Source organism: Streptomyces sp. 1-11 (assembly GCF_007176755.1).
Classification (GTDB): Bacteria; Actinomycetota; Actinomycetes; order Streptomycetales; family Streptomycetaceae; genus Streptomyces.
The window spans coordinates 112036-226715 of sequence record NZ_BJTV01000006.1 but is presented as its reverse complement, the minus strand read 5'-3'; the positions used below and the strand labels follow the sequence as shown (position 1 = coordinate 226715).

The following is a 114680-nucleotide window of genomic DNA, read 5'->3' as shown; positions in this document are numbered from 1 at the left end:
ACCCGGACGTCCCGATCGAGGAGACCGTCGGCGCCATCGCCGAGCTGATCGAGAAGGGGTACGTCCGGCACGTCGGGTTGAGCGAGGTCGGCGCCGAGACGATCCGCCGGGCCGCCGCCACCGCGCCCGTGGCGGACCTCCAGATCGAGTACTCGCTGATCTCGCGGGGCATCGAGCGGGAGATCCTGCCGGTCACCCGGGAGCTCGGCATCGCCGTCACGGCCTACGGCGTGCTCTCCCGCGGCCTGATCTCCGGCCACTTCACCCGTGACCGGCAGCTCGCCCCGGGCGACTTCCGCTCCGTCTCGCCCCGCTTCCAGGGCGAGAACCTCCAGCACAACCTGAACCTGGTCGACGCACTGCGCAAGATCGCCGAGCAGAAGGGCGTCACCGTCGCGCAGATCGCCATCGCCTGGGTGCTCTCGCGCGGCGAGGACATCGTGCCGCTCATCGGCGCCCGCACCCGCGAGCGGCTCACCGAGTCCCTGGGCGCGCTGGACGTGACCCTGGACGAGGCCGACCTCGCGGCGGTCGAGGAGGCCGTCCCGGCGGACGCGGCGGCGGGCGACCGCTACCCGAGCGCGCAGATGGCACACCTCGACAGCGAGCGCTGATCCCGCTCCCCGGTACGGTCTGAGGCATGGCACCGACCAGCGAGACCCTGACCGCCGAGCGCATCCTCGAGGCGACCGAGGAGGTGCTGCGCCGCCACGGCCCGGCCAAGGCCACCGTGGTCGACGTGGCCCGCGCGCTCGGCGTCAGCCACGGCAGCGTCTACCGGCACTTCCGTACCAAGGCGGCGCTGCGCGAGGCGGTGACCAAGCGGTGGCTGGACCGCACCTCCCAGCGGCTGTCCGGCATCGCCGCCGGGTCCGGCGCCCCCGAGGACCGGCTCAGGGACTGGCTGGCGGCCCTGTTCGAGGCCAAGCGGCGCAAGGCCGGCGACGACCCGGAACTGTTCGCCACCTACACCGTGCTCGCCGACGAGAACGGCACGGCGGTCGCCGAGCACCTCGCCGACCTGACCGGCCAGCTCACCCGCGTCATCGAGGCGGGCATGGCCGCGGGCTCCTTCGCCGCCGCCGACCCGGCCACCACGGCCCGCGCCGTCTTCCACGCCACCGGCCGCTTCCACGACCCGTGCTACGCCCGCGAGTGGCGGGAGCCCGGCATCGAGGAGGAGTTCACGGCCGTCGTGGACCTGCTGATACGCGGCCTCGCCGCACCCGCGCCGAGCCGGTGAGAGACGAGCCGCCGGGCCGGTGAGGCATGCGCCGCCGGGCCGGTGTGGCATGAGCCGCCGTGCCGATGAGGCTGAGCCGCTGACGCGGTGGGCCACGAGCCGCTGAGGCACCGGGCCACGAGCCGCTGACGCGGTGGGACACGCCGGCCGTCAGCGCGCGGGGCGCCGGGGCCCCGCCGGGTCCACCGTCGCCTGGTGGGCCTCGGCGAGGTGCTCCTCGGCCTTCAGCCAGGGCAGGAACTGGGCGCTGCGGGACCAGCCGCAGGTGTCGCACCCGATCGTGCGCCGCGCCCCCCTGCGCCGTATCCGGACCGTGTGCTCCCGGCCGTGCCCGTCCCACCGGCTGACCTTGCTCGTGCCGCTGTCCCCCGACATGCCGCCTCCCCGCGTCCGGCCCGACCGTCTGCGAGGAGTGTGCGGCACGTCCGGGATCGACGGGGACTCCCCGGCGTCGGGCCGCCGCCGCCGCGCCGGGCTCAGCCGACCCGGCGGGGCAGCCGCAGGCTCAGCAACCCCGTCAGGACGATGCCCGCGAGCTGCACCAGCAGCGTGATGACCAGCGCGTCCCGCATGCCCTGGTGCGGGACCAGGGTGAGGAACAGGGTGCCGAGGGTGGCCACGCCGAGCGCGAACGCCGACTGCTGGGTGGTGACCATCACACCGCTGCCCACCCCGGCCCGGGCCGGCGGCACCTCGGACATCACGATCCGCAGCAGGTTGGGCAGTTGCAGCGCCTGCCCGGCGCCGGCGACGGCCGCGCCCGGCAGCAGCGTGCCGACGTCCAGGTGCGGCCAGTCCCGCCGGACGGCGAGCACGATCAGCAGCACGCCGACGCCCTGCAGGACGGAGCCCGCGGTGACCACCCGGGTGCCGTACCGGGCGATCAGACGCGGGCCGGCCAGCGAGACGAACAGGAAGGCCACGGCCATCGGCGCGAGCGCGAGTCCCGCCGGCACCGGACCCAGCCCGGCACCCCGCTGCAGCGCCAGCGCGATGACGAACATGAACCCGCTGAAGCCGACCGAGAACGGCAGCATCAGCACCAGCCCCCGCCGCAGCGACGCCAGCGCGAACAGGCTCGGCGGCACCAGCGGGGTCCGCCCCCGGCGGTCCGCCCGCCGCTCCACGGCGTAGAACCCGGCCGCGGCGAACGGGAACGCGGCCAGCGACAGCCAGGTCCACAGCGGCCAGCCCGCCGCGCGGCCCTCGGTGAGCGGAACGAGCAGCGTCAGCAGCGACACGGCGAGCAGGACGGTGCCGGGCCCGTCGACGGGCTCCGGGCGCTTCGAACGGGTCTCCGGCACGTGCCGCACGGCCAGCACCAGCCCCAGCACGACGACCGGGACGTTGACGAGGAAGATCGCCCGCCAGCCGCTCCCGGCGATGTCGGCCGCGACCAGCACGCCGCCCAGGATCTGCCCCGCCACCATGGACAGCCCGGCCGTGGCGCCGTACAGGCTCATGGCCTTCGCCCGGCGGGTGCCGCTGGTGGCGGCCTGGATGGTGGCGAGCACCTGCGGCAGCATCGCGGCGGCCGACGCGCCCTGCGCCACCCGCGCCGCGACCAGGCCCCAGGCCCCCGGGGCGAGTCCGCAGGCCAGCGAGGTCAGCCCGAACGCGGCCATGCCGCCGAGGAACAGCCGCCGCCGCCCGAACAGGTCCCCGAGCCGCCCGCCGAGCACGAGCAGCACGGCGTAGGCGACCCCGTACCCGGCCACGACCAGTTCCAGCACGGCCTCGCCCGCGGCGAGATCGGCGCCGATGGCCGGCAGCGCGACGTTGACGATGAAGAAGTCGACCAGCGGCAGCGCCGCCGCCAGCAGAACGGTGAACAGCCCCGGCCCGCTGAGCGCGGGCGGCGCGGCCGCCCGGACACGGACGGCGGGGGTGGTGACGGTCTCTGTCATGGCATCGAGCCTGCGCCCACCCGGAGACTGGTACCAGAGTGTCCTTATCCTGGTAGCGGAAGTAACTGGCAACAGGATCCGCCGGGCGGCATCCTGGAGGCATGACGACGACGGCACAGCCGACCACGACCGCGCGGCCCCCGCGCGGCGCGGAGATCCGGCGCCACGAGCTGGCCGCGTTCCTGCGCAGCCGGCGCGAGCGGATCGCACCCGAACAGGTGGGGCTGCCGCGCGGCACCCGGCGGCGCACCCCCGGCCTGCGCCGCGAGGAGGTCGCCCAGCTCTCCGCGGTCGGCGTCACCTGGTACACCTGGCTCGAACAGGCCCGGGACATCCAGGTCTCCGTGCAGGTCCTGGACGCCCTGGCCCGCACCCTGCTGCTGGACGCCAGCGAGCGCGCCCACCTCTTCAAGCTCGCCGCCGCCACCGACCCGGCGCCGGGCGCGAGCTGCCCCAGCGTCACCCCGGCCCTGCGCGAGACGCTGCGCGCGCTGGAGCCGTTCCCGGCCTGCGTCCAGAACAGCCGGTACGACATCCTCGCCTACAACCGCACCTACGCCCGCCTCATGGGCGACCTGGACGCGGTCCCGCCGGAGGACCGCAACTGCATGCTCCTCGTGTACACCGACAGCGACTGGCGGGCGTCGATCGTGCACCTGGAGGAGACCATGCGTCTGATGGCCGCCAGGCTGCGCGCCTCGATGGCCGGCCACCTCGGCGACCCCGCCTGGAAGACGCTGCTCAAGCGCCTGGAGCGGGAGTCCCCGGAGTTCCGCGAGAACTGGGAGCGCTACGAGGTCGTGGGCAACCGCTCCAAGACCAAGGAGTTCCTCAACCCCTACGTCGGCCACCTGACCCTGGAGCACACGGACCTGTGGTTGGGCCCGCAGGCGGGACCCCGGCTGGTCACGTACACCCCGAAGAACGAGGAGACGAGGGACCGCCTGGAGAAGCTGCTGGAACTGGCGCTCGGCCCGCGGGAGGCCGCGCGGCTCCAGGGGCTCTGAGGCCCGAGCGTCTTTCAGAGCCCGGTACCCGGGCCGTGGGGCCCGGGCGGCCTCAGGACCCCGCCGTGACCCCCACGGCGTCCTTCAGATCGGCCGACTCCAGCTCGTCCGCGGTCCGCTCGGCGGTGCGCCGGGCCCAGCGGCCGCTGGTGACCCAGCCGAGGACCAGCACGGCCAGACCGCACCCGGCGAGGATCCACCATCCGGGCCGGGCCGCCGTGACGAAGGCGCTCCGGTACGGCGAGGCGCCCACTCCGGCCGCGAGCACCGCGCCGATCACGGCGACACCGAGCGTCTGCCCGAGCTGCCTGCTGGTGGAGGCGACGGCGGCGGCGACCCCGGCCTGGGTCCGGGGCATGCCCGACACCGCCGTGTTGGTGATCGGCGCGTTCACGAAGCCGAAGCCGATGCCGAACAGCACGTAACCGGCGAACAGGGTGGTGTTCGACGTCTCCGCCTCGAAGGCCGCGAACAGCACGCCGCTCACGGTCATGGCGGCGCCCGCCACCAGCAGGGGCAGCCGCGGTCCCCGGCTGCCCACCAGCCGCCCGGACAGCGGCGCGCACAGGAACGTCGGCACGGCCATCGGCAGCATCCACAGGCCCGCGTGCAGGGCGTCGAGGCCGCGCACGTTCTGCAGGTACAGCGTCGACAGGAAGAGGAAGCCGCCCAGCGCGGCGAACGCGCTGATGGCTATCACGGTCGCCCCGCTGAACGGAGCGGAGCGGAAGAAGCGCAGGTCGATGAGGGGTTCCTCGCGCCGGGGCTCGTAGCCGAGCAGGCCGAGCAGAGCCACCAGGGCCACCGCGCCGAAGGGGACCGCCGTGCCGACGCCCGAGACCGGCGCCTCGATGATCGCGTACGTCAGCGAGCCGAAGAGCGCGATCACCAGGAGCTGGCCGACCGGGTCGGGCCGGCGGGCCCGGGGCGCGCGGGACTCGGGGACGAACCGCAGGGTGAGCAGCAGGGCCGCGAGGCCGACCGGGAGGTTGACCCAGAAGATCGAGCGCCAGCCCACCGACTCCACCAGCAGGCCGCCGACCAGCGGGCCCGCCGCCATGGATATGCCGACCACCGCGCCCCACACGCCGATCGCGCGGGCCCGCTCGCGGGAGTCGGTGAAGGTGTTGGTGATGATCGACATGGCGACCGGGTTGAGCATGGAGCCGCCGACCGCCTGGACCATGCGGAAGACGACCAGCAGTTCGAGGTTCGGGGCGAGGGAGCACAGCAGCGAGCCGATGGAGAAGAGGACCAGGCCCGTCATGAAGACCCGCTTGCGGCCGATCCGGTCGGCCGTGGAGCCCGCGAGCATCAGCAGCGAGGCGAGGACGAGCGTGTAGGCGTCGATCGACCACTGCAGGCCGGAGGTGGTGGCGTGCAGCTCGCGCTGCATCGAGGGCAACGCGACGTTCAGGGCGGTGTTGTCGAGGCTCACGATCAGCAGACTCATGCAGCAGATCGCGAGCACCAGCAGACGTCGGCGGTGGCTGAGCTCGGGCATGTGGCTCATGGTACGGGATTTCGATAGTGCGGTTAACTAATGACCGTTACATGATCTCCGCGGATACGTGACAATGGGGGAATGCCCACGCCCGAGTCCCCCCTCCAGATCGGCCCGCACACCGTCCGGCCGCCGGTCGTCCTGGCCCCCATGGCCGGTATCACCAACGCTCCCTTCCGCACCCTGTGCCGAGAGTTCAGCGGCGGCAAGGGCCTGTTCGTGAGCGAGATGATCACGACCCGGGCGCTGGTCGAGCGCAACGAGAAGACCATGCAGCTGATCCACTTCGACGCGACCGAGAAGCCGCGCTCGATCCAGCTCTACGGGGTGGACCCGGCGACCGTCGGCAAGGCCGTCCGCATGATCGCGGAGGAGGACCTGGCCGACCACATCGACCTGAACTTCGGCTGCCCGGTCCCCAAGGTGACCCGGAAGGGCGGCGGATCGGCGCTGCCCTACAAGCGCAACCTGCTGCGGGCCATCCTGCGCGAGGCCGTCTCCGGCGCCGGGGACCTGCCCGTCACGATGAAGATGCGCAAGGGCATCGACGACGACCACATCACCTTCCTCGACGCCGGCCGCATCGCCGTCGAGGAGGGCGTCACGGCGATCGCGCTGCACGGCCGCACCGCCGCCCAGCACTACGGCGGCACCGCCGACTGGGAGGCCATCGCCCGGCTGAAGGAGCACGTGCCGGAGATCCCGGTGCTCGGCAACGGCGACATCTGGTCGGCCGAGGACGCGCTGCGCATGGTGCGCGAGACCGGCTGCGACGGAGTGGTCGTGGGCCGCGGCTGCCTGGGCCGGCCGTGGTTGTTCGCCGACCTGGTGGCCGCCTTCGAGGGCCGGCCCGAGGAGATCGCGCGGCCCTCGCTGCGCGAGGTCGCCGACGTGATGGTCCGGCACGCCACTCTGCTCGGCGAGTGGATCGGCGACGAGTCCAAGGGCGTCGTCGACTTCCGCAAGCACGTCGCCTGGTACCTGAAGGGCTTCGCGGTCGGCTCCGAGATGCGCAAGCGGCTGGCGATCACCTCCTCGCTGGAGGAGCTGCGGGCCGGTCTCGACGAGCTGGACCTCGACCAGCCCTGGCCGGCCGGCGCCGACGGGCCCCGCGGCCGTACGTCCGGCAACAACCGTGTGGTGCTGCCGGACGGCTGGCTGAAGGACCCCTACGACTGCGCGGGCGTCGGCGAGGACGCGGAGCTGGACACCTCCGGCGGCTGATCAGCCCGTCCTCGGGTGCGGGACCGAGCCGTACGCCGTCAGGAAGCGGTCCCGGAAGGAGCTCATCCGCCACACCGGGGCGTCGTGGGCGGGGCGCAGGCCCTCCGTCCAGTGCCAGTCGGCGATCCGGTCCAGCACCTTCGGGTCCTTCGCCACGATCGAGACGGGCACGTCCCGGCTGGCGTGGTTGCCGCTGACCCGGGCGATCGGCTGGTGGTCGCCGAGGAAGACGAGCACGGTGTCCTTGGTGCCGTGGCGCTCCAGCCACTCGGTCAGCGCGGTCACCGAGTACTGCACCGACCTGCCGTAGGCCGCACGGGACCTGGTGGTGTCGGCGATGACGTCGGCCGGCTTCTCGCCCGCGGCCTCGACGTCCTTGAACACCGAGCCGTCGCCCAGCTCGTCCCAGCCGATCATCTTCGGCACCGGCGCCCAGGGCTGGTGGCTCGAGGTCAGGATCAGCAGCGACATCCGCGACCTGCCGTCGGCCGGCCGCTTGCTGTGCACCCGCTCCTCGTACTGCTGCAGCGCGTACTGGTCGGGCATGGTCGACCAGCTGAACTTCGGTCCCCGGTAGCCGAGCTGGAAGGCGTTGTAGACCTTGTCGAGGCCGTACCACTTCTGCTCCGGCCAGCTCTTCTGCACGCCCGGCATGACGCCGACCGTGTCGAAGGCGCCGGTCTTCGCGAAGGCCCCGGTCAGGCTGAGGTGGTCGCTGGCCATGACCGTGCGGTAGCGCTGCTGGTTGCTGATCCACAGGCCCGACATGGTGGTGGAGTGGCCGAGCCAGCTGCTGCCGCCGTAGGTCGCGGAGGTCAGCCAGCCGCTCCTGGCGTGGAACCCGGCCTTGGCCAGAGCTTTCGTGCGGGCGTCCAGGGTGGCGTCGACGCCGGGGGCGATGACCGGGTCCTCGATGGCGCTGCGGCCGTAGCTCTCGATGAACGTGAAGACCACGTCCTTGCCGCGCAGGTCGGGGACGAGCTGGCTGCCCGGGGTGTTGCCGAACCGGTCCTGACCGGCGATCTTCCGGAACTCCGCTTCGTCTCTGAGGGTGTCGGAGACCCGGCGGGACTCGGTCTTCAGCGCGGTGGTGGTGCGGTCGGAGGCGACCGGCACTCCGGCTATCTGCAGGCCCAGCGCGGAGCAGGTGATCCAGACGACGCCCGCGATCATGGTGCCCCGGGTCGCCGCCTCGCTGTGCCGGGCGAGCAGTTCGCCCAGCCGGACCGTGGCCAGGGCCAGCAGGACGGCCAGCAGCAGCACGAGGACGATCACGCCCGCGGTGGCGGCGAGGGTGGCCGTGCGGCCGAGCGAGTCCTCCAGGTACGACCGCGCGTCCCCGAGCAGGCTCCAGTCCAGCACCGGGTTGAAGGGGCGGCCCAGGTACTGGTTGAACCCCATGTCGAGCAGGTTCAGCACGGTCATGGCGGCCAGCGCGACACCGGACACCGCGGCCAGCGCCATCCGCGGCCGGCGCGGCAGGGCGAGCAGCACGGCGGCCCCGATGACCGCCTCGGCCGGTATGCGGGCGAACTTGGCCGGCCCGAGCCCGACCACGGTGTTCGGCAGCACCAGCGCGGCGACGACGAGAGCGGCGGCGAGCACGGTGGCGGTCGCGGACAGCCCCTGAGCCGCCGCCGGATGCGCCTGCCGCCAGCGCCCGGCACGGGCGGACCAGGCGGCCCGGAACCGCCGTACGGGTTTCGCGTCCCCGGGGGCGGGAGGAGTGGGGGGCGTGGGGGGATCGGAAGACGTGGGGGGCTCGGCGGGGGCGGCGGAGCCGTCAGCGGCCTCGGCGCCGTCGCGGCTCTGGTCCACGGTGTCCGCCCCGCCTGCGCCGGCCTGCTCGGGCAGCGCCGTCCGCGCCGTCTCCTCCGGTTCCGCCCGCCCTTCCGGTTCCGCCCGCCCTTCCGGCGCCTCCGGTTCTTCCTGTTCGCCGAGGACGGCCTCGCCTCCTCCGGCCGTGTCCGGTGGCTGGCGCGTACTCGTGTGCTGAGGCAACCCGGAGGTCCTTCCGTGCGAGACCCGTGACGGAGGCGGCGGGCCAAGCCGGGAGGCGGGGCCGGGCCGGAGCGGCCCCGGCCCGCCAGGCCCGCCGCCCATGTCGTACGGGCGGTCGTCCGCCCCCGTTCACGGCACGGGGCAAACACCGGGCAAACCCCCGGTCAAGGCTCCGCTCAGGCCCCGCCGACCGCCGTGAGCAGGGCGAGCGGGGCCGCCGCCGAGCGGGATTCGCGGACGCACGCGTGGGGGTAGGGGACCGGCTCGGGATGGGTGTCGCGGCCGTAGCCCGCCAGCACCTCCGGCAGCCGGTGCCCGGTCGCCGTCGCCGCCTCGACCAGCGCGTGCGCCACCGTGCGCGCCTCGTCGTGCAGGCCGTAGCGGGCCAGCCCGAGGGCGATCAGCGCGTTGTCGTGCGGCCAGACCGAGCCGCGGTGGTACGAGAGCGGGTGGTACGCCGGCTGGCCCGAGGCGAGCGTGCGGACGCCCCAGCCGGAGAAGAAGTCCGGCTCCAGCAGCCGCCGTCCGACGGCCTCCCCGTACTCCTTGTCCAGCAGCCCCGACCACAGCAGGTGCCCGGCGTCCGAGGCCAGCGCGTCGACCTGGCGGCCCTGCCCGTCCAGCGCCAGCGCCGGGAAGGAGTCCTCGCGCATCCAGAAGTCCCGCTGGAAGCGGTCCCGCAGATCGGCCGCCGCCTGCTCCAGCAGGGCGGCGTACGTCTCGTCGCCCCACACCGCGCGGGCCACGTACGCGGTGCGGCGCAGCGCGTCGTACGCGTAGCCCTGGGCGCCCGCGGCCATCACCGCCCCGGTGGGCCGGGTGCCGTCGGCCCAGCAGATCGCGCCGGGGGAGTCCTTCCAGTTCTGGTTGGCGAGGCCGCCCTCGTCGGCGCGGTACACCAGGTAGCCGCGCGTGGTCAGGCCGCCGTGGTCCAGCATCCAGCCGGTCGCCGCGCGGGCGTGCGGCTCCAGGCGCCGGGCCAGGCCCGGGTCGCCGGTCACCTCGGTGTACGCCCCGAGCAGCACGAGGAACAGCGGGGTGGCGTCGACCGAGCCGTAGTACCGGCCGAACGGCACCTGCCCGAAGTGCGCCAGCTCCCCGTGCCGCACCTCGTGCACGATCTTGCCGGGCTGGGCGAGCGAGGACCCGCCGGCGTCGGCGCCGGTCGCCTGGGCCGCGGCCAGCGCGAGCAGTGTGGCGGCGGCCGGCCGCGGGTGGTACGGCAGCGTGAACAGGGAGGTGAGCAGGGCGTCCCGGCCGAGCAGGGTGAGGAACCAGGGGGCGCCCGCCGCCGGCACCCGCAGCTCCTCGCCGTCCGGACCGGTCGCCGGGACCTGCAGCGCGGCGAGGTCGGCGAGCCCCCGGGCGCAGGCCGCCGCCAGCTCCGGCCACCCGGCCGGGAAGGCCACGCCCTCCATGAACCCGCCCTCCGCCGCCACGAGCCGCTCGCTGACCGAGGCGGGGGAGCGGGGCACGCGCAGCGCGCGCCGGTCGCCGTGCGGGCGGGCCATCACCCGCAGCACCAGTTCGGCGGTGCCCTGGGGTTCCAGGGCGAGGGTCCACACCAGGCGGCGGGCGCCGGTGCCGGTCTCCTCGACGGCGTCCGGCGCGGGGTCGGCCGTGATGGTCGTGACGGAGCGCCATTCGGCCCGCCGGTAGGTGAACTCCACCCCGTCGTCCAGCACTTCGCGGGAGCGCACGGCGCCGGCCTTGGCGTAGGTGCGGTGGTCGGAGCGCAGCTCGAACTGGTCGGTGAAGTCGGCGTCGACGGTGAGGGCGAGACGCACCACGGTGGGTACCGCGCGGTTGCCGGTCACCCGCAGCGACTCCACGAACGAGGAGTCGCCGACGGCTTGTTCGCGGAACAGGGTGCAGGCGGGCGGCTCCTGCCGGCCGCCGCGCGGCACCAGCACGCAGCGGGCCGTGTCGCCGTCCGCGACCGGGGCGAGCACCTCGGGCACCGCGCCGTCGACGGTGAGCTGCCACCGGCTCAGGTGCCGGGCGTCGCGCACGAACAACCCGTCCGGAAAGCCGCCGCCCCGCACCCCGCTGATGTCCCCCCGCTCACCCACGGCGGCGAACGTCGCCCCGTGCACGAGCAGATGCCGCCGATCCGTCATCCCCGGTCCCCTTCCTCGTGACCGCCGCCGGCCGTGTCCCCGGCGCCGTCCGCACCGCCGCCCCCCGGGCCCCGGTGCAGCAGGTCAAGTGCGAGCGCGGCCGTCCAGGAGAAGCCGGTCGCGCCGCACGCCTCGCCGGTGCGCGGATCGACGTACTCGGCGAAGTCCCCGGCCCGGGCCAGCCGCAGCACCGCCGCGCGCAGCGCGTCCGCCCGCTCCCGGTGGCCGTGCGCCCGCAGGCCCCGCTCCAGCAGCCAGCTCGTGTTGAACCACGCCGGGCCGCGCCAGTACCGGTGCGGGTCGAAGGCCTCGCCGAGCAGGTCGTAGCTCGGGACCAGCTCGGTGCTCGTGCCGAGCCCGAAATGCGGTCCGCACAGCGTGCGCACGAGCGCGCCGGAGATCTCCCGGGGCAGCCCCGGCAGCAGCAGCGGGACGAGTCCGGAGACGCTCCGCTCGGGGACCTGGCCCCCGCCCCGCAGATCCAGGCAGCGGAACAGGCCGCCCGCCGGGTCCCACAGCCGCTCCACCAGGGCCGCCGTCAGCCGTTCGGCGCGCGCGTACCGGGCGGTGCCGGCGGCCCCCAGTTCACCGGCGATCCGCGCCAGCGCCTGCTCGGAGGCGATCAGCAGCGCGTTGAACGCCGGGTCCTCGACGGCGAACTCGCCGCCGCCGTCGGCGTACCCGCCGTCCCGGTAGTCGGCCGCCAGCCGCACGTACCGCCCGTAGTCCAGATCCGTGGGCCGGTCCTGCGGCGCGCCGTGGTCGAGGTCGGCGCGGCGGAAGGAGCGGGCCGGGGCCGGGGTGACCCGGGAGAGCGGGGCGTCCCAGCAGGGACTGTTGTCCATGCCCTGCTCCCAGGGGTGCACGACGCAGACCAGCCCGCCCCCGCCCAGGTCCCGCCGGTGCAGCAGATACCGGTGCCAGGCGGCCAGCCGGGGGTACACCCGGGCCAGGAAGCCGCGCGCCCGCGACAGGCCCGGGTCGGCCCGGTGCACCAGCCAGGCCGCCAGCGCGTGCACCGGTGGCTGCACGATGCCGGACGTCTGTACGGTGCGCGGGGCGCCCGCTGCGCGCCCCGCGGCCGAGGAGCGCCAGAAGTCGGGGCTCGGGAAGTACGCGTCGAGCGGGACGGAGGGGTTGAAGACGATGTGCGGGACCCGTCCGTCGCCCCACTGGGCCGCCAGCAGCGTCTCCAGCTCCGTCTGGGCCCGTAACGGCGACAGGTGGCGCAGCCCGATCGCGACGAACGCCGAGTCCCACGACCACTGGTGCGGGTACAGGCTGCGGGAGGGGACCGTCGAGGCGCCCGTCCAGTTCTGCGCCAGCACCCGGGCGGCCCCGGCGTGCAGGGACGCGGCGTGCGGGGACGGCGCCGACGCCGGCGGATCGTATGCGGGCTCCCGCTCCGGGAGGCGTGCAGTGAGCTGGGCAGTGCGATCCACTCGGGGCTCCCCGAAGACGTCCGGCCGACCGGGTTTGGCTGTGGCTACCGCAGGGTTACGTCTATTTAACACGCAGAACTCAATATGTAATGCAGGCTTGGGAAACACAAGGGGGTGCGCATGACCGGACGGCCGGGCAGGACCGGGAAGAGCGGAAGTCAGGCGAGCGCCGGCGATCTGCTCGAACTGGTGCGCAGCGGGCGGGCCGTGACACGCGGTGCGCTCCAGCAGGCCACCGGACTGTCCCGGGCCACCGTCGGCCAGCGCCTGGACCGGTTGTTCCGGGCCGGCTGGCTGCGCGAGGGGGCGGGCGGCCCGGTCGGCTCGCCGCTCGGCGGACGCCCCTCCATCACCCTGGAGTTCGACGGCTCCCACGCCGTGGTCCTCGCCGCCGACCTGGACACCCGGCACGCCCGGGCCGCGGTCCTCACCCTGACCGGCGAGATCCTCGCCGAGCGCTCCGGCGCCCTGGTGATCGAGGACGGGCCGGAGGCCGTGCTCGGCGAACTCGGCCGCTGGTTCGCCGGGGCGCTCGCCGAGGCCGGGCACCGGGCGGCGGAGGTCTGCGGCATCGGGCTCGCGGTCCCGGGGCCGGTGGACCGCGAGAGCGGCCGGGTGGTGCAGCCGCCGATCATGCCCGGCTGGGACGGCTACGACATACGGGGCCGCCTCTCCCGCGCCTTCACCGAGCACACCGGTGCCCCCGCGGTCCCGGTCCTGGTGGACAACGACGCCAACCTCATGGCGTACGGCGAGCAGCGCGCCGGATATCCGGACTGCGCGGCCTTCGCACTGGTCAAGGTGTCCACCGGCATCGGCGCCGGAGTCGTGGTCGACGGCTCGATCTACCGGGGCGTGGACGGCGGCGCGGGCGACATCGGGCACATCCGGGTGGGCGCCGAGGCGCTGTGCCGGTGCGGTTCGTACGGCTGCCTCGCCGCCGTCGCCAGCGGCGGCGCCGTGGCCCGGCGGCTGACGGAGGCCGGGGTGCCGGCCGCCTCCGGCTCGGACGTGCGGGACCTGCTGGCCGCCGGGCACCCGGAGGCGGCCGCGCTGGCCCGGGAGGCGGGGCGCCGGGTGGGCGACGTGCTGGCGACGGTCGTGACCCTGCTCAACCCGGGCGTGCTGATGATCGCCGGGGATCTGGCCGGAACCCCCTTCCTCACCGGCGTGCGCGAGCTGCTGTACCAGCGGGCGCTGCCCCGCTCCACCGCCCGGCTGGAGGTCGTGACGTCCCGGCTGGGCGAGCGGGCCGCGCTGGCCGGGGCCGGTGCGCTCGTGGTGGAGCACCTGTACGCGCCGTGGCGGGTGGAGGAACGGCTCGCCGCGCTCGGCGTGTGAACGGGACCTTCCGGCGTCCGCATGGTGAAATCCGGCTCTGTGTGACAGCGTGATTCTCGCCACCCCTGATAAGGGCTGCGCTCAGATGAGCGGATCTTGAGCGACTGCACTTCCTCAAAGGGTGGCACTGGGTGCCATGGCTTGATCGTTCATCGATCGAAATCAGACGTGGCGCAGGCCGCTCACATGAGCGGTTAGCCGCCCCTGTGGGGAAGGCTGTGTTCAAGAAGTGAAAACATCGAGCCGTCTCCGCTTGCCAAGCCTTGACTTTCAATCCACTGGCGGACGCGTGGTTACAGGCGCATGACGCACAAGTGGACGTACCCAGGTGCCTTCGATCTGGGTATGTTCCTCGCCGTCAGGGCAGCCACCGCGGCCTCAAGGAGTCGAGTCCCGTGTCGGAAAACAAAGAACCCCACGTAGCGAAGTTCGTTTACGACTTCACCGAGGGCAACAAGGACCTCAAGGATCTCCTCGGCGGCAAGGGTGCCAACCTCGCCGAGATGACCAACCTCGGTCTGCCGGTCCCTCCCGGGTTCACCATCACCACCGAGGCCTGCAAGGTCTACCTCGACAGCGGCTCGGAGCCCGTGGCACTGCGTGACGAGGTGAGTGCGCACCTCGACGCCCTCGAGCAGAAGATGGGCAAGAAGCTCGGCCAGGCCGACGACCCCCTGCTGGTCTCCGTCCGCTCCGGCGCCAAGTTCTCCATGCCGGGCATGATGGACACCGTCCTGAACATCGGCCTCTCCGACAAGTCGGTGCAGGGCCTGGCCAAGCAGGCCGGCGACGACCGCTTCGCGTGGGACTCCTACCGCCGCCTCATCCAGATGTTCGGCAAGACCGTCCTCGGCGTCGACGGCGAGCTGTTCGAGGAGGCGCTCGAAGCGGCCAAGGAGGCCAAGAAGGTCACCGTCGACACCGACCTCGAGGCGGCCGACCTCAAGAAGCTCGTCACCAGGTTCAAGAAGATCGTCAAGGCCGAGGCCGGCCGGGACTTCCCGCAGGACCCGCGCGAGCAGATGGACCTCGCCATCAAGGCGGTCTTCGACTCCTGGAACGGCGACCGCGCCAAGCTCTACCGCCGCCAGGAGCGCATCCCGCACGACCTCGGCACCGCCGTCAACGTCTGCTCGATGGTGTTCGGCAACCTCGGCCCCGACTCCGGCACCGGCGTCGCCTTCACCCGCGACCCCGCCTCCGGCCACCAGGGCGTCTACGGCGACTACCTGCAGAACGCCCAGGGCGAGGACGTCGTGGCGGGCATCCGCAACACGGTCGCGCTCGCCGAGCTGGAGAACATCGACAAGAAGTCGTACGACCAGCTCATGCAGATCATGGAGACCCTGGAGAACCACTACAAGGATCTCTGCGACATCGAGTTCACCATCGAGCGCGGCCAGCTCTGGATGCTGCAGACCCGCGTCGGCAAGCGCACCGCCGGCGCCGCCTTCCGCATCGCGACCCAGCTCGTCGACCAAGGCCTGATCGACGAGACCGAGGCGCTCCAGCGGGTCAGCGGCGCCCAGCTCGCCCAGCTGATGTTCCCCCGCTTCGACGAGTCCGCCAAGGTGGAGAAGGTCGGCCGGGGCATCGCCGCCTCGCCGGGCGCCGCCGTCGGCAAGGCGGTCTTCGACTCCTACACCGCCGTCAAGTGGTCCCGCTCGGGCGAGAAGGTCATCCTGGTCCGCCGGGAGACCAACCCCGACGACCTGGACGGCATGATCGCCGCCGAGGGCATCCTCACCTCGCGCGGCGGCAAGACCTCCCACGCGGCCGTGGTCGCCCGCGGCATGGGCAAGACCTGTGTCTGCGGCGCCGAGGAGCTGGAGGTCGACACCAAGCGCCGCCGGATGACGGTGCCGGGCGGCCACATCGTCGAGGAGGGCGACGTCATCTCCATCGACGGCTCCTCCGGCAAGGTCTACCTGGGCGAGGTCCCGGTGGTCCCGTCCCCGGTCGTGGAGTACTTCGAGGGCCGGATGCACCCGGGCGCCGACGACGCCGACGAGCTGGTCGAGGCCGTGCACCGGATGATGGCCTTCGCCGACCGCAAGCGCCGGCTGAGGGTGCGCGCCAACGCCGACAACGCCGAGGACGCGCTGCGCGCCCGCCGCTTCGGCGCCCAGGGCATCGGCCTGTGCCGCACCGAGCACATGTTCCTCGGCGAGCGCCGCGAGATGGTCGAGAAGCTGATCCTCGCCGACACCGGGGAGGAGCGCGAGGCGGCCCTGCGGGAGCTGCTGCCGCTGCAGAAGAAGGACTTCGTCGAGCTGTTCGAGGCGATGGACGGCCTCCCGGTCACCGTCCGCCTGCTCGACCCGCCGCTGCACGAGTTCCTGCCCGACATCACGGAACTCTCCGTGCGCGTGGCCCTCGCCGAGTCCCGCCAGGAGCCGCACGAGAACGAGCTGCGCCTGCTCCAGGCGGTGCACCGGCTGCACGAGCAGAACCCGATGCTGGGTCTGCGCGGCGTGCGCCTCGGCCTCGTCATCCCCGGCCTGTTCACCATGCAGGTCCGGGCGATCGCCGAGGCGGCCGCGGAGCGCAAGGCGGCCAAGGGCGACCCGCGCGCCGAGATCATGATCCCGCTGGTCGGCACGGTGCAGGAGCTGGAGATCGTCCGCGAGGAGGCCGACCAGGTCATCTCGGACGTGGAAGCGGCGACCGGCACGAAGCTCAAGCTGGCCATCGGCACCATGATCGAGCTGCCGCGCGCCGCGCTGACGGCCGGTCAGATCGCCGAGGCCGCCGAGTTCTTCTCCTTCGGCACCAACGACCTGACCCAGACGGTCTGGGGCTTCTCCCGCGACGACGTGGAGGCGAGCTTCTTCACGGCCTACCTGGAGAAGGGCATCTTCGGCGTCAGCCCGTTCGAGACGATCGACAAGGACGGCGTCGGCTCCCTGGTGAAGGCGGCCGCCCAGGCCGGCCGCGCCACCCGCCCCGACCTCAAGCTCGGCGTCTGCGGCGAGCACGGCGGCGACCCCGAGTCGGTCCACTTCTTCCACGAGGCCGGCCTGGACTACGTCTCCTGCTCCCCGTTCCGCATCCCGGTCGCCCGCCTCGAGGCGGGCCGGGCGGCCACCCAGTCGGCGGGCAGCGACCACCGCTGACCGCACCGGCCCCGGAGCCGCCGTCGGTCCCCGACCCTCAAGACCGATCGACGGCGGCTCCGGCACACCAGAAAGGGGCGGCACCCTGTGCGGGGGTGCCGCCCCTTCGTGCGCCGGGTGTGGGAACTCCGTCCCGCCCGGGCGCCCCGTCCGGGTACAGTCGGGCGGTGCCCGAGCTGAGGCGGTTGCGCGCCGGTGACGCCCCGGCGGTCCTGGCCTTCGAGCTGGCGAACCGTGCCTACTTCGCCGCCTCGGTCTCCGACCGCGGTGACCAGTTCTTCGAGCGGTTCGCCGACCGGTACCGCGCCCTGCTGGCTGAGCAGGAGGCGGGCGTCTGCGCCTTCCACGTACTCGTCGCCGGGGACGGCCCGGTGCTGGGCCGGTTCAACCTGTACGACTTGGACGACGGCGCCGCCGAGCTCGGCTACCGGGTCGCGCAGCACGTCGCCGGCCGCGGTGTGGCGACCGCGAACGTCCGGGAGCTGTGCCGGCTGGCGGCGGCTCGGTACGGGCTGCGCACGCTGCGGGCGGCCGCTTCCCATGGCAACGCCGCGTCCCGGCGGGTGCTCGCCAAGGCCGGGTTCGTGCCCGTCGGCCCGGCCGGCCCCGCCGACCTGGGCGGGGAGACCGGCACCTGGTACGAGCGCGACCTGGTGCTCCGGCCGTAGGCCGCGATCCGCCCGCCGGGACGGGCGGGGGCACGGCGTGGACACCGCCCGCTGTGACGGGCGGGGGCGCGGCGTGGACACCGCCCGCTGGGACGGGCGCGGGGCATAGTGCGGACACCGGCCGCCGGGGCGGGCGCGGGGCGCGGCGTGGACACCGGCCGCCGAGGCGGGCGCGGGGCACGACTTGGACACCGCCCGGCGGGCGGGCGCGGGGCACGGCGTGGACACCGCCCGCCGGCAGGCCCCTTCGCCGCGTTCCGTATGCCGGCCGCCACGCCACCGCGGGATCCGTGCGCCCGGCGCCTACGCTGGCCTGGTTCCGGGGCCGTGGCGTCGGCCCTTCCGCCCCAGCCGTGAGGAGGGCCCGCGATGGGCTGGACCGCGCAGGACATCCCCGACCAGAGCGGGCGCACCGCCCTGGTCACCGGGGCCAACAGCGGCCTCGGTTACGTCACCGCGCGCGAGCTGGCCCGTAAGGGGGCCCGGGTGGTGCTCGCCTGCCGCGACGAGACGCGGGGGAGGGAGGCCGTCGAGCGGCTGCGCGCCGAGGTGCCGGGCGCCCGGGCGGAGCTGGGCCGGTTGGACCTCGGGGACCTGGCGTCCGTCCGGGAGTTCGCGGCCGGGCTGCCGTACGACCGGCTCGACCTGCTCGTGAACAACGCCGGTGTGATGGCGGTGCCGTACGGCACGACCGCCGACGGCTTCGAGACCCAGTTCGGGATCAACCACCTCGGGCACTTCGCGCTCACCGGGCTGCTGCTGCCCGCCCTGCTGGCCACCCCCGGCGCCCGGATCGTCACCGTGTCCAGCTTCCTCCACGTCATGGCCAACATCGACCCGCGCGACCTCAACAGCGAGCGGCACTACCGGCGCTGGACCGCCTACGCCCGTTCCAAGACCGCCAACCTGCTCTTCACGCACGAGCTGGCCCGCCGGCTGGCCGCCCACGGCTCCCACGTCGTCGCGGCCGCCGCGCACCCGGGGTACGCCGCCACGAACCTCCAGACGGCCGGGCCGCGCGCCGAGGGGCGCCGGGGCGTCGAGCGGGCGATGGAGCTGGCCAACCGCGTCTTCGCCCAGCCGGCGGAGGCGGGCGCGCTGCCCACGCTGTACGCGGCGACCGCGCCCGGGGTCGGACCCGACTCGTTCTGGGGACCCTCCTTCGCGATGTGGCGCGGCTCCCCGGCGCCCTCCCGCCGCGCGCCCTGGACCTCGAACGACGCGGCGGCGACCCGGCTCTGGGCCGCCTCCGAGCGGCTGACGGGCGTGCCGTACGACGCGCTGCGGACCTGACCGGCCGGCAGGGTGAGGACCTGACCGGGCGGCGCGCTGGGGACCTGACCGCCGGCGCGGTGGGGCGCTGTCGTCCGCGCTCGCCGCCGGCCCTGGCCGGCCCCGCCCTGCCGCTGCCCCGGACAGCGCCGCCCCGCCCCCACCCCGGCCGGCCCCCCGGACAGCGCCACCCCGCCGCCTCAGACGCCCCGCACCCGGTACGCCGTCACCCGGACCGACTCGTCGTCCAGGCACTGCCCGGTCTCCAGGTCGAAGCGCTGCTTCAGCAGTGGGGAGGCGACGAACGGGCGGCCGCGGTGGGTGCCGGTCAGGCCGCGGGAGAGGACGGCGGCGCCGCCGAACGGGTCGCGGTTGTCGATGGCGTACAGCCGGTCCGCGCGGTCGCGGAACACGGCCACCTGGCGGCCGTCCGGCAGCAGGGCGGCGATGCCGCGGCCGGGTACCAGCCGGTGCAGGGCGCAGACGGTGAACCAGCCGTCCGCCAGGCGGAGCTGGACCAGCAGGTCGGTCGTCTCGGGTGCCAGGGTCATCGCTGTGCGCTTCCTTCCAGGACGTCGTCGGCCGGGCGCGGGCCGATGGACAGCAGCTGCAGGTCGGGCTTGATCTGATCGCGTTCGGGGACGAAGGCGACCACCGGGTCCGGGGTATCCGGGGCGTTCACGAAGGACACGAACCGGGCCAGTTTCTCGGGGTCGTCGACGGTCGCGGCCCACTCGTCCCGGTAGTGCGCGACATGGGCCCGCATCAGGGCCTCCAGCTCGTCGCAGATGCCGAGCGAGTCGTGCACCACCACGTCCCGCACGTGGTCCAGGCCGCCCGGGATCCGCTCCAGCCAGGTGGCGGTGCGTTCGAGGCGGTCGGCGGTGCGGATGTAGAACATCAGGAACCGGTCGATGAGCCGCACCAGTTCGGCGTCGGACAGGTCCTGCGCGAGCAGGTCGGCGTGGCGCGGGGTGGCGCCGCCGTTGCCGCCGACGTACAGGTTCCAGCCGCTGGACGTGGCGATGACGCCGAAGTCCTTCGACTGGGCCTCCGCGCACTCCCGGGCGCAGCCCGAGACAGCCGACTTGAGCTTGTGCGGGGAGCGCAGGCCCCGGTAGCGCAGCTCCAGGTCGATCGCCATCCGGACCGAGTCCTGCACGCCGTAGCGGCACCAGGTCCGCCCCACGCAGGACTTCACCGTGCGCAGCGACTTGCCGTACGCGTGCCCCGACTCGAAGCCGGCGTCCACCAGGCGGGCCCAGATCAGCGGGAGCTGCTCCACCCGGGCGCCGAACATGTCGATCCGCTGACCGCCGGTGATCTTGGTGTAGAGGCCGAAGTCCCGGGCGACCTCGCCGATCACGATCAGCTTCTCGGGTGCGATCTCGCCGCCGGGTATGCGCGGCACGACCGAGTAGGAGCCGTTCCTCTGCAGGTTGGCGAGGAAGTGGTCGTTGCTGTCCTGCAGGGCCGCCTGCTCGCCGTCAAGCACATAGCCGCTCGCGCCGATCGCCGGGGCGAGCGAGGCGATGATCGAGGCCACCGCCGGCTTGCACACCTCGCAGCCGTCGCCGCCCCGGGCGCCCTCACGGCCGTACCGGTCCAGCAGCTCCCGGTACGAGGTGAGGCGCAGGGCGAGGACGATCTCGTACAGCTCCTCGCGGGTCCGGGCGAAGCAGCCGCACAGGCCCTTGTCCACCGCGACGCCGGACGCCTCCAGCTCGGCCGTGACGAGCTGCCCGAGCACCTTCACGCAACTGCCGCAGCCGGTACCGGCCCTGGTGCACTTCTGCACCTCGGGCACGGTGGTGCACCGGTGCTCGGTGACCGCGCCGCGGACGGCTCCCTTGGTGACGTTGTGGCAGGAGCAGATCACCGCCTCGTCCGGGAGCGCGGACGGCCCGAGCCGGGCCCCCTGGCCGGCTCCGGCGGGCAGGACGAGCGACTCGGGGGAGACGGGGGGCACCGATCCGGTGAGCGCGCGCAGGGTGCCGTACGCCTCCGCGTCGCCGACCAGGATCCCGCCGAGCAGCGTGCCGTCCCGGCCGATGACCAGCTTCTTGTACAAACCCGCGCGGGAGTCGGAGTAGACGACGTCGAGGCAGCCCTCGGCGGTGCCGTGCGCGTCGCCGAAGGAGGCCACGTCCACGCCGAGCAGCTTCAGCTTCGTCGACAGGTCGGCGCCGGTGAAGGCCGCCTCGTCCCCGGCGATGGCCGCCGCCGCCGTCTCCGCCTGCTCGTAGCCCGGGGCCACCAGGCCGTACACCCGGCCGTCCGCGGCCCGCGCGCACTCGCCGATCGCGAACACGCGCGGGTCCGAGACGGTACGGCACTGCTCGTCGACGGTGACGCCGCCGCGTTCGCCGACTTTCAGGCCGCAGTCCCGGGCCAGTTGGTCGCGGGGGCGGACACCGGCGGAGAACACCACCATGTCGGTGGCGAGTTCGGAGCCGTCCGACAGCCTCATGCCGGTGACCGCGCCGCCCTCGTCGACGACGATCTCCTGCGTGCCCACACCGGTGTGCACGCTCAGGCCCATCTCCTCGACGGTGCGCAGCAGCGCCGCGCCACCGCCCTCGTCCACCTGCACCGGCATCAGGCGCGGGGCGAACTCCACGATGTGCGAGGCGAGTCCGAGGCCCTTGAGGGCGCCGGCCGCCTCCAGGCCGAGCAGGCCGCCGCCGACCACCGCGCCGGTGGCCGCTCTGGTCCTCGCGTACTCCTCGATCGCGAGGAGGTCCTCGATGGTCCGGTAGACGAAGCAGCCGGCGGCGTCCCGGTTCGGCACGGGGGGCACGAACGGGCTGGAGCCGGTGGCCAGGACGAGGACGTCGTAGCCGACCACCAGACCCGAGCGGGCCGTCACCTTCCGCGCCTCGCGGTCGACCGTCACCGCCGGGTCGCCGACGTGCAGTTCGATGCCGTGGGCCGTGATGAACCCCATGTCGGTCACGGACAGTTCCTCGGCCGTGCGGCCAGAGAAATACGAGGTGAGCTGCACCCGGTCGTAGGCCGGACGCGGCTCCTCGCACAGCACGACCACGCGGTGGGTGGCGGTCAGGCCGCGCTCGGCCAGCGCTTCGAGGAAGCGCTGGCCGACCATGCCGTGGCCGACGAGCACGATCGTGGGGGTGGCCCCCGGGGTGGCGGTCATCAGGAGCCTCCGTCGTCGGTGAGCAGATGGAGCAGGGGTCCGGAGGAGGGGAGCGGCTCCGCTCCCTCCCAGGCGCGGGCGAGCGCGCCGACGGTGCCGAGTTCGCCGACCAGGACCCCGCCGACCAGGCGGTCGTCGCGGACGACGACCTTGCGGTAGGTGCCCCGGGTGGCGTCGGCGAGCCGGACCACGTCGTCGCCGGGGCGGGCCTCGGGCTCGCCGAACGCGGCCAGGTCGAAGGGGTGCCCGGTTCCGGCCAGGGTGAGCCGGGTCAGCGAGCGGGTCCCGGTGTAGCGGGCGCCGGCGTCGCCGGCGAGCAGGGCGGCCAGGGCCTCGGCCTGTTCCAGGGCCGGGCCGGCGAGGCCGTAGACCGTGCCGTCGTGCCGGGCGCAGTCGCCGACGGCGTGGATGTGCGGGTCGGAGGTGCGCAGCTCGTCGTCGACCAGGACGCCGCCGCGGACGGCGAGGCCGGCCCGCTCCGCCAGACCGGTGCGCGGGCGGACCCCGCAGGCGAGCACCACGAGGTCGGTGTCGAGGGCGTACCCGTCGGCCAGTTCCACCGAGCGGACCGCGCCGCCGACGCACCGCACGTCCCGCACCCGGCACTCGGTGTGCACCTCGACGCCCAGGTCCGTCAGGTGCCGCAGCACCAGGCGGGAGGCGTCCGGGTCTAGCTGGCGTTCCATGAGCCGCTCGGCCTGCTGGGCGAGGACCACCTGCGCGCCGCGCACGGCCAGCGCCCGGGCCGCGGACACGCCGAGCAGCCCGCCGCCGACGACCACCGCCCGCGCGCCCGGCCGTACCGCCTTGGACAGGCCCAGGCAGTCGTCCATCGTGCGGAACGCGTGGACGCCCTCGGGGAGCCGGCGGCCGGGGCCGAACAGGCCGCGCAGCGGCGGCAGCACCGGGTTGGAGCCGGTGGCCAGCACCAGGGTGCCGTAGGCGATCAGCGAGCCGTCGGCGCACCGCAGCCGCCGGGCCGCGCGGTCGATGCCGGTGACCCTGGCGCGCCGGTGGCCGGCGGGCGCGGGGAGGGCGATCACCTCCGGGGCGTACCGCCCGGCCAGCACCTCCGCGAGCAGCACCCGGTTGTACGGCCGGTGCTCCTCCTCGCCGACGAGCAGGGCGGGCGTGCCCAGCTCACCGAGCCGCCGGGCGAGCCGTGCGCCCGCGAGGCCGGCGCCGATCACCACCACACGCGTATTCGAGGTCATGCACCGCAGCGTGCGGCTTCGACGTTACCCGGCCGCATCCCTCCTGTTTCCCGCCGGGAACGCTGCCCTCAGCGGTGCCGGGCGGGGCGTGTGAGGGTCCCCCAAGGCGCCCGGTCGGGGCTGTGAGGTGCGCCGACGCGGGGACGGGCCCCGACCGGCCGGCCCCGCGGGCGGGGTTCAGCGGCTGCCGGTCAGGTGGGCGAAGACCACCACGTTGCCCTGGTAGCCGGTGGCCTTCGTGTAGCCGCCGCCGCAGGTGATGACGCGCAGTTCGGGGCGGGCGGCCGCGCCGTAGACCTTCTCGTCGGGGAAGTCGCTGGCCGCGTACACCTCCACCGCGTCCACGGTGAACACCGCCACACCGCCGTCGCGCCGGTCGATCTCGATCACGGCTCCCCGCCTCAGGGCGCCCAGGTCGTAGAAGACGGCCGGGCCCTCGGTGTTGTCCACGTGGCCCGCGACGATCGCGGTGCCCGTCTCGCCGGGGGTGGTGCCGGCCTCGTACCAGCCGGCGAGGTTCTTGTTCCCGGCGGGCGGCACGTCCAGGCTGCCCGCACGGGTGAGGCCCAGGCCGGTGAGCGGGGCGTTCACCCGGATCGCCGGGATGCGGATGCGGATCGGCGGGGACGGCGCCAGCGCGGTGGCCCGCAGCCGTTCCTCGCCGGGGTCGGGCCTGCCCTCGGCGGCGGCCGGCTGCGGCGGTGCGTGCGTCACGCCCGGGCCGGCGAGCAGCCACACCCCCGCGCCGAGGGCGACCACGGTGACGGCGGCTATCGCGGTGTCTCCGATTCTGGGCACTGGGACCCCCTCTCCCCGGGGCGCCCAGGACAGGCCCCCGGAACGGATCGGCCCGCCACTGGGCGGACCCCCTCCCCCTCCGGGCCGCGAGGGGCGTCGGACCCGGAGGGGGCGGGATGTGCGGTACCGGCGGACGGACAGCGGAGGGTGTCCGTCAGATCCCGTCGCCTCTCGCCCGGCGATGCAGGAGCCAGGTACCGCCCGCGGCGGCGACGGCCAGGGCCGTCACACCCGCCGCGGTCTGCACGGGGTCGGAGCCGAACGCGCCGCCGACCCCCGTCTTCACGCTTCCCCGCGGCTGCACCTGCTCGTGCGCCGCGCCCATGCGCGCCGTGCTCGGCGCCACCACCAGGTCGCCCGTGACCTGCCGGTCGCCCTCGGCGCACTTCGCGACGATCTCGTACGTGCCCGGCTGCGCGCCCGGCGGCACCCGGAACTCGCCGGCCGACTCGCCCTCGTTCTCGCCGGGCGCCAGCATGAAGGTCCCGGCGCCGAGCGCGCCCGCGTCGGCGATCGCGGTGCCCCTCTTTCCGCACGCCGCCGTGTTCACGGTGACCCGGCTGCCCGGCGCCGCGGTGGAGGGGTCGACCAGCAGGCTGCCGGCCGCGGCCGGAGCGTCCCGCGGACGGTCCGGCGCCGGGGCCGCGTTCACCGGCGCCGCGGCGAGTCCCGCCGTGGCCACGGCGAGCGCGGTACCGGTCAGCAGACGGGCGGTGCGTCGCATGGTGCTCCCCAGGGCTGGTCCGTCTCGATCCTCCGACTCGTCCAGGGGCACGCCCCTGCCCTTCCGAGGAAAATCGCAGTCGGGCCGCCGCGCTCTCTGACGATGCGTCAGGAACGTGCTGAACGGGTGGCTCCGGGGGCCCCCGCACGGGCTAGTGGTGGGGAGTCGTGGCTGGTCAGAGACGTGTGAGGGGGCCTGGGGAAGTGCACACGAATGGAGCGCCGGGCGGCGGTGAACGGGTGACCGGCGCCCGCGTGGGCCGGCGAGTGCGGCGAGGGGCGCGCGAAGAGGGCGGCCGCCCCGGTGCCCACTGGACCGGGACGGCCGCCCAACGCGTGACTGTTGCGGCCTAGTTGACGTTGACCGCGCTCCAGGCGGCGGCGACCGCGTTGTACTCCGCGCTGCCCGCGCCGTAGAGGTCCTTGGCCGCGTTCAGGGTGGCCGTGCGGGCGCCCGCGTAGTTGGTGGAGGACGTCATGTAGACCGTCAGCGCCCGGTACCAGATCTTGCCGACCTTGTCCCGGCCGATGCCGGTGACCGTCGAGCCGTTGGACGTCGGCGAGTTGTAGTCGACGCCGTTGATGGTCTTCGCGCCGCTGCCCTCCGCCAGCAGGTAGGCGAAGTGGTTGGCGACGCCCGAGGAGTAGTGCACGTCGAGGTTGCCGACCGACGAGCTCCAGTAGTCCGCGGAGCTGCCGTCCTTGGAGGGCTTGTCCATGAAGCGCAGGGCCGCCTTGCCGAAGCCCGGCTTCACGATCTTCTCGCCGATGAGGTAGTCACCCTGGTCGGAGGAGTTGTTCGCGTACCACTCGACCATCGTGCCGAGGATGTCCGAGGTGGCCTCGTTCAGGCCGCCGGACTCGCCGGAGTAGGTCAGCGCGGCCGTCTTCGACGTCACGCCGTGGCTCATCTCGTGCCCGGCCACGTCCAGCGCCACCAGCGGCCCGAAGGTGGTGCCGTCACCGTCGCCGTACGTCATGCAGAAGCAACTGTCGTCCCAGAAGGCGTTGTTGTAGTTGCTGCCGTAGTGGACGCGGTTGTACGAGCCCTTGCCGTCGCCCGCGATGCCGTTGCGGCCGTGGACGTTCTTGTAGTAGTCCCAGGTCTCGTTGGTGCCGTACTGGGCGTCGACGGCGGCCGAGGCGCGGTCGGCGGTGGCGCCCGAGCCCCAGTGGTTGTCGGCGTCCGTGAACAGGGTGGCGGGCGCCCGGCTGAAGCAGATGCCGAAGAAGCACAGGTCGGTCTTGCCCTCCGCGTCACCGGTGTAGGTGTTGCCGCGGGTCGGGTCCTTGAGCTGGTACGAGGAGCCGGACTGCGTGGTCTCCATCGGAACGGTCCCGCTGTACAGCGACTTGCCGTCGCCGGTGACCGTCTCGATGCTGTCCCAGGCGTCGATCTGGGCGCCGGTGCGGGCGTCGGTCAGCACGGTCCGGGCGACCGGGTTGCCGAGCGAGTCCTGGCCGACGGCGTTGGTGCGCCAGGCGAGCTTGGGGGCGCCGTGCAGGGCGTCGACGACCAGCTCGGGCTTGGCCTTCACCTGCCGCAGCTTCTCGCCGAGGTTGGCGGCCCGCAGGGCGTTCACCGCGAGGCCGGCGGCCCTGGGGGCGGACAGCTTCGGGGTGGTGGAGGGGACGGAGATCCTGGTTCTGGTCGCGCGGTCGGCGCCGCGGTAGGCGCCGCCCGGCGCCAGGTGGACGACGAAGTCACCGCCCAGGACCGGCAGTTGACGGTAGGTGCGGTCGTAGCGGACGTGCTGGGTGCCGTTGCTGTCGACGATCACGTCCCGGACGCTGGTGTCCTGGGCGGAGGTCAGGCCGAGGGTCTTCGCCTGGGCCACGAGGGCCGCGGCCGCGTTCTCGACGGCGGTGGCCCGGGTCGGGCGGCCGTCGGCGTGGGCGGCGGGGGAGAGGGCGGCGGCCAGCAGGGCCGCCGTGGTCGCGGCGACGCCGGCGGTGGCGAGACGACGGGAACCCCGGATGTGCTGACGTATCCGACTCATCTGTCTCCTTGGGGAGGCGCCTTCGAGGCGTGGGGGGCGTGGGCGCTGCGCTGACTGAGATTTAAGGGGCCATGACATGTCATGTCCATAGCGCCTTCATGGAGATGTGTGAGGAGGCGGCGTAGGTGGAGAATCGTTTCCGTGATCACTTCGGACGCCCTGGGCCCCCGGCCGTTCTTCGTCTACGGCACCCTTCGCCCCGGTGAGCGCAACCACGGACTGTTCCTGCGCGGCCGTACCGACCGGGAGCAACCCGGACGGCTCCCGGGCGCGGCGCTGTACGACGGCCCCGGCTACCCCTACGCCGTCGACGAACCCGGCGCGGCGGTCACCGGCGAACTGGTCACCGCGTCACCGCGGTCCTACGCCGGACTCCTGACCGAACTCGACCGCCTGGAGGAGTACGTCCCGGGCGACCCCGGCAACCTCTACGAACGGGTCTCCCGGACCGTCGAACTCCCCGACGGCACGACGGCGCCCGCCTGGGTCTACCTGGCGGCCCCCGCCGTCGCCGCCCGCCTGCGGACCCGGGGACGGCGCATAGCCGGCGGCGACTGGCTGGAACGCGGTTGAGGGAACCGGCCGGCCGCCCCGGGGCCCCCCGGCGTCGCCTACTCCTGTGCGCCGAGGGGTTCCACCCGCACCGCGCACGTCTTGAACTCCGGCATCTTCGACGTCGGGTCCAGGGCGGGGTTCGTGAGGGTGTTGGCCCTGCCCTCGCCCGGCCAGTGGAAGGGCATGAAGACCGTGTCGGGGCGGATGGCGGCGGTGATGCGCGCGGGGGCCACGGCCCGGCCCCGCCGGGAGACCACCGCCAGCGGGTCGCCCTCGACAGCGCCGAGGCGGGCCGCGAGGCGCGGGTGCAGCTCGACGAACGGGCCGGGCGCGGCCGCGTTCAGCTCCGCCACCCTGCGGGTCTGCGCCCCCGACTGGTACTGGGACACCACCCGGCCGGTGGTCAGCAGCAGCGGGTACTCCGCGTCCGGCTCCTCCGCACTGGCCCGGTGCGCCACGGCGGCGAACCGCGCCCGGCCGTCGTCGGTGGCGAAGCGGTCGAGGAACAGGCGGGGGGTGCCGGGATGGACGGCGCCCGGGGCCCGGGTCGGCCCGCCGACGCTGTGCGCGCCGTTCGCGCCACACATGCCGTCCGCGTCGGTGTGCGCCGGGTGCGAAACGGGTGCCGAGTCCGCCGGGGGCTCGGGGCAGGGCCAGAACACGCCGTTCTCCTCCGCCAGGCGGCGGTAGGTGATCCCCGAGTAGTCGGCGGGACCGCCCGCGCTGGCGCGGCGCAGTTCCTCGAAGACCTCCTCCGGGTCGGCCGGGAAGCCCTTCTCCACGCCCAGCCGGGCGGCCAGTGCGCGCAGCACCTCCAGGTCGCTGCGGATCCCGGGGGGCGGGGCCACGGCCCGGCGGCGCAGCAGCACCCTGCCCTCCAGACTGGTCGTGGTGCCCGTCTCCTCGGCCCACTGCGTGACCGGCAGGACCACGTCCGCCAGTTCCGCCGTCTCCGACCGGACGACGTCGCACACCGCCAGGAAGTCCAGCGAGCGCAGCCGCTCCTCCACGTGCGCCGCGCGCGGCGCCGACACCACCGGGTTGGACCCCATCAGCAGCAGCGCCCGGATGTCCGTGCCCAGCGCGTCCAGCAGCTCGTACGCGCTGCGTCCGGGGCCGGGCAGGCTGTCCGGGTCCACGCCCCACACCCCGGCCACGTGCCGCCGCGCCGCCGGGTCGTCGAGCTTGCGGTAACCGGGCAACTGGTCGGCCTTCTGGCCGTGTTCGCGCCCGCCCTGCCCGTTGCCCTGCCCGGTCAGGCAGCCGTACCCGGACAGCGGACGGCCCGCCCGGCCGGTCGCCAGGCACAGGTTGATCCACGCGCCCACCGTGTCGGTGCCCTTGGACTGCTGCTCGGGCCCGCGCGCCGTGAGCACCATCGCGGCCCGGGGCTCGCAGAACATCCGTACCGCCTGCCGCAGTCGGGGGACGGGGACCCCCGTGATCCGCTCCACGTGCTCCGGCCAGTGCGCCATCGCCGCCGCCCGGGCCTCCTCCCAGCCGGCCGTGCGCTCCCGGATGTACTCCTCGTCCGTGCGGCCCTCGGCCACCACCAGGTGCAACAGGCCCAGCGCCAGGGCGAGATCGGTGCCCGGGCGGGGCGCCAGGTGCAGGTCCGCCTGCTCGGCCGTCCGGGTGCGCCGCGGGTCGACGACGATCAGCGTGCCGCCGTTGTCGCGCAGTTCGCCGAAGAAGCGCAGCGACGGCGGCATCGTCTCGGCGAGGTTGGAGCCGACCAGGATGACGCAGCCGGTGCGCGGGATGTCCTCCAGCGGGAACGGCAGACCCCGGTCCAGGCCGAACGCCTTCGTGCCGGCGGCCGCCGCCGAGGACATGCAGAACCGCCCGTTGTAGTCGATCTGCGAGGTGCCGAGCACCACCCGCGCGAACTTGCCGAGCCCGTACGCCTTCTCGTTCGTCAGCCCGCCCCCGCCGAACACCCCCACCGCGTCGGGCCCGCCGCGCGCACGCGCCGACGACAGCGCGCCGGCGATCCGGTCCAGCGCCTCGTCCCAGCCCGCCGGCACCAGCCGCCCGCCGGACCGGACCAGCGGCGAGGTCAGCCGGGCCGCCGGCGACAGCACCTGGGCGGCCGTACGGCCCTTGCCGCACAGCGCGCCCCGGTTCACCGGGAAGTCCGGCCGCTCGGTCACCTCGACGCCCCCCTGCGGCAGGGGCGTGACGTTCATCCCGCACTGCAGGGCGCAGTACGGGCAGTGCGTGGGCGTCGCGGTGGTCTCCATGCCGACCAGCGTGCTTCCGGCGTGTTACGGCCCGCGGCGGCCCCTTGTTACACGGCCGGGAAGCCGGCCTCCCCGTGCCCGGCCACCCGCCGTGAGGCCCCGGCCACCGGCCCGACGCGAGCGTCCCGCGCGATCACCGACCCGACGCGAGCGCCCGCGCCACGCCGGGTTCCTTCGGCCCGAGGAACCGCGGATCCGGCCGGAACACCGCGTCCAGCACCGCCTTGCCCGCCGCGAACACCTCGCGGGTGCCGCCGTAGTACCAGGTCACGTCGTGCTTGGCGTCGACCCCGACGCCGTACGAGTCCACCCCCGCCGCCTCGCACAGCGCCACCGCCCGCCGGATGTGGAAGCCCTGGCTGATCAGCACCGCCCGGTCCACACCGAAGATCTTCTTGGCCCGTACACAGGAGTCCCAGGTGTCGAAGCCCGCGTAGTCGCCGACGATCCGCGCGTCCGGCACCCCGTGCCGGGTCAGGTAGGCGCGCATGGCGTCGGGCTCGTCGTAGTCCTCGCGGCTGTTGTCCCCGGTGACGAGGACGGCCTCGATCCGCCCCTCCCGGTACAGCCTGGCCGCCGCGTCCAGCCGGTGCGCGAGGTAGAGCGACGGCTCCCCGTCCCGGAGGCCGGCCCCGAACACCACCGCGACCTCGGTGCGCGGGGCGTCCGCCGCGGTCCGCAGCCGGTCCGCCGTCGACACGTACAGCCAGGTCACCGGCAGCAGCGCCAGCACGCACCCGGCCATCACGGTCTGCACCAGGCGCCGCCACCCCTTGCGGGTGCGCGGCAGCCGCGGCCGGCTCATCTTCATGCTGTACTCCCGAGATCGGTTCCCACCGGGAGGACGCGGGCCGGCGGTCTCCGGTTCGGTCCGTCCGCCCGTGTCGTCTCGGTCCGTCCGCCCGTCTCGTCCTCTCTCGTCCTCACGGCGTGCATCCGTACGCGGTGAACCGGCGGAAAACACCCGTGACCGTCCGGCAACGGCGGCGCAACGAACCCCCGTCAGGATCACTGCCATGACCGGGTCAGACCCGCACAGCGACGACCTCACCCACTCCGACAGCACGATGCACCTCATGAACAGCGCCGGCGGCCGGCCCGCCGACCGGCTCCGGCTCGTCCCGCCGAGCGCACGCCTAGGCCCGGACCTCGCCCCGCCCGCCCTGGTCCTGGTCGCGCACGGCAGCCGCGACCCGGGCGCGCCGCGCACCGTACGGGCCCTGCGGGATCGGGTGCGCGAGCAGCGCCCCGGCCTGCCCGTCCACCTGGGCCACATCGAGCTGAACGAGCCGCTGCTCCCGGACACCCTGGCCGCGCTGGGAGCGTCCCCCGCGATCCTCGTACCGCTGCTCCTCGGCCGGGGCTACCACGTCAAGCGGGACATCCCCGAGATGGCCGCCGCCTCGCCCGCACGCACGCGCGTGGCCGCCCCGCTGGGCCCGCACCCGCTCCTGGTGGACGTGCTGCACACCCGCCTGCTGGAGGCGGGCTGGCCCCCGGCCGGGGACTCCGCCGTGCGCCGCGCGGGCGCGGTCGTCCTCGCGGCGGCGGGCTCCCGCGACCCCGACTCGGCCGCCGACACCCGCCGCACGGCCCGCCTGCTCGCCGAGCGCCTCGGCGTCCCGGTCGTCCCCGCCTACGCCTCGGCGGCGAGCCCGACGGTGGCCACCGCGGTACGGGCGCTGGCCGCGCGCGGCCGCGACCGGGTGGCGGTCGCCTCCTGCTTCACCGCGCCGGGGCGCTTCGCGGCCCAGTGCGCCCGGGAGGCGCCGTGGATCGCCGCGCAGCCCCTGGGCGCCCACGAGGCGATGGCCCGCCTCGTCCTGCACCGCTACGACCAGGCGCGGGCACGGACCGGGGCGGACCTGGCGTCGGCCTGAGACCGGGGACGGCGGAACCGGCGGCCCGACACGCCCCGGCGGCCGGTCGGGCGCCCCGAGCCCCGCGATTGTCGGCTCCGCCCCGTACTGTCGAGTCATGGAAGGCACCGCAGGCACCAGCACCGCACCCACCTCGGCCTACGACCCGGCGTCGGCCGAACGCTGGGCGCCCGAACCCGACAAACGGCCGGGCCGCACCGCCTTCCAGCGCGACCGCGCCCGCGTCCTGCACTCCGCCGCCCTGCGCCGCCTGGCCGGCAAGACCCAGGTGGTCACACCGGGGACCCGCAGCCCGGCCTGGGACGCCACTCCCCGCACGCGCCTGACCCACTCCCTGGAGTGCGCCCAGGTCGGCCGTGAGCTGGGCGCCGCCCTCGGCTGCGACCCCGACCTGGTCGAGGCGGCCTGCCTCTCCCACGACCTCGGCCACCCGCCCTTCGGCCACAACGGCGAACAGGCCCTGAACGAGTTCGCCGACGACTGCGGCGGTTTCGAGGGCAACGCGCAGTCCCTGAGACTGCTCACCCGCATCGAGCCCAAGCGGTTCACCCCCGAGGGCTCCGTCGGCCTCAACCTCACCCGGGCCGCCCTCGACGCCGCCACCAAGTACCCCTGGCCGCGCGGCGCCCACCCCACCGACCCGGCCTCCGTGAAGTTCGGCGTGTACGAGGACGACCGCCCGGTGTTCGACTGGGTCCGCAGGGCCGCCCCCGGCACCCGCACCTGCTTCGAGGCGCAGGTCATGGACTGGTCGGACGACGTGGCCTACTCGGTGCACGACGTCGAGGACGGCCTGCACGCCGGCCACATCGACCCGGACCTGCTGCGCGCCGGAGCCGAACGGCAGGCGGTGTTCGAGGTCGCCGTCGGCCGGTACGTCCCGGCGGACACCGACCCCGCCGAACTGGCCGAGGCCCTCGACCGGCTCCAGGCCCAGCCGTGGTGGCCGCACGGCTACGACGGCACGGCCGTCGCCCAGGCCCGCCTCAAGGACGCCACCAGCCAGCTCATCGGCCGGTTCTGCCTGGCCGCCGAGACCGCCACCCGGGCCGCGTACGGCGGCGGCCGGCTCACCCGCTACGGCGCCGAACTCGTCGTGCCCCGCGCCACCCGCATGGAGTGCGCGGTCCTCAAGGCGGTCGCCGACCGGTACGTGATGCAGCGCGCCGAGCAGGAGCGGCTGCGCGCCGACCAGCGGGTGGTCGTGGCCGAGCTGGCCGAGGCGCTCACCGCCCGCGCGCCGGACGGCCTCGAGCCCCAGTTCCGGGCACTGTTCGACGAGGCGCCCGACGACCTCGCGCGCAAACGGGTGATCGTCGACCAGATCGCCTCCCTGACCGACGCCTCGGCCCGCTCGCTGCACGCGAGACTGACGGGGCATATCCAGTGGGAAAGTGCCCCGCCGGTGGCCTGATCGGGGCACCCCCTCTTCCCGCAGCACGCCCGGTGCGGGACGCTCGCACATGGCGGCACCCTTACGAGGAGGCATCAAGTGGTCGACGCGGATCAGACATTCGTCATCGTCGGAGGCGGCCTCGCCGGCGCCAAGGCGGCCGAGACGCTCCGTGCGGAGGGCTTCACCGGCCGGGTGATACTGATCTGCGACGAGCGCGACCACCCCTACGAGCGTCCCCCGCTGTCCAAGGGCTACCTGCTCGGCAAGGAGGAGCGGGACAGCGTCTTCGTGCACGAGCCCGCCTGGTACGCGCGCAACGACGTCGAACTGCACCTCGGCCAGACCGTGGACCGGATCGACCGCGCCGCGAAGACCGTGCGCTTCGGCGACGACGGCACCCTGGTCCACTACGACAAGCTGCTGCTCGCCACCGGCGCGGAACCCCGCCGCCTGGACATCCCCGGCACCGGCCTGGCCGGCGTGCACCACCTGCGCCGGCTCGCCCACGCCGAGCGGCTCAAGGGCGTCCTGACCGCGCTCGGCCGGGACAACGGCCACCTGGTGATCGCCGGCGCCGGCTGGATCGGCCTGGAGGTCGCGGCGGCGGCCCGCGAGTACGGCGCCGAGGTCACCGTGATCGAGCCCGCACCGACACCGCTGCACGGCGTCCTCGGCCCCGAGCTGGGCAACGTCTTCGCGGAGCTGCACCGCGCCCACGGCGTCCGCTTCCGCTTCGGGGTGCGACTCACCGAGATCGTCGGCCAGGACGGCGTGGTCCTCGCCGCCCGCACCGACGACGGCGAGGAGCACCCCGCGCACGCCGTGCTCGCGGCGATCGGCGCGGCCCCGCGCACCGCCCTCGCCGAGGCGGCCGGTCTTGAGCTGGCCGACCGGGAGCACGGCGGCGGGATCGTGGTGGACGAACGGCTGCGCACGTCCGACCCCGACATCCACGCGGCCGGGGACGTCGCCTCCTTCCCGCACCCCCTGTTCGGCACCCGGCTGCGCGTCGAGCACTGGGCCAACGCCCTGAACGGCGGCCCGGCCGCCGCCCGCGCGATGCTCGGCAAGGACGTCGGCTACGACCGCGTGCCCTACTTCTTCACCGACCAGTACGACCTGGGCATGGAGTACAGCGGCTGGGCGCCGCCCGGGTCGTACGACGAGGTGGTCATCCGGGGCGACGCGGGGAAGCGGGAGTTCATCGCGTTCTGGGTCCGGGAGGGCCGGGTGCTGGCCGGGATGAACGTGAACGTGTGGGATGTCACAGAACCCGTCCAGAACCTCATCCGTTCCCGGGCCCGGGTGGACACGCACGCGCTCGCCGACCCCCACGTGCCTCTGGAACGCCTCGGTTCCTGATCTCCGCGGCCACCGGGACTGTCGTACGGGCCCCGTAGAATCGCATCGTGGCAGGACGGATCAACGACGAGGACGTGAAGGCGGTACGGGACGCGGTCCCGATCGACGCCGTGGTCTCCGAGTACCTCCAGCTGCGCAACGCCGGGGGCGGCAACCTCAAGGGACTGTGCCCCTTCCACGACGAGAAGTCGCCGTCCTTCCAGGTCAGCCCGAGCAAGGGCCTCTTCCACTGCTTCGGCTGCCAGGAGGGCGGCGACACCCTCACGTTCGTGATGAAGATCGACCACCTCTCCTTCTCGGAGGCGGTCGAGCGCCTGGCCGCCCAGGCCGGCATCACGCTGCGCTACGAGGAGGGCGGGTACAACCCCGCCCACCAGCGCGGCGAGCGCATCCGTCTGGTCGAGGCGCACAAGATCGCCGCCCAGTGGTACGCCGAGCAGCTCGCCGACGGCGCCGAGGCCGAGACCGGCCGGGTCTTCCTCGCCGAGCGCGGCTTCGACCAGGCCGCCGCCGTCCACTTCGGCGTCGGCTACAGCCCCCAGGGCTGGGACCACCTCACCCGCTATCTGCGCGGCAAGGGCTTCACCGACAAGGAACTGATCCTGTCCGGCCTCTCCCAGGAGGGCCGCCGCGGCCCCATCGACCGGTTCCGGGGCCGTCTGATGTGGCCCATCCGGGACATCGGCGGCGAGGTCGTCGGCTTCGGCGCCCGCAAGCTGTACGAGGCGGACAACGGGCCGAAGTACCTGAACACGCCCGAGACGGCGATCTACAAGAAGTCCCAGGTCCTGTACGGCATCGACCTGGCCAAGCAGCACATCGCCAAGACCAGCCGGGCCGTCGTCGTCGAGGGCTACACCGACGTCATGGCCTGCCACCTGGCCGGGGTCACCACGGCCATCGCCACCTGCGGCACCGCGTTCGGCGGCGACCACATCAAGATCCTGCGCCGGCTCCTGATGGACAACGGCTCGGCCCGGGTGATCTTCACCTTCGACGGCGACGCGGCCGGCCAGAAGGCCGCCCTGCGCGCCTTCGAGGACGACCAGAAGTTCGCCGCCGAGACCTACATCGCCATCGCCCCCGACGGCATGGACCCCTGCGAGCTGCGCCTGGCCAAGGGCGACGAGGCCGTCGCCGACCTGGCCGAACCGCGCACACCGCTGTTCGAGTTCGCGCTGCGCCAGATCGTCGCCCGCTACGATCTGGACACCCCGGCCGGCCGGGCCGCCGCCCTGGACGAGGCCGCCCCGGTCGTCGCCCGCATCAAGAACAGCGGCGCCCAGCACGAGGTGGCCGTCGAACTGGCCGGGATGCTCGGCATCCTCGACACCCAGTTCGTGGTCAAGCGGGTCGCCCAGCTCGCCCGCTGGGCCCGCGAACGCGGCGGCAAGGGCGGGCCGCAGCAGCAGCCCCGCGGCCCGCAGCAGCAGTGGGAGGCCGGACCCCGCACCGCGGCCCCGTCCGGCCCGGCCCTCACCCTGCGCAACCCGGTCTACGCCGCCGAGCGCGAACTGCTCAAACTCGCCCTCCAGCGGCCCGACCTGGTCTCCCCGGCCTTCGACGCGTACGGCGTCGACGAGTTCACCGCGCCGCCCTACGCCGCGGTGCGCCGGACCATCGCGGAGGCGGGCGGCGCCGAGTACGGCGTCGAGGACGGACAGGAGTACCTGGTCCGGGTCCGGGACGCCGCGCCCGACGACACCGTCCGCGCGACGGTCACCGAACTGGCCGTGGAGCCGATCCTGCGCCGCACGGTGGACGAGACGTACGCCGGCACGGTGCTGGTGCAGATCCGCCGCCGGGCCGTGGAGCGCCGCATCCGTGACATCCAGTCACAGCTCACCCGTCTGTCCACCGGTGGCGACCCAGCCCAACTGGCCGCCGTGCAGAACGAGATGTGGGTCCTCCAGCAGTACGACCAGCGCCTGCGGGAACGGGGCGCGCAGGCGCTGTGAGGGCCCTGCCCCCTCCGCGCGGCCTCCCGCGGCGTCACCGGCGCCGCCGTCCGCGGTTGCCGGGCGCATAGTCCGGCGGGCCGGGTAACCACCGCGTCACGGACCGGATGCAAAAAGTCACCGCACGACCCTCGTGACAGCGATGTGTCTTACCCCACACTGGGTGCGGCGCCCGCGTCCGGCGGTGCCAGCCCCAGGAGCGCATGCCGTCGACTCTCCGCTCCCGAAGTACCGCTGCCGCACCCTCCGCGCAGCGATCATCCTGGAGGTCGCCCCCGTGCAGACCCAGACCCTCACCCAGACCGACAGCAGCGCCGGCGCGACGGCCGACGAGCCCGGCGCGGAGTCCGGAGTCCTCGTGGCCGTACCCCCGCAGAGCCGCGCTTCCGGTCACCCCGGGACGGACCAGGAGACCGGTGAGCCGGTCGAACCGCCCGCCGACGCGCTGGCCGAGGAACCGGAGGAGGCGGCCGAGCCCGTCGGGCCCGCGCCGGCGCTCGCCGCGCGGGCCGAGACCGGCGGACCGTCCGCTGACCTGTTCCGCCAGTACCTGCGCGAGATCGGGCGTATCCCGCTGCTCACCGCCGCCGAGGAGGTCGACCTCGCCCGCAAGGTGGAGGCCGGGCTGTTCGCCGAGGAGAAGCTGAGCAGCACCCCCGACCTGGACAGCCGGCTCGCGCACGACCTGGACCGGCTGGTCGTCATGGGCCGGATGGCCAAGCGCCGCCTCATCGAGGCCAACCTGCGGCTCGTGGTGTCCGTGGCGAAACGGTACGTCGGCCGCGGCCTGACCATGCTCGACCTGGTGCAGGAGGGCAACCTCGGACTGATCCGGGCGGTGGAGAAGTTCGACTACGCCCGCGGCTACAAGTTCTCCACCTACGCCACCTGGTGGATCCGGCAGGCCATGTCCCGCGCCCTGGCCGACCAGGCCCGCACCATCCGGGTGCCCGTGCACGTGGTGGAACTGATCAACCGGGTCGTCCGCGTGCAGCGCCGGATGCTGCAGGAACGCGGCTACGAGCCGGCCCCCGAAGAGGTCGCCGCCCAGCTCGACCTGCCGCCCGAGCGGGTCCGCGAGGTGCTCCGGCTCGCCCAGGAGCCGGTGTCCCTGCACGCCCCGGTCGGCGAGGAGGACGAGGTGGCCCTCGGCGACCTCATCGAGGACGGCGACGCCGCGAGCCCCGTCGAGTCGGCCGCCTTCCTGCTGCTCCGGGAGCATCTGGAGGCCGTGCTCTCCACCCTCGGCGAACGCGAGCGCAAGGTCGTCCAGCTCCGCTACGGCCTGGCCGACGGCCGCCCCCGCACCCTGGAGGAGATCGGGCGCCTGTTCGGCGTGACCCGGGAGCGGATACGGCAGATCGAGTCCAAGACCCTCAACAAGCTCCGCGACCACACCTTCGCCGACCAGCTGCGGGGCTACCTGGACTGACCGGGGCCGCCCGCCGGTGCGGGCGGCCCCCGCCGGGATCAGTCCACCTCGGCCACGGCCTGCGCGAACTGCGCCTGGTACAGCCGGGCGTACGCCCCGCCCGCCGCCAGCAGCTCGGTGTGCGCGCCCTGTTCGACGATCGCGCCGTTCTCCATCACCAGGATGGTGTCGGCGTCCCGGATCGTCGACAGCCGGTGCGCGATGACGAACGACGTCCGCCCGTGCGCGAGTTTGGCCATCGCCTTCTGGATCAGCACCTCGGTACGGGTGTCGACGGAACTCGTGGCCTCGTCCAGCACCAGGATCACCGGGTCGGACAGGAACGCCCGCGCGATGGTGATGAGCTGCTTCTCACCGGCGCTGACCCCGGAGCCCTCGTCGTCGATCACGGTGTCGTAGCCGTCGGGCAGGGTGCGGATGAACCGGTCCGCGTGGGCCGCCCGGGCCGCCTCCTCGATCTCGCCCCGGGTGATGTCGCGCGCGGCGCCGTAGGCGATGTTGTCCGCGATGGTGCCGCCGAACAGCCAGGTGTCCTGCAGCACCATGCCGATGCCGGAGCGCAGTTCGTCCCGGGACATCCGCCGCACGTCCACCCCGTCCAGGGTGATGCGCCCGGCGGAGACGTCGTAGAACCGCATCAGCAGGTTGACCAGCGTGGTCTTGCCCGCGCCGGTCGGACCGACGATCGCCACCGTCTGCCCGGGCTCCACCGTCAGCGACAGATCCTCGATCAGCGGCTTCTCCGGGTCGTAGCGGAACGACACGTGCTCCAGGCGCACCCGTCCGCGCAGTTCCTCGGGCCGCACGCCCGGCACCGGGTCCGCCTCCTGCTCCTCCGCGTCCAGGAGTTCGAAGACCCGCTCCGCCGACGCGACGCCCGACTGCACCAGGTTCGCCATCGAGGCGACCTGCGTCAGCGGCATCGAGAACTGCCGCGAGTACTGGATGAAGGCCTGCACGTCACCGATGGACAGCGCGCCCGACGCGACCCGCAGGCCGCCGACCACCGCCACCAGCACGTAGTTCAGGTTCGACACGAACATCATCAGCGGCTGCATGACGCCGCTGTTGAACTGCGCCCGGAACGCGGCCTCGTACAGCGCCTCGTTCTGCTCGGCGAACTGCTTCGCCGACTCCTCCTGCCGGCCGAACACCTTCACCAGGGTGTGCCCGGTGTACATCTCCTCGACGTGCGCGTTCAGCTTGCCGGTGGTGCGCCACTGCTGCACGAAGTGCGGCTGCGACCGCTTGCCGACCCGGGTGGCGACCACGAACGACAGCGGAACGGTCACCAGCGCGACCAGCGCCAGCAGCCAGGAGACGTAGAACATCATCACCAGCACGCCGATGATGGTCAGCACCGCGTTGATGAGCTGGCCCATCGACTGCTGCAGCGTCTGCCCGATGTTGTCGATGTCGTTGGTGGCCCGGGAGAGCACCTCGCCGCGCTGGCGCTTGTCGAAGTACGACAGCGGCAGCCGCGACAGCTTCGCCTGCACGGACTCGCGCAGCCGGTACATGGTGCGGTTCACGGCCCGGTTGACCAGCCGGGTGGCGACCGCCATCAGCAGACCGGCGACCAGGAAGGTGCCGAGCGCGAGCAGCAGCACGTGCCCGACGGCCTGGAAGTCGATGCCCTGGCCGGGGGTGAAGTCGGTGCCCTTGAGCATGTCCGCGATCTGGCCCTGGCCACGCTCGCGCATCGACTGGAGCACCTGCTCCTTGGTGGCCCCGGCCGGCATCTGCCGGCCCACGATGCCGGCGAAGACCAGGTCGGTGGCCCGGCCCAGGATCTTCGGGCCGAGCACGCTCAGGGTCACGCTGACGACCACGCACACCAGCAGCGCGCATATGGTGGCCCGTTCGGGCCGGAACTGGGCGACCAGCCGTTTGCCCGAGCCCTTGAAGTCCATCGAGCGCTGGTCGGGACCGCCAGCCATCATGCGTCCCATGGGCCCGGCCATCAGGCGGCCTCCGCTTCCGTCAGCTGGGAGAGCACGATCTCCCGGTAGGTCTCGTTGGTCGCCATCAGCTCGTGGTGGCGGCCGGCGCCGACCACCCGTCCCTCGTCCAGCACGATGATCCGGTCCGCGTCCCGGATGGTGGCCACCCGCTGGGCGACGATCACCACGGTCGCCTCGGCGGTTTCGCGGCCGAGCGCGGCGCGCAGCGCCGCGTCGGTGGCGTAGTCCAGCGCGGAGAAGGAGTCGTCGAAGAGGTAGATCTCGGGACGCTGCACCAGCGTGCGCGCGATGGCGAGCCGCTGCCGCTGACCGCCCGAGACGTTGGTGCCGCCCTGCGCGATCGGCGCGTCGAGCCCGCCCTCCAGCCGGCTCACGAAGTCCTTGGCCTGCGCGACCTCCAGCGCGTGCCACAGCTCCTCGTCGGTGGCGTCCGGATTGCCGTAGCGCAGGTTGGTCGCGACCGTCCCGGCGAACAGGTACGGCTTCTGCGGCACCAGCCCGACGGTCCTGGCGAGCAGCGCGGGGTCGACGTCCCGGACGTCCACGCCGTCCACGAGGACCTCGCCCTCGGTGGCGTCGAACAGCCGCGGGACCAGGCCGAGCAGCGTCGACTTGCCGCTGCCGGTCGAACCGATCACGGCGGTCGTCTCGCCCGGCCGGGCGGTCACCTCGATGGACTTCAGCACCGGCTCCTCGGCACCCGGATAGCGGAAGCCCGCGCCCCGGATCTCCAGATGCCCGTGCCGGCGCAGCTCGGTCACCGAGGCGACCGGCGGCACCACGCTCGAGTCGGTCCCCAGGACCTCCTCGATGCGCTCGGCGCACACCTCGGCGCGCGGCACCATCATGAACATGAAGGTGGCCATCATCACGGACATGACGATCTGCATCAGGTAGGCGAGGAACGCCGTCAGGTCGCCGATCTGCATCCCGCCGCTGTCGATGCGGTGGGCGCCGAACCAGACCACCGCGATGGACGACACGTTCACCACCGTCATGACGATGGGGAACATCAGCGCGAGCATCCGCCCGGTGGCGAGCTGCATCTCGGTCAGGTCCCCGTTCGCCTTCCCGAACCGGCCCTGCTCGTACTCGTCGCGGACGAAGGCGCGGATCACCCGGTTGCCGGTGATCTGCTCGCGCAGCACCCGGTTCACCGTGTCCAGACGCGTCTGCATGGAGCGGAACAGCGGCCGCAGCCGGCGCACGATCAGCGTCACGGAGATGCCGAGCACGGGGACGACGGCGACGAGCACCCCGGACAACGGCACGTCCAGGCCGAGCGCCAGCACGATCCCGCCGACGCACATGATGGGCGCCGAGACCATCAGGGTGAACGACATCAGGACCAGCATCTGGACCTGCTGCACGTCGTTCGTCGTACGGGTGATGAGCGAGGGCGCGCCGAAGTGACCCACCTCACGTGCCGAGAACGACTGGACGCGGTCGAAGACCGCGCCGCGCACGTCCCGGCCGAGCGCGGAGGCGGTGCGGGCGCCGAAGTACACGGCGCCCATGTTGCACACGACCTGGGCGAGCGAGATGCCGATCATCAGGGCGCCGAAGGACAGGATGTAATCCGTGTCACCCTTCACGACGCCCTTGTCGATGATGTCGGCGTTGAGCGTGGGCAGGTAGAGGGTGGCGCAGGTCTGCAGGAACTGCAGCAGCACCAGGAACGCGATGGGTTTCTTGTAGGGCCTGAGATAGGTCCGCAGAAGTCGTATGAGCACGCTACGTCTCTCGGAGTCGGCGACAAGGGCTGGTCGGTGCGCCCTTCGCCCCTATCGTCGGACACTCCACCCGCGTTACCTCAACCGATTAACCCATCGGCGTACTCTTGCCCGGCCGAGTCAGGGGCGTGTCAGGGGTGTCAGGGGCGGAACGCCCCGGGGTGCGTCTGCTCCCGTACCGAGACGAACTGCTGCCGCACGGCCTGACCCACGGCCAGTTCCTCACCCGGCTCCAGCACCTGCGCCGCCGCGCCGTGCCAGGCCGGCGGGGTGCGCGGGTCGAGCGATCCCTGCGACACGCCGAGCGCCCAGGCGGCCTGCCGGGCCGCGCCGATCGCCGCGTAGTCGGCGGGCTGCGGCACGACGACCTGCGCGCCGAACAGCGACGGCGCCGCCGCCTGCACGGCGGGCAGTTCCGCGGCCGCGCCGAGCAGGAAGACCCGCCGAACCTCGACGCCCCGCCCGCGCAGCACGTCCAGGGCGTCGGCGAGCCCGCACAGCATGCCCTCGAAGGAGGCCCGCGCCAGGTGCTCGGGCTTCATCGACTCGCGCCGCAGCCCGGCCAGCGTGCCCGCGGTGTGCGGCAGGTGCGGTGTCCGCTCACCCTCCAGATACGGCAGCAGCACCAGCCCGTGCGAGCCCGGCGTCGACTTCATCGCCAGGTCGGACAGGCTCTCCAGATCGGGCAGGCCGAGCAGTTCGGCGGTGCCGCGCAGGGTGCGCACGGCGTTCAGGGTGGTGACGACCGGCAGGTGCATGCCGGTGGCGTCGGCCAAAGAGGTGATCATCCCGGACTGGTCGGCGAGCGCCTCCGGGTGCACGGCCATGACGGACCCGGACGCCCCGAGGGAGACGACAGCGTCCCCGAGTCCGATGCCGAGCCCGAAGGCCGCGGCCATGGTCTCCCCGGTCCCGGCGGAGATCAGCAGTCCCTCCGGGGTGGTGCCGGCCGCGTCCGAGGGGCCGATCACCTCGGGCAGCATCGCCTGGTGGCCCAGGGACAGCTCGACCAGGTCGGGCCGGTAGCCGCCGGTCGCCGCCGACCAGTACCCGGTGCCGGAGGCCCCGCCGCGGTCGGTGGTCCGCCGCACCGGCCGCCCGAGCAGCTGCCAGACCAGCCAGTCGTGGGCCTGCAGCAGCACGGCGGTGCGCTGCGCGTTCTCGGGTTCGTTCTTGGCGAGCCAGCGCAGCTTGGTCACCGGCTGCGCGGCCTGCGGCACGGAACCGACGGCCTGGGCCCACGCCTCCCGGCCGCCCAGCGCGTCGGCCAGGTCGGCCGCCGCGACCTGTGCCCGCTTGTCCCCGCCGACCAGCGCGGGCCGCACGGTGTTGCCCTGGGCGTCCAGCGGGACCAGCGCGTTCTGCTGCGCCGACACGCCGATGGCCTGCACGCCCTCCAGCAGCCCGCCCCCCGCGGCCTCGCCCAGGGAGAGCAGCCAGGCCTGCGGGTCCACGTCACTCGGGCGCCCGCCCCCGTCCGGCGTCTCGACGGGGTGCGGGGCGTACCCCTGCCTGAGCACGGCTCCGGTGTCCGTGTCGCAGACCACGATGCGCGTGAAATCGGGTGAGCTGTCCAAGCCGGCGACTATCCCCATGGCGAAAATTCTGCCGCATCGCGGCGCCTGCTTCGGCCGTGGGAGGAGGAGGGCCCCCGGCGCGCGTCACCGGCGGCCGCGCCTCACGTGTCGCTGGTGCCCCAGTCGTCCTCGGGAGTGCCGTTCACGTTGCGCTCGCGCAGGGAGCGCACGCGCTGGGCCACCGAGGCCGGGACGCGGTCGCCCATCTTGTCGCTGACCGTGTGGAACGCCTTGCCCGCGTACTGGCGGCCCTGCTGGGCCGCCGTCTCCGCGGTGTTCCGGACGGCGGGATTCTCCGCGAACCGGCGAGCCGTTTTCTTCAGCTGCTCGTAGCGCTCGCGTCCGGCCCTGGTGCCCAGTACGTAACCGAGGGCCACTCCGGCGATGAACGTAAGCCGGTAGCGCATGGCTGCCACCCTTCCCGTGTCTGAGGTCTCTGGTGCGGCGTCGACGCCGGGGAGAACCGATTGGCGGAGCACCCCCCTGCTTGCGCTAATGTATGTGTCGCAGCGAGCGCGCGCCCCCTGGCGAATACCCAGGTAGGTGCGTTCGATGCAACGAGGCGATCCTCCGTAGCTCAATTGGCAGAGCAGCCGGCTGTTAACCGGCAGGTTACTGGTTCGAGTCCAGTCGGGGGAGCTTCGGTCCTCCGTAGCTCAATTGGCAGAGCAGCCGGCTGTTAACCGGCAGGTTACTGGTTCGAGTCCAGTCGGGGGAGCGCGTTGAACGAGGACCCTCCGGGGTCCTTTTTCATGTCCCTGGGAACCGGCGCCGACCTGGTGAAGTCCCCAAGGTCAGGAAGCAGCGCGGAAGCCGACCATCCGAAGCAGGAGATCGTATGAGCGGCTATGCTGCGGCAGACGGCGCGCACACTTGTACGCGACACGCCGCTATGGGGCGGTAGCTCAGCCGGTTAGAGCAGCGGACTCATAATCCGTCGGCCGTGGGTTCGAGTCCCACCCGCCCCACTCAGTACTGCTCCCGCATCAGTACTACTCCCGCAGAAACGTCTCTCCTTCCGGCGCCACGCCGAGGACGCCGATTTTTTTCGCGGCCCGCGGCCGCCGCCCGGCCGGGCCGCCGGGGTCTGGACGAATCGCCCGTGTCCGTCAAGCCGTTCGGCCGACGACCCTCGAATGGTCATGAGTTGCCGTCATTTTGGCTTGGACATGCCCTGCGCTGGGCACGGACCTCCTACCGGGAGCCGCCGCGGGGGCGGCGCCGGCAGGAGGAGGGCGTCATGGACCGTCGAATCCGGGTACGTGTCATTCGCCGGCCCGCCGCCCCGCGCGAGCAGGAGATCGACCGCAGGACGCCCTCCGGGCGCATCCTCCCGTACTGACCGCCGTGCGCGCCGTCACCGGTCCGCGCGCCGCCACCGGCCCGTCACCCGTCCTCGCGGGCCGGCGGCACGTGGCGGGCCACCGCCGCGCGCAGCGCGGCCCGCAGGGACTCGGGCGGCGCCGGGCCGTCGGGCGCCGTGCTCGCGGTGAGCGCGCCCGCCACGTCACGCAGCTTGGTGTTGGTGCGCTGGGACGCCTCCCGCAGGACGTCCCAGGCCTGTTCGGAGGTGCAGGAGTGAGCGGCCATCAGGACGCCCCGCGCCTGGTCGATCACCGGGCGGGAGTCGATCGCGTGCCGTAACTGCGCTATCTCCGCCCGCAGCAGCCGCAGTTGCTCGGCCCGCTCACGGGCCACCGCGGAGGCGCCGCGGGCGGGCGAGCCGGCGAACGGCGCGGGCGGCAGCGGGTCGGTGTCGTCCAGGCCCACCAGTTCCAGCACCCGGCGCGGCTGGCCCCGCCAGCCCGTGACCGAGACCGGCACGCCGCGCCGGCGGCCGTACTCGCCCAGCACGTCCAGGAAACCCAGGCCCGAGGTGTCCATGAAGGACACGTCCGCCACGTCCACTTCGACCCGGCCGACGTCCGCCGGGAGGGCGGCCAGGGCTCTCGCCGTCGTGGCCGCGCAGCCGTGGACCAGTTCCCCGCGCGCCTGGAGGAACGCCCGGTCGCGCTCGGTCCGTCCCTCGACGGCCAGTGCGTCCAGCCGTCCGGTGTACGGGTCTCGTGCCGCTGAGGTCATCTCTCCGCCCCGCATCGATCCTCTTGGCTCGTCCACTCGCCTGCCCCAGCGCCGCGGGCCCTACACCGGCCCGGCGGCCGCGGGGGGCATACTTGGCCTCGTGTTTCCAGTCCCGCCGCAGGACGCCGTGAGCGTGCCGGAGCCGGCGCGGCCCCTGCCGGCCGCCGCCGCGCCGCCCGCAGCCGTGCGCCGTCCTGACGCGGCGGCGTCGTGACCGCCGCCCCGGGACCCTTCGAGAACCCCGCCCTCCTCTACACGGACACCGAGCAGTACCTCGGCGGCGTCGTGCCGTTCGTACGCGGCGCCCTGGCCGCCGGTGAGCCGGTCGCGGTCGCCGTGCCCGGGGAGAAGCTGCGGCTGATCCGGGACGCGCTGGGCGCCGACGCGGGCGCCGTGCGGTGCCTGGACATGCGGGAGGCCGGACGCAACCCCGGCCGGATCATCCCCGGCGTGCTGCACGCCTTCGCCGACGGCCGCCCGCCCGGCCGGCGCGTGCGCATCGTCGGCGAGTCGGTGTGGGCGGACCGCAGCGCCGCCGAGTACCCCGCCTGCGCCCAGCACAAGGCGCTCGTCAACACGGCGTTCCGGGGCCGCGAGGTGACCGTCCTCAGCCCCTACGACAGCGCGCGCCTGAGCGAGCGGGCACTCGCCGACGCCCACGCCAACCACCCCGTCGTCATACCGCCGGGCGCCACCGAACCCCGCCCCAGCGAGACCTACGACCCCGAGGGCGTCGTCGCCCGCTACAACCGGCCGCTGCCGCTCCCGCCGGTCCCCGGACCCGCAGTCCTCGCCCTCGCCTACGGCGGCGGCGCCCTCTCCAGGGCCCGGCGCCTCGTCACCGAGCACGGCCGCCGGCTCGGTCTGACCGGCCTGCGGCTGGAGGACCTGTCCCTGATCACGGCCGAGCTGACCACCAACAGCGTCGTCCACGGCGGGGGCACGGGGGCGCTCACGATGTGGGCCGAGGACGGGCACGTGCTGCTGGAGGTCCGGGACCGGGGCAGGCTGACCGATCCGCTGGCCGGCCGCCGTCCCGCCGTCATAGGCCGCAGCGGCGGACGCGGACTGCTCCTGGTCAACCTGCTGGCGGACCTGGTCCGGACGCACACGGCGCGGTCCGGCACGACGATCCGCGCCTACCTCGCGCGGTAGCGCGTCCGCGTCAGCGGCCGTCGCGTCGCCCCGCTCCGGCTCAGGCGGCGCGCGGGTCCAGCACGAGGGGTTCCACGGTGCCCTCCAGCATGGCGCCGAGGCCCTGGACCGCGCACAGCTCGGGCCGTTCCGCGATGTACACCGGCACGCCGGTGGCCTGACGCAGCATCCGGTCGAGCCCGGGCAGCAGGGCGGAGCCGCCGACCATCACGATCCCGCGGTCGGCGAGGTCGGCCACCAGGTCGGGCGGGCACTCGCGCAGCACCTTGCCGATGCCGTCCAGGATCGACGTCAGCGGGGTCTGCAGGGCGCTGCGGACGGCCGCCGTCTCGACCCGCACACTGCGGGCGAGCCCGGTGACCACGTCCCGCCCGTGGATCTCCGTCAGAGCCGGCCCGTCCAGGCCGAGCCCGTCGCCGGACAGGGCGAGCTGCAGCGGCCGTACCGCCTGGCTGGGCAGCAGCAGCCGGTGTTCGAGCCGCAGGTGCTGCACGATCGCGTTGTCGACCGCCTCACCGCCGACCGGGATCCGCTCGGCGGTCACGAGCGAGCCGAGGGAGAGCACGGCTACCTGCGTGGCCGCCGCCCCGCATACCATGATCATGGTCGCCTCGGGCCGCTCCACCGGCAGCCCGCACCCCACCGCGGCGGCGATCAGCGTGTCCACCAGCTCCACCCGGCGCGCCCCCAGCCCGACCAGCGTCTCGATCGTCGCCCGCCGGGCGAGCGGGTCCGCGTCGTGCGGCGTGCAGGCCGCCGCCCGCAGCCGGGGCCTGCGGCGCAGGGCACGGCGCGTCTTGTCGCCGAGCAGCTGCCGCAGCATGCGCTGCGCCATCTCGATGTCGACGACGGTGCCACCGGAGATGGGCCGCACGACCCTGATGTAACCCGGTGTCCGGCCCGTCATCTTCTCCGCGAACTCGCCCACCGCTATCAGCGCGCCCGTCCGGGTGTTCACGGCCGCGACCGATGGCTGGTCGACGACGAGCCCGGCGCCCTTCACATAGACCCGGGTACGGGCGGCGCCCAGGTCGACGGCGAAGTGACAGCGGCGCAACTGCTCCAGGCTGACGGTCACGGCGGATCCTCCCGAGTACGCGGGGCCTTGGAGGCCGGACGGCGGCTTCCCCCACATCCTCCGGGGGACACCGTCGGCGCGCCTGCGGGAGGGGGCCGGGCGGGGTGCCGCTGAACGGGGGGCGGCCGCGGCGCCGCAGTTCACAGGGTCCGTGCGGCACGCAGCAGGGGGAGGAGTTCCTCGCAGGTGAACAGGTCGGGCGCGAACACGTCCTGGGGCGCGGCGCCGACGTGCACGAAGACCATGCCCGCTGACCGTGCGGCTTCCCGCTCGACGTCGCTGGACCCGATCACCAGGCAGTCGCGCCGGCCGGCGCCGAGCCGCTGGGCCGCCTCCAGCAGCGCCCGGGGTCCGGGCATGAGCCGGTCGCCCACCCCGTCGCGCCCGTGGACCCGGCCCGGCAGGCAGTCCAACAGGCCGCGCCGGCGCAGGTACGCCACCGCGGCCTGCCGGTCGCGGTCGGTCACCACCGCGAGCGGCACGCCCTTCGCCGCCAGGGTGCGCACCAGCAGGTCTGCGTGCGGGACGGGCGTCGCCCGCTGGGCGGCCGCCCGCTCCAGAGCGGCCAGCTCCGCCTCCAGCGCAACGGCGCTCGCCGAACGCCGCACGGCCGGGCGGAGCAGGTCCAGCGGATCCTCCGGCCGGGCGGCCCGCCCTCCCCGGTGCCGGTGCGCGAGGTCGCCCCACTCCGTGCCGAACCGGGTCAGCGTGCCGTCAAGACCGAGGACGACCGCCCGCGCCGCGCCCAGCGCGCCGGCCAGCCGGCGCTCGCCCGGCGACGGGCGCGGGGGCGTGCGCCGTGCGGCGACCGGGGTCAGCGCGACCCTCCAGCCGACCGCGCTCCAGGCCGGTGACAGGCGGCCGAGCTGCGTGTCCAGGGCGGCCTGGGCCTGGCGGGCGTAGCCGGGCGGGTAGGCCAGCGAGACCTCGCGCAGACAGTCCCGCAGGTGTCCGGTGACCAGGCCGGAGATGTCGCGCTCGGCGCCGGCCCGGACGGCGCCGACCGGGTCGGTCACCCGCCACACCGCCGTACCCGTGGCCCTGAACACCGGGGCCCCGTCGACGGGCGGCCCGGATTCCTCCAGCGGCAGGCTGCGGTCGGTGAGGTCCACCTCGTAGTAGAACGTGGCCCGCCTGTCCCGGGCGAGGGTGAGTCCGGGACTCGTGGCGTACACGACGCTCCGGGTGTGGCCCGCGGGCTGCGGCAGCGGCAGCCCCAGGGGCAGCAGGAAGGGACCGTGGACCGGGCCGGCCGTCCCCGGCCGCGGGGCCCGGGCGAGGACGTACCGGCCGTCGGCGCCCGGCAGGGCCTGCGGGGCGGGACCGTCGTACCCGCTCGCCAGCAGCTCCCGGTGCAGCGAGGGGGAGAGGACGGCGATGCCCTGGGCCGTGTTCGCCGTGAGGACGTCGTCGACCAGGTCCTCGGGCGGCGGCCAGGCCACCTCCTCGTCGTCGCCGGCCAGGAAGGTCACCCGCCAGCGCGCGCGGCCGGTCTCCGCCACCCGGTCCGCCAGCTCCCGCAGGGTGGCGCCGAGCAGGGGCAGCACGGGCGCTCCGGGGCGCAGCAGTACCGCGTACCCGTCGTCCCGAGCGCGCATCCTGTAGTCGTCCGGGCTTAGCCGGCCACCCGTCAGCAGCCGGGTCACCGCCCGGCCCAGAGCCGGCAGGTCGTCCGCCTCGCGGGGGCCGCCGGCGTACTCGAAGAGGGCCGCGACCCGCGACGGCGGTGGTGCGGGGGCGGGCGGCTCGTCGGCGAACAGGCTCTCCGGCACCTCGTTCTGCGGCAGCGGCGCCTCCCGCGGCGAGTCGTCGGGGTCGAAGAGCAGGGAGGGCAGGTCGTCCTCGGTGGGGAACGGGCCCTCCTCGCCGAGGTCGTTGGGGTAGGGGTCGGTGGCCGCCGGGCCGGCGTCCGTCGCCCGGCGCGGGCCGCCGGCATCCTGGGAGTCGGCGTGGTCACGGCGCAGTTCGTGGCCGAGCGCCAGCAGTTCGGGGTTGGTGCCCCCGGTCAGCTCGTACTCCTCGAACACCTCCAGCGCCTCTTCCAGACGGCCCAGCTCGCGCAGCGCGATCAGCAGCAGCCGGCGGTAGTCCTCACGGGCGGGGTGGGAGTGCAGCAGGGCGGTGAGGTTCCTGGCGGCGCGGTCGTACTCGCCCAGTTCCAGGTCCAGTTCGGCACGCCTGCGGCACAGGGTGTGCCGGAGCTGGGACAGGCGGGGGCGGGCGGCGCGGGCCGCGGGGCCGGGGACGCCGCTGAGGGGTTCCTCGCCGTACCAGAGGGCGAGGGCCGTCTCCAGGTGCTCGCGGGCCCGGGCCGGCTCACCGCGGGCGGCCAGCGCCTCGGCCGTGCTCTGCAGCTCCGCGCAGTCCCTGAGGTCCACCGAGTCCGCGCTGGTGTGCAGGGCGTAGCCGGCGGGGAGCCGCGCCAGCGCGCCGGGGCCCACGGCGGCGGCGACCTGGGCGACGGCCCGCTCCAGGTCCGCCCCGTCGTGCCGCGCGTCGGCCGCACCCCACAGCCCGGCCCGCAGCTCCTGGTGGGTCGTCGCGCGGCCGTTCCCCAGCAGCAGCATGGCCAGCACCGCCCGGCCGGACGCGTCGAGCGGCTGCTCCGCGCCCGCGGACCTGACCGTCACCGGGCCGAGCAGACGGTAGCGCCGCCGGTCGTACGAACCCAGGGCGGCCGTCCGCTGCTCCGCGTCGTCGAGCATCGCCCGGCCCCGCTCCTGGTCGACGGGCGAGGACGACGTCAGCAGGCCGAGGGCGTGCGCGTAGTGCTCCCGCAGCGGCGGCGGCAGATGCCGCAGCCGGTCGGCGGTGAGGGGCCGCGGCACGCGGGCGGTGCCGGCGGCCAGGAGCAGCATCAGCTCGGCCAGCGCGTGCAGGTCGCCGGCCCGCCCCTGCGGTCCGGCGCTCCGGCCGGGTTCGGCGTGGGCGAGTTTCACCTGCCCGTCGGGGAGCAGCAGCACCCGGGCCATGCCGAGTCCGCCGTGTGCGACGCCGGCCGTGTGAAGGGCTGCGAGCGCCCGCGCCAGCTGTGCGCCGACCGACACCACCAGGGGCGCCGGGAGGCGGTAACCACCGGGCGCCGCCAGTGCGTTCAGCGGGATCGCGTCCAGGTACTCCATCACCATGAACGGGGTGCCGTCGGTGACGCCCGCGTCGAGGACGGTCACCACGTTCGGGTGGCGCAGCTCCTTCAGGCGGTTCGCGGCCCTCACGACGGCCTCCGGCCGCCGGGGGTCCAGGACCGTGCCGAGCAGTCGCATCGCCACGGTCCGCCCCGCCGTGCGGTCCTCCGCCCGCCACACCCTGCCGTGCTCCGTCACCCGCTCCAGCAGCCGGTACCGGCTGCCGTCCGGCTCCGCGGGCGCCGTCCGGCCGCCGCCCAGCCGGCGCACACTGTCCGGCCGTACCGTCGCGAACGCCGCCCCGTCCGCCGGGGCCGACTCCGCACCGCCGGCCGCCGGGGTGACCGCCCGGAACTCCCCGGGCGCCGAGCCGGCCCGCTCCTCGATCAGGGCGCCGACCCGGTCGAGCAGTCCGGCCGTGGCGGCGCGGGACGAGCGCGGCAGGGAGCGCAGCAGCAGGTCCCGGACGCCGGGCCGGAAGGCGTACGAGCCCGGCGGGCCCGGCGCGGTGGTGAGCAGGCCGCTGAGGATCACCTCGGCCAGGTGCTGCGGGCGCGGTGCGGGCTCGACCGCGCGCTGGACCAGGCGCATGACCGGCAGGTCGGCCCGGCCGAGGGCCAGGTGCCCGGCCAGCCGGAAGGCCTCCCGCGACGAGGTCGCGCGAAAGCGCAGCACCAGTTCCTCGGGGGACAGCCGGGCGAGGTCGGTGCGGGCCGCCGGGTCCAGCGGGCGGCCCACCAGCGCGGCCGAGCCGGGGAACGCGCTGCCGCCGGGCGAGGCCACCAGCCCCGCCCAGCTCGCCAGCCAGCCGGGGTCGGGTTCCAGCACCGGCAGCGGGACGGCCCCGCGGCGGGCGTACGGCGCCGGGTCGGCGTCGTGCGGCGCGAAGGCCAGCGCCGCCGTGGGCGCGGCCGGGCCCGGGGCCGTCAGCAGGCCGGGCTCGGCCGGCAGGGCGGTGTCGCGCCAGAGGTGTTCGGGCAGGGGCTGGACCACGGCCACGGGCAGCCGGTGCGACCAGCGGCGCAGCGTCGCCTCCCAGCGGGCCCCGGCCGGGCCCGGCCGCCACTGCGGGCCCATGCAGTCGCTGATGACCAGGGTGACCGTGCGGCCGTCGGCGGGGGCGTACGCGCCGCGCACCGTGCCGTCGGGCTCCAGCCGGGCCGGGGTCACCGTGCGGAACACGCCCGACTGGGCGAGCGCGGTGTGCAGTTCGCGGACCAGGGGCCGCCAGACCGGCATGGTGGGCCCGGTGTCGTGGACCACGTTCAGACGCAGCCAGCGCTCACGGGCGGGGCCCAGCACCGGCAGCCACCATTCGGGGGCCGCGCCGAGGCGGGCGATGCGGTCGGCCGTCGCGCGCTCGTCCAGCCGGTGCCCGGTCGGGGCGTCGGTGCGGAGCTTGAGCGGACGCAGGGCGCGCTGGAGCGCCAGCGGGTGGCGGAGCATCGGGGGCGCGGGCGCCCGCAGGGCGGTGTGCGGGCGGCCGGCGCCCGGGCCGTGGGCGGGCAGGTGGAGGGGGACGCGGGGCTGCCGGGGGAGCGCGGGCGCGGTGGGCGCGGTGGGCGCGGTGGGCGGGGCCGGGGGTTCCGGCCGGGGAGGTTCCGGCGGTTCCTCCCGCTGGACGTCCGCGGCGTCCGGCGCCGGCCGCGCGGCCGGACCCGGCGGCTCCTCGGGCGGCGGCTCCAGGCACCGTGCCAGCCAGAGCAGTTCGGCGAGCTCCAGCGGGGTGGGGCGGGCCCCGCCCACCGCCTGGGCCAGGCCGTCGGCCAGGCGGGCGAGCGGTCCCCGGGAGCCGTCCGCGTCAGAAGCCATCGGGGTCGTGGGCCTCACCGAGGTAGGGCATGAGCTGCCGCGCCAGCTCGTCCAGGGACTCGGCGGACAGATCGGAGGAACGGGCCAGGTAGATGGCGTTCAGGAGCTGGTCGGTGGCCAGGTCGCCGCCGTTCACCCGGGACAGGAACCGGCTGATCAGGGTCTGGGCGTACGGCTCGGGCTCGCCGTCGAAGTGGGCGCGGACGATGGCGGCGAGGTGGGCGTCGTCGGGCTGGCGCAGCCGCAGCGTCACGCAGCGGCGCAGGAAGGCGGGCGGGAACTCCCGTTCGCCGTTGCTGGTCAGCACGACGAACGGGAACGCGCGGCAGCGCACCCGCCCGCGCTCGACCGGGACGCGCTCGTGGGTGCCGTCGATCAGCACCTCGGCCCGCGGGTTCTCCGCGTCGCGGGTGCGGAGCAGTTCGGGGATCTCGTACTGGCCCTCCTCCAGCACGTTCAGCAGGTCGTTGGGCAGGTCCAGGTCGCTCTTGTCGATCTCGTCGATGAGCAGGGCGCGGGGCCGGGCGTACGGCAGGAGGGCGGTGCCGAGCGGGCCGAGGCGCAGGTGGTCCTCGATGCCGTCGGCGTGGTCCTGGCCGCCGGGCGCGGGCCGGGCGGCCGCACGGCGGGCCGCGTACAGGCGGGACAGCGGGTCGTACTGGTAGAGGCCGTCGTGCAGGGTGCTGCGGCTGGTGATGTTCCAGCGCAGCACCGGGCCGAGCCGCAGCTCGCGGGCCACCGCGTAGGCCAGGGATGACTTGCCGGTGCCGGGCGGGCCGGTGACCAGCAGGGGGCGGCGCAGGTAGAGGGCCGCGTTGACCAGTTGCACCGCCTGCGGGGTGGCCCGGTAGGTCTCGGCGCGGTGCCTGCGGTCGGGCGAGGCGGCCGCGGTGTCGGCACCGTCGGCGGGCGTGGCCAGCGCCGGGCCGCCGTCGAAGGCCCGCCAGGGCGGTGGATCGGGCAGCAGGGAGATGCCGTCGTGGGGCTCCTCGGTGCCGGTGTACACGGGCCACAGGGGCATGGGACGCGGTCCTTCTCTGCGGGTCAGCCGACGGGCGAGTGCAGGCTGGCGGTCGGGTCGGGGAAACAGCGGGGGTCGTCCCACAGGAGCTGGATGTCCCGCGCCCAGTGCCGTCCGGGATCGTCGTCCGCCAGCGCTTCCTCCCGCAGCTCCTGTACGTGGCGGGGGAGTTCGGCCGGCGGGACGCCTTCGAGGCGGGCGGCGAGGGCGTCGAGGAACGCGCCGCCGGGGCAGGGCGCGTCGTCGTGCCCGGCACCGCCGCCGCAGCCCGAGCGCGACCACAGCAGGATCGGTACGGGCATGTAGAGGCCCAGCCTGAAGCTCTCGGGCACCGCGCCGGGCGGGCCGGCGAAGCCCGCGAGGTCCGCGTCGCTGTCGCGCAGGCGCTTGCGCACGCCGAACGGCTGCGCGAGGGTGCCGCAGTCCACGCGGTGCAGGGCCGCGGCGGAGCCCGCCGACAGCCGCTGCCACTTCTTGCCAAGCCGGTGCCGCAGCCGGTTGCTGCGGTACCGCGCGCCCTCGGTGACGACCACCGGGTGGGCGCAGCCCAGCGGGGTCGGATCGTCCGCGCTGCACGCCCAGTGCGCCACCGGCAGGTCGAGCCAGTCCCGGGGCAGCACGAAGGTCAGCAGTTCCTCGGCGTCCGGGGCCAGATGGGTGAAGGCCTCGTCGATGCTCCGCTGCACGTGGCGGAGCACCTCGGCGCGGGTGAGCCGGACCGTGCCCACCGGCCGGCGCTGCCCCTGCCGGTACGCCGACACCGCGACCGTGACCTGGTCCTGCCCCGCGCCGCTGCGGTCGATCTCGACGAGGATCGGCGCCCATCCGGCCGGTCCCGCCGCCCGCCCGGCCGGCCGGGCGGGCCCGTCCAGCAGCTCCGTGAGCCGGCCGGCGAACCTGGCCAGCGCCTCGGCGGGCTCCGGGACCTCCCACCGCACGTAGTCGGCCGCCGCCCGCAGCGAGGCGAATCCGCCCGGCGGGGGTTCCGGGCCGAAACCGCCGACGGCGTCCACGAAGAGCTGGTCCGGTCTGCACTCCAGCTTCTCGGTCTCCGCCAGCCGCACCAGCTCGTCCAGGCGCCGCACCAGCTCGTACGCCCCCGCCGCCGGGTCCGGGCCGCCGGCCGGGGGCGGGAGCAGCTCGCCGAGTCCGGGCCAGTAGCGGGTCATCACCTCGGTGGGCAGCATGCGGGCGACCCGGACGTCCGGCTCGGCGGCCATCTGGACGACCATGCCGACCACCCGGCCGTCCTTCAGGGTCACCGCCGCCCCGCTGAACCCGTGCCGCAGCGGCTGCCCGTGCCCGGTGACGGCCTCCAGCTGCACCCACTCGTCCGCGATCCGCTGCGCGGACACGGCCCGGTACTCCGCGATCTGGCCGTCGCCGTCGTAGCCCTCGGGGAAGCCGTAGGCCTCCAACGGCGGTGCGGGTAAGCCCTGTTCGGCGCCGGGCGGGGCGAACCCGGCCGGGTGCAGCCCGACCTCGCGGGCCAGTTCCAGCACGGCGAGGTCGCCGGGGTCGGTGTCGCCGCCCGCCCAGCCGCCGTGCACGGCCACGGTCGCCGGCACCCCGGCGAGGTCCCGGCGGCCCGGGAACGACACGGTGAGGTCGCCGGCGGAGCCGCCCGCCACGACGTGCGCGCAGGTCAGCACCTTGCTCGGGGCCACGAGGAAACCCGCGCCGAGCACCGCGCCCCCGCACTCGATCCGGGCGTGCCAGGCCTGCCCCCTCATGAGCGGGAAGCGGGCTCCGGCACGGCGGCGGGGGCGGGGACGGGAGGGGTCTGCGGGGACGGCGTGTCCGACTTCCATCCCAGCCGGACCACGAGCTGCCCCTCCGCCGCGCCCTTGGCGATGATCGCTCCGGCCTCCGCGGTCAGCTTCACGCCGAACTCCAGCTCGACGGAGTCGGGCCGCAGCGAGCCGTCGCGGAAGACGCGCAGAGCGGACTGGGCCGCGGCGCGCACGCCGTCCAGGGTGCCCTCGAAGGTGCGCGCGGCCTGTACGGCGGGGTTCTCGCCGCGCGAGACCAGCCGGGTGCCGGTCGCCGGATCCGCGATCTCCACGACGACGACCGCGCCGTCCTCCGTGGTGAACTCCACCAGTCTGCCCATAGCGCTCCGCCCCCGTGCTCTTGCCCTCGGCCGGCTCCATTGTGACGGAAGGTCACCCTCGGTGTCCCGGGTTCCGCCGCTCGTCCGCGCCGCCGCTGGCGGGAAGCCGCCAGGACGCCTTTCCGCCATGAACGGTCAACACCGCTGTCACACACGGCACATGACACTCGTCCCAGCACTCGACGCGCTCGACACGAGAAGAGGCGTGGATGACCAGAGGACCAGTCAGGCGTGGGGCGGCCCTGCTGTCGGCGGGGCTTGTGATCGCCCTGTTGCCGAACGGCCCGGCGGTCGCGCAGCAGGCCGTCACCGCGGCACGGCGCACCCCGGACACCGCCACCACCGTCACCCTCGTCACCGGCGACAAGGTGACCGTGACCGACCTGGGGCAGGGGAGGAGGACGGTCACCGTCCAGCGGCCACCGGGGGCCGCCGGCGCCGTGCGGACCCAGGTGAACGACGGCGAGATCACCGTCGTACCGGACGAGGCGCGGCCGTACCTGCGCGACGGCCGCCTGGACCGGCGGCTGTTCGACGTGAGCGGGCTCATCCGGCAGGGGCTCACCGACGCGAAGGCGGACGCGCTGCCGCTGATCGTGACCTACGGCAAGGGCGCGCGCGCCGCCACCCCGGCCGGCGCCGAGCGGACCCGGTCGCTGCCCAGCCTGCGCGGAGCCGCCGTCGAGGCCGCCCGCGGCCGGACCTTCTGGCGGTCCTTCACCCGGCACGCGGGCGTGGACAAGGTCTGGCTCGACGGCCGGGTCAAGGCCGACATGGCCGAGAGCAACGCCCAGATCGGCACCGCATCAGCCTGGGACGCGGGCCTCACCGGCAAGGGCGTCACGGTCGCCGTGCTGGACAGCGGCGCCGACCTGACCCACCCCGATCTGAAGGGCCGGGTCACCGAAAGCCGCAGCTTCATCGAGGGCCAGGAGGTCGCCGACCGCAACGGCCACGGCACCCACGTCACTTCCACCGTCGGCGGCAGCGGAGCCGCCTCCGACGGCGCGGAGCGGGGTGTGGCCCCGGAGGCCACGCTCGCGGTCGGCAAGGTGCTCAGCGACCAGGGTTCGGGCAGCGAGTCGCAGATCATCGCGGGCATGGAGTGGGCGGCGCGGGACGTGCACGCCCGGGTGATCTCCATGAGCCTGGGCTCGCCCGAGGCCAGCGACGGCACCGACCCGATGGCGCAGGCCGTGAACACCCTCTCCGCGGAGACCGGCGCCCTCTTCGTCGTCGCGGCCGGCAACACCGGCGCGCCGTCCTCCATCGGTTCGCCGGGCGCCGCCGACGCCGCCCTCACCGTAGGCGCGGTGGACTCCGGCGACCGGGCGGCCTACTTCACCAGCGCCGGACCCCGGTACGGCGACAGCGCCCTCAAGCCCGACCTCTCGGCTCCAGGCGTCGACATCCTCGCCGCCCGCTCCCAGCTCACCGAGGGCGACGGGCCGTACACCACGATGAGCGGCACCTCCATGGCGACGCCGCACGTCGCCGGAGTGGCCGCGCTGCTCGCCCAGGCCCACCCGGACTGGTCCGGCGCCCGCCTGAAGGACGCGCTGATGTCCAGCTCCACCCGGCTGGACGCGTCCCCGTACCTGCTGGGCGCCGGACGGGTCAGCGTGCCGGACGCCGTCAAGGCCGACGTCACCGCCACCGGCAGCGCCGACCTCGGCTTCCACGCCTGGCCGTACGACGCCGACAAGCCGGTGACCCGCACCCTCACCTACCGCAACTCCTCCGACGCCGACATCCGGCTGACGCTGGCCGTCGAGGGCGGACCGGAGGGCGTCGCGACCCTCGCCGACTCCGCGCTCACGGTCCCCGCGCACGGCAGCGCCTCCACCACCGTCACCGGCGACGGCTCGAAGGCCCCGGTCGGGGAGAGCGGCGGCCAGATCGTGGCCTCCGCGCCGGACGGCACCCCGGTCGCGCACACCGTGTACGGCCTGGTCAAGGAGGAGGAGCGGTACACGCTCACGGTCCACGTCAAGGACCGCGCGGGCGCGGCCACGGCCGCCGACCTCGCCGTGCAGCGGCTCGCCCAGGGCGAGGACGCCCAGCCCGCGCACGTCGGCGACACCGGCACGCTGAAGCTGCGGCTGAAGCCGGGCGCCTACAGCCTGACCTCCTTCCTCGACGTGCGCGGCAGCCACGGCGCCGACTCGCTCGGCCTCGGCTTCCTCGCCGCCCCCGAGATCACCCTCGACCGCGACCGGGACGTCACCCTGGACGGACGGAAGCTGCGCGAGGTGAAGGCGGACGTCCACCGGCGCACCGAGACCCGGCAGCTCCTCATGGAGTACGACCGGACGGCGAACGGCGCCGACCTATTCGGCGCGGTCCAGGTGCCGCTCGCCTACGACAGCGTCTTCGCCGCGCCCACCGCGAAGGTCACCGAGGGCGCCTTCGAGTACCGGACCGTGTGGCGGCTCGCCAAGCCGCTGCTGGAGGTCAAGGGCGTCGACGAGGCGACCGTGCAGGCGGGCGGCTCGCTCGTCGAGGGCCGTACGAAGCTGGCGCTGACCGACGTCGGCGACGGGCCGGTCACCGGGGCCGCGGGCAAGGCGGTGCTCGCGCACCTCGCCGACGGCGCCGACCCGGCCGCGCTGGCCCAGGCGGCCCAGGACGCGGGCGCGAAGGCGCTGTTCGTCACGGACGACGCCCCCGGCCGGCTGATGGCCTGGTGGGGCACGGACGACAACGCCGACCGGCCGTTGCAGATCGCCACGGTGAGCAAGGCGGACGCGGCCCGGCTGCGGGCGGCCGGCAAGGTCGACATGACCGGCACCCGCAACTCCCCGTACGTGTACGACCTGTCCGAGGGGCACCCCGGCGCGATCCCTGACCGGGACCTCACCTACGCGCCCTCCGGCCGTCAACTGGCCGCCGTGCACAACCGGTTCCACGCCGCCCAGCCGATGAGCGGCGGGGAGTTCCGGTACTCGATCACCGGCACCTTCCCCATCGGGCTCGGCTTCCAGGAGCGCGTCGACCTGCCGTTCGAGCGCACCGACTACGTCTCCACCGGTCCCGGCCAGCTCTGGCACGAGTCCGTCACCGCCCGCGACGGGGCGCTCGAGGAACGCAGCGGACTGGTGCGCTACGAGGGCGGCTCGCGGCCGGAGCTGAACTGGTTCCGTCCGGTGTGGCACCCGTGGCTGGGCACCGGCCTCGGCTGGGGGCAGCAGCGCGCCGGGAACCAGATCCAGCTGAACACCCCCGGCTGGGGCGACTCCGGGCCCGATCACACCGGCTTCGGCGACGTGTGGAGCGAGGGCAGCGGGATGAGCCAGACCACCGCCGTCTACCTCGACGGCACGCTGGTCGGCCGACGGGCCAGCGGCTCCACCGCCTACGTGTGGGACGCGCCCGCCGACGAGCACACCTACAAGGTGGTCACCGACACCGCTGCGGACCCCGGCCTCTGGAAGCCCGGCACCGAGGGCCACAGCGAGTGGACGTTCCGGTCCGCGGCCACCCCGGAGGACCGCTGGACCTACCTGCCGCTGATCAACCTCGCCTTCGACGTCGACACCGACCTGGCCGGCACGGTGCCCGCCGGGCACCGCGTACCGGTCGGGATCGCCGCCTCGTACGTGGCGAAGGCCTCCGGCACCGGAACCCTCGGCGGCGGCCGGCTCGAGGCGTCCTACGACGACGGCGCCACCTGGCGGACCGTCCCGCTCACCGCGGACAGGAACGCCTCCTGGCACGGCACCCTGACCGTGCCGCGCGACGCCGCCCACGTCTCCCTGCGGGCCTCGGCCCGGGACGACAGGGGCGGCTCGGTCACCCAGGAGATCACCCGGGCGGTGGGGGTGCGGTGACCCTGGGAGCGGGGGCGGTCCACGGGCCGCCCCCGCTCCCAGGGCCGGCCGGGGGGCCTCAGGGCCCGGGGTGGTACATGACGCCCCGGATCACGCCCAGCTCCACCAGGTCCTGCGGGCGGATGCGCAGCTGTCCCGCGGTCGCCTCCACCTCCTCGGGCGCCCGCTTCAGGATGGCCGCCGCCAGTTCCGGGGCGATCACCGAGAAGTAACTGTCCGGGGTGGCCCAGGTGTTGCCGGGCGCGGCAAGCGCGAGAGCCCCGCCGGAGCCGCCCTCGCCGATGACCAGCGTGGTGATCGGCACCCGGGCGGCCGCCACCGCCCCGAACACCTCGGCGATCGCGGCGCCGGCCCCCTGCCGTTCGGCCTCGGCGTCATTGGCCGCCCCCGGCGTGTCCACCAGGGTCAGCACCGGGATGCCCAGCCGGTCCGCCAGCCGGATCAGCCGGGCCGCGGTCCGGTACCCGGCGGGCCGGGTCGCCGCCCCGGTCTGCGCGGCGTAGGCCACCGTACGGCCGTCCCGCTCGCCGAACCCGCAGAGCATGCCCTCGGGGTCGCTGCCGCCGCAGCGATCGCCGTGCACGGCCACCCGGCGGGTGAAGTAGGTGTCCAAGTAGGCCCGGGCGCGCGGCCGTTCGGCGGAGCGGGCCCGCAGGACGGCCGCCCAGCCGGTCTCCGGAAGGGCGGGCGCGCCCAGCGCGTGCGGCGCCGGGGCCTCCCGCGCCGGGCTGGTGAGCAGCCTGAGCCAGAGCCCCAGCGTCCGGCGCAGCTCCCCGGGCGGCACCACCGCGTCCGCCGACCCCGCGGCCACCTGTGCCTCCGCCGTGTAGGCGGCCGGATCGGCGTCCGGCGGCCGTACCCGGGAACCGGCGAAGCCCACCTGGGCGCCGGGGAGGGCCAGGACCACGTCGGCCCCGGCGCCCAGGGTGGCCCAGCCGCCGCCGGTCGTCGGGTCCCGCAGCACCGCGATCTGCGGCAGCCCCGCCTCCCGGGTGAGCGCCGACTCGCGGGCCACCCGCTGGAGCTGGGTCAGCGCGAGCATGCCCTCCTGCATCCGGCTGCCGCCGGTGGCGACCAGCGGCACGACCGGCAGCCGGTGGGCGCGGGCGTGCCGGTACGCGGCCTCCAGGCGGTCGCCGGTGCGCTCGCCGAGGGAGCCGCCGAGGAAGCCGAACTCGAAGGCGATCAGCACCGCCCGGGTGCCGTCGACGCCGGCGGTGCCGCACACCACGGACTCGTCCTCGCCGGTGCGCTCCGCGGCCGCGGCGCGCGCGGCGTCGTAGCCCTCCCAGGCGAGGGGGCCGTCGGCCCTGAAGCCCCCGAGGGGAGGCGGGAGTTCGGTGAAGCTCGCCGCGTCCGCGACCAGCGCGAGCATTTCCCGTGCGGACCGCCGCTCAGGCATCGGCCACCAGCGCCCGCTTCATGATCTTCCCCATGTCGTTGCGGGGCAGGACGTCCAGGTGGCGGACCACGCGCGGCCGCTTGTGCGGGGCGAGCCGCCGGGCCACGTGGTCGGCGAGCTCGGCGTCGGACGGCGGCGCCTGCGGGTCGGCGGGGACGATCCACGCCACGATCCGCTCGCCCAGGTCCGCGTCCGGCTCCCCGGTGACCGCCGCCTCCCGCACCCCCGGATGCTCCAGCAGCGCGTTCTCGATCTCGCCCGCCCCGATCTTGTAACCGCCGCTCTTGATCAGGTCGGTGGCCTTGCGCCCGACGATGCGGACGTAGCCGTCGGGCTCGCGCACCGCCATGTCGCCGGTGCGGAACCAGCCGTCCGCGGTGAACGCGGCGGCGGTGGCGTCGGGCCGGTTGAGGTACTCGGTGAACAGGTTCGGGCCGCGCACCTGGATCTCGCCGACGCTCTCCCCGTCGAACTCCGTGAGCGGCGTGCCGTCCTCCTCCACCAGCCGCAGCTCCACCCCCGGCAGCGGCACCCCGACCGTCCCGGCCCGGGGCTCGCCGTCCGCCCGCACGCTGGTGTTCATGAGCGTCTCCGTCATGCCGTACCGCTCGATCACCCGGCGGCCGGTCGCGGCGGCGATCCGCTCGTGGTCGTGCACGGGCAGCGCGGCGGAGCCGGAGACCAGCAGCCGGGCCCCGGCGAGCGCCTTGGCCAGCTCCGGATCGCCCGGGAGGGCCTCGGCGATGCGGTGGTACATCGTCGGCACCCCGAAGAGCATGGTCGCGCCCGCGTTCAGCTCGCGCGTCACGCCCTCGGTGCCGAACCGCCCCAGGTGGCGCACCGAGCCGCCCCGGCGCAGCGGGCCGAGGACGCCCAGCACCAGCCCGTGTACATGGAACAGGGGCAGCCCGTGCACCAGCACGTCCCGTTCGGTCCACCGCCAGGCGTCGGCGAGCGCGTCCAGGGTCGCGGTCAGGGCCCGGCGCGGGATGACCGCGCCCTTGGGCGGCCCGGTGGTGCCGGAGGTGTAGACGACCAGCGCCGGGTCGCCGTCGCCGGCCGCGTCCTCGGGCAGCGGGCCGCGCGGGCCGGCGTCCACGTCCACTCGCGCCAGGCCGGCGAGCGCGGCCGGGAGCCGGGCTCCGGGCGCGGCCAGGACCAGGTCCGGCGCGCTGTCGGAGACGATGTGCGCCAGCTCCTTGTCGCCCGACTTCGGGTTCAGCGGCACCGCGGCCGCACCGGCGAGCAGCGTGCCGGTGACCGCGACGGCGGTCTCCAGCTCCGGGGTCGCCCACACGGCGACCCGGCCGGCGCCGGCCAGGCGCGCGGCGAGCGCGCCCGCGGCGCCCGCGAGCTCGCCGTACGTCAGCGACCGCTCGCCGAACCGCAGGGCGACCCGGTCGACCGGGCCGTCCACCAGGGCGGGGAAGAGGGAGGACACGCGGCGCACTCCTTGGACTCGGGGGCTTCGGCCCTCCCTTCCTACACCAGCCGCCGCGTTCCCACGACGGCGCTCAAGTCCGCCGCGAGCCGCAGCTCGGCGGAGCGCAGCGCGGGATGCCCGAGCCAGTGCAGCCGCGCCCGGTCCACCGCGCCCTCGTGCAGCGGCGGCCAGCCGGTGGCCGGGGTGAAGTCGTCGACGACGACCGTCCCGCCGGGCGCGAGCAGTTCGGCCACGTCGGCCGGTTCGTCCCCCGGCGCCTTGCCCTGCCCGCCCCCGTCGAGGACGAGCAGGTCGAACGGGCCGTGCTCGGAGATCCGCCGCCAGTCGCCGGTGAGCACCGTGACCCCGGGCCGGTCCGCGAAGACCCCGGCGGCGAGCCGCGCCCGCTCGGGGTCCCGCTCCACGCTGTACAGCCGCACGCCCGGCCGGGCCCCGGAGGCCAGCCAGGCCAGCCCCACCCCGAGCCCGGTGCCGGTCTCCCCGATCCGGGCGCCGGCCCCACCCGCCAACGCGTGCAGCAGACGGCCCTGTTCGGGCCGGCAGGAGTACGGGAAGCCGTGGGCGCGGGCGGCGGCCAGGGCGTCCCGCACGAGGGGCGGGAGCCCGGCCGCACCGCCGTACGCGTCGGTGCCGTCGGTCGCCATCCGATCTTTCTAGCCGACCGGGGCGGCGGGCGCGGCGGCGGGGACGACATCGGCCACGACACAGCTCACGTTGTCCGGGCCGCCCGCCGCGTTGGCCGCGTCGATCAGCTCCCGTACCGCCTGCCCGGGGTCCGTCCCGCCGGCGAGCAGCTCCTTGATCCGCGCGTCGGCCACGACCCCCGTCAGACCGTCCGAGCACAGCAGGTACCGGTCGCCCGCCCGGGCCTCCCGCAGCATCAGATCGGCGGCCACCGCGGGCCCGTCGGTGCCGAGCGCCTTCAGCAGCATGGCCCGCTGCGGGTGGCTCTCCGCCTCCTCGGGGCTCAGCCGCCCCTCGTCGATCAGCGACTGCACCACGCTGTGGTCGTGGCTGATCCGGAACAGTCCGCCGTCCCGCAGCAGATACGCCCGCGAGTCGCCGATGTGCACGAGCGCCAGCTTCGAGCCCGTCCACAGCAGCGCCGTCAGCGTGGAGCCGACCTCCGGGCTGCCGTCCGCCAGGTCCCGCACGGCCTCGCCGGCCGAACGCACCGCGTCCTCCAGCAGGTTCAGCACGTCACCGGCGCCCGGTTCCTCCCCCTCGTCCAGGAACCTCAGCGCCTCGACGGCCGCTCTGCTCGCGGACGCCCCCGCCGGGCCGCAGCCGTCGGCCACGGCGAGCAGCCTGCGGCCCGCGTACACGGAGTCCTGGTTGGACGGGCGGACGTGCCCGCGGTCGGAGTGGGCGGCATAACGCAGTTCCAGCATGGTGGTGTGGTCCCTTCTCGGCTCTCCGGTCAACTGGTCGACGAGGAAGGCGGCGAGATCCCGTCGTACGGCCGTCTCCGCCTCGACCCGCGCCCAGTACGCCCGGACCTCGTGTGCGGCCTCGGCCGCGTCCAGGGCGCACACCGCGCGTATCTCGGCCAGCGGCATGCCGAGCCGCCGCAGCCAGGCCACGAGCCGGGCCCGCTGAAGCTGCTCCACGGCGTAGTAGCGGTAGCCGGTGTCCGGGTCGACCCGGGCCGGCCGCAGCAACTCCAGCTCGTCGTACAGCCGCAGCGCCTTCGGCGACAGCCGGCTCGCCTTGGCGAAGGCGCCGATCGTCAGCAGCTCCATACGGACCTCAGCTCCACGGGAATCCCGTCCTCAGGGGAACGCCGTCCGGGGGAACGCCGCGTTCCTCGCTTCCGCCACCGATGCTGGGGCTTCCCCGAAGGTGAAGGTCAAGCGGGCTGTCCCGGTTCCCGGCGCGGTTGTTAGCCTCGCAACCGATCGAACCGCCGTACGACAGGGAGCCCGCCGTGCCCCGTATCGCCCTCGCCACCTACGACCCCGGCGACCGCCCGAGCAGGGACCGCGACCTGCCGGTGCTGGTGGACGCCCTGCGGGAGGCCGGCGCCGACGCGGAGGCCCGGTACTGGGACGACCCGGCGGCCGACTGGGCCGGCTACGACCTCGTCCTCATCCGCTCGACCTGGGACTACAGCTGGCGCGCCGCGGAGTTCGGGGCGTGGGTGGACCGGGTCGGCGCTCTGACCCGGCTGGCCAACCCGGCGGCCGTGGTGCGCTGGAACTCCGACAAGCGCTACCTCGGCGAGCTGGCGGCGGCCGGTGTGCCCACCGTCGAGACCCGCTACGTCGCCCCCGGCGAGCCCGCCGAGCTGCCCGGCGACCATGAGTACGTGATCAAGCCGACCTCCGGCGCGGGCGCCCGGTTCGCCGCCCGCTACACCCCGGACCGGCACGAGACGGCCGTACGGCAGCTCGCCCGGATGCACGCGGAGGGCTTCACCGCGATGGTGCAGCCGTACCTGCGGAACATAGACGTCAGCGGGGAGCGGGCGCTGCAGTTCTTCGGCGGGCGCCTGCTGCACGCCAGCCGCAAGGGGGCCGTCCTCGCGCCCGGCACCCCCTACGACGCCGAGAAGGTGGCCCACCCCGGCCTGGAGCCCTGGCAGCCCACGGACGCCGAACTCGCCGTGGCCGAGAAGGCGCTGGCGTCCGTGCCCGGAGCCCCCGGGCTGCTGTACGCGCGCGTGGACCTCGTCGACGGGGAGGACGGCCTGCCCCGGGTGATGGAACTCGAACTGGTGGAGCCGAACCTCTTCCTCTTCCTGCACCCCGCCTCCCTGCCCCGGGTCGTGGAGGCGATCCTGGCGGCGGCCGGCTGAGCCCGCACGCGCCGTCCCGGCCCGCGTTCAGTCCCGGACGGTGCCGGCTGAGCCCGCACGCACCGCCCCGGCCCGCGTTCAGTCCCGGACGGCGGTGCGCTGGAGCAGCCCCCAGGTGAACTCGGCGACCACCTCGTGCCGGACGCCGTCCCGGCCGGGCGCCGAGAAGGCCAGGCCCCAGCGCGTGGGGGCGGTGCCCTCCAGCGGACGGGCCGGGGCGAAGGCGCGGGCGGCCTCGTCGACCGTGCAGGACCACGGGGTGAGGTCGTCCAGGGTGCGCAGGGCGGGGGCGGGCGCGCCCGGCGCCCGCACCAGCCACTCGTTCCACACCGCGCCGTCGGGGGAGACCAGCACCTCGAAGCGCAGGTCCGGCCAGAGCGGGAGCGCCCACCGCCGGGCCTCGCAGTCGACGTCCCCGAGGCGGCGCGGGACGACGGACTCCGGCTCGCCCAGCACGGAGCGGTAACGCGCGGCGGCGGAGCGGGACCTGGGGGAGCGGACCATCGCCTGCCAGCGCTTGTTGGCCTCCCGCATCTCCGCGACGGACGCCCCGAGCCGGCGCCGCGCCCCGTCGACCAGGTCCGGGTTGTGGTCGGCCATGCGGCGCAGCAGCACGAGCTGGAAGTCGAGACGCATGACACCCATGGTGCCGTGGAGGCGTCCGGGCCCATTGCCCGGGCAACCCCGCATGGCTAGCCTGTGTTCGTCATGCCGATCGTCTGTTGAAATCTCGAACACAGACGCTTAGACCCAAGGGAGGGGGCCGGACGTGGGACGCCTCGTGCCTGCCGTGACCCGGGCTCTCGACATTCTTGAGCTGTTCCTCGACGGGGACGGGACGCTCTCCGCCCCCGACATCGTGCGCAAGCTGCAACTGCCGCGCACCACCGTGCACGAGCTGGTCACCACGCTCTCCGCACGCTCGTACATCGTGCCCGTGCCGGGCCAGCCCGGACGGTACCGGCTCGGGGTGCGCCCCTACCAGCTCGGCAGCCGGTACGCCGAGCAGCTCGACCTCGCGGCCGAGGGCCAGCAGGTGGCCCGCTCGGTGGCGGAGACCTGCGACGAGACCGTCCACGTGGCCATCCTCGAAGGCACCGACGTCATCTACATCGCCAAGGTCGACTCCACGCACGCCGTGCGCATGGTGTCGGCCGCCGGCCGCCGGCTGCCCGCCCACTGCACCTCCGTCGGCAAGATGCTGCTCGCCTCGCTGCCCGAGCAGGAGCTGACGGCACGGATACCGGACGGCGCCGAGCTGACCGCGATGACGCCCAACAGCATCACCGATCCCGGCGCGCTGCGCGAGGCCCTCGCACGGATCCGGGAGCGGGGCCTGGCGGTGGAGAGCCGCGAGTCCAACCCGGATGTGTCCTGTGTGGCGGCCCCGGTGCGCGACCGGGCCGGGAAGGTGGTCGCCGCGCTGTCCATCTCGGTCCCCATGATCCGCTGGAGCGACGAGCGCGTGGCCGAGCTCGAACAGCTCGCCGCCAAGGGCGCGGCGGAGCTGTCGGAGCGGCTGGGCCACCGGGGGACGGTGTGAGGGCCGGGGCCGCGGCGCGGTACGGGATCGCCGTACGGGCCGAGGCGGAGCTGGGCGAGGGCCCGACCTGGGACCCGGCGGCCGGCCGCCTCCTGTGGGTCGACGTCCTCGGCATGCGCGTGCACACCTACGACCCCTCCTCCGGCCGCCGGACGGTGCGCACCACCGAGCAGCACGTCGGCGCGGCCAAGCCGCGGGCGGGCGGCGGCCTGGTGCTGAACCTGCGGGACGGCGTCGCACTGCTGGACCCGGACGGCGCCTTCCGCTGGCTGCACCGCGAGCCGGTCCCGGGCCGTCGTGCGAACGACGCGGCGGTGGCCCCGGACGGGGCGCTCTGGGCGGGCACGATGCGGTACGACGAGGCGACGGGGGGCGGCACCCTCTCCCGGCTGACCGGCGACGGCGGCGTGCGGACCGTCCTGCCCGACGTCACCGTCAGCAACGGCCTGGGCTGGAGCCCGGACGGCCGGCTGATGTACTACGCCGACACCCCGACCCGGCGGGTGGACGTCTTCGACCACGACGCGCAGGGCGTGGTCCGGGGGCGGCGGCCGCTGGTGGAGATCGAGGAAGGCGCCGGGTTCCCGGACGGGCTCACGGTCGACGCGGACGGGTGTGTGTGGGTGGCGCTGTGGGGCGGGGGCGCGGTGCGGCGGTACACGCCGGGCGGCGAGCTGGACCTCGTGGTCGAGGTGCCGGCGCCGCTGACCACCGCGTGCGCGTTCGGCGGGCCGGACCTGACGGACCTGTACATCACCACCGCTCGCGTGGGGCTGCGGGCGCCGCACCCGGTCTCCGGTTCGGTGCTGGTCGTGCCGGGGGTCGGGCGGGGGGCGCCGCAGCCGGCGTTCGCCGGGTGAGGCCGCTCATCGCCGGGTAGGGCCCGGCTCGTGACCCCGTGTCAGCACGTCGCCGCCCGCGGCCGCCGGCACGGGGTCTTCCGCGTGCCGGCGGCCACCGTCGGCGCCCATGCCTGCGAGGTCTGCTCGACCCATTGACGCGGAAGCGCTTCGACTCTACGGTCCCGTTCGAAGTCACGAGCCTGATCCGAAATGTCGAACAGCAGTGACCGCCGCCCGGCCGGCCGGACGAGGCGGGCGACCGGCCGGAACGCGCGCCCCGCGGACGCCCGCCACGCCCCGGCCACCCACCCCGAAAGGCACCCATGAGCAGCCGCACCGCCCGCTTCACGCTCGACCCCGCCTTCACCGTCGGCGCGGTGAACCCCCGCCTGTTCGGCTCCTTCGTGGAACACCTCGGCCGCTGCGTCTACACGGGCGTCTTCGAGCCCGGCCATCCCGCGGCCGACGCCGACGGCCACCGCACCGACGTCCTCGACCTCGTGCGCGAACTCGGCGTGACGGTGATCCGCTACCCCGGCGGCAACTTCGTCTCCGGCTACCGCTGGGAGGACTCCGTCGGCCCGGTCGAGGACCGGCCCCGCCGGCTCGACCTCGCCTGGCACTCCACCGAGACCAACCGGTTCGGCCTCTCCGAGTACATCGCCTTCCTGCGGAAGATCGGCCCGCAGGCCGAGCCGATGATGGCCGTCAACCTCGGCACCCGGGGCGTCGCCGAGGCCCTGGAACTCCAGGAGTACGCCAACCACCCGGCCGGCACCGCCCTCGCCGACCTGCGCGCCGCCCACGGCGACAAGGAGCCCTTCGGCATCCGGCTGTGGTGCCTCGGCAACGAGATGGACGGCCCCTGGCAGACCGGCCACAAGACGGCCGAGGAGTACGGCCGGATCGCGGCCGAGACGGCCCGGGCGATGCGCCAGCTCGACCCCGGCGTCGAACTGGTCGCCTGCGGCTCCTCCGGCCAGGCCATGCCCACCTTCGCCGCATGGGAGGCCACGGTCCTGCGGGAGACCTACGAACTCGTCGACCTCATCTCCCTGCACGCCTACTACGAGCCCGTCGACGGCGACCTGGACTCCTTCCTCGCCTCGGCGGTCGACATGGAGTCCTTCATCGAGAACGTGGTGGCCACCGCCGACCACGTGGGCGCCGGCCTGAAGTCGAAGAAGAGGATCGACCTCTCCTTCGACGAGTGGAACGTCTGGTACCTGTCGAAGTGGCAGGAGCACGCGCGGGACGCCGGCCAGGGCGACTGGCCGGAGGCCCCCAGGCTCCTGGAGGACAACTACAGCGTCACCGACGCCGTCGTCCTCGGCTCGCTGCTGATCGCCCTGCTCCGGCACGCCGACCGGGTCACCGTGGCCTGCCTGGCGCAGCTCGTCAACGTGATCGCCCCGATCATGACCGAGCCCGGCGGCCCGGCCTGGCGGCAGACCACGTTCTTCCCGTTCGCCCAGGCCTCCCGGTACGGGCGCGGCGAGGTCCTCGACGTCCGCGTGGACTCGCCGACGTACCGGACACGCAAGTACGGCGAGGCCGATCTGCTGCACGCCACCGCCGTGCGCGCGGCGGACGGCACGGTCACCGTCTTCGCGGTCAACCGGGACCGCACCGGGCCGCTGCCGCTGGAGGTGACCCTGAACGGCCTCGGCCTGAGAGCCGTCACCGAGCACAGCGCCCTCGCGGACGCCGACCCCGACGCCCGCAACACCCTGGACGACCCGGAGCGGGTCACCCCGCACCCGGTCCGCGGGACCGCCCTCGCGGACGGCGTCCTCACCGCCGTGCTGGAGCCGCTGTCCTGGAACGTGATCCGGCTGGCGTAGGCCGGGACCCGGCGCCGGGGGCTCAGCGGCCCGGGGAGGGCACCGGGCTCAGCGGCCGGGGGAGGGCACCGGGTTCACCGGTGTCCCGCCGGCCGCCTTGCCCAGCAGGGTCAGACCCACCTTGCCCGGACCGGACTCCGTGGTGAACTCCGACAGCACCGCCAGCGCCAGGGTGTTGGTGCCACGGGTGCGCAGGATGCCGTTCGGCAGCACGAAGGTGTGCTGCGGGCCGACGTTGTTGATGTACTGGCCCATGTTCCAGCCGTTGAGGAAGATCTGCGTCCGGTAGGCCCGGTACGGGTCGTCCTCCAGCGTCAGGCCGATCGAGGCGTCGATGTCGCCCGGCACGGACAGCCGGAACGTGGTCCGGTACCAGGTCACGCCCTGCCGCCGCTCGGCCCGCGGGAAGGTGACCGGCTTCCAGTCCCGGTCGGGGAAGCCGGGCAGGTGCCAGCCCTCCCGCTCGCCGAACAGGCCGCCGTTGTTCTGCGGCCCGCGCACCGGGTCCGGCGCCGCCTCGCCCTGGATGCGCCACGTCACCTTCGGCGAGGCCCCCTTGAAGTGGGCGGCGGTCAGCCCGCGGGCCGCCTTGTGGGTGTCAAGCGCCTTGCCGTCCTGGTCGTGCTGCATCCGCCGGACCAGCACCGACAGCACGTGCCGGCCGGATCGGCGCAGCCGCCCGGGCACCGGGAACACCGCTGTGGCGTCCCAGCTCCCCTTGCGGATGGTGGTGTCCTTGTCCGGCACCGGCATCCGGTGGGTGCCCAGCGGCTCCCCGTCCAGCCAGGCCATCAGCAGGCCCTGGGTGCCGGTGGTGTAGGCGAGCGAGATCTCCTCGAGGCCGGCGGCGTCCGCGAAGGCGCCCCGGTACCAGACGTCCCCGTAGTGGAAGCCGTAGTCGTCCGCGAACAGCACCGGCCCGCCCTTCGGGACGGGCGTCGTGCTGAACGAGGCGGTCCGGTCGGCGACCCGCCACTTCGAGTCGTCGAAGTTGGGGCCCGCCTCCGGGTTCTCGGTCCGCGTCCGCCAGCCGCCCAGCGCGGGCAGCGCCACCTCCGGCACGGCGGGCAGCAGCCCGGTCGTCATCAGGCTGCCGGACATGGTGACCCGGGTCGGCACCTTGCGTCCGTTCCACACCAGACTCGTGATGCCGCGCGGTCCCCACACCTCCACGCCGGTCGTCCCGGTGACGTCACCGGTCAGATGGACCTCGGAGCCGCGCACCTCGGCGTGGCGCAGCAGCGCCGGGCCGTACACCAGCAGCGTCCCGGACGGGGTGTCGTACGGGAACATGCGCACCGAGGTCGCGTCGTCGGCGAAGAGCAGCAGCAGCGGTGTGTCGCTCTCGCCCTGTGCGACCGACACCCGGGTCAGGCCGCCCTGTCCGAGGGGCACGTTCACATGGAGCTTGTCGCTCTCGAACGTCCAGGCCGCCTCCGGGTCGAGCCGCATCACCAGCGGCTCGACCGGGCACTTCAGCACCAGCTCCGCCATGTCGTCGCGGCGGCCCGCGAACACCGCGATGTCCTGCCGCCCGACGGACAGGCACATCACGGGCTGCGCGGTGCTGTACTTCAGCGTCCGGCTGCCGAGGGAGAGCCCGGTGGTCAGCATGCGGGCGTCGCGCGCGGGCACGGTGATCCGCAGCTTGCCCTCGTGGGTGGGCAGGTCGGTGGTGACCGGGGCCGAGCCGTCGTTGCGGGCCACGTACACATGGCTGCCGGTGTCCGGGTTGGTCAGGTGGTAGACCTTCAGCCCCTCCGCCTTCACGTCCGCCGCCCGGTCCAGCCGGGCGAAGTCGGGCACGCGCCGCAGCAGGTGCCCGAGCTGGTGCAGCGGGGCGATCTTCTCGGTGACGTTGCGGCCCTCATCGATGGCCGCCCCGTAGTCGTACGAGGTGTAGACGACCGGCGCGGGCAGCCAGCCCCACGAGGTGCCGCCGAAGGCCATGTACACGTTGTGCAGGGTGAGGCCGTTGGCGAGGTTGGTGAGGTAGAAGCGGCGCTCGTAGGCCGCGTCCCGGGTGCGCCGGGCCTCGGCGTAGCCCTTGCCGTCGAACCAGGCCCCGCCCCACGGGTCGAACCAGCCGCCGCCGAACTCGGGCACGAACCCGGGCGTGTGCGGCGAGGCGGTGGCGCCGCCGGTGAGGCCGCCGGGCCCGTAGTGCCCCCAGTCCGGCGGCACCTGGGCCGGCGAGGGGTACCCGTCGAAGCCGTACAGCCAGCCGCCCTTCTCGCCGCCGGTGTCGAACGTGCCGGGGATCCAGTGGCCGTTGCGGCCCTTGTCGTTGTGGAAGAGGGGTACGTCGATCCCGTCGGAGCGGACCTTCTTGTACAGGTGGGACATGTAGTCCCGGCCGGTCGCCTCGTCGACGTGGGAGTCGTACTCGTTCTCGATCTGGTAGAGCAGCACCGTGCCCCGGCCCTGGGTGAACAGGTGCCGGCGGGCGATCCGGTCGACCTGGGTCAGCCACTCGTCGACGTGGCGGAGATAGGCCGGGTCGGCGGTGCGGGCCTTGCCCTGCGCCGCCGTCAGCCAGCCCGGGAAGCCGCCGCCGTCGACCTCCGCGTTGATGTACGGGCCGGGCCGCAGCAGGACGTAGAGCCCGGTCTCGGCGGCCGTGCGCAGGAACAGGTCGAGGTCCCGTACGCCGGTGAAGTCGTAACGGCCGGGGGCGGGGGAGTGGTAGTTCCACGCCACGTAGACGCTGACGGCGTTGAAGCCGTGTGCCCGCATCTTCTGCAGCACGTCCCGCCACAGGGAGGGGCTGGGCAGCCGGAAGGGGTGCATCTCGCCGGACCACACCACCAGGCGCTTGCCGTCGACCAGGAGCGAGTAGGCGTCGTACCCGATCGTGTGGCGCTCGCCGTCGGCGCCCGGCGGGGCCGGCGCCGGACCGGTGGGCACGCTGCGCGCCGCGAACGCCGAGGGCGCCCCGGGGCCGCCGCTGCCGCCCAGGGCGAAGCCGAGCGCGGCCGAGCCGGCCAGCGCACTGAAGGTACGTCTGCTGAGCGCCAAGGTGGATCCTCCCGGGCGATCTTACGGGGGCGCGGTCCGGCCATTCTCCATGGAGACACGCCCCACAATGGACCCATGAGGATCTCGGCGCGGGCGGATTACGCGGTACGGGCGGTGCTGGAGCTGGCCGTACGGGAGGGTAACGGCCCGGTGAAGGCAGAGGAAATCGCTGTCGAGCAGGACATCCCCCACAAGTTCCTGGAGGGCATCCTGGGTGATCTCAGGAGGGCGGGGGTCGTCGACAGCAGGCGCGGCGGCGGTGGCGGCTACCGGCTGGCCCGGGCCGCGGCCGCCATCACTGTGGCGGATGTCATCCGGGCGGTGGACGGTCCGATCGTGTCGGTGCGCGGAGAGCGCCCGACGGGCCTGGCCTACACGGGCACGGCCCAGCCCCTGCTCCCGCTGTGGATCGCCCTGCGCGCCAATGTGCGCCGCATCCTGGAGGGCGTCACCGTCGCCGACCTCGCGGCCGGATCCCTGCCCGGGCCGGTCGAGGCGCTGGCGGCCGAACCGGCGGCCTGGGAGAACCCCTGAGGGTGGCGTGGCCGCCGGGGCGCGGGGTGGACGCCGCGGCCTGAGGCGGGCGCCGGGGCGCGGGCGGGCGCCGGGGCGCGGGGCGCGTGAAAAGCCGGAAGTGAATGGCCGGAGTTCGCCCTGCCGGGCCGGCGCGGGGCTTCCTACGATTCCCCTCGCCTCCCCGCCCTTCACAGGTTCCACACAGTTTCTTCAACGGTGAACGGACGGGTCGGAGGTCGCACCCCCCACTCGACAACCTGGAGAAACCATGGCTGGTGGACTCCTGCTGGGCGGCGCCGTAGCCGCTCTGCTCACCACCGCGCTACCCGCCCAGTCCCCCTCCTCCGTCTTCGACGACCCGCCCCCGGACAAGATCGTCATCGACGTGGCCACCGTGAACGGCTCCGGCTGCCCGGCCGGCACGGCCGCCGTCGCCGTCTCGCCGGACAACACCGCCTTCACGGTGACCTACAGCGACTACCTGGCCCAGGCCGGCGGTAACTCCGACCCCACGGCCTTCCGCAAGAACTGCCAGCTCAACCTGGTCGTGCACGTGCCCCAGGGCTTCACCTACGCGATCGCCAGCGCGGACTACCGGGGCTTCCTCTCCCTCCAGCCCGGCGCCACCGCCACCCAGAAGGCGTCGTACTACTTCCAGGGCTCCTCGAACACCGCGGCGAAAACCCATCCGTTCAGCGGCGCCTACAACGACGACTGGCAGGCCACCGACCAGACCGACTGGGCCCAGCTGGTCTGGGCGCCCTGCGGGGTGCTGCGCAACTTCAACATCAACACCGAACTGCGCGTGAACGCGGGCAGCACCAGCCCCGGCAAGGTCAGCTTCATGACGATGGACTCCACCGACGGCGACATCAGCACGGTGTACCACCTGGCCTGGAAGGAGTGCCCGCGCGGTTAGCCGCGCCCGCTACCGGCCCGCGCCGGCGTGACCGAGGAAGCGTGCCCAGGCGGAAGGGGAGAGGGCGAGCCGGCCGCCCTCCCTGTCCTTGGAGTCGCGGACGTGGATGAGGGTGGGGGTGGGGGCGACCTCTACGCAGTCGCCGTCGCCGCCGCTGCTGTAGCTCGACTTGCGCCAGGCCAGGGCGACTTCGATGCAATTGTCGCCGGAGCCGCTGCTGTAGCTGCTCTTGAACCACGCCAGTTCGGAGGTGCTCATGCGTCTCCTTGCATCCGTTGCAGCAGGCTCAAGGAGTCCCGGATGGTGAGAGCCTGTGAACGCATCCTGGCATATCGGCTCTGGAGCACACTGACCACCTTTTGGTCGGCGATGAACTGTCCGCTCTCCTGTCCCTCGCTGTAGGCGAACCACTTGTGCTTCCGGTCCTCCAGTAATGCGATGGGCCCGTGAAGTCCAGCGTGCGACGGCTGAGCCAGCGGCATGATCTGCACTTCTACGTTGCGCAGTTGTGCCATCTCAAGCACATGCGCGATGGCCCCGCGGGTGACCTCCCGACCGCCTGTGCACCGGAGGAACACGTGTTCCTCGACGATGAAGTTGAAGGCGGTGTTCGGCCGCTCGCGCAGCAGGCGCTGACGGTCGGCACGAGCGGCCCAACTGGCCTCGATCTGCTCATCGCTCAGTGGCGGTAGCTCGTCGGCGAACAATTGCCTCGCGAACGCCTCGGTCTGCAACAGGCCGGGGATCATCCTGCACTCGTAGTTGAAGAGGTTGATCGCCGTTTGCTCAAGGGCAGCCCACCGCCGGAACCAGGATGCGAGCCCCGGCTGGCGTTCCAGGAATCCCGCCGCCCTCCGCAGGGCGCCCGTGTTGCCGAGGACCCCCTCCGCCGCTTCCACGAAGCCCATGTCCGGCATGCGCCTGCCCAGCTCGACGGAGGCGACCGTGTGCTTGGAGAAGCCCACGTGCCGGCCGAACTCCTCCCGGCTGAGCCGGTGATACTCGCGGAGCGCCTGTACCACCGCCCCGAATGTGCGCATGCTGTCCGAGGACTCCGGCTCGCCCGCCCGACCGTCGACCAACGCGGTCACCTCCCGCGCACATGGTCACGGCCCGTCACGAGTACTGTCCAGTCCGTCACCGCGTACGCTCGCGCGGCGTACGCGCGCCGGACCTGGTGAAGTCCGGTCGGCGCACGCCAGATTGGGCGCATGGAAGCACCTGCCACCCCCTCCGCCCCGGTCACCGTACGTACGTTCACCCAGCGCCTCAGTGCGACTCCCCGTGGGGCCCGCCTGGCCCGGCGGTTCGCGCTCGCCCAGCTCGACGGCTGGGGCATCCCGGGCGGCAGCGGGACCGCGGACGCCGTCGCCGTGATCGTCGCTGAGCTGGCCGCCAACGCCGTCACCCACGGGCGCGTGCCGGGCCGCGACTTCGAGCTGACGCTCTCCCTGCTGCCCGGGAGCCTGCGGGTCGAAGTGACCGACACCCGCGCCGACCGGCGTCCGCCCGGCCCGGCCGACGTGAGCGAGCCCGCGCCGCTCGCGGAGACGGGGCGCGGGCTGCTGCTGGTCGACGCGCTGGCCGACCGGTGGGAGGTGGTCGACCGTGACCCGCCGGGCAAGACCGTGCGGGCCGAGGTGGACGTACCGGTGTGGCTGCCGGGACGGCACGGGCGATGAGACCGCTGGGACGGCGGCGGGACCCCGCTCCTATCCCGTCCGGTCCATCCCCGCCGCGTTGGGCCAGCTCTGGGCGTTGGGCCAGCCGGTCGCCGGGGCCGGGGTCAGGCCGGCGGCGGGAGCCGGGGCCGGCGGGGCCGTCATGCCGCGCACCTGCGCGGCGGTGAGGCCGCCGCGTGCCGGGACGCCGGGCGGGGTGGGCCCCACCGCGGCGGCGGGCGCCGGGACGGGCACGGGCGCCGGCATGGGCACGGGCGCCGGCACGGGCGCCGGGACGGGCACGGGCGCCGCGAAGGGCACCGGGGTCGGAGCGGGCGCCGGGGGTGGGGGCGGGGCCGTCGCCGCCGGGGGCATCGGCGCGGGCGTGGGCGTGGGGACCGGCGCCGGGAGGGGGACCGGCGCCGGAGTTTGGGGTGCGGGTGCCGGCGGCGCCTGGGCCGCCGCCGGCACCGGCGTCCCGCCGCCCATCGGCACGGCGGCGGGAAGCGGCATGCCGGCGCCGGCGGCCTGGGCGGCCAGGCCCTGCACACCGGCTCCGTTGGTCTCGTTCATCAGCCGGTCCACGGCCGCCGTACCCGAGCTGTAGCTGGTCCCGGTGCTCAGCTCGGGTACGGCGGCTCCCCTCCTGGTCCCGTAGAGCACCTGCTCCAGGCCGGACACCAGGCGACGCACGTCGACCTGGGGGCGCACCACGAGTCTCAGGAAGCGGCTGGACGAACCGATCTTGTTGCCGCACTCGCGGACCAGGATCCGGTGCTCGGTGAGCATCCGGTCCCGGACCACGGTGCCCTCCGCGCCGACGGGCAGCCGCACGAAGAGGAAGTTGCCCTGGGAGGGGTAGACGGTGAGGCCGGGCAGCGCGGAGAGGTGGCTGGCCATGTCGAGGCGGTCCCGGCGCACCTGCAGCAGGCTCTGCGCGTACTCAGGACCGTGCTCGCGCAGCATGAACACCACGTGCTCGGCGAAGGAGTTGAGGTTCCACTTCGGCAGCATCGAGCGGACCCGGCCGGCCAGGGCCGGGTTCGCCACGAGGTAGCCGAACCGGATGCCGTGCAGCCCGAAGTTCTTGCCGAGGCTGCGCAGGACGATCACGTTGGGCCGGAGCATGGCCTCCTGCACCACGCTCGGTTCGGCCTCCGCGTCGGCGAACTCCAGGAAGGACTCGTCGATCACCACCAGGTCGAGGTCCGCCATCGCGTCCATGAACTGCACGAGCTGCTGCTTGTGCAGATAGCCGCCGTCGGGGTTGTTCGGGTTGCAGACGACGGCCGCGCGGGTGCCCCGGGCCCGGATGAACTCGGCGTACTGCGCCAGGTCCAGGCCGAAGCCGTTCGCCTCCTGGAGCGGGAACATGTCCACCCGCTTGCCGGTCTCCATCGGCTGGTCGGTCCAGCGGCCGAAGGTGGGCACCGGCACGGCCAGCGACTCCCGCACCAGCAGGTGGTCGATCCAGGTGATCAGCTCCGTCGAGCCGTTGCCCATCGCCACGCACTGCGGCGGGAGCTGGAGCAGGCCGCACAGTTCGGCGGTGATGGTGTCGGCACCGCTCGGGTAGTACGTGACGATCTCGCGCAGCCGGGCCGCCATCTCCTCGAACATGGCGGGGGTGGGGAAGTACGGGTTGCACGGAATGCAGAAGTCCACCGGGCCCGACCCGTCGCTCTCCCGCGTCAGCGCCGCCATCGAAGGGCTGTGCGCGGCGGTGTTGCGGAACAACGAGGTGACGTTGTCAGGCAAGGGGACCTCCGTCGAAGAGTGGCCCGTGCGGGGGAGCACGGGCCACCCCTGGATACGCGGGGGGCGCCGGTGGCGTTCAACTCACCGCCGGTGTGAGCCGGTTCACGCCCGCCCGCGCCGCACGCCCCGCCTACGCCGCACGCCCCGCCTGCGCCCCACGCCCCGCCCGCGCCTCACGCCCCGAACGTGTGCACCGTGCTCGTCCGGTACGTCTGCCCGGGCCGCAGCACGGTCGACGGGAAGGCGGCGTGGTTGGGGGAGTCCGGGAAGTGCTGGGTCTCCAGGCACAGCGCGTCGCCCTGGCGGTAGGTGCGGCCGCCGGTGCCGGTCAGCGTGCCGTCGAGGAAGTTGCCGGAGTAGAACTGCAGGCCCGGCTGGTCGGTGGCGATGCGCAGGGTGCGCCCGGAGCGCGGGTCGCGGAGCGTGGCGACGTGCTCGGGCCGCGCCGTGATGCCCTTGTCCAGCACCCAGTTGTGGTCGTAGCCCTTGGCGAGCACCTGCTGCTCGTGCCCGGCCCGGATGTCCCGGCCGATCGGCTTGGCGCGGCGGAAGTCGAACGGGGTGCCGGCGACCCGCGCCAGCTCACCGGTCGGGATGAGACCGGCGTCGGTGGGCGTGTACCGGGCGGCGGCGATGGTGAGCTCGTGGTCCTCGATCGTGCCGCTGCCCTCACCGGCCAGGTTCCAGTAGACGTGGCTGGTGAGGTTGACGACCGTGGCCCGGTCGGTGGTGGCCTCGTAGTCGATCCGCCACTCGCCGCGCCGGGTGAGGGTGTACGTCACCTTCGAGCGCAGCGTGCCCGGGTAGCCCATCTCCCCGTCGACGCTCGTGTAGTACAGGCGCAGGCCGACGTCGGCGCCGTCGGTGAACGGCTCCACGTCCCACACGCGCTTGTCGAAGCCCTTGGCGCCGCCGTGCAGGCTGTTCTCCCCGTCGTTGACGGAGAGCTGGTGGGCCGTGCCGTCGAGGGTGAACCGCCCCTTGCCGATGCGGTTGCCGTAGCGGCCGATCAGCGCGCCGAAGTACGGGCTCTTCGCCACGTAGTCGTCGATGTCGCCGAAGCCCGCCACCACGTTGGCGTGCCGGCCGCGGGCGTCCGGGACCTCAAGCGTCTGGACGACCCCGCCGTACGACAGCACCTTCATCCGGATGCCGCCGTTCGCCAGCGACCAGCGGTACACCTTGGTGCCGTCCGCCAGCCTGCCGAAGAGCTCCTTCACCGGCCGGCGGCCGGGGGCCGCCTGCGCGGCGCCCCCGAAGGCGGTGGCGGCGACGCCCGCCGCCGCCGCTCCTGCGATGACCGTACGTCTGTTCAGTTCCACTTGGGACTCCTGCGCATAGGAGGGGCCCCGCCGGTGGTCCGGCGGGGCCCGAGCTGACTTACGAACCGGACTTGCGCTTGTTCCACACGTCGAACCCGACCGCCAGCAGCAGGGCCAGGCCCTTGATCACCTGCTGCCAGTCGGTGCCGACGCTCAGGAGGTTCATGCCGTTGTTCAGCACGCCGAGGACCAGACCGCCGATGATGGCGCCGAGGACGGTGCCGACACCGCCGCTCATGGACGCGCCGCCGATGAACGACGAGGCGATCGCCTCGAGTTCGAAGTTGACGCCCGCCTTCGGCGAGGCCGCGTTCAGCCGGGCGGCGACCACCAGCCCCGCCAGGGCCGCGAGCACGCCCATGTTCAGGAAGACGTAGAAGGTGACCTTCTTGTCCTTCACGCCGGACAGCTTGGCCGCCGGCAGGTTGCCGCCGATGGCGTAGATGTGGCGGCCGAAGACCGCGTTGCGCATGACGTAGCCGTAGCCGACGACCAGCGCACCGAGGATGATCAGCACGATCGGGGCGCCCTTGTAGCTGGCGAGCAGCAGGGTGAGCACGAGGATCGCGGCGACCAGGGCGGTCAGCTTGAGCAGGAACAGCCGGGCGGGCAGCACCTCCAGCGCGAACTCCTGCTGGCGGCGCCGGTCCCGGACCTCCTGCCACACCACGGCCGCGATCAGCACGAGACCGAGCAGCAGGGTGAGGTTGTGGTAGTTGGTGTCCGGGCCGGTCTCGGGCAGGAAGCCGTTGCCGAGCTTCTGCAGCCCGTCGGGGAACGGGCCGAGGGTCTGGCCCTTCAGCAGGATCTCCGTCAGACCGCGGAAGAGCAGCATCCCGGCGAGCGTGACGATGAAGGACGGTATGCCCAGATAGGCGATGAGGAAGCCCTGCAACGAGCCGGCCGCCGCGCCCACCAGCAGGCACAGCACCAGCGCGATCGGCCAGGACACGCCGTGCTGGACGGTCAGCACCGCGGCGAAGGCCCCGACGAACGCGGTCAGCGAGCCGACCGACAGGTCGATGTGCCCGGCGATGATCACCAGCATCATGCCGATCGCGAGGATCAGGATGTAGCTGTTCTGCAGCACCAGGTTGGAGACGTTGCGCGGCAGCAGCAGGTCCCCGTCCGTCCAGACGGCGAAGAGGACCACGATCAGGCCGAGCGCGATCAGCATGCCGTACTGGCGCATGTTGCGGCGCAGTCCGTCCAGCATCACCTGGAGCAGCCCACCGGCGCCCGGTCCGCTCCTGCCCGGCGGCGCGGGGGCCGGGCTCTTGGCGGTCACATCCGTGCTCATCGCGTCACCTCTTGGTCCTGCGTGTCTTTCGTCATATGGCGCATCAGTACTTCCTGGGTGGCCTCGGCCCGCGGCACCTCACCGGTCAGCCGCCCGGCGGCCATCGTGTAGATGCGGTCGCACATGCCGAGCAGTTCGGGCAGCTCGGAGGAGATGAAGACCACCGCCTTGCCCTGGGCGGCGAGCTGGTCGATCACCGTGTAGATCTCGTACTTGGCGCCCACGTCGATGCCGCGGGTCGGTTCGTCGAGGATCAGCACGTCGGGTCCGGAGAAGATCCACTTGCTGAGGACGACCTTCTGCTGGTTGCCGCCCGACAGCTTGCCCACCGGCTCGAACACGGTCGGCGCCTTGATGTTCATGGTCTTGCGGAAGCCCTCGGAGACCTGCCGCTCCTCGTGCTCGTCGACGATGCCCCGCCGGGCCACCTTGCTCAGGGCGGTCAGCGAGATGTTGCGGTTGATGGTGTCGATCAGGTTGAGGCCGAAGTGCTTGCGGTCCTCGGTGACGTACGCGATCCCGTGCCGGACCGCCTCGGCGACGGTCTTGGTGCGGATCTCCTCGCCGTCCTTCAGGACCGTGCCGCCCGCGTACCGGCCGTAGGTGCGCCCGAAGACGCTCATCGCCAGTTCGGTGCGCCCCGCGCCCATCAGGCCCGCGATGCCCACGATCTCCCCGCGGCGCACGTGGAGCGAGACGTTGTCCACGACCTTGCGCTGCTGGTCGATGGGGTGGCGCACGGTCCAGCCGCGGATCTCCAGCGCCGGCGCGGCGCCCTCCTCCGGACGGTGCGGGGTGCGCTCCGGGAAGCGGTGGTCGAGGTCGCGGCCGACCATGCCGGCGATGATCCGCTCCTCGGTGGTCTCCGGCGCCTTCACGTCCAGCGTCTCGATGGACCGGCCGTCCCGGATGATCGTCACCGAGTCGGCGACCCGGCGGATCTCGTTGAGCTTGTGGGAGATGATGATCGAGGTGATGCCCTGCTTCTTCAGCTCCAGGATCAGTCCGAGGAGCTTGCCGCTGTCCTCGTCGTTGAGCGCGGCCGTCGGCTCGTCCAGGATGAGCAGCTTCACCTGCTTCGACAGCGCCTTGGCGATCTCCACGAGCTGCTGCTTGCCGACGCCGATGTCGGCGACGCGGGTCTCCGGGTGCTCGTCCAGACCCACCCGGCGCAGCAGCTCGGTGGCGTGCCGCAGGGTCTCGTTCCAGTCGATGAGCCCGCGCCGGGCGTGCTCGTTGCCGAGGAAGAGGTTCTCCGCGATGGAGAGGTACGGCACCAGCGCCAGCTCCTGGTGGATGATGACGATGCCGTGCTGCTCGCTGGCCCGGATGTCCTTGAACTGGCAGACCTCCGACTCGAAGAGGACGTCTCCCTCGTAACTGCCGTACGGGTGGACGCCGGAGAGCACCTTCATCAGGGTGGACTTGCCGGCGCCGTTCTCCCCGCAGATGGCGTGGACCTCGCCCTGCCGGACGGTCAGGGTGACGTCCGACAGCGCCTTGACACCGGGAAAGGTCTTGACGATCGAGCGCATTTCCAGGACGGGTCCCGCCATGGTCGTGCCTTCCAATCCGTGGGTAGGGGCGGGTTACTTCAGCTCGGACTCGGTGTAGTAGCCGCCGTCGACCAGGACCTGCTTGTAGTTGGACTTGTCGACGCTGACCGGCTGGAGCAGGTAGGCGGGCACGACCTTGCTGCCGTTGTCGTAGGTCTTGGTGTCGTTGACCTGCGGCTTCTTGCCCTTCAGTACGTCGTCGACCATGGTGGCCGCGACCTTGGCGAGCTGCCGGGTGTCCTTGTAGACGGTCTGCGTCTGCTGGCCGGAGATGATCGACTTCACGGAGGCCAGCTCGGCGTCCTGGCCGGTGATGACGGGCAGCGCCTTGCTGCCGGAGCCGTAGCCGTCCGACTTCAGCGCGGACAGGATGCCGATGGAGATGCCGTCGTAGGGCGAGAGGACCGCGTCGACCCGTCCGCTCTTGTAGGACGAGGTGAGGATGTCCTCCATGCGCTTCTGCGCGGTCGTGCCGTCCCAGCGCAGGGTGGTGACCTTGTTGAGCGCGGTCTGCCCGGACCTGACGACGAGCTGCTTCTTGTCGATGTACGGCTGGAGCACGCTCATCGCGCCGCCGAAGAAGTACTTGGTGTTGTTGTCGTCGTTGGAGCCGGCGAACAGTTCGAGGTTGAACGGGCCCTTCTTGCCCTTGCTCAGCCCGAGCTGGTCCACGATGTACTGGCCCTGCAGCTTGCCGACCTTCTCGTTGTCGAACGAGGCGTAGTAGTCGACGTTCTTGGTGCCGAGGATCAGGCGGTCGTAGGCGATGACCGGGATCTTGGCGTCCGCGGCCTCCTGGAGCACGTTGTTCAGCGACTTGTTGTCGATCGCCGCGACGATCAGGCCCTTCACGCCCTGCGTGATCAGGTTCTCGATCTGCGAGACCTGGGTGTCCGGGTCGTCCTCGCCGTAGACCAGCTTGGTCTTGTAGCCCTTGGCCTGGAGGTTCTTCTCGACGTTCTTGCCGTCGGCGATCCAGCGCTCGGAGGACTTGGTCGGCATCGCGATGCCGATCGTGCCGCCCTTGGCGTCGCCGCCCTTGGCGTCGCTGCCGCCCTCGCTGTTCTGGCCGCAGGCGGTCAGGGTGAGGGCGAGCGAGGCGGCCGTGGCCATCGCGGCGAGTGCGGCTCTGCGGTTGAGCATGGTGATCCGTCCTTGTTCTTCTCGGCGTTGAGAGGGGTCACACGGTGGTCGGGAAGCGGTGCAGCGTTCCGGGCAGCCGGGAGCCGAGCGGCGCCATGTCGCCGTCCGCGCCGTGCCGGGCGAGCAGGTCCAGGGCGAGCCGGCCGCGCCGCACCCGCTCCCGGGCGGTGTCCAGGGTCACGTCCCGCAGGTGGGTGCCCCACGGGTAGATGCCGGGAGCCTTGGACAGGCCGAACTTCAGGTAGAGCGGTGCGCCGCGCCGGATCAGCTCGGCGACCTCGTACATCCGCACGTAGCCGCCGAGGTCGTCGGGGGCCTCGATGTACATGTCCATGGGGGCGCCGGACACCCGGCGGATCTCGGTGAGGTGGTCCAGCGTCAGGTCGCTGGGGACGTTGACCGAGTCGGCGCCGAGCCGCTCGTACACCGCGTACGAGGCCGGGTTGACCGGGCCGATCAGCGCGGAGACCTTCAAGGTGGTGTCGGCCGGGATGATCCCGGCCGTGCGCGCCCGGTGCAGGGTCCACAGCACGCCCTCGTCCGCGACCAGCAGGCACTTGACGCCCAGTCCGGTGGCGCGGACGGCGTCCTCCACGCAGCCGGCCACCGCGTCGTGGCCCCGGGCGCGCAGTCCGGCCCCCCGCGAGTCGGAGCGCACCGAGCCGCCGATGTCCCAGGTGCCGCGCGGGCCGGTGAACAGGCAGAGCTCGATGTCCCGTTCGGCGGTCGCCTCGACCATCTCGGTGATCTCGGCGTCGGTGAGCATCCACACGCCGCTGCCCTGGCTGATCCGGTGGATCGGCACGTCGAGGCGCGAGGCCTCCTTCAGCACGACCGCCAGCGCTTCGGGACCCTCGCACGAGGGAATCTCGGTGCGCCAGCGGCCGCCGCCCGGGAAGCCGTGGGCGGAGGCGTCGGCGGGGTCGAGGGCGGGCGCGTCCAGGCCGAGTGCGGCGAGCACCTGCTCGCCGGGCCTGCGGACTGCCGGAGCGGAAGCGTCGGTCACTTGCTGTCCTTCGTGTTCGGTATTTCGGACGAGGTTCGCGGCTCTGGGTACGGAAAAGGCCTCGCGGCACGCCGGCCTGGGCGTGGTCGGGTCACGTCCCGGCCGGCGCGCGGTCAGGGGCGCAGCAGCACCTTGCCCACCTTGGGATCACCGGCTCCCACCAGCTCGATGGCGTGCGGGAAGTCGGTCAGCGGCAGCTCGTGGGTGACCAGCGGCAGCGGGTCGAGCAGCCCGGCGCCGAAGACCCGTACGGCGTGCGCCCAGGCGTCCGGCGGCGCCCCGAAGACGGTGTGCACCTCGAGCTGCCGCACGACCAGGTCGGTCGGGTCGAGCCCGTCCGCGCCCGGCGCCGGGATGCCCGTCAGGACCAGCCGTCCGCCGCGCCTGAGCAGCGCGGCCGCGGTGCGCGCGGCGGACGCGGACCCGGCGGTCTCGATCACGACGTCGAAGTCGCCGGGCAGGTCCTCGTCCCGGAGCCGGAAGCCGCTCGCCCCGAACCGCCGGGACAGCGCCTCCCGGGCGCGTCCGGTGCCCACGACCAGCAGCTCCGCGGGCGAGAGCGCCTTCAGGAACTGCACCGCGAACATCCCGAGCGTGCCCGTGCCGACCACCGCCACCCGCTCGCCCGGCAGGGCGCGGGCCTTCAGCGCGGCGGCCGCGACGCAGGCGGCCGGCTCCAGCAGGGCGGCGGCGGTGAGGTCGGCGTCGTCCGGCAGCGGGTGCAGCAGCCGGGCCGGCAGGGTCAGGGTCGACGCCATGGCGCCCGGCCGGGTGAACCCGGTCTCCTCGTACCCTGCCGTGCACAGCGTGGTCTCGCCCGCGTGACAGCGGTCGCACACCTGGCAGTTGCGGAAGCCCTCGCCGACGACCTTGCGGCCGGCCAGGCCCGCCGGTACCCCGGCGCCCACCGCCCGCACCGTGCCGGACCACTCGTGGCCGGGCGTGAGCGGGTAACGGACGTAACCCTCGGGCCGGTTGCCCTGGTACACCTCGCGGTCGCTGCCGCAGATGCCCACCGCGTGCACCGCGACCAGCGCCTCGCCGGGACCGGGCGGCCGGGGCGTGTGCTCCTCGACCCGGTGCGCGCCCGGCGCCTCGACGACGACCTGCGAGCCCGGCGAGGTCACTTCGTGCCCTTGGGCTTGCGCTGCTCCCAGCCCTCGGCCCACAGGTCGAACCGGGCCTGCTGCTGCGGGAACTCGGCGGCCGCGTCGGTGTCCAGCTCGACGCCGAGGCCGGGCCGGTCGGAGAGGTGGAAGTAGCCGTCCACGACCTCCGGGGCGCCCTTGACCACCTTCTTGATGTCGGCGTCGGCGAAGTCGTTGAAGTGCTCCAGGATCTTGAAGTTCGGGGAGGTGAAGCCGACCTGGAGCGAGGCGGCGGTCAGCACGGACCCGCCCACGTTGTGCGGGGCGACGAGCATGTAGTGGGTCTCGGCGGTGGCGGCCAGCTTCCGGGTCTCCCAGATGCCGCCGATGTGGCCGACGTCCGGCTGGATGATGTCGACGGACTGGCTGTCGAAGAGCTCGCGGAACTCGATGCGGTCGTGGATGCGCTCACCGGTGGCGACCGGGATGTCCACCTTCGCGGCCACCTTCTCCAGCGCCCTGAGGTTCTCCGGCGGGCACGGCTCCTCCAGCCAGGCCGGCTTGAAGGGCGCCATCTCCTTGGCCAGCCGGACGGCGGTGGCGGGGGAGAAGCGGCCGTGCATCTCCAGCATCAGCTCGGCGTCCGGCCCGATGGCGTCCCGCACCGCCTCGATGAGGGAGACCGCGTACAGGGTCTGCTCGTGGTCCAGTTCGAAGTGCCCGGTGCCGAACGGGTCGATCTTCAGCGCCCGGTAGCCGCGCTCCACGACCCCCTGCGCGGCCTTGTGGTACGCCTCGGGCGTCCGCTCGGTCGTGTACCAGCCGTTGGCGTACGCCTTGACCCGGTCGGTGACCTTGCCGCCCAGGAGCTGCCACACCGGCACGCCGAGCGCCTTGCCCTTGATGTCCCAGCAGGCCATCTCGACGACCGCGATACCGGACATGACGATCTCGCCGGCCCGCCCGTAGTCGCCGTACTTCATCCGGCGCACGAGGTCCTCGACAGCGAACGGGTCCGATCCGAGAATGTGGTTGGCCTCCGCCTCGCGCAGATAGCCGATCAGCGCGTCGGTGTGGCCGAGCATCCGGGTCTCGCCGACTCCCGTGATCCCCTCGTCGGTGTGCACCTGTACGTACGTCAGGTTGCGCCACGGCGTCCCGACCACGTGCGTGCTGATTCCGGTGATGCGCACGGCAGTTGCCCCTCAACTGTTCGAGATTTCGTCACTCGTTCGAAATGCTGGCGTGACAGTAAGGACGGTGCGGCGGGGGTGTCAATGGGTCGAACAGGTAACAGTTTCGACATGGCGTGCGGCGGTCTTTCCGGTCCCGCACGAAACCTTCACGAAGGTGGCTGGTTACGTGACCGGCGGGGAATCTAGTCTTCCGGCGTCATGGACTTCTGCCACCCGTGCCAACGGCACCTCAACGGCGCCCTGGCCTGCCCCGGGTGTGGCGCACCGGCCCGGCCCCACGCCCCGCGCGCGGACGGGTCCGCCGCGCCCGGGTACGCCCCCGCGGTGGCGGGTCCGCACGGCCAGGACGCCTACGGCGCGACCCCCGCGCCCCACGCGCACGCCGGGCACCCCGCGCCCCACGCGCACTGGCACTCCGGCGGGCCCGCCGGCCCGGGCGGGGCGCCGGCCGCGCGCGTACCGCATCAGCCGGGGGCGACGGCGGTCCCGGACGCGTACACGTACGAGGGCGGGGCCGCGCACGGTTCGGGCCCCGGCGGGCAGCCGGGCACGGACGGTCAGGGTGACGGCCACGAAGGCGCTGTAGACGGTGGCGGCGACGAGCCCCGTGACAGGGGCGAGCACGACCGCCACGAGGACCTCGACGACCGTGACCACGACGACCGTGCGGATCGCGACGGGCCCGGCGAGCCCGTGGGCCGGGCCGCCCGGCGCCGCTCGCGGGGGCGGGGCCGCGGGGCGGCCGGGGACGGCGAGGACGCCGGACCCGCCGCCGACACCGGCCGCCGGGACCGCAAGGCCGCAGCGCACCGGCGCCGCAGGCGGCGCACGGTCCTGATCGCCGCGGGGTTCGTGCTGGCCGCCGGCGGGCTGAGCCTCGCCGAACTCGGCACGGACGCCCCCTTCACACCCTTCGCCGGCGACTCCTCGACGTCGGCCGGGGAGACCGCCGCCGACGACGGCGGCGGCGCCTCCGCGTCCCCGGGCCGGACGTCGGCTCCCTCGGACGGCGCGTCGGCTCCCACGGCGTCGTCCAGCGCCTCCCCGTCCACGGACCCGTCGGGCTCGGCGTCCGCCTCCGCGTCCGCGTCCGAGTCCCCGAAGGACAAGCCCTCCGGATCCCCCGCCGCCGGCGACACGGCGGACCAGTCCGCCGGCCCGGGCGCGGACACGGCGACCGCGGCCCCGCCGGGCGGCCCGTCGTCCCCGCCCGCCGCCACGCCCACGGCCGGCCCGACGACCGCGGACCCCGAGCCGACCCCCACCCCGACGAAGAAGTGCGACCGGTTCCTGTGGTGGTGCACCTGACCCGTCCCCGGCGCCGTTGAGTCGAACGGGTGCACCTCGCCGTACCGATCAGGGGAAGCCCGGCGCCGGAGCGGGCGTTGTGCACAAGAGGGAGCGACGCGCGAGCGGCTCGGCCGAGGAGAGCGGATGACGCAGGGAACCACCGTGCACGGCACGGTCGCCGAGGGCTACGAGAGGGTGCGCGAGGAGTTCGCAGCCTTCGTGGCGGAGGAACGCGACGACTACGAGGGCCAGTTGTGCGCCCATGTGCACGGCCGGCGGGTCGTCGACCTGTGGGCGGGCGAGGGCGCCGACGGCGACTCGCTGTACGGCGTGTTCTCCTCCACCAAGGGCGCCGCGCATCTCGTCGTGGCCCTCCTGGTGCAGGACGGCACGCTGGAGCTGGACCGCAGGGTCACCTACTACTGGCCGGAGTTCGCGGCCGAGGGCAAGGGCGCGCTGACCCTGCGCGAGCTGCTCGCCCACCGCGCCGGGCTGATCGGCACCGACACCGGGTTCAGCCCGGCCGAGGTGGCCGACGACCGCGCGCTCGCCGAACGCCTCGCCGACCAGCGGCCGTTCTGGCGGCCGGGCACGGCCTTCGGGTACCACGCGCTGGTGATCGGCGCGCTCACCGGCGAGGTCGTCCGCCGCGCCACGGGCCGCACGCTCCAGGAGGTGTACGAGGAGCGCGTCCGCGCCCCCCACGGCCTGGACTTCCACCTGGGCCTGCCGGCCTCCCGCGAGGGCCGCTTCCGCGCCACCCAGCCGATGCTGCCCACCCCCGAGCAGCGGGCGCTGCTCGACGCGCTGCCCAGCGGCCCGCACACCCTCGCCTCGATCGCCTTCAACCGGCACGCGGCCGAGCCGACCGACCTGGAGTCGCTGCCGAACCGGCGCGCGGTCCGCGCCCAGGGCCCGGCGTCGGTGGGCGGCGTGGCCTCGGCGCGCGGCCTGGCCGGGATGTACGCGGCGGCGATCAGTGAGACGGACGGCAAGGCCCCGCTGCTGAAGCAGGACACGGTCGCGGAGTTCGGGCAGCCGCACTCCGTCGGGTACGACCTGGTGGCCCGGTCCCACAAGTCCTACGGCCTGGGCTTCCAGGCCACGAACGACACCTGGCACCCCTTCCTCGGCGCCGGCGCGATCGGCCACAGCGGCGCCGCCGGCTCCCAGGCCTTCGCCGACCCCCGCAGCGGCCTCGCCTACGGCTACACCAGGCGCCGGTTCGCCTTCCCGGGCGGCTCGGCCGCGGAGAACGACCGGCTGGCGGCCGCGGTCCACCGGGCGGCGCTGACCGCCGGATGACCCGGTGTACGGCGGCGGCCGCATCCCACGTCCCAGGATGCGGCCGCCGTCGTGGCAACGACCGTCACCCGGCCAGCGTCACGGTGACGTCGCCGCGCGTCGCCTTCGAGTAGGGGCACACCTGGTGCGCCTTCTCCAGCAGCGCCCGCGCGGTGGCCGCGTCGACGCCCGGGATGTCCGCGGAGATCTCCACGATGATCCCGAAGCCGTCCTCGTTGCGGCCGATCCCGACCTTCGCGGTGACGGTCGAACCGGAGACGTCGGCGCCCTCCTGCCGGGCGACCACGCCGAGCGCGCCCTGGAAGCAGGCGCTGTACCCGGCGGCGAACAGCTGCTCGGGGTTGGTGCCGGCGCCGCTGCCGCCCATCTCCTTGGGCGGGTTCACGACGACGTCGAGCTTCCCGTCGTCGGTGGCGACACGGCCGTCGCGGCCGTTCTCGGCGGTGGCGACGGCCGTGTACAGGACCTCGGACTGCTGAATGGGCATACGGTTGTCCTCCTCCTCGGTCCGCCGTGACTCGCGCCCACGATCGACGGCAGATTTCGGAATGAAGTTACCGCATGCCGGAAAGCCGCGGCCAGGGGTCAGAGCTTGACGATCATCTTCCCGGTGTTGTCGCCGCGCAGCACCCCGAGGAACGCCTCCAGGTTGTTCTCGATGCCCTCGACCACGGTCTCGCGGTACTTCAGCGCGCCCGAGGCGACCCAGGGGCCGACCTCCTGCACGAACTGCGGCTGCAGGTCGTAGTGGTCGCCGACCAGGAAGCCCTCGATGCGGCCGCGGGTCTGGATGAGGCGGGCCAGGTTGCGCGGGCCGGGGGCCGGCTCGGTGTTGTTGTAGACGGAGATCATGCCGCAGACGGCGATCCGGCCGCCCAGGTTCAGCGACCCGATGGCCGCCTCCAGGTGGTCGCCGCCGACGTTGTCGAAGTACACGTCGACGCCGCCGGGGGCGGCGGCCCTGAGCTGCTCGCTCACCGGGCCGTTCTTGTAGTTGAAGGCGGCGTCGAAGCCGTACTCCTCCGTCAGCAGCCGGACCTTCTCGTCGGAGCCGGCCGAGCCGATGACCCGCGAGGCGCCCTTGAGCTTCGCGATCTGCCCGACCTGGCTGCCGACCGCACCGGCGGCGCCGGACACGAAGACGCTGTCGCCCTCCTTGAAGGAGGCGGTGCGCAGCAGGCCCGCGTACGCCGTCAGACCCGTCATGCCGAGCACCCCGAGGTACGCCGACAGCGGAGCGGCTTCGGGGTCGACCTTCACGGCGCTCTTCGCGTCCACGGCCGCGTACTCGCGCCAGCCGCCGAAGTGCAGGACGTGGTCGCCGACCGCGATGCCCTCGGCTTCGGAGGCGACGACCTCACCGACCGCGCCGCCCTGCATGACCTTGCCCAGCTCGAACGGGGCGGCGTACGACTTGGCCGCCGACATCCTGCCGCGCATGTAGGGGTCCACGGAGAGGTACTCGTTGCGTACCAGCACCTGGCCCTCGCCGGGGGTCGGAACGGGCGTCTCGACCAGGGCGAAGTCCTCGGGCTTCGGCCAGCCGACCGGACGGCTGAGCAGGTGCCACTCGCGGTTGATCATGGGGGGTCGCCTTTCATTTACTTCAGTACCTGAAACAACAATGAGCCTGAATATTTCATGATGTCAAGTAACCCGGTATCCTGGTCGGCATGGCCACACCACCGAGAACCCCCCGCCCCGACGAGCTGACCATGGAGGTCGTCGAACTGATCGGGGACGTCGTGGCCCGCTTCTACGCGGACTACGAGGAGGCGGCGGCCGCGCACTCGCTGACCGGCCCGCAGGCTCGCCTGCTCAGCCTGCTGTCGCTGGAGCCGCTGCCGATGCGCAAGCTCGCCCACAAGCTCAAGTGTGAGCCGTCGAACGTGACCGGGATAGTGGACCGCCTGGAGTCCCGGGGCCTGGCGGAGCGCCGCCCCGACCCGGCGGACCGCCGGGTGAAGCTGGCCGCCGCCACCGACGAGGGCCGCCGGGTCGCCCGTGACCTGCGCGAGGGCCTGCGTTTCGCGCGCGAGCCCCTCGCCGGGCTCTCCGACGAGGAGCGCCGGTCCCTGCGGGACCTGCTGCGGCGGATGCTGGGCGCCTGAGTACAAGTAAAGTCTTCGCCATGCGCGATCTCGGGGTGGGTTTCGGTTATCTCGTGAAGGGCCAGCGCTGGGTGGCCCGGCACGGCCGCCAGTTCGGCCTCGGTCTGCTGCCGGGCCTGATCACACTGGTCCTGTGGGCCGCCGCGCTGGTCGTGCTCGCCGTCTGGGGCGAGGACGCGGTCACCTGGGCCACGCCGTTCGCCGACGACTGGACAAGCCCCTGGCAGGGCCTGTTCCGCGGCTTCCTGACGGCCGTGCTGTTCGCCCTCGGCCTGCTGCTGGCCGTGCTCACCTTCACGGCCCTCACCCTGCTGATCGGCCAGCCCTTCTACGACAGCCTCTCGCAGCAGGTCGACGAGGACGTCTCGCCCGACGGCACGGCGCCCGAGTCGGGCCTGCCGCTCTGGCGCGAGCTGTGGATATCCACCCGGGACAGCCTGCGCATCCTGGTCCGGGCCCTGCTGTGGGGCGTGCTGCTCTTCGCCGCCGGCTTCCTGCCCCTGGTCGGCCAGACGGTCGTCCCGGTGATCGGCTTCTTCGTCACCGGGTTCTTCCTCACCGAGGAACTGACCTCCATCGCCCTGCAGCGCCGCGGCGTCGAACTGCGCGCCCGCCTCGCCCTGCTGCGCTCCCGCAAGACACTGGCCTGGGGCTTCGGCACCCCGCTCGGACTGGCCTTCCTGCTGCCGTTCGTCGCGGTGTTCCTGATGCCGGGCGCGGTGGCCGGCGCCACCCTCCTCGCCCGCGACCTCCTGGGCGAGGAGTCCACCGGCCGGACCTCCGACGACGCGAACGAGACCGTCGCACCCTGAGCCCAGCCCGCCCTGTCGCGCCGCGCCCGGCCGGGCCATACTGCCGGGCGTGAAGACAGCGAAGGCCGTGAATCTCGTAGTGCTCTTTCTCCTGGAACTGGCGGTCCTCGGCGCCGTTCTGTACTGGGGGATCACCCGCGGCGGCACGATCGGCTTGATTTTCGGCATCGGCGGGGCGGGACTGCTCGCCGAGCTGTGGGGGCTCCTCGCGTCGCCGCGGGCGCGGTTCAAGCTCCACGGCACGGCCCGCCTCGTCTTCGAAGTGCTCTGGTTCGGCGCCGGGGCCGCCGCGCTGTACGCCGCCGGGGCCCACGCCTGGGCGGCCGTCCTCGCCCTGGTGTGCGTGGCGAGCAAGTGCCTGGCCCAGGCCCGGGAGGCGTGACACGGCGGAGTCCTGGCCGTTTGTGAAGGGTTCGTACGGGATCGCTCCGCGGGCGGTCATCGCGCGCCCCGGACGGGGCCGGGCGGTTAACGTCGGGACCGGGACGAGTCCCCCGTGGGCAGCCCCGGTCCGGAAACCTGACCTCCGGGCCGGGGCTCGGCCCCGGCTCAACGCGTCGAGAAGCCGTACACCGTCTCGGACCCGAACACCTCGCCCGGCCGCAGCACGGTGCCCGGGAACTCCGGGCGGTTGGGGGAGTCGGGGAAGTGCTGGGTTTCCAGGGCGACCCCCTCGCCGGGCGCGAAGGGCGCGGCCAGATGGTCGGCGGTGTAGAGCTGGAGCCCCGGCTCGGTGGTGGCCACCGTGAGCACCCGCCCGGATGCCGGGTCGTGCAGCTCGGCCACCTCCTCGGCGGCGCCCGTCAAACCCTTGTCCAGCACGAAGTTGTGGTCGTAGCCGGAACCGACCTCGCGGGCCGCGCGGAAGTCGAAGCGGGAGCCGGACACGTCCCGGAGTTCGCCCGTGGGGATCAGGTCCGCGTCCACCGGGGTGAACCGGGAGGCGGCGAGCCGCAGTTCGTGACCCCCCGTCGGACCGGAGCCGCCCAGGTTCCAGTACGTGTGATTGGTGAGGTTGACGACGGTCGGCGCGTCCGTCACCGCCTCGTAGGCGATCCGCAGCGCCCCGGAGGCGTCCAGCGAGTACGTCGCGGACACCTCCAGCCGGCCCGGGAAGCCCTCCTCGCCGTCGTCGCTCACCCGCCGCAGCCGGACCCCGTCCGCGGCCGGCTCCGCCTCCCACACCCGCTTGTCGAACCCGCGCCCGCCGCCGTGCAGGCAGTTGGGCCCGTCGTTCACCGGCAGCGCGTACGACCGGCCGTCCAGGCTGAAGCGGCCGCCCGCGATCCGGTTGGCGTACCGTCCGACCAGCGCGCCGAGATAGGGCTCCGGGTGCTCCAGATAGCCCTCCAGCCCGGGGAAGCCCAGCACCACGTCCGCGGTGCGCCCGTCCCGGTCCGGAACCTCCACCGACTGCACGATCCCGCCGTACGACAGCACCCGCACCCGGACCCCGGCCCGCTCCAGCGTCCAGCGGTGCACCGGCGTGCCGTCGGGAAGTGTGCAGAAAAGTTCACTCATGTGGGAAACCCTAGTCACGGGACCCGGGCGGTGACAGTGCGGTACGCGATCTCGGCAAGCCGTGCCTGCCCGTCGCGGCTCGGGTGGAACCAGTCCCACCGGCTGAGCTGGTCGGTGCCGAAGCGGAAGTCGAACACCGCGTTGCCGTCGAAGCGGCAGCGGCGGTCCTTGGCGCACACCTCCCGCAGCGCCGCGTTGTAGTCCTCCACCCGCCGCTGCACCTTCTCCCGGCGCCGCGTGGCCGCGCTGGTCAGGTCGTCGGCCTCGGCCAGCATCGAGGGGCAGAGGCCGAGCTTCCACACCTGCTTGCCCAGCGGGTTCGTCCGGCCCTGGGACCACAGGCGCAGCAGGTTCGGCACGCTCGCCACATACACCTGCGTCCTGGGCAGCGCCGCGCGCAGCGCGGCCAGCGACTCCTCGAAGTCCGCGCGGAACTCCGCCGCCGGCGTCATCGCCGAGACCGACGAGCGGCAGGCGTCGTTCGCGCCGATCATCACCGTCACCAACTCCGGCCGCCCGGCGGCCGCGGCGGACATCTGCCGCGGCAGGTCCGACATCCGGGCGCCGGTCACCGCGTAGTTCCGGCTGCGCTCCGCCGCCCCGCGCACCCCCAGCAGCCGCACCGCGAGGCTGTCCACCCCGGCGTCGCTGCCCGTCGCCCACGACACCTCGGGGCAGTCGGAGAGCACCGCGCACGCGTCGAAGCCCCTGGTGATGGAGTCGCCGACCGCGGCGATCGAGTCCGGGCTGCGGTTCCACACCGGCGCCGGACGGGCCGAGGAGCGGGCGGAGGGCGTGCCCGAGTCCTTCTTGCCCTCGGCGCCGCCGCTCCCGAAGGCGTCACAGCCCGCCAGCGTCAGCACGGCCGCCGCCATCACGGCGACGGCGCTCCGCGCCCGGTGGCCTCGCTCGCGCATCTCGGCTGCTCCCTTCGCTCGGCGGTGCGGTGTGCTCCCCCCATGACAACGCGCGGGGGTTCCCGGACCGGGGACCCGGGAACGCCACACCCCCGTACAAGCGTCCCCCTGGGTGAATGGCACGGGTTTCCTGACGCCGGGACCGACGGTACGTCACACTCCCCGCCCCGCCGCACGGTAGCCTCGCCATCGAAGCGGCCGTCGCGCCTGGCCGCCCAGCCAGTCCGCAAGATGTCCCGCTCTGCCCGGAGGTTCCGGTGACGACACGTGGAGTTCTGTACGTGCACTCCGCGCCGCGCGCGCTGTGCCCGCACGTCGAGTGGGCCGTCGCGGGGGTGCTCGGCACGCGCGTCAGCCTCGACTGGATCCGGCAGCCCGCGGCGCCCGGCACCTGGCGCTCGGAGTTCTCCTGGCAGGGCGAGCCCGGCACCGCCTCCAAGCTCGCCTCCGCCCTGCGCGGCTGGCACCTGCTGCGTTTCGAGGTCACCGCCGAGCCCTGCGCCACCGCCGAGGGCGAGCGCTACAGCTGCACCCCCGACCTCGGCATCTTCCACGCGGTCACCGGCATCCACGGCGACATCCTCATCCCCGAGGACCGGCTGCGCGCGGCGCTGACGCGCTCCCAGCGCGAGGAGACCGATCTGGAGGCGGAGATCGCCAGGCTCCTCGGCAAGCCCTGGGACGACGAGCTCGAACCCTTCCGCTACGCGGGCGAGGGCGCGCCGGTGCGCTGGCTGCACCAGGTGGTCTGAGCCCCCGACGCGCCCAGAGCGCCGCCCGTACCCGTCGGAACCCGACAAGCCCGCAGGACACGCGAAGGAGCCCCCACCGGCCGGTGGGGGCTCCTCAGTCGCGTTCTCAGACGGTCCGGAAGGCCAGGACCACGTTGTGCCCGCCGAAGCCGAACGAGTCGTTCAGCACGGCGATCCGGCCCTCGGGCAGCTCGCGGGCCTCACCGGTCACCACGTCCGCGTTGACCTCGGGGTCGAGGTTCGTCACGTTGATGGTCGGCGGGGCCGTGCGGTTCACCAGCGCCAGGATCGAGGCCACGGTCTCGATGCCGCCGGCGCCGCCGAGCAGGTGACCCGTCATCGACTTGGTGGCGGAGATGGCCATGTGGTCGACGTCGTCGCCGAACACCTTGCGCAGCGCCTTGACCTCGGCGACGTCACCCTGCGGCGTCGAGGTGGCGTGCGCGTTCACGTGCACGATCTCGGCCGGCTTCAGGTCCGTGTTGTCCAGCAGGTTCTGCAGCGCCTGCGCGATGCCGTTGCCGGACGGCTCCGGCTGCGTGATGTGGTGGCTGTCGGCGGAGATGCCCTGGCCGACCGCCTCGACGTAGATCCGGGCGCCGCGGGCCTTCGCGTGCTCCTCGGACTCCAGGACGATCACACCGGCGCCCTCGCCGAGCACGAAGCCGTCGCGGCCCGCGTCGTAGGGACGCGACGCGCCCTCGGGGTCGTCGTTGTTCTTGGACATCGCCATCATGTTGCCGAAGGCGGCGATGGGAAGCGGGTGGATGGCGGCCTCGGTGCCACCGGCCACGACCACGTCCGCACGCCCGGTGCGGATCATCTCGATCGCGTACCCGATGGCCTCGGCGCCGGAGGCGCAGGCCGACACGGGGGTGTGCACGCCGGCGCGGGCGCCCAGCTCGATGCCGACGTTGGCCGCCGGGGAGTTGGGCATCAGCATCGGCACGGTGTGCGGGGAGACGCGGCGTACGCCCTTCTCCTTGAGCACGTCGTACTGGTCCAGGAGCGTGGTCACACCGCCGATGCCGGAGGCGATGACCGCACCGAGACGGTCGGGGTTGACGGACGCGTCCTCACCGGCCTTGGCGGTGAAACCGGCGTCCTTCCAGGCCTCCTGAGCGGCGATCAGCGCGAACTGCGCGGACCGGTCCAGCTTGCGGGCCTGCGGGCGGGGGATGATCTCGCCAGGCTCGACGGCGATCTGCGCGGCGATGCGGACCGGCAGCTCGGCCGCCCACTCCTGCTCGAGCGGGCCGACACCGGACTTGCCGGCGACCAGGGCCTCCCAGAACGAGGCTGCGTCGCCACCCAGCGGTGTGGTTGCGCCGATACCGGTGACGACCACGGTGCGATTGGTCGGGCTCACGGGAATTCTTTCTCCAACGGAAAACGGGATTCGACGGCGCCACCGCCGGGTGGCGGGGCCTAGCAGCCTGACGGCCTAAGGGGTGACTCAGGCCTGGTGCTTGAGGATGTAGTCGGTGGCGTCACCGACGGTCTTGAGGTTCTTGACGTCCTCGTCCGGGATCTTCACGTCGAAGCGCTCCTCGGCGGCGACGACGACCTCGACCATGGACAGCGAGTCGACGTCCAGGTCGTCGGTGAAGGACTTGTCCAGCTGGACGTCCTCGGTGGGGATCCCGGCGATCTCGTTCACGATCTCGGCGAGACCGGCGACGATCTCTTCCTGAGTGGCGGCCATGTCAGGCGCTCCTTCTTCGATATTCCAGACAGTTTGTGGCAGTTTGCACCGAACCGGAAGCATGATCCGGCACGGAGTGCCTAGGGGAGGGTAACGACCGTGGCGGCGTAGACGAGACCCGCCCCGAATCCGATGACGAGCGCGGTGTCGCCGCTCTTCGCCTCCCCGGTCGCCAGGAGCCGCTCCATCGCGAGCGGGATCGAGGCGGCCGAGGTGTTGCCGGTGGTGCGGATGTCACGGGCGACCGTGACGTGCTCCGGCAGCTTCAGCGTCTTCACCATCGAGTCGATGATCCGCACGTTGGCCTGGTGCGGGATGAAGACGTCCAGGTCGTCCGGGCTGATCCCGGCCGCGTCCAGCGCCTGCTGGGCGACCTTCGCCATCTCGAACACGGCCCAGCGGAACACCGCCTGGCCCTCCTGCGTGATCGCAGGGAACTTGACGTTGCCCTCCCTGTCGAGGGGCAGCTCGGCGAGGTCGCCGGCCCGGAAACGGTCCCAGGGGACCGTCTGCTTGATGGTGCCGGCCTTGTCGCCCTCGGAACCCCACACCGTGGGGCCGATGGCCGGCTCCTGCGAGGGGCCGACGACGACCGCGCCGGCGCCGTCGCCGAACAGGAAGGCCGTGGCCCGGTCCTCCAGGTCGGTGAGGTCGCTGAGCCGCTCCACGCCGAGGACGAGCACGTACTCGGCGGAACCTTCCACCACCATGCCCTTGGCGAGGGTCAGGCCGTAGCCGAAGCCCGCGCAGCCGGCCGAGATGTCGAAGGCGGCGGCCTTGTTGGTGCCCAGCTTGTCGGCGATCTCGGTGGCGACGGCCGGGGTCTGGCTGAAGTGCGAGACGGTCGAGACGACCACGGCGCCGATCTGCTCGGCGTCGATGCCCGCGTCGGCGATCGCCTTGCCGGCCGCCTCGACGGACATCGCGGCGACCGTCTCCTCGGGGCCCGCCCAGTGCCGGGTCTCGATGCCGGAGCGCGAACGGATCCACTCGTCGGACGAGTCGATCGTCTCCAGGATCACCTCGTTGGGCACCACACGGGTCGGCCGGTAGCCGCCGACGCCGATGATGCGCGCGTACGGGGCGCCCTTGCTGGGCTTGATCTTCGACATGGGTCTTGGGCTCCTTGTCAGGCGCTCGCCGCGTCAGCGGCAGGTGTCGCAGTCTCGGCGATGAGCGTGCGGGCCGCGTCGAGGTCGTCGGGGGTCTTCAGGGCGAGCGTGCGCACACCGGGCAGCGCGCGCTTGGCCAGACCGGTCAGCGTGCCGCCGGGGCACACCTCGACGAGCGCGGTGACGCCCAGCTCCTTGAACGTCTCCATGCACAGGTCCCAGCGCACCGGGTTGGCCACCTGGCCGACCAGCCGCTCCAGCACCTCGGCGCCGGAGGCGACCGTGCGGCCGTCCTTGTTGGAGACGTAGGCGAGCTTGGGGTCGGCGGGCGCCAGGCGGGCGGCGGCCTCGGCCAGCGCCTCGACGGCCGGGGCCATGTGGCGCGTGTGGAAGGCGCCGGCCACCTTCAGCGGGACGACCTTGCGGACGCCCTCGGGCTTGTCCTCGGCCAGCGCGGCGAGCTGCTCCAGCGTGCCGGCGGCGACGATCTGGCCCGCGCCGTTGATGTTGGCCGGGGTCAGGCCCAGCTTCTCCAGGTGCGCGACGGAGGTCTCCGGGTCGCCGCCGAGCAGCGCCGACATGCCGGTCTCGGTGATCGCGGCGGCGTCCGCCATCGCGAGTCCCCGGCGGCGGACCAGGCCCAGCGCGGCGGTCTCGTCCAGGACGCCCGCGAAGGCGGCGGCGGTGATCTCGCCGACGCTGTGGCCGGCGACGGCGCCGGGCGCGATCTCCGCCATGTCACCCAGTGCCATGGCGGACAGGATCCCGGCGGCGACCAGCAGCGGCTGGGCCACCGCGGTGTCGCGGATGGCGTCCGCGTCGGCCTGGGTGCCGTAGTGGACCAGGTCAAGGCCGATGGCGTCCGACCACGCGGCGACGCGGTCCGCGGCACCGGGGAGTTCGAGCCAGGGGGTCAGGAAGCCGGGCGTCTGGGCGCCCTGGCCGGGAGCGACGAGTACGAGCACTCTCACACTCTCTCTTGGGGACGGCCGAAGCCGCCCGTGGGGACAGGGACGAAGAACACGTAGGGGTTTTGTGGGCCCCCCACAAAACCCTAGGCCTGGGGTTCACCGTCGGCCAGACGCCCCAGGATCAGCGCGATCCGCAGCGTGAACGCGGATCGTACATCCGAGGGCGACCATCCGGTGACGTCTGTCACACGTCGGAGCCGGTAGCGCACGGTGTTCGGGTGAACGAACAGCATCCTGGCCGCGCCCTCCAGGCTGCTCGCCTGCTCCAGGTAGACACTCAGGGTTTCCAGGAGTGCCGACCCCGCCTCCTCCAGCGGTCTGTAGATCTCCTCCACCAACTGCTCGCGCGCGCCCGGATCACCGGCGATGGCGCGCTCCGGCAGCAGATCGTCCGCCAGCACCGGCCGCGGCGCGTCCTGCCAGGCGAAACACGCCTTGAGCCCCGCCGCGGCGGCCTGCGCGGACCGGGTGGCGGCCAGCAGGTCGGGCACGACCGGCCCGGCGACCACCGGCCCGGCGGCGTACGGTCCGATCAGCGACTTGGCTACGGCTAGCGGATTGGGGCTGCCCCCGGCGATCACCACGAGGCGGTCCCCGAGCACCCCCGTGAGCACCTGCAGCTTGGCGTGGCGCGCGGCGCGCCGGATGGCCTCGACGGTCAGCTCGCTGTCCCCGTCGGGCGCGGTGCCGAGCACGACGCACACGTCGTCCGGCGAGTTCCAGCCGAGCGCGGCGGCCCGGCTGACGGCGCCCTCGTCGGCCTCCCCGCTGAGCACGGCGTTGACCACCAGCGACTCCAGCCGCGCGTCCCAGGCACCGCGTGCCTCGGCGGCCTGGGCGTAGACCTGGGCGGTGGCGAAGGCGATCTCCCGGGCGTACACGAGCAGGGCCTCGCGCAGCACGTTCTCGTCCCCGGGGGCGGCCACCTCGTCGATGGCGGACTCCATCACCTCGATGGTGGTCCGCACCATCTCCACGGTCTGCCGCAGCGTGATGGCCCGGGTCAGCTCGCGGGGCGCCGTCCCGAAGACGTCAGTGGAGATGGCCTGCGGGGCGTCGGGGTGCCGGAACCACTCGGTGAACGCGGCGATGCCCGCCTGTGCCACCAGCCCGATCCAGGAACGGTTCTCCGGCGGCATGGCCCGGTACCACGGCAGGGTCTCGTCCATGCGCGCGATGGCCTGCGCGGCGAGGCTCCCGGAGGACCTCTCCAGCCGCTTCAGGGTCGCGGAGTGCGGGTGGACGGCGTGCGCTGCGGGTCCGCCGCTGCGGGTTTCGGGTTCGGGCACGGGGACAAGACTGCCTTATCGGGACGGGACCATGCGTCGGCGGGGTGCCGTGCGCGGTCTACGGTGGTGCCCGTGATGGACGTACGGCGCGCCGGCGAGCGCTACCGCGGAGGGGACCCGGAGGCGGGGATCGCGTCCCGCCACGCCTTCTCCTTCGGCCCGCACTACGACCCCGGCAACCTGCGCTTCGGCGCGGTGATCGCCTGCAACGAGGAGCGGCTCGCCCCCGGTGCCGGCTTCGGCGAACACCCGCACAGCCACACCGAGATCGTCACCTGGGTGGTCGAGGGGGAGCTGACCCACCGCGACTCCACGGGCCACGCGACGAAGGTGCGCCCCGGCGACGTCCAGCACCTGTCCGCGGGCGCCGGCGTCCGGCACGTGGAACGCAACGAGGCGGACACCCCGCTGACCTTCGTGCAGATGTGGCTGGCCCCGCTGGAGCCGGGCGGCGACCCGTCCTACGAGACCGTCCGCGGCATCGCCGACTCCACCCCGTACGCCCTCCCGGCCGCCGGTGCGATGCTCCACGTCCGCCGCCTGGCGGCGGGGGAGCGGACGGCGGTGCCGGACGCGGACCACGTGTACGTCCACGTGGTCCGGGGCGGGATCACGCTGGCGGAGGAGACCCTGGGCCCGGGCGACTCGGCCCGCGTCACGGACGCGCGGTCCCTGGAGGCGGTGGGCGTCACGCCGTCGGAACTGCTGCTGTGGGAGATGGGGCCGTAGCCGCGGGCGCCCCGGCGGGCCTCAGCCCCGCAGCTCCGCCAGCACCGCGTCGGTGAACGCCGGCCACGCCTCGACCGCCCAGGGCCCGAACGCCCGGTCCGTCAGCGCCACTCCGGCCGCCTCCGCGTCCGGGTCGATCCACAGGAACGTGCCGGACTGACCGAAGTGCCCGAACGTCCGCGGCGACGACGAAGACCCCGTCCAGTGCGGCGACTTGGAGTCCCGGATCTCGAACCCCAGCCCCCAGTCGTTGGGGTTCTGGTGCCCGTAGCCGGGCAGGACGCCCTTCACCCCCGGGTACTGCACGCTCATCGCGGCGGCCACCGTGCGCGGGTCCAGCAGCCGCGGCGCCTGCACCTCGGCCGCGAACCGCAGCAGGTCCTCCACCGTGGACACCCCGTCCTTGGCCGGCGACCCCGCCAGCGAGGTCGACGTCATCCCCAGCGGCTCCAGCACCGCCTGCCGCAGGTACTCGGCGAACGGGATGTCGGTCGCCTTGGCCACGTGGTCGCCGAGCTGCTCGAACCCCGCGTTGGAGTACAGCCGTCGCTCTCCGGGCGGGGCCATCACCCGGTGCTCGTCGAAGGCCAGCCCGGAGGTGTGGGCGAGAAGATGGCGGACCGTGGCGCCGGGCGGACCGGCCGGCTCGTCCAGCTCGACCGCGCCCTCCTCGTAGGCCACGAGCACGGCGTAGGCCGCCAGCGGCTTGGTGACCGAGGCGAGGGCGAAGCGCTGTCCGGCCGGGCCGTGGGTGCCCACGACCGTGCCGTCCGCGCGCACCACGCCCGCCGCGGCGGTGGGGACCGGCCAGTTCTCGATCGACGCCAGGCTCTTCAACGACATGAGGTCGAGCCTATGCGCTCAGAGCCACAGCTCCAGCAACGGGTCGGGCTTGGGCCGGAAGCCGAGCGAGGCGTACAGCGGCGCGCCCTCGGCGGACGTGGTGAGCTGCACCCGGCCGGCGCCGCGCTCGCGGAACCAGCCGAGCAGCGTGTCCATGCACGCGCGCGCGTACCCGCGTCTGCGGGCGTCCGGGTCGGTGGCGACGCTGAAGACGTACCCGACCGTGCCGAGCGGGTCGCCCGCCCGTCCGATCCGGTAGTCGAGCGTGCCCGCCACCAGCGCGGCCAGCGCCCCCGGCCGCTCGGGGTGGTCCACGACGAAGGCCGCGAAGTCGCCCTCCGGCTCCCCGAGCCTCGCCCGCAGGGCGGGCAGGGACTCGGCGTGCCAGTCGGTGGACCGGTCGGCGCGGGCCATCGAGTCGATCATGACCTGGCGCAGCCGCAGCACTTCCGCGGCGTCCTCGGGCCGGGCCCGGCGTACGAGAGTCATGCCGCGCACGCTAGCCGCCGCACCCCCGGCCCGTCGCGCCGTTATCCCCCACCCCTTTCTCACCGGAGCCGCTTGCCTGGAGTGCACTCCAAGGCCATAGCGTGGGAGGCATGACGGTGATGCAGACCACGCCAGCGGCCGCCCGGCGAGCAACCCCAGCCGACATCTGCGCCGCCCCGCCCCGGCGCCACCCCCGCCCCGAGGGCGAGGACCGCTACACGATCAGCGAGGTCGTCGCCTTCACCGGTCTGACCGCGCACACGCTGCGCTGGTACGAGCGGATCGGCCTGATGCCGCACGTCGACCGCTCGCACACCGGTCAGCGCCGCTACAGCAACCGCGACCTGGACTGGCTGGAGTTCGTGAACAAGCTCCGGCTGACCGGCATGCCGGTGGCCGACATGGTCCGGTACGCGGAACTGGTGCGCGAGGGCGAGAGCACCTACGCCGAGCGCCAGGAACTGCTGGAGTCGACCCGCCGGGACGTGGTGGCCCGGATCGCGGAACTGCACGACACCCTGGCGGTGCTGGACCGGAAGATCAGCTTCTACGCCACGGAGCGCTGACCCGCCGGCCGCACGGCGCCGCCACAACCCGGCCGGTGAGCGGCGCCGCTACAGCTCGGCCAGTAATTCGGCCTTCTTGGAGGAGAACTCCTCGTCTGTGACCAGGCCCGCCTGGTGCAGTTCGCCGAGATGCCGGATGCGCTCGGCGATGTCGGCCGGGTCCCGCCGGGCCGGCACCGGCGCCACCGGCACCGGCCCCCGGCTCCGCAGCGCCGCGAGGACGGCGGCGGCGAACGGCAGGGACTCGTGCACCGGCCCGTAGCCGAGGCCGAAGACGACGGCCGCCGGGTCCTGGTCGGGCTGTGCGGGAGGGGTGGAACCGCCGTCGCGGGGTACCAGGCGCAGATGCCCCTCGAAGGCCTCCGGCGAGCGCCACTCCACCGCGCTGAGCTCGGTGACCGCCCAACTCTGGTCCCCGGCTTTCCACTTGGCCGAGGACGCCCCGGTCCACGACCAGCGGAAGTGCACCCGGGTCCCGTCGAAGACCGCCTTCGCGTCGTACGCCTTGAACTGCAGCGGGGCCTGCGGGGCGGCCACCAGGTAGCGCTCGGGGGGCTCCGGCCCGGACCCGGCCAGCAGCGGTCTCAGCTCGTCGGCGTAGTACTCGGCGAGGGTCGCCCGCTCGGCCGGCAGCACCAGCCGGTAGGGGTCGGAGCCCTCGCGCAGCTGCCCGGCCGCCGCGTCCATCAGCGGGTCGGCGCCGGGGCGCGGCCGCAGCCGCAGTGCCACCGAGCCGCGCTTGCCGGGAGTGAGGGTCACCTCCTCGACCGCGGCCAGCGGAACGCGCCGCTCGCCCAGCGCCTGGAACAGCTTGGGTGTCCGAATCCCCCGTTCGTAGCGGATGAGCACGGAGTCGGACTCGAACTCCCAGACGGCATGAAAACCCGCCAGTACGTCACCCATGCGGCTCATCGTATGCGGCACGTGCTCCTCCGTCGCCACCCGCGCAGACCGCACTTCCTGCTGTTTCTACGCGCGTCCGGCCGTCGTCGTGCGGGGCAGACCCGTCCGGCAGGCATCGTCTTCGCGTGCGCACGTCACCGCGTCGTACGCGCCGACGCCGACGTGCGCGAGGTTGCGCAGACTGTCCGTGCCCGGCTGGAAGTAGCCGCTGTGGCCCTTCGCGTCGCGGGCCGACAGGACCCGCGCGCCGAACGCGGAGGACACCGGGTCGGCCCCGTGGCCCAGCCCGCCGAGTTCCAGGTACGGCACGTCCTGCACCCAGTCGCTGGCGTCCCGCATCGCCCACACCCGGGCCGAGGTGCCCAGGCGGGAGGCGCTGGCCGCGCGCATCCCGGGGCTCGCGGCCACCGCCAGGTCGGTCACCCGGCCCGGCATGCCGTGCGCGGCGACCCCGCAGACCACCGAGCCGTAGCTGTGGCAGAACATCGACACCGGCGCCCTGCCGGGGAGACCGCGCAGCAGCGCGTTCAGACGGACGGCGCCCTCCTCGGCGCGCAGTCCGGTGGCCGCGTCCACGCCGAGTCCGGCCGGCGCGGTGTAGTCGGCCCAGGCGATCACGGCCGTGCGGGTCGAGGGCCGCTCCGCCCGCTCGGCGGCGTACAGCGCCTCGGCCATGCCGACCGGGGCGCTGTACCTGCGGTACGTCCGCTGGAAGGTGAGCAGGTCGGTGTCGACACCGGGCACGACGACGGAGACGCGGTCGGCCCTGCTGAGGCTGCCGAACACCTCCGCGACCCGGCCCGAGCCCGCGGGGTCGAAGGCGAGGATGTGCCGGCCCGGCCGCATCAGCGCCGTGTAACGCTCCATCCGCTGGCCCGCGTCCTGCTGTCCGGCCCTGCTGATCCGGCTGTCGTGCATGCGCCGCCCCTCGACCTCACGCGCCTGGCCCAGCGCGATGCGGTTGGCGCGGTAACGCAGCTTGACGGGGGCGCCGTTCATGTTGCCGACCGCCAGGGGATAGCGGAGGGCCAGCCGGTCGCGCTCGTGCGGGGTGAGCGAGGCGAAGAACCGGGTGAGCCGTGCGGGGGCCGCCTCCGGGTCCGGCAGACGCAGGCCGCGCAGCGTGCCGTGCTCCCACTTGTCGAGCGAGTGCTGCAACGCGGTCGGCTCCCGGTGGGTGCGCATCGCGGTCCAGCCGGTGGTCGCGAGCATCACGAACACCACGGCCAGGGCGAGCATGGCGCGCCAGACGTTGAGCTGCGGGGAGGTGTCGAAGGAAGTCACTGGGAGGACACACTAGGAGAACGAGAGGGTCTCGGGGTAACCGAGTGACCGGTATCACGTTTCGATGAGATCGAACGGTCCGGAACGTCCTCAGCCCGCCCGCCAGTTGCCGGTGAGCGCCGAACCCAGCTGGTCCAGGTACGACACCGTCAGACGCCGGACCGCCTCGAGACTGAAGTCGTCACCGGTGCACCACTGCCGTTCGGTGACCCTCATCACCCCGCCGAAGACGGCCACGGCCAGCCGCGGCCGCGGGTCGGTGTCCACGTCGACGCCCTCCCGTTCGGCGAGCAGCCGCGCGATCGTCTCCTCGGTGGCGACGGACCGCCGCAGATGCGCGGCGAGCAGCGCGGGCGTCGACTCTATGGTCCGGTACATGCGCAGGTACAGCTCCACCGGAACGGCCGAATCGACCGTCTCGCGTATCGCGTCCCAGCCCTCCAGGACCGCCTGCCGCAGCGCCTCCATCGGCGCCTCGTGCGCCGGCCTGGCCCGGACGGCCGCCACGAAGAGGGCCTCCGTCATCTTCTGGACGGCGAAGGCCACCTCCTCCTTGCCGGCGAAGTAACGGAAGAAGGTGCGCTGCGAGACGTCGACGGCCTCGGCGATCTCGTCGACGGTGGTGTGCTCGTAGCCCTGCGTGGTGAACAGTTCGAGAGCGGCCCGCAGCAGCGCCTCCCGAGTGCGCCGCTTCTTGCGGTCCCGCAGCGTCTCCATTGGTCTCTCCCGGTGAACGTCCCTCCAGCTCAGGCTATGCGCTGGTGTCGTGTCAGTAACCGACTTGTGAATTGGTTTGTCAACTGTCAGCGACTGACACTAGCCTCGAAGGTATGACTAGTCAGACCACCATCGACACGACGGGACCGGGGGACCGGGCATCGGCCGACCCGTCGGAGCCGACCCCGGCCGCGGGGCTGCGCGGCCACCCGTGGCTCACCCTCATCACCGTCGCCGTAGGGGTCATGATGGTGGCCCTCGACGGCACCATCGTGGCCATCGCCAACCCGGCCATCCAGAAGGACCTCGGCGCGAGCTTCGCCGACGTCCAGTGGATCACCAACGGCTACTTCCTCGCCCTCGCGGTCTGCCTGATCACCGCGGGCAAGCTCGGTGACCGCTTCGGCCACCGCCAGACCTTCCTGATCGGCGTGACCGGCTTCGCCGCCGCCTCGGGCGCCATCGGCCTGTCGAACAGCATCGCCGCCGTCGTCACCTTCCGGGTCCTGCAGGGCCTGTTCGGCGCGCTGCTGATGCCGGCCGCGCTGGGCCTGCTGCGGGCCACCTTCCCGGCCGAGAAGCTGAACATGGCGATCGGCATCTGGGGCATGGTCATCGGCGCCTCCACCGCGGGCGGCCCGATCCTCGGCGGCGTCCTGGTCGAGCACGTCAACTGGCAGTCGGTGTTCTTCATCAACGTGCCGGTCGGCGCCCTCGCCCTGCTGCTGGGCCTGCTGATCCTGCTGGACCACCGCGCGAAGAACGCCCCGCGCTCCTTCGACCTGCCGGGCATCGCCCTGCTCTCCGGCGCGATGTTCTGCCTGGTGTGGGCGCTCATCAAGGCCCCGACCTGGGGCTGGGGCGACGTCAAGACCTGGGGCTTCATCGGCGCCTCGGCGCTGCTCTTCGTCCTGTTCGCGGTCTGGGAGACGCGGGTCGCCGAGCCGCTGATCCCGCTGGGCATGTTCCGCTCGGTCCCGCTGTCCGCGGGTGTCGTCCTGATGGTCCTGATGGCGATCGCCTTCATGGGCGGCCTGTTCTTCGTGACGTTCTACCTCCAGAACGTCCACGGCATGAGCCCCATCGACGCGGGTCTGCACCTGCTTCCGCTCACCGGCATGATGATCGTCGGATCCCCGCTCGCGGGCGCCGCGATCACCAAGCTCGGCCCGCGCATCCCGCTGGCCGGCGGCATGGCGGCCACCGCGGTGGCCATGTACGGCATGTCGACGCTCGAGGCCGACACCAGCAGCGGTGTCATGTCGATCTGGTTCGCCCTGCTGGGCTTCGGCCTGGCGCCGGTCATGGTCGGCGCCACCGAGGTGATCGTGGGCAACGCCCCGATGGAGCTGTCCGGTGTGGCGGGCGGCCTGCAGCAGGCGGCCATGCAGATCGGCGGCAGCCTCGGCACGGCGGTGCTGGGCGCGGTCATGGCCTCCAAGGTGGACAGCGACCTGCCCGGCAACTGGGCCGGCGCGGGGCTGCCGAAGCTGACCCCGGAGCAGCTCGACCAGGCGTCCGAGGCGGTGCAGGTGGGCGTGGCCCCGGTGGCCAAGGGCATGCCGGAGCAGCTCGTCGCGAAGATCACCTCGGTCGCGCACGACACGTTCATCTCCGGCATGAGCCTCGCCTCCCTCGTCGCGGCCGGCGTGGCTGCGTTCGCGGTCCTCGTCGCGCTGCTCACCAAGCGGGGCGCGAACGCGGAGGCCGGCGCGGGCGTCGGACACATCTGATCCCGGCTTCCATGCCTGATCGGGGCGGAGTTCGCCCATCAGGGTGACTCCGCTCAAGATCCCTCGCTCCTGGCGCGCGCCGCAGGTCACAGTGGGTCAGGTCCTCCGCAGGGCATGCGGGGGGCCGCCGGGCCGCGGCGCGCGCTGCTGGAGGGGGGCAGCGCGCGCAGGTCTGCCCGCCGGAAACCGGGGTACCCGCTCCGTGAGGCCGAACTGTCCATGAGCACCGAGGAGTTGATGATGGCAGGCTTCGGGCACGGAACGCGCGGGTACCCCCGGTCACGCGGCCGTTCGTGGCAGCGGACCGGGCCGGACCGTGCGACGCTCGGGATCATCGGTACGGTCTGCGCGGTCGCCGGATTCTTCGCGCTGGGCATCATCCTCGGCCCGGTGGCGATGTTCTGCGGCTGGCAGTCCATGGGCCGCAAGTGGTCCACCGACCGCAACATCCCGGCCGTGGTCGCCCTCGTCCTGGGCGCGATCGACACCCTGCTGTCCCTCATAGCCCTGGCAGGCGCGGCCACTTGGGGCCACGGCCTCCTCTGACCCGCCCCACCCCGAGCCCGCAGCCCTCGCGCCCCCAGGCCCCGGACTGCGGGCTCTCCCACACCCAAAAGCACCGCCGCCGCGGGCACCGGGGCCCGCGTAGCTGCGGGCATGCGTGCCGCTAAGGGCGGCACGGGTGGGCGCAGCGGCACCCCGCAAGCGTGGGCAAGCGAAACGCCTGGGCCGGCAGCAACACCGGACGCCGTGTCAGTCCGGCCTGAGTTCAGCGCAGCAACACCCGAGCCGACGCGACGAACCCCAGCCGGACAGCTACACCGCCCCCGGCGGAGCCCCCTCACCGCCGCTCCCCCTCCCGCTCCCCGGCCAACCGGGCCACCTCCGCCCGGAGCAGCCGGACCTCCTCCGTCAGTGCGGCGATCGCCTCCGTCTGCCGCCGCTCCTCCACGTCGTCCTTCTCGAACCGCGAGATGAACCACGCCGCGATGTTCGCCGTCACGACACCCAGCAACGCGATCCCGGACAGCATCAGCCCGACCGCGATCATCCGCCCCAGCCCGGTGGTCGGCGCGTGGTCCCCGTACCCCACCGTCGTCATCGTCGTGAAGGACCACCAGACGGCGTCACCCAGCGTCCGGATGTTCCCGTCCGGCGACTCCCGCTCCACCGACAGCACCGCGAGCGACCCGAACATCAGCAGCCCGACCACCGAGCCCACGACATACGTCGTCAGCCGGATCTGCGGAGCCATCCGCGCCCGCCGCCCCACCAGCAGCAGCGTGGAGACCATCCGCAGCAGCCGGAGCGGCTGCAGCACCGGCAGCACCACCGCGAACAGATCGGGCCAGTGCCGCCGCACGAACTCCCCGCGCCGGGGCGCGAGCCCCAGCCGCATCAGGTAGTCCACGGCGAAGGCGCCCCACACCACCCACTCCACCCCCGTGCACAGGGCGGTCAGCGAGTGCCCCGCCGAACCGTCCACGATGGGCACGGCGTACGCGACGGCGAAGGCCACGGCCAGCGCCAGCAACGGCCGTTGCGTGAGCCGCTCCCACCGCGCCTGCGCCGCCTGCGCCGCGTTCGTCTCCATGCCCGCATCGTAGGGAAGACGAAGGGCGGCGGAGTCCACGACTCCGCCGCCCTCACACCCGGGGCCCTGTCACAGGCCGCGCGGTGTCACGCGTCGCCGCCGGCCGCCCCCGGATCCGCCGCCGCCACGTCCAGCAGCTGGTACCGGTCGATGGCCTGCTTCAGCACGGACCGGTCGACCTTGCCGTCCCGGGCCAGCTCGGTCAGCACCCCCACCACGATCGACTGCGCGTCGATGTGGAAGAACCGCCGCGCCGCGCCCCGGGTGTCGGCGAATCCGAAGCCGTCCGCGCCCAGGGACTGGTAGGTCCCCGGCACCCAGCGCGCGATCTGGTCCGGGACCGACCGCATCCAGTCGGACACCGCCACGAACGGCCCCTCGGAGCCGCTGAGCTTCCGCGTCACGTACGGCACCCGCTGCTCCTCCTCCGGGTGCAGCAGGTTGTGCTCCTCGCAGGCCACGGCCTCGCGCCGCAGCTCGTTCCACGAGGTCGCCGACCAGACGTCCGCCCTGACGTTCCAGTCCTCGGCGAGGAGCCGCTGCGCCTCCAGCGCCCACGGCACCGCGACACCGGACGCCATGATCTGCGCCGGCACCGAGCCGGCCGTGCCCTCGCTCAGCTTGTACACGCCCTTGACGATGCCCTCGGCGTCCACGTTCGCCGGCTCGGCCGGGTGCCGGATGGGCTCGTTGTAGACGGTGAGGTAGTAGAAGACGTCCTCGCCGTGCGGGTGCTCGGCGTCGCCGCCGTACATCCGGCGCAGGCCGTCCTGCACGATGTGCGCGATCTCGTAGCCGTAGGCCGGGTCGTAGGCCACGCACGCCGGGTTGGTCGAGGCGAGGAGCTGCGAGTGGCCGTCCGCGTGCTGCAGGCCCTCACCCGTCAGGGTGGTGCGTCCCGCGGTCGCGCCCAGGACGAAGCCGCGCGCGAGCTGGTCGGCCATCTGCCAGAACTGGTCGCCGGTGCGCTGGAAACCGAACATCGAGTAGAAGACGTACACCGGGATCAGCGGCTCGCCGTGCGTGGCGTAGGCCGAGCCGGCCGCGACCAGCGAGGCCGTGCAGCCCGCCTCGGAGATGCCGTCGTGCAGCATCTGGCCGGTCGGCGACTCCTTGTACGCGAGCAGCAGATCGCGGTCGACCGCCTCGTACTGCTGACCGAGCGGGTTGTAGATCTTCGCGCTCGGGAAGAAGGAGTCCATGCCGAACGTGCGGTACTCGTCCGGCGCGATCAGCACGAACCTCCTGCCGATCTCCTTGTCCCGCATGAGGTCCTTCAGCAGTCGCACGAACGCCATGGTCGTGGCGATGGACTGCTGACCGGTGCCCTTCTTCACGGTCGCGTACGCCTTGTCGTCCGGCAGTGCCAGCGGCTCGGCGCGGACCACCCGCGTCGGCACGTACCCGCCGCACTGCTTGCGGCGGTCGTGCATGTACTGGATCTCCTCGGAGTCGCGCCCCGGGTGGTAGTAGGGCGGCGCGCCGGACTCCAGCTCCTTGTCGGAGATCGGCAGGTGCAGCCGGTCGCGGAAGCGCTTGAGGTCGTCGACCGTCAGCTTCTTCATCTGGTGCGTGGCGTTGCGGCCCTCGAAGTTCGGACCCAGCGTCCACCCCTTGACCGTCTTGGCCAGGATGACCGTCGGCTGGCCCTTGTGCTCCACCGCGGCCTTGAACGCCGCGTAGATCTTCCGGTGGTCGTGACCGCCGCGGCCCAGCATCAGGATCTGGTGGTCGCTCATGTTCTCGACCATCGCGCGCAGCCGGTGGTCGTCGCCGAAGAAGTGCTCGCGGATGTACGCGCCGGTCTCGGTCGCGTACGTCTGGAACTGGCCGTCCGGGGTGGTGTTCATCCTGTTGACCAGCACGCCGTCCCGGTCCTGCGCGAGCAGCGGGTCCCAGGAGCGGTCCCAGATCAGCTTGATCACGTTCCAGCCGGCGCCCCGGAAGACCGACTCCAGCTCCTGGATGATCTTCCCGTTGCCGCGCACCGGACCGTCCAGGCGCTGCAGGTTGCAGTTGACCACGAAGGTCAGGTTGTCCAGGCCCTCGCGCGCCGCGATGCTCAGCTGGCCGAGCGACTCGGGCTCGTCCATCTCGCCGTCGCCGAGGAACGCCCACACGTGCGACCTGGAGGTGTCGGCGATGCCGCGGGCCTGCATGTAGCGGTTCATCCGCGCCTGGTAGATGGCGCCGAGCGGGCCGAGGCCCATGGAGACGGTGGGGAACTCCCAGAAGTCCGGCATGGAGCGCGGGTGCGGGTAGCTGGACAGGCCGTCGGGGTACTTCGACTTCTCCTGCCGGAAGCCGTCGAGCTGCTTCTCGGAGAGGCGGTCGAGCAGGAACGCGCGCGCGTAGATGCCGGGGGAGGCGTGGCCCTGGAAGAAGACCTGGTCGCCGCCGTCGCCCTCGTCCTTGCCGCGGAAGAAGTGGTTGAAGCCCACGTCGTACAGGGAGGCGGAGGAGGCGAAGGTGGCGATGTGCCCGCCGACGCCGATGCCGGGACGCTGCGCGCGCGAGACCATCACGGCCGCGTTCCAGCGGGTCGCGTTCAGGATCCGGCGCTCGATCTCCTCGTTGCCGGGGAAGAACGGCTCGGCGCGGGTGGGGATCGTGTTGACGTAGTCCGTGCTGCGCATCTCGGGCACGGCCACGCGCCGCTCGCGGGCCCGCTCGATCAGGCGGAGCATGAGGTACCGGGCCCGCTCCCGGCCGCGTTCGTCGACCGCGGCGTCGAGGGAGTCGAGCCACTCCTGGGTCTCTTCGGGATCGAAGTCAGGAACCTGACTCGGAAGGCCGCCAATGATGATCGGATTGCGATCGGATCCGGAAGCCACGCTGTTCCTTACCTGTCGGAGGGCCACTTTTTCACTCGTGCCTACACCGTTCCCCATCGTGTACCTCGGGAAGACGTACGTCATCTCTACCGTGGGGTAACCGATACACAGGGTCGGTCAAAACGCAACGATACGCCCGGGGTGTGACAGGCTTGCCAAACTTGTTCGAGAGTCGTTTGACTGGATGATTCCGAACAGAACAAAGAGGGCAGAACGGTGTGATGTGGGTCACCAGCGTGTGGGACGCGGTGCCGGGAGTTGCGCCGACACGGCCCGGATCGTCACCGTTTCGGCGGTCTGGAGGGCCGGGTACTTGCGCGATCGGTCCCGCCCGTGTGGACTACGGCCAATGCTTCGCGCACGCGCGTGGCTGAGATATTCACCAAACCATGATCAGGAGGCAACCCGTGAGCGCGACCGCGGACCACGCGGAGGAGCGGACGAACCCTGCCGCCAGGCTGGGGTTCCAGCCCGGGCAGGTGGTCCAGGAGATCGGCTACGACGACGACGTCGACCAGGAACTCCGCGAGGCCATCGAGGAAGCCGTCGGAGGCGACCTGATGGACGAGGAATATGACGACGTGGCCGACGCCGTCGTGCTGTGGTTCCGCGACGAGGACGGTGATCTCACCGATGCGCTCGTCGATGCCACCACGTACATCGAGGAGGGCGGCGCCATCCTGCTGCTCACGCCGAAGACCGGCCGCAGCGGATACGTGGAGCCGAGCGACATCTCGGAGGCCGCGACGACCGCCGGCCTGACCGCGTCCAAGAGCGTCAGCGTCGGCAAGGACTGGAGCGGCAGCCGTCTGGCGACGCCGAAGGCGGCCAAGTCCAAGAAGTGACCGCCGCCGGGCCGGGCCCGAGGGTCCGGCCCGGCCGCCGCGGGCGCCCCGGTGATCGCTGCGTAGGGTGGAGGCGAGCGCTTGCCGCGCTCTGACCCGAACGGCCCACCGAAGGGATGCACGACGATGGCGATCCAGGTCGGCGACAAGGCGCCCGATTTCGAGCTCAAGGACAACCACGGCCGCACCGTCAGCCTCTCCGCCTACCGCGGCGAGAAGAACGTGGTGCTCCTCTTCTACCCCTTCGCCTTCACCGGCGTGTGCACCGGCGAGCTGTGCGAGCTGCGCGACAACCTGCCGAAGTTCGCCGACCGCGACACCCAGCTGCTCGCCGTCTCCAACGACTCGATCCACACCCTGCGCGTGTTCGCCGAGCAGGAGGGCCTCGAGTACCCGCTGCTGAGCGACTTCTGGCCGCACGGCAACGTCTCGCGCGCCTACGGCGTCTTCGACGAGGACAAGGGCTGCGCCGTCCGGGGCACCTTCATCATCGACAAGGACGGCGTCGTGCGGTGGACCGTGGTCAACGGACTGCCGGACGCCCGCGACCTGAACGAGTACGTGAAGGCGCTCGACACCCTGTGACGCTCCGGGTCCTCGGTCTGCGCGGCGCGGGAACCCGTCACTAGGATCGGCACGTTGATCCCATATCCGAAGCACGACGGGGCTTCCCGCCCCCGGACACCACATGGAGGACCCGTGGGAGTCAGCCTCAGCAAGGGCGGCAACGTATCGCTGACGAAGGAGGCCCCGGGCCTGACCGCCGTCATCGTCGGTCTGGGGTGGGACGTGCGCACCACGACCGGCTCCGACTTCGACCTCGACGCCAGCGCGCTGCTGCTGAACAACTCCGGCAAGGTCGCGAGCGACCAGCACTTCGTCTTCTTCAACAACCTCAAGAGCCCCGACGGCTCGGTCGAGCACACCGGCGACAACATCACCGGTGAGGGAGAGGGCGACGACGAGCAGATCAAGATCAACCTGGCCGGCGTGCCGGCCGACATCGAGAAGATCGTCTTCCCGGTGTCGATCTACGACGCCGAGAACCGCCAGCAGTCCTTCGGACAGGTCCGCAACGCGTTCATCCGCGTGGTGAACCAGGCGGGCGAGCAGGAGATCGCCCGCTACGACCTGAGCGAGGACGCCTCCACCGAGACCGCCATGGTCTTCGGCGAGCTCTACCGGCACGGCGCGGAGTGGAAGTTCCGCGCCATCGGCCAGGGGTACGCCTCCGGCCTGCGCGGCATCGCCCAGGACTTCGGCGTCAACGTCTGACACGCACCACCGCACCGGCATCAGGCGCCGCACCGTTCACGGGGCGGCGCCTGGGGGTCCCCCTTCGGGGGAGTGCAGGACAACCAAAGAAGCACCGCTAGGGGAGGACAGCATCATGGGCGTCACGCTCGCCAAGGGAGGCAACGTCTCCCTCTCCAAGGCCGCACCGAACCTCACCAACGTCATGATCGGGCTCGGCTGGGACGCGCGGTCCACCACCGGCGCCCCCTTCGACCTGGACGCCAGTGCCCTGCTGTGCGGCGCCGGGAGCCGGGTGCTGGGCGACGAGTGGTTCGTGTTCTACAACCAGCTCACGAGCCCCGACGGCTCGGTCGAGCACACCGGCGACAACCTCACCGGCGAGGGCGAGGGCGACGACGAGTCGATCCTGGTGGACCTGACCCGGGTCCCGCAGCAGTGCGAGAAGATCATCTTCCCGGTCTCGATCCACCTCGCCGACGAGCGCGGCCAGACCTTCGGCCAGGTCTCCAACGCCTTCATCCGCGTGGTCAACCAGGCCGACGGCCAGGAACTGGCCCGCTACGACCTGAGCGAGGACGCCTCCACCGAGACCGCCATGATCTTCGGCGAGCTGTACCGGCACCAGAGCGAGTGGAAGTTCCGGGCCGTGGGCCAGGGGTACGCGTCGGGTCTGAGGGGCATCGCCCTGGACTTCGGGGTCAACGTCTCCTGACGCACAGCCGCCCGGCCGTACGGCCTCCGTCGCCCACGGAGGCCGCCCTGGCCGCCCCTCCCGGCGGCGTGCCCCTCTAGACTCGTGGTCAACACTTAGCAAAGCCGAGTACGGCGAGGGGGAAAGTCTCCCCCCAGACGACGTCTGGGAGGTGCCCCCACAACACGATGGGGTAGCCAGTGCTTCTGAAAACCTTCGGCTGGTCGTTCGCGGTCACCGCGCTCGGTCTGGTCGCGGCGGCGTTCTACGGAGGGTGGACCGCCTTCGGCATCGTGGCGATCCTCGCGGTCCTCGAGATCTCGCTGTCGTTCGACAACGCGGTGGTCAACGCCGGGATCCTGAAGAAGATGAGCGCCTTCTGGCAGAAGATCTTCCTCACCGTCGGCGTCCTCATCGCCGTCTTCGGCATGCGGCTGGTCTTCCCCGTCGTCATCGTCGCGATCAGCGCCAAGATGGGCCCGGTCGAGGCCGTCGACCTCGCGCTCAACAACAAGGACCGCTACCAGGAACTCGTCACCGACGCCCACCCGGCGATCGCCGCGTTCGGTGGCATGTTCCTGCTGATGATCTTCCTCGACTTCATCTTCGAGGACCGGGACATCCAGTGGCTGCGCTGGATCGAGCGGCCGCTCGCCAAGCTCGGCAAGGTCGACATGCTGTCGGTCTGCATCGCCCTGATCGTCCTGCTCGTCACCGCCTTCACCTTCGCCACCCACGCCCACCAGCACGGCGGCGCCCACGTCGACAAGGCGCAGACGGTCCTGATCGCCGGCATCGCCGGCCTGATCACCTACATGATCGTCGGCGGGCTGTCCGGGTTCTTCGAGGACCGCCTGGAGGAGCAGGAGGAACGCGAGCACGAGGAGGAGGAAGAAGCCGAGCGCACCGGGAAGAAGCGCTCCGCGGTCGTCCTGGCCGGCCAGGCGGCGTTCTTCATGTTCCTCTACCTCGAGGTGCTGGACGCGTCCTTCTCCTTCGACG

The 114680-nt window shown here is 73.3% G+C and carries 94 protein-coding genes and 3 tRNA genes (2 of these 97 only partly in view); 41 read left to right on the top strand and 56 right to left on the bottom strand.

Annotation, left to right across the window (positions count from 1 at the left end; genetic code table 11):
* Together TNCT1_RS15205 and TNCT1_RS15200 are read left to right on the top strand one after the other, a co-directional pair.
* On the top strand, window positions 1–614 hold the 3' portion of the coding sequence (locus TNCT1_RS15205) for an aldo/keto reductase (protein ID WP_143632084.1). 397 nt of this gene lie to the left of the window's left edge; only the last 614 of its 1011 coding nucleotides appear in the window; its start codon lies beyond the left edge, outside the window; the stop codon is at window positions 612–614.
* A 26-nt stretch (window positions 615–640) separates the two neighbouring features.
* A complete protein-coding gene (locus tag TNCT1_RS15200) occupies window positions 641–1243 on the top strand; it encodes a TetR family transcriptional regulator (protein ID WP_143632080.1) in 603 nt (200 codons plus the stop codon).
* A gap of 150 nt (window positions 1244–1393) precedes the next feature.
* Here the strand turns inward: TNCT1_RS15200 and TNCT1_RS15195 are convergent, their stop codons facing one another.
* Entirely contained in the window at window positions 1394–1618 is a 225-nt protein-coding gene (locus TNCT1_RS15195) for a hypothetical protein (protein ID WP_143632078.1), read from the bottom strand.
* Between the two features lie 101 nt (window positions 1619–1719).
* Window positions 1720–3150: an MFS transporter gene (locus TNCT1_RS15190; RefSeq protein ID WP_143632076.1), complete on the bottom strand. Its 1431-nt coding sequence runs from the start codon at window positions 3148–3150 to the stop codon at window positions 1720–1722.
* Window positions 3151–3251: 101 nt separating this feature from the next.
* Here TNCT1_RS15190 and TNCT1_RS15185 point away from each other — a divergent pair, with 101 nt between their 5' ends.
* The gene (locus tag TNCT1_RS15185) at window positions 3252–4157 is read left to right on the top strand and encodes a helix-turn-helix transcriptional regulator (RefSeq protein ID WP_143632074.1); all 906 of its coding nucleotides are present in this window, start codon (window positions 3252–3254) and stop codon (window positions 4155–4157) included.
* Window positions 4158–4209: 52 nt separating this feature from the next.
* On the opposite strand, the gene TNCT1_RS15180 is transcribed toward TNCT1_RS15185, so the two are convergent.
* A complete protein-coding gene (locus TNCT1_RS15180) occupies window positions 4210–5661 on the bottom strand; it encodes an MFS transporter (protein ID WP_143632072.1) in 1452 nt (483 codons plus the stop codon).
* 81 nt (window positions 5662–5742) lie between these two features.
* On the opposite strand from TNCT1_RS15180, the gene dusB reads away from it, so the two are divergent.
* A complete protein-coding gene (dusB, locus tag TNCT1_RS15175; protein ID WP_143632070.1) occupies window positions 5743–6885 on the top strand; it encodes a tRNA dihydrouridine synthase DusB in 1143 nt (380 codons plus the stop codon).
* Here the strand turns inward: dusB and TNCT1_RS15170 are convergent, their stop codons facing one another.
* The 3 genes from TNCT1_RS15170 to TNCT1_RS15160 all read right to left on the bottom strand — a co-directional run bounded on the left by TNCT1_RS15170 (window position 6886) and on the right by TNCT1_RS15160 (window position 12448).
* A complete protein-coding gene (locus tag TNCT1_RS15170) occupies window positions 6886–8508 on the bottom strand; it encodes a CDP-alcohol phosphatidyltransferase (protein ID WP_143632532.1) in 1623 nt (540 codons plus the stop codon).
* Window positions 8509–9062: 554 nt separating this feature from the next.
* Window positions 9063–11006 (bottom strand): glycogen debranching N-terminal domain-containing protein, encoded by a 1944-nt coding sequence (locus tag TNCT1_RS15165; RefSeq protein WP_143632068.1) that lies wholly within the window; start codon window positions 11004–11006, stop codon window positions 9063–9065.
* Window positions 11003–12448, bottom strand: a complete 1446-nt coding sequence (locus TNCT1_RS15160; protein ID WP_143632066.1) for a hypothetical protein — start codon at window positions 12446–12448, stop codon at window positions 11003–11005. Before TNCT1_RS15160 ends, TNCT1_RS15165 begins: the two co-directional genes overlap by 4 nt.
* A gap of 120 nt (window positions 12449–12568) precedes the next feature.
* On the opposite strand from TNCT1_RS15160, the gene TNCT1_RS15155 reads away from it, so the two are divergent.
* The 4 genes from TNCT1_RS15155 (at window position 12569) to TNCT1_RS15140 (ending at window position 18866) form a co-directional block, all read left to right on the top strand.
* Window positions 12569–13789 (top strand): ROK family protein, encoded by a 1221-nt coding sequence (locus TNCT1_RS15155; RefSeq protein ID WP_174266302.1) that lies wholly within the window; start codon window positions 12569–12571, stop codon window positions 13787–13789.
* A gap of 395 nt (window positions 13790–14184) precedes the next feature.
* Window positions 14185–16905 carry a pyruvate, phosphate dikinase gene (gene ppdK, locus TNCT1_RS15150; protein WP_143632062.1) on the top strand — a complete coding sequence of 907 codons (2721 nt, stop codon included), beginning with the start codon at window positions 14185–14187 and terminating at the stop codon, window positions 16903–16905.
* Between the two features lie 167 nt (window positions 16906–17072).
* Window positions 17073–17573, top strand: a complete 501-nt coding sequence (locus TNCT1_RS15145) for a GNAT family N-acetyltransferase (protein ID WP_143632060.1) — start codon at window positions 17073–17075, stop codon at window positions 17571–17573.
* 369 nt (window positions 17574–17942) lie between these two features.
* Window positions 17943–18866 carry an oxidoreductase gene (locus tag TNCT1_RS15140; protein WP_143632058.1) on the top strand — a complete coding sequence of 308 codons (924 nt, stop codon included), beginning with the start codon at window positions 17943–17945 and terminating at the stop codon, window positions 18864–18866.
* Window positions 18867–19045: 179 nt separating this feature from the next.
* Here the strand turns inward: TNCT1_RS15140 and nirD are convergent, their stop codons facing one another.
* The 6 genes from nirD to TNCT1_RS15110 form a co-directional block, all read right to left on the bottom strand.
* A complete protein-coding gene (nirD, locus tag TNCT1_RS15135; protein WP_143632056.1) occupies window positions 19046–19396 on the bottom strand; it encodes a nitrite reductase small subunit NirD in 351 nt (116 codons plus the stop codon).
* Complete coding sequence (gene nirB / locus TNCT1_RS15130) at window positions 19393–22002, bottom strand: nitrite reductase large subunit NirB (RefSeq protein ID WP_143632054.1); 2610 nt, start codon at window positions 22000–22002, stop codon at window positions 19393–19395. The genes nirD and nirB overlap by 4 nt, the downstream gene beginning before the upstream one ends.
* Window positions 22002–23216, bottom strand: coding sequence for an NAD(P)/FAD-dependent oxidoreductase (locus TNCT1_RS15125; protein WP_143632052.1), 1215 nt, complete (start codon window positions 23214–23216; stop codon window positions 22002–22004). Before TNCT1_RS15125 ends, nirB begins: the two co-directional genes overlap by 1 nt.
* 177 nt (window positions 23217–23393) lie before the next feature.
* On the bottom strand, window positions 23394–24014 hold the full coding sequence (locus tag TNCT1_RS15120) for a class F sortase (RefSeq protein ID WP_143632050.1): 621 nt from the start codon (window positions 24012–24014) through the stop codon (window positions 23394–23396).
* Between the two features lie 154 nt (window positions 24015–24168).
* Window positions 24169–24738: a hypothetical protein gene (locus tag TNCT1_RS15115; RefSeq protein ID WP_143632048.1), complete on the bottom strand. Its 570-nt coding sequence runs from the start codon at window positions 24736–24738 to the stop codon at window positions 24169–24171.
* Window positions 24739–25087: 349 nt separating this feature from the next.
* Window positions 25088–26737 carry a M4 family metallopeptidase gene (locus TNCT1_RS15110; protein ID WP_143632047.1) on the bottom strand — a complete coding sequence of 550 codons (1650 nt, stop codon included), beginning with the start codon at window positions 26735–26737 and terminating at the stop codon, window positions 25088–25090.
* 141 nt (window positions 26738–26878) lie between these two features.
* Between TNCT1_RS15110 and TNCT1_RS15105 the strand changes: the two genes are divergently transcribed.
* Window positions 26879–27310 (top strand): gamma-glutamylcyclotransferase family protein, encoded by a 432-nt coding sequence (locus TNCT1_RS15105; RefSeq protein ID WP_373920474.1) that lies wholly within the window; start codon window positions 26879–26881, stop codon window positions 27308–27310.
* A gap of 38 nt (window positions 27311–27348) precedes the next feature.
* Here TNCT1_RS15105 and TNCT1_RS15100 read toward each other — a convergent pair whose 3' ends face one another.
* Window positions 27349–29535: a molybdopterin oxidoreductase family protein gene (locus TNCT1_RS15100; RefSeq protein WP_143632042.1), complete on the bottom strand. Its 2187-nt coding sequence runs from the start codon at window positions 29533–29535 to the stop codon at window positions 27349–27351.
* 133 nt (window positions 29536–29668) lie between these two features.
* Complete coding sequence (locus TNCT1_RS15095) at window positions 29669–30346, bottom strand: vancomycin high temperature exclusion protein (RefSeq protein ID WP_143632039.1); 678 nt, start codon at window positions 30344–30346, stop codon at window positions 29669–29671.
* Window positions 30347–30551: 205 nt separating this feature from the next.
* On the opposite strand from TNCT1_RS15095, the gene TNCT1_RS15090 reads away from it, so the two are divergent.
* The 5 genes from TNCT1_RS15090 (at window position 30552) to TNCT1_RS15070 (ending at window position 37563) form a co-directional block, all read left to right on the top strand.
* Window positions 30552–31415: a sirohydrochlorin chelatase gene (locus TNCT1_RS15090; protein ID WP_143632036.1), complete on the top strand. Its 864-nt coding sequence runs from the start codon at window positions 30552–30554 to the stop codon at window positions 31413–31415.
* A gap of 97 nt (window positions 31416–31512) precedes the next feature.
* Window positions 31513–32829 (top strand): deoxyguanosinetriphosphate triphosphohydrolase, encoded by a 1317-nt coding sequence (locus TNCT1_RS15085; RefSeq protein WP_143632033.1) that lies wholly within the window; start codon window positions 31513–31515, stop codon window positions 32827–32829.
* 78 nt (window positions 32830–32907) lie between these two features.
* Window positions 32908–34173 carry an NAD(P)/FAD-dependent oxidoreductase gene (locus tag TNCT1_RS15080; protein WP_143632030.1) on the top strand — a complete coding sequence of 422 codons (1266 nt, stop codon included), beginning with the start codon at window positions 32908–32910 and terminating at the stop codon, window positions 34171–34173.
* A 47-nt stretch (window positions 34174–34220) separates the two neighbouring features.
* Window positions 34221–36131 carry a DNA primase gene (dnaG, locus tag TNCT1_RS15075; protein ID WP_143632027.1) on the top strand — a complete coding sequence of 637 codons (1911 nt, stop codon included), beginning with the start codon at window positions 34221–34223 and terminating at the stop codon, window positions 36129–36131.
* Window positions 36132–36408: 277 nt separating this feature from the next.
* Window positions 36409–37563 (top strand): RNA polymerase sigma factor, encoded by a 1155-nt coding sequence (locus TNCT1_RS15070; protein WP_143632023.1) that lies wholly within the window; start codon window positions 36409–36411, stop codon window positions 37561–37563.
* A gap of 38 nt (window positions 37564–37601) precedes the next feature.
* Here the strand turns inward: TNCT1_RS15070 and TNCT1_RS15065 are convergent, their stop codons facing one another.
* The 4 genes from TNCT1_RS15065 to TNCT1_RS15050 all read right to left on the bottom strand — a co-directional run bounded on the left by TNCT1_RS15065 (window position 37602) and on the right by TNCT1_RS15050 (window position 43244).
* Window positions 37602–39527: an ABC transporter ATP-binding protein gene (locus TNCT1_RS15065; RefSeq protein WP_143632019.1), complete on the bottom strand. Its 1926-nt coding sequence runs from the start codon at window positions 39525–39527 to the stop codon at window positions 37602–37604.
* On the bottom strand, window positions 39527–41260 hold the full coding sequence (locus TNCT1_RS15060; protein WP_143632017.1) for an ABC transporter ATP-binding protein: 1734 nt from the start codon (window positions 41258–41260) through the stop codon (window positions 39527–39529). Before TNCT1_RS15060 ends, TNCT1_RS15065 begins: the two co-directional genes overlap by 1 nt.
* A gap of 140 nt (window positions 41261–41400) precedes the next feature.
* Complete coding sequence (locus TNCT1_RS15055; protein WP_143632015.1) at window positions 41401–42855, bottom strand: FGGY-family carbohydrate kinase; 1455 nt, start codon at window positions 42853–42855, stop codon at window positions 41401–41403.
* Window positions 42856–42938: 83 nt separating this feature from the next.
* Window positions 42939–43244 carry a YtxH domain-containing protein gene (locus TNCT1_RS15050; RefSeq protein ID WP_143632013.1) on the bottom strand — a complete coding sequence of 102 codons (306 nt, stop codon included), beginning with the start codon at window positions 43242–43244 and terminating at the stop codon, window positions 42939–42941.
* Between the two features lie 159 nt (window positions 43245–43403).
* Here TNCT1_RS15050 and TNCT1_RS15045 point away from each other — a divergent pair.
* From TNCT1_RS15045 to TNCT1_RS15030, 3 genes are all read left to right on the top strand, one after another.
* Window positions 43404–43476: transfer RNA gene (locus TNCT1_RS15045), tRNA-Asn, on the top strand.
* 6 nt (window positions 43477–43482) lie between these two features.
* Window positions 43483–43555, top strand: a tRNA-Asn gene (locus tag TNCT1_RS15040).
* Window positions 43556–43731: 176 nt separating this feature from the next.
* Window positions 43732–43805 (top strand) — tRNA-Ile (locus TNCT1_RS15030).
* A gap of 418 nt (window positions 43806–44223) precedes the next feature.
* Here the strand turns inward: TNCT1_RS15030 and TNCT1_RS15025 are convergent.
* On the bottom strand, window positions 44224–44919 hold the full coding sequence (locus tag TNCT1_RS15025) for an ANTAR domain-containing protein (RefSeq protein WP_143632009.1): 696 nt from the start codon (window positions 44917–44919) through the stop codon (window positions 44224–44226).
* A gap of 210 nt (window positions 44920–45129) precedes the next feature.
* Between TNCT1_RS15025 and TNCT1_RS15020 the strand changes: the two genes are divergently transcribed.
* Complete coding sequence (locus TNCT1_RS15020; RefSeq protein WP_143632007.1) at window positions 45130–46074, top strand: anti-sigma factor RsbA family regulatory protein; 945 nt, start codon at window positions 45130–45132, stop codon at window positions 46072–46074.
* A gap of 40 nt (window positions 46075–46114) precedes the next feature.
* Here the strand turns inward: TNCT1_RS15020 and TNCT1_RS15015 are convergent, their stop codons facing one another.
* The 5 genes from TNCT1_RS15015 to TNCT1_RS14995 form a co-directional block, all read right to left on the bottom strand.
* On the bottom strand, window positions 46115–47152 hold the full coding sequence (locus TNCT1_RS15015) for a rod shape-determining protein (protein WP_143632006.1): 1038 nt from the start codon (window positions 47150–47152) through the stop codon (window positions 46115–46117).
* A gap of 140 nt (window positions 47153–47292) precedes the next feature.
* Window positions 47293–52089, bottom strand: a complete 4797-nt coding sequence (locus TNCT1_RS15010) for an SAV_2336 N-terminal domain-related protein (RefSeq protein WP_174266301.1) — start codon at window positions 52087–52089, stop codon at window positions 47293–47295.
* Window positions 52079–53110, bottom strand: a complete 1032-nt coding sequence (locus TNCT1_RS15005; protein WP_143632002.1) for a MoxR family ATPase — start codon at window positions 53108–53110, stop codon at window positions 52079–52081. The genes TNCT1_RS15010 and TNCT1_RS15005 overlap by 11 nt, the downstream gene beginning before the upstream one ends.
* Window positions 53111–53133: 23 nt before the next feature.
* A complete protein-coding gene (locus tag TNCT1_RS15000) occupies window positions 53134–54843 on the bottom strand; it encodes a trypsin-like peptidase domain-containing protein (protein WP_143632000.1) in 1710 nt (569 codons plus the stop codon).
* A complete protein-coding gene (locus tag TNCT1_RS14995; protein WP_143631998.1) occupies window positions 54840–55223 on the bottom strand; it encodes a CU044_2847 family protein in 384 nt (127 codons plus the stop codon). Before TNCT1_RS14995 ends, TNCT1_RS15000 begins: the two co-directional genes overlap by 4 nt.
* 209 nt (window positions 55224–55432) lie before the next feature.
* Here TNCT1_RS14995 and TNCT1_RS14990 point away from each other — a divergent pair, with 209 nt between their 5' ends.
* On the top strand, window positions 55433–59053 hold the full coding sequence (locus TNCT1_RS14990; RefSeq protein WP_143631996.1) for a S8 family serine peptidase: 3621 nt from the start codon (window positions 55433–55435) through the stop codon (window positions 59051–59053).
* A 58-nt stretch (window positions 59054–59111) separates the two neighbouring features.
* Here the strand turns inward: TNCT1_RS14990 and TNCT1_RS14985 are convergent, their stop codons facing one another.
* From TNCT1_RS14985 to TNCT1_RS14970, 4 genes are read right to left on the bottom strand one after another with little or no spacing between them, the layout of a single operon-like run.
* Window positions 59112–60455, bottom strand: a complete 1344-nt coding sequence (locus TNCT1_RS14985) for a carboxyl transferase domain-containing protein (RefSeq protein WP_143631993.1) — start codon at window positions 60453–60455, stop codon at window positions 59112–59114.
* A complete protein-coding gene (locus TNCT1_RS14980; protein ID WP_143631991.1) occupies window positions 60448–61896 on the bottom strand; it encodes an acyl-CoA synthetase in 1449 nt (482 codons plus the stop codon). The genes TNCT1_RS14985 and TNCT1_RS14980 overlap by 8 nt, the downstream gene beginning before the upstream one ends.
* Before the next feature lie 41 nt (window positions 61897–61937).
* Window positions 61938–62543 carry an O-methyltransferase gene (locus TNCT1_RS14975; protein WP_143631989.1) on the bottom strand — a complete coding sequence of 202 codons (606 nt, stop codon included), beginning with the start codon at window positions 62541–62543 and terminating at the stop codon, window positions 61938–61940.
* 9 nt (window positions 62544–62552) lie between these two features.
* Window positions 62553–63641, bottom strand: coding sequence for a MerR family transcriptional regulator (locus tag TNCT1_RS14970; protein WP_143631987.1), 1089 nt, complete (start codon window positions 63639–63641; stop codon window positions 62553–62555).
* A 185-nt stretch (window positions 63642–63826) separates the two neighbouring features.
* Between TNCT1_RS14970 and TNCT1_RS14965 the strand changes: the two genes are divergently transcribed.
* The gene (locus tag TNCT1_RS14965) at window positions 63827–64696 is read left to right on the top strand and encodes a RimK family alpha-L-glutamate ligase (RefSeq protein WP_143631985.1); all 870 of its coding nucleotides are present in this window, start codon (window positions 63827–63829) and stop codon (window positions 64694–64696) included.
* 78 nt (window positions 64697–64774) lie between these two features.
* Here TNCT1_RS14965 and TNCT1_RS14960 read toward each other — a convergent pair whose 3' ends face one another.
* Entirely contained in the window at window positions 64775–65332 is a 558-nt protein-coding gene (locus TNCT1_RS14960) for a hypothetical protein (RefSeq protein WP_235902598.1), read from the bottom strand.
* Window positions 65333–65465: 133 nt separating this feature from the next.
* On the opposite strand from TNCT1_RS14960, the gene TNCT1_RS14955 reads away from it, so the two are divergent.
* The 3 genes from TNCT1_RS14955 to TNCT1_RS14945 all read left to right on the top strand — a co-directional run bounded on the left by TNCT1_RS14955 (window position 65466) and on the right by TNCT1_RS14945 (window position 68925).
* Complete coding sequence (locus TNCT1_RS14955) at window positions 65466–66239, top strand: IclR family transcriptional regulator (protein WP_143631981.1); 774 nt, start codon at window positions 65466–65468, stop codon at window positions 66237–66239.
* Window positions 66236–67099 (top strand): SMP-30/gluconolactonase/LRE family protein, encoded by an 864-nt coding sequence (locus tag TNCT1_RS14950; protein ID WP_143631979.1) that lies wholly within the window; start codon window positions 66236–66238, stop codon window positions 67097–67099. The genes TNCT1_RS14955 and TNCT1_RS14950 overlap by 4 nt, the downstream gene beginning before the upstream one ends.
* Window positions 67100–67404: 305 nt before the next feature.
* Window positions 67405–68925, top strand: coding sequence for an alpha-N-arabinofuranosidase (locus TNCT1_RS14945; RefSeq protein ID WP_143631976.1), 1521 nt, complete (start codon window positions 67405–67407; stop codon window positions 68923–68925).
* A gap of 48 nt (window positions 68926–68973) precedes the next feature.
* Here the strand turns inward: TNCT1_RS14945 and TNCT1_RS14940 are convergent, their stop codons facing one another.
* On the bottom strand, window positions 68974–71943 hold the full coding sequence (locus TNCT1_RS14940; protein WP_143631974.1) for a beta-galactosidase: 2970 nt from the start codon (window positions 71941–71943) through the stop codon (window positions 68974–68976).
* 75 nt (window positions 71944–72018) lie between these two features.
* Here TNCT1_RS14940 and TNCT1_RS14935 point away from each other — a divergent pair, with 75 nt between their 5' ends.
* Window positions 72019–72477: an Rrf2 family transcriptional regulator gene (locus tag TNCT1_RS14935; RefSeq protein WP_143631972.1), complete on the top strand. Its 459-nt coding sequence runs from the start codon at window positions 72019–72021 to the stop codon at window positions 72475–72477.
* Window positions 72478–72727: 250 nt separating this feature from the next.
* Window positions 72728–73378, top strand: coding sequence for a DUF4360 domain-containing protein (locus TNCT1_RS14930; RefSeq protein WP_143631970.1), 651 nt, complete (start codon window positions 72728–72730; stop codon window positions 73376–73378).
* A gap of 9 nt (window positions 73379–73387) precedes the next feature.
* Here the strand turns inward: TNCT1_RS14930 and TNCT1_RS14925 are convergent, their stop codons facing one another.
* Both TNCT1_RS14925 and TNCT1_RS14920 read right to left on the bottom strand, forming a co-directional pair.
* Entirely contained in the window at window positions 73388–73636 is a 249-nt protein-coding gene (locus tag TNCT1_RS14925; protein ID WP_143631968.1) for a DUF397 domain-containing protein, read from the bottom strand.
* Window positions 73633–74418: a helix-turn-helix transcriptional regulator gene (locus TNCT1_RS14920; RefSeq protein ID WP_143632531.1), complete on the bottom strand. Its 786-nt coding sequence runs from the start codon at window positions 74416–74418 to the stop codon at window positions 73633–73635. The genes TNCT1_RS14925 and TNCT1_RS14920 overlap by 4 nt, the downstream gene beginning before the upstream one ends.
* 171 nt (window positions 74419–74589) lie before the next feature.
* On the opposite strand from TNCT1_RS14920, the gene TNCT1_RS14915 reads away from it, so the two are divergent.
* Window positions 74590–75060 carry an ATP-binding protein gene (locus tag TNCT1_RS14915; protein WP_143631966.1) on the top strand — a complete coding sequence of 157 codons (471 nt, stop codon included), beginning with the start codon at window positions 74590–74592 and terminating at the stop codon, window positions 75058–75060.
* Between the two features lie 30 nt (window positions 75061–75090).
* Here TNCT1_RS14915 and TNCT1_RS14910 read toward each other — a convergent pair whose 3' ends face one another.
* The 8 genes from TNCT1_RS14910 to TNCT1_RS14870 form a co-directional block, all read right to left on the bottom strand.
* Window positions 75091–76797: a histidinol-phosphate transaminase gene (locus TNCT1_RS14910; protein ID WP_143631964.1), complete on the bottom strand. Its 1707-nt coding sequence runs from the start codon at window positions 76795–76797 to the stop codon at window positions 75091–75093.
* 173 nt (window positions 76798–76970) lie between these two features.
* Window positions 76971–78119, bottom strand: coding sequence for an aldose epimerase family protein (locus TNCT1_RS14900; protein ID WP_143631962.1), 1149 nt, complete (start codon window positions 78117–78119; stop codon window positions 76971–76973).
* A gap of 58 nt (window positions 78120–78177) precedes the next feature.
* Complete coding sequence (gene mmsB, locus TNCT1_RS14895) at window positions 78178–79419, bottom strand: multiple monosaccharide ABC transporter permease (RefSeq protein ID WP_143631960.1); 1242 nt, start codon at window positions 79417–79419, stop codon at window positions 78178–78180.
* Window positions 79416–80975 carry a multiple monosaccharide ABC transporter ATP-binding protein gene (gene mmsA, locus TNCT1_RS14890; protein WP_143631958.1) on the bottom strand — a complete coding sequence of 520 codons (1560 nt, stop codon included), beginning with the start codon at window positions 80973–80975 and terminating at the stop codon, window positions 79416–79418. The genes mmsB and mmsA overlap by 4 nt, the downstream gene beginning before the upstream one ends.
* Before the next feature lie 33 nt (window positions 80976–81008).
* Window positions 81009–82118, bottom strand: a complete 1110-nt coding sequence (gene chvE, locus TNCT1_RS14885) for a multiple monosaccharide ABC transporter substrate-binding protein (RefSeq protein ID WP_143631955.1) — start codon at window positions 82116–82118, stop codon at window positions 81009–81011.
* A gap of 37 nt (window positions 82119–82155) precedes the next feature.
* The gene (locus tag TNCT1_RS14880) at window positions 82156–83124 is read right to left on the bottom strand and encodes a hypothetical protein (RefSeq protein ID WP_143631953.1); all 969 of its coding nucleotides are present in this window, start codon (window positions 83122–83124) and stop codon (window positions 82156–82158) included.
* Between the two features lie 113 nt (window positions 83125–83237).
* A complete protein-coding gene (locus tag TNCT1_RS14875) occupies window positions 83238–84251 on the bottom strand; it encodes a zinc-binding dehydrogenase (protein ID WP_143631951.1) in 1014 nt (337 codons plus the stop codon).
* Window positions 84248–85405: a mandelate racemase/muconate lactonizing enzyme family protein gene (locus tag TNCT1_RS14870; RefSeq protein WP_143631949.1), complete on the bottom strand. Its 1158-nt coding sequence runs from the start codon at window positions 85403–85405 to the stop codon at window positions 84248–84250. Before TNCT1_RS14870 ends, TNCT1_RS14875 begins: the two co-directional genes overlap by 4 nt.
* Before the next feature lie 327 nt (window positions 85406–85732).
* On the opposite strand from TNCT1_RS14870, the gene TNCT1_RS14865 reads away from it, so the two are divergent.
* Together TNCT1_RS14865 and TNCT1_RS14860 are read left to right on the top strand one after the other, a co-directional pair.
* Window positions 85733–86716 carry a hypothetical protein gene (locus TNCT1_RS14865; RefSeq protein WP_143632529.1) on the top strand — a complete coding sequence of 328 codons (984 nt, stop codon included), beginning with the start codon at window positions 85733–85735 and terminating at the stop codon, window positions 86714–86716.
* Window positions 86717–86842: 126 nt separating this feature from the next.
* Complete coding sequence (locus tag TNCT1_RS14860) at window positions 86843–88003, top strand: serine hydrolase domain-containing protein (protein WP_143631948.1); 1161 nt, start codon at window positions 86843–86845, stop codon at window positions 88001–88003.
* 64 nt (window positions 88004–88067) lie between these two features.
* On the opposite strand, the gene TNCT1_RS14855 is transcribed toward TNCT1_RS14860, so the two are convergent.
* Entirely contained in the window at window positions 88068–88490 is a 423-nt protein-coding gene (locus TNCT1_RS14855) for an organic hydroperoxide resistance protein (protein WP_143631946.1), read from the bottom strand.
* A gap of 98 nt (window positions 88491–88588) precedes the next feature.
* Complete coding sequence (locus TNCT1_RS14850; RefSeq protein WP_143631944.1) at window positions 88589–89587, bottom strand: NADP-dependent oxidoreductase; 999 nt, start codon at window positions 89585–89587, stop codon at window positions 88589–88591.
* Window positions 89588–89676: 89 nt separating this feature from the next.
* Between TNCT1_RS14850 and TNCT1_RS14845 the strand changes: the two genes are divergently transcribed.
* The 3 genes from TNCT1_RS14845 to TNCT1_RS14835 are packed head-to-tail and all read left to right on the top strand — an operon-like array spanning window position 89677 to window position 91308.
* Entirely contained in the window at window positions 89677–90114 is a 438-nt protein-coding gene (locus tag TNCT1_RS14845) for a MarR family winged helix-turn-helix transcriptional regulator (RefSeq protein ID WP_143631941.1), read from the top strand.
* Window positions 90115–90134: 20 nt separating this feature from the next.
* Complete coding sequence (locus TNCT1_RS14840) at window positions 90135–90926, top strand: EI24 domain-containing protein (RefSeq protein ID WP_143631939.1); 792 nt, start codon at window positions 90135–90137, stop codon at window positions 90924–90926.
* A gap of 49 nt (window positions 90927–90975) precedes the next feature.
* On the top strand, window positions 90976–91308 hold the full coding sequence (locus tag TNCT1_RS14835; protein ID WP_143631936.1) for a YrdB family protein: 333 nt from the start codon (window positions 90976–90978) through the stop codon (window positions 91306–91308).
* 167 nt (window positions 91309–91475) lie between these two features.
* Here TNCT1_RS14835 and TNCT1_RS14830 read toward each other — a convergent pair whose 3' ends face one another.
* Together TNCT1_RS14830 and TNCT1_RS14825 are read right to left on the bottom strand one after the other, a co-directional pair.
* Window positions 91476–92447: an aldose epimerase family protein gene (locus TNCT1_RS14830; RefSeq protein ID WP_143631933.1), complete on the bottom strand. Its 972-nt coding sequence runs from the start codon at window positions 92445–92447 to the stop codon at window positions 91476–91478.
* Between the two features lie 14 nt (window positions 92448–92461).
* Entirely contained in the window at window positions 92462–93364 is a 903-nt protein-coding gene (locus TNCT1_RS14825; RefSeq protein WP_143631930.1) for an SGNH/GDSL hydrolase family protein, read from the bottom strand.
* Between the two features lie 257 nt (window positions 93365–93621).
* On the opposite strand from TNCT1_RS14825, the gene TNCT1_RS14820 reads away from it, so the two are divergent.
* Window positions 93622–94116, top strand: coding sequence for a DUF3145 domain-containing protein (locus TNCT1_RS14820; RefSeq protein WP_143631928.1), 495 nt, complete (start codon window positions 93622–93624; stop codon window positions 94114–94116).
* A gap of 106 nt (window positions 94117–94222) precedes the next feature.
* On the opposite strand, the gene fabF is transcribed toward TNCT1_RS14820, so the two are convergent.
* From fabF to TNCT1_RS14795, 5 genes are all read right to left on the bottom strand, one after another.
* Complete coding sequence (fabF, locus tag TNCT1_RS14815; protein WP_143631925.1) at window positions 94223–95485, bottom strand: beta-ketoacyl-ACP synthase II; 1263 nt, start codon at window positions 95483–95485, stop codon at window positions 94223–94225.
* Window positions 95486–95572: 87 nt separating this feature from the next.
* Window positions 95573–95821, bottom strand: coding sequence for an acyl carrier protein (locus tag TNCT1_RS14810; protein WP_018545314.1), 249 nt, complete (start codon window positions 95819–95821; stop codon window positions 95573–95575).
* Between the two features lie 80 nt (window positions 95822–95901).
* Window positions 95902–96933, bottom strand: coding sequence for a ketoacyl-ACP synthase III (locus tag TNCT1_RS14805; RefSeq protein WP_143631922.1), 1032 nt, complete (start codon window positions 96931–96933; stop codon window positions 95902–95904).
* A 17-nt stretch (window positions 96934–96950) separates the two neighbouring features.
* Window positions 96951–97898 (bottom strand): ACP S-malonyltransferase, encoded by a 948-nt coding sequence (locus TNCT1_RS14800; RefSeq protein ID WP_143631919.1) that lies wholly within the window; start codon window positions 97896–97898, stop codon window positions 96951–96953.
* Between the two features lie 89 nt (window positions 97899–97987).
* Window positions 97988–99193, bottom strand: coding sequence for a CdaR family transcriptional regulator (locus TNCT1_RS14795; protein ID WP_143631916.1), 1206 nt, complete (start codon window positions 99191–99193; stop codon window positions 97988–97990).
* 75 nt (window positions 99194–99268) lie between these two features.
* Between TNCT1_RS14795 and TNCT1_RS14790 the strand changes: the two genes are divergently transcribed.
* Entirely contained in the window at window positions 99269–99922 is a 654-nt protein-coding gene (locus TNCT1_RS14790) for a pirin family protein (RefSeq protein ID WP_143632527.1), read from the top strand.
* Between the two features lie 21 nt (window positions 99923–99943).
* On the opposite strand, the gene TNCT1_RS14785 is transcribed toward TNCT1_RS14790, so the two are convergent.
* On the bottom strand, window positions 99944–100765 hold the full coding sequence (locus TNCT1_RS14785) for a serine hydrolase (protein WP_143631913.1): 822 nt from the start codon (window positions 100763–100765) through the stop codon (window positions 99944–99946).
* 18 nt (window positions 100766–100783) lie between these two features.
* Window positions 100784–101254: a GNAT family N-acetyltransferase gene (locus TNCT1_RS14780; protein ID WP_143631910.1), complete on the bottom strand. Its 471-nt coding sequence runs from the start codon at window positions 101252–101254 to the stop codon at window positions 100784–100786.
* A gap of 110 nt (window positions 101255–101364) precedes the next feature.
* On the opposite strand from TNCT1_RS14780, the gene TNCT1_RS14775 reads away from it, so the two are divergent.
* A complete protein-coding gene (locus tag TNCT1_RS14775) occupies window positions 101365–101820 on the top strand; it encodes a MerR family transcriptional regulator (RefSeq protein ID WP_143631908.1) in 456 nt (151 codons plus the stop codon).
* Window positions 101821–101868: 48 nt separating this feature from the next.
* Here the strand turns inward: TNCT1_RS14775 and TNCT1_RS14770 are convergent, their stop codons facing one another.
* The 3 genes from TNCT1_RS14770 to TNCT1_RS14760 all read right to left on the bottom strand — a co-directional run bounded on the left by TNCT1_RS14770 (window position 101869) and on the right by TNCT1_RS14760 (window position 104724).
* Window positions 101869–102723, bottom strand: a complete 855-nt coding sequence (locus tag TNCT1_RS14770) for a DUF4429 domain-containing protein (RefSeq protein ID WP_143631905.1) — start codon at window positions 102721–102723, stop codon at window positions 101869–101871.
* Window positions 102724–102789: 66 nt separating this feature from the next.
* Entirely contained in the window at window positions 102790–104007 is a 1218-nt protein-coding gene (locus tag TNCT1_RS14765) for an alpha/beta hydrolase (protein ID WP_143631902.1), read from the bottom strand.
* 90 nt (window positions 104008–104097) lie between these two features.
* Entirely contained in the window at window positions 104098–104724 is a 627-nt protein-coding gene (locus TNCT1_RS14760; protein WP_143631899.1) for a TetR family transcriptional regulator, read from the bottom strand.
* 113 nt (window positions 104725–104837) lie between these two features.
* On the opposite strand from TNCT1_RS14760, the gene TNCT1_RS14755 reads away from it, so the two are divergent.
* Together TNCT1_RS14755 and TNCT1_RS14750 are read left to right on the top strand one after the other, a co-directional pair.
* Window positions 104838–106457 (top strand): MFS transporter, encoded by a 1620-nt coding sequence (locus TNCT1_RS14755; protein ID WP_143631896.1) that lies wholly within the window; start codon window positions 104838–104840, stop codon window positions 106455–106457.
* A 237-nt stretch (window positions 106458–106694) separates the two neighbouring features.
* Window positions 106695–107003 carry a small hydrophobic protein gene (locus tag TNCT1_RS14750; protein ID WP_174266320.1) on the top strand — a complete coding sequence of 103 codons (309 nt, stop codon included), beginning with the start codon at window positions 106695–106697 and terminating at the stop codon, window positions 107001–107003.
* A 295-nt stretch (window positions 107004–107298) separates the two neighbouring features.
* Here the strand turns inward: TNCT1_RS14750 and TNCT1_RS14745 are convergent, their stop codons facing one another.
* Both TNCT1_RS14745 and aceE read right to left on the bottom strand, forming a co-directional pair.
* Window positions 107299–108051 (bottom strand): potassium channel family protein, encoded by a 753-nt coding sequence (locus tag TNCT1_RS14745; protein ID WP_143631893.1) that lies wholly within the window; start codon window positions 108049–108051, stop codon window positions 107299–107301.
* Window positions 108052–108137: 86 nt separating this feature from the next.
* Window positions 108138–110885, bottom strand: coding sequence for a pyruvate dehydrogenase (acetyl-transferring), homodimeric type (aceE, locus tag TNCT1_RS14740; protein ID WP_143631890.1), 2748 nt, complete (start codon window positions 110883–110885; stop codon window positions 108138–108140).
* Between the two features lie 407 nt (window positions 110886–111292).
* Here aceE and TNCT1_RS14735 point away from each other — a divergent pair, with 407 nt between their 5' ends.
* The 5 genes from TNCT1_RS14735 to TNCT1_RS14715 all read left to right on the top strand — a co-directional run.
* Complete coding sequence (locus TNCT1_RS14735; protein ID WP_174266299.1) at window positions 111293–111730, top strand: DUF3052 domain-containing protein; 438 nt, start codon at window positions 111293–111295, stop codon at window positions 111728–111730.
* A 126-nt stretch (window positions 111731–111856) separates the two neighbouring features.
* On the top strand, window positions 111857–112315 hold the full coding sequence (locus tag TNCT1_RS14730) for a peroxiredoxin (protein ID WP_143631883.1): 459 nt from the start codon (window positions 111857–111859) through the stop codon (window positions 112313–112315).
* 114 nt (window positions 112316–112429) lie between these two features.
* Window positions 112430–113005: a calcium homeostasis/redox stress adaptation protein gene (locus tag TNCT1_RS14725; RefSeq protein ID WP_143631879.1), complete on the top strand. Its 576-nt coding sequence runs from the start codon at window positions 112430–112432 to the stop codon at window positions 113003–113005.
* 115 nt (window positions 113006–113120) lie between these two features.
* A complete protein-coding gene (locus TNCT1_RS14720; protein WP_143631876.1) occupies window positions 113121–113699 on the top strand; it encodes a TerD family protein in 579 nt (192 codons plus the stop codon).
* Between the two features lie 179 nt (window positions 113700–113878).
* Window positions 113879–114680: the 5' portion of a DUF475 domain-containing protein gene (locus TNCT1_RS14715; RefSeq protein WP_143631874.1), read on the top strand. The gene runs 338 nt beyond the window's last position; only the first 802 of its 1140 coding nucleotides appear in the window; it begins with the start codon at window positions 113879–113881; the stop codon falls past the right edge of the window.

Coding starts and splice junctions, on each gene's coding strand:
- TNCT1_RS15200 (WP_143632080.1), top strand. CDS start 641: ATGGCACCGACCAGCGAGACCCTGACCGCCGAGCGCATCCTCGAGGCG.
- TNCT1_RS15195 (WP_143632078.1), bottom strand. CDS start 1,618: ATGTCGGGGGACAGCGGCACGAGCAAGGTCAGCCGGTGGGACGGGCAC.
- TNCT1_RS15190 (WP_143632076.1), bottom strand. CDS start 3,150: ATGACAGAGACCGTCACCACCCCCGCCGTCCGTGTCCGGGCGGCCGCG.
- TNCT1_RS15185 (WP_143632074.1), top strand. CDS start 3,252: ATGACGACGACGGCACAGCCGACCACGACCGCGCGGCCCCCGCGCGGC.
- TNCT1_RS15180 (WP_143632072.1), bottom strand. CDS start 5,661: ATGCCCGAGCTCAGCCACCGCCGACGTCTGCTGGTGCTCGCGATCTGC.
- dusB (WP_143632070.1), top strand. CDS start 5,743: ATGCCCACGCCCGAGTCCCCCCTCCAGATCGGCCCGCACACCGTCCGG.
- TNCT1_RS15165 (WP_143632068.1), bottom strand. CDS start 11,006: ATGACGGATCGGCGGCATCTGCTCGTGCACGGGGCGACGTTCGCCGCC.
- TNCT1_RS15155 (WP_174266302.1), top strand. CDS start 12,569: ATGACCGGACGGCCGGGCAGGACCGGGAAGAGCGGAAGTCAGGCGAGC.
- TNCT1_RS15140 (WP_143632058.1), top strand. CDS start 17,943: ATGGGCTGGACCGCGCAGGACATCCCCGACCAGAGCGGGCGCACCGCC.
- nirD (WP_143632056.1), bottom strand. CDS start 19,396: ATGACCCTGGCACCCGAGACGACCGACCTGCTGGTCCAGCTCCGCCTG.
- nirB (WP_143632054.1), bottom strand. CDS start 22,002: ATGACCGCCACCCCGGGGGCCACCCCCACGATCGTGCTCGTCGGCCAC.
- TNCT1_RS15125 (WP_143632052.1), bottom strand. CDS start 23,216: ATGACCTCGAATACGCGTGTGGTGGTGATCGGCGCCGGCCTCGCGGGC.
- TNCT1_RS15115 (WP_143632048.1), bottom strand. CDS start 24,738: ATGCGACGCACCGCCCGTCTGCTGACCGGTACCGCGCTCGCCGTGGCC.
- TNCT1_RS15110 (WP_143632047.1), bottom strand. CDS start 26,737: ATGAGTCGGATACGTCAGCACATCCGGGGTTCCCGTCGTCTCGCCACC.
- TNCT1_RS15100 (WP_143632042.1), bottom strand. CDS start 29,535: ATGGAGACCACCGCGACGCCCACGCACTGCCCGTACTGCGCCCTGCAG.
- TNCT1_RS15095 (WP_143632039.1), bottom strand. CDS start 30,346: ATGAAGATGAGCCGGCCGCGGCTGCCGCGCACCCGCAAGGGGTGGCGG.
- TNCT1_RS15090 (WP_143632036.1), top strand. CDS start 30,552: ATGACCGGGTCAGACCCGCACAGCGACGACCTCACCCACTCCGACAGC.
- TNCT1_RS15085 (WP_143632033.1), top strand. CDS start 31,513: ATGGAAGGCACCGCAGGCACCAGCACCGCACCCACCTCGGCCTACGAC.
- TNCT1_RS15065 (WP_143632019.1), bottom strand. CDS start 39,527: ATGGCCGGGCCCATGGGACGCATGATGGCTGGCGGTCCCGACCAGCGC.
- TNCT1_RS15055 (WP_143632015.1), bottom strand. CDS start 42,855: ATGGGGATAGTCGCCGGCTTGGACAGCTCACCCGATTTCACGCGCATC.
- TNCT1_RS15050 (WP_143632013.1), bottom strand. CDS start 43,244: ATGCGCTACCGGCTTACGTTCATCGCCGGAGTGGCCCTCGGTTACGTA.
- TNCT1_RS15025 (WP_143632009.1), bottom strand. CDS start 44,919: ATGACCTCAGCGGCACGAGACCCGTACACCGGACGGCTGGACGCACTG.
- TNCT1_RS15010 (WP_174266301.1), bottom strand. CDS start 52,089: ATGGCTTCTGACGCGGACGGCTCCCGGGGACCGCTCGCCCGCCTGGCC.
- TNCT1_RS15005 (WP_143632002.1), bottom strand. CDS start 53,110: ATGCCCCTGTGGCCCGTGTACACCGGCACCGAGGAGCCCCACGACGGC.
- TNCT1_RS15000 (WP_143632000.1), bottom strand. CDS start 54,843: ATGAGGGGGCAGGCCTGGCACGCCCGGATCGAGTGCGGGGGCGCGGTG.
- TNCT1_RS14995 (WP_143631998.1), bottom strand. CDS start 55,223: ATGGGCAGACTGGTGGAGTTCACCACGGAGGACGGCGCGGTCGTCGTC.
- TNCT1_RS14990 (WP_143631996.1), top strand. CDS start 55,433: ATGACCAGAGGACCAGTCAGGCGTGGGGCGGCCCTGCTGTCGGCGGGG.
- TNCT1_RS14985 (WP_143631993.1), bottom strand. CDS start 60,455: ATGCCTGAGCGGCGGTCCGCACGGGAAATGCTCGCGCTGGTCGCGGAC.
- TNCT1_RS14975 (WP_143631989.1), bottom strand. CDS start 62,543: ATGGCGACCGACGGCACCGACGCGTACGGCGGTGCGGCCGGGCTCCCG.
- TNCT1_RS14970 (WP_143631987.1), bottom strand. CDS start 63,641: ATGGAGCTGCTGACGATCGGCGCCTTCGCCAAGGCGAGCCGGCTGTCG.
- TNCT1_RS14960 (WP_235902598.1), bottom strand. CDS start 65,332: ATGCGTCTCGACTTCCAGCTCGTGCTGCTGCGCCGCATGGCCGACCAC.
- TNCT1_RS14945 (WP_143631976.1), top strand. CDS start 67,405: ATGAGCAGCCGCACCGCCCGCTTCACGCTCGACCCCGCCTTCACCGTC.
- TNCT1_RS14935 (WP_143631972.1), top strand. CDS start 72,019: ATGAGGATCTCGGCGCGGGCGGATTACGCGGTACGGGCGGTGCTGGAG.
- TNCT1_RS14930 (WP_143631970.1), top strand. CDS start 72,728: ATGGCTGGTGGACTCCTGCTGGGCGGCGCCGTAGCCGCTCTGCTCACC.
- TNCT1_RS14925 (WP_143631968.1), bottom strand. CDS start 73,636: ATGAGCACCTCCGAACTGGCGTGGTTCAAGAGCAGCTACAGCAGCGGC.
- TNCT1_RS14920 (WP_143632531.1), bottom strand. CDS start 74,418: ATGCGCACATTCGGGGCGGTGGTACAGGCGCTCCGCGAGTATCACCGG.
- TNCT1_RS14915 (WP_143631966.1), top strand. CDS start 74,590: ATGGAAGCACCTGCCACCCCCTCCGCCCCGGTCACCGTACGTACGTTC.
- mmsB (WP_143631960.1), bottom strand. CDS start 79,419: ATGAGCACGGATGTGACCGCCAAGAGCCCGGCCCCCGCGCCGCCGGGC.
- mmsA (WP_143631958.1), bottom strand. CDS start 80,975: ATGGCGGGACCCGTCCTGGAAATGCGCTCGATCGTCAAGACCTTTCCC.
- chvE (WP_143631955.1), bottom strand. CDS start 82,118: ATGCTCAACCGCAGAGCCGCACTCGCCGCGATGGCCACGGCCGCCTCG.
- TNCT1_RS14860 (WP_143631948.1), top strand. CDS start 86,843: ATGACGCAGGGAACCACCGTGCACGGCACGGTCGCCGAGGGCTACGAG.
- TNCT1_RS14855 (WP_143631946.1), bottom strand. CDS start 88,490: ATGCCCATTCAGCAGTCCGAGGTCCTGTACACGGCCGTCGCCACCGCC.
- TNCT1_RS14850 (WP_143631944.1), bottom strand. CDS start 89,587: ATGATCAACCGCGAGTGGCACCTGCTCAGCCGTCCGGTCGGCTGGCCG.
- TNCT1_RS14845 (WP_143631941.1), top strand. CDS start 89,677: ATGGCCACACCACCGAGAACCCCCCGCCCCGACGAGCTGACCATGGAG.
- TNCT1_RS14840 (WP_143631939.1), top strand. CDS start 90,135: ATGCGCGATCTCGGGGTGGGTTTCGGTTATCTCGTGAAGGGCCAGCGC.
- TNCT1_RS14830 (WP_143631933.1), bottom strand. CDS start 92,447: ATGAGTGAACTTTTCTGCACACTTCCCGACGGCACGCCGGTGCACCGC.
- TNCT1_RS14825 (WP_143631930.1), bottom strand. CDS start 93,364: ATGCGCGAGCGAGGCCACCGGGCGCGGAGCGCCGTCGCCGTGATGGCG.
- TNCT1_RS14810 (WP_018545314.1), bottom strand. CDS start 95,821: ATGGCCGCCACTCAGGAAGAGATCGTCGCCGGTCTCGCCGAGATCGTG.
- TNCT1_RS14805 (WP_143631922.1), bottom strand. CDS start 96,933: ATGTCGAAGATCAAGCCCAGCAAGGGCGCCCCGTACGCGCGCATCATC.
- TNCT1_RS14790 (WP_143632527.1), top strand. CDS start 99,269: ATGGACGTACGGCGCGCCGGCGAGCGCTACCGCGGAGGGGACCCGGAG.
- TNCT1_RS14785 (WP_143631913.1), bottom strand. CDS start 100,765: ATGTCGTTGAAGAGCCTGGCGTCGATCGAGAACTGGCCGGTCCCCACC.
- TNCT1_RS14780 (WP_143631910.1), bottom strand. CDS start 101,254: ATGACTCTCGTACGCCGGGCCCGGCCCGAGGACGCCGCGGAAGTGCTG.
- TNCT1_RS14775 (WP_143631908.1), top strand. CDS start 101,365: ATGACGGTGATGCAGACCACGCCAGCGGCCGCCCGGCGAGCAACCCCA.
- TNCT1_RS14770 (WP_143631905.1), bottom strand. CDS start 102,723: ATGGGTGACGTACTGGCGGGTTTTCATGCCGTCTGGGAGTTCGAGTCC.
- TNCT1_RS14760 (WP_143631899.1), bottom strand. CDS start 104,724: ATGGAGACGCTGCGGGACCGCAAGAAGCGGCGCACTCGGGAGGCGCTG.
- TNCT1_RS14755 (WP_143631896.1), top strand. CDS start 104,838: ATGACTAGTCAGACCACCATCGACACGACGGGACCGGGGGACCGGGCA.
- TNCT1_RS14750 (WP_174266320.1), top strand. CDS start 106,695: ATGATGGCAGGCTTCGGGCACGGAACGCGCGGGTACCCCCGGTCACGC.
- TNCT1_RS14745 (WP_143631893.1), bottom strand. CDS start 108,051: ATGGAGACGAACGCGGCGCAGGCGGCGCAGGCGCGGTGGGAGCGGCTC.
- TNCT1_RS14730 (WP_143631883.1), top strand. CDS start 111,857: ATGGCGATCCAGGTCGGCGACAAGGCGCCCGATTTCGAGCTCAAGGAC.
- TNCT1_RS14720 (WP_143631876.1), top strand. CDS start 113,121: ATGGGCGTCACGCTCGCCAAGGGAGGCAACGTCTCCCTCTCCAAGGCC.